The organism is Herbidospora yilanensis (assembly GCF_001570565.1).
GTDB lineage: Bacteria > Actinomycetota > Actinomycetes > Streptosporangiales > Streptosporangiaceae > Herbidospora > Herbidospora yilanensis.
The window spans coordinates 40,006-154,030 of the sequence record NZ_BBXE01000027.1; the positions used below are offsets into that span (position 1 = coordinate 40,006).

The following is a 114,025-nucleotide window of genomic DNA, read 5'->3' on the forward strand; positions in this document are numbered from 1 at the left end:
CGTCTTGTGCGGTGACCGACCTCACCGCACCTGTCATCAGACGCTAGAGCGCGCGCAGTCCGTTGATGACCTCGCGGAGAATGTTCTCCGCGGGGGGCTTCGCCGTGTTCGCGGGGCGGACCAGGATCAGGCCGTGGTCGAGCAGGTCGCCCAGCAGGATCCTGACCACGCCGAGAGGCAGGTCGGCGTCGGAGGCGACGTCGGCCACCTGGCGCGAGCGCGGGATGAGCGCCAGCAGCCGCCGGTGCTCCCGGCCGAGGTCGGCCCCCGCCTGGATCCTGGCGCCGGTGGCGGCGACCACCGACATGAGGTCGAGGGGCGCGTCTGTCGTGGCCCGGCCCCTGGTGAGCGCGTAGGACCGGACGACCGGTCCGTCGTCGACCCACTCCTCCGACGACGCGATCATGCGCGGACCCCTTCCAGCACCGGCTCCGGCGCGAACGCCGAGGACGGGATGAGCACAATGGCGGTGGTTCCGCCGAACGGCGACTGCCGCAGTTCCACACGTACTCCCAGTCGGGTGGCCAGCCGTCCGACGACGACCAGGCCGAGCCGGTCGGTGTCGGCCAGATCGAACTCCGGCGGGCTGGCCAGTCGTGAATTGATCTTTTCGAGCTCGGCCGGGCCGAGGCCCAGGCCCCGGTCCTCGATCTCGACCGCGAACCCCTTGGCGACCGTCTCGCCCCGGACCGAGACCTCGGCCTGCGGCGGCGAATAGGTCGTGGCGTTCTCGATGAGCTCGGCGAACAGGTGGATGTAGTCGGCGACGGAGGAGCCTTGGACGGCCACCTCCGGCATCGGGTAGATCCGTACCCTCGGGTAGTCCTCCACCTCGGCCACGGCGCCCTGGAGCATCTCCGCGACGGCCACCGCCTGCCGGTAGGTCCGGCCGGGGGTGCCGCCCGACAGGACGATCAGGCCTTCGGCGTGCCGCCGCATGCGGGTGGTCAGGTGGTCGAGCCGGAAGAGTTCTTCCAGAGTGCCCGGGTCCTCGGTACGGCGCTGCATACCGTCGAGCAGTTTGAGCTGCCGCTGGAGCAGCCCCTGGCTCCGCCGGGCGAGGTTGCGCAGCGCGAGGCCCACGCTCTCGCGCAGCCGGGCCTGGTCGACGGCCGCGTCTATGGCGGTGTGCTGCACGGCGCTGAAGGCGTGCGCGACGTCGGCGACCTCGCCCGTGGTCCCCGGCGGTTCCAGCGGGGGCGCCTCGGCGGCCACGTCGACCTTGTCGCCGCGCCGCAGGCGCTCCACCACCCGGGGCAGCCGGACCTCGGCCAGTTGCCGTGCCGCGTTGCGCAGCGCGGCGAGTTCCCGGGTCAGGGCGCGCCCGAGGCGTACCGACACGACGAGGGTCAGCACGACGGCGACCAGCCCGAGCAGCCCGGCGACGCCGGCGCGAACGAACGTGCTCACCGCCACCGGTTCGGCCCGCACCGACAACCGCTGCTCGCTCGACAGGAGGGCGTCGCGGAAGGCCTTCTCGGTGGCGTCGACGGCCCGGCGCCACGCCGTGTGGCTGACCGGCGCGGCGCTCACGAGCCGCGTCTCCAGCCGGATGTACGACCGGTAGGCGTCGGAGACCAGCATGTCCTCGAACGGCTTGCGCAGTTCGGGGTCGAGCTCCTTCATGCCCTGGAGGAACAGGAAGTCGCGGGTGCCGGAGTAGCGGATGAAGGCCCGGCTCTCCTCGACGCTGAACGGCCGGTCGTTGATGAGCACGCCGGCGCCCAGGGCGCTCTCGCGGGCCAGGAAGTCCTTGGCGAACGACAACAGGCCCAGGCTGCGCGACTGCTGGTAGAGCGGCACGTCGTTGTTGAGCTTGATGGTGTGGTCGAGCGCCTGCATCGCGGTCGGCAGCAGGCCGAACCGCTCGCCGAGGGCGGTCAGCCCGACCGCCTTGGTGTCGATGTCGTTGCGCAGGTCGTCGAGTTCGTCGACGGCCGCCATGACGTCGCTGAAGCGCCCGGCCGTGGCCGGGGTGAGCGCGTCCTGCACGTCGGGGGTGGCCGCCAGGCGGCGCAGGTTCTTGCGGGCCTGGTCGGTGACCAGGCGCTGTTCCACCAGGGAGTCGAAGGCGTCACGGGTGCCGGTGGCGGCGTACTCGGCCGACAGCAGGTGCTCCCGCTGGAGGGCGAGCACGAGGGTGTCGCCGGGGCGGCCGAGGCCCTCGTAGAGGCGTTCCACCTTGAGCAGGTCGAGCGATTCTCCGGTCGTGATGACCGCCGCGAAACCCCAGAGGCCCACCAGGGAGACCAGTGGAATGATCAACAGCGTGGAAATCTTGAACCGGATGGATCTGCTCGAAGCCATGGCACCTCATCGGCCGTACGTAGCCGATGAGGTTAGCAGTTTGCCCCGGTTTGATTCATTCGTGGATCACGATTGTCTGATCACGCGGCGTGAGCGTGCGGGCTCACGGCCTCGGACGTGGCGTTTTGGGTCGGCTCGGCAACGGGCTGACGGACGACTCCCGGAACTGTAGTGATCACGGTCATGAGCCCGACTCGCAGAAGCTGCCAGGCGATCGAGGCCACCAGCATGAACTCGACGACCAGCAGACCACGCTCGGCCGCGCCGATCAGCATGCCCCGGCCGGGCAGCGCCGCGTAGGTGACGGCGGCCAGGCCGAGACCCGCCAGCAGGGTCAGCCATTCGAGCGTGCGGGCCACCGGCCGCCACTCGTCGTGGTCGCCGAACCGGCCGGCGAGTTGCGCGGTCGCGACGGGCAGCGCCAGGAACGCGACCGCCACGAGGTAGTCCTGCGCGCGTGCCCACGGGATCACGGCGACGCCGAGCAGGGTGAGGGACCAGAGGAGGATCAACCGCTCGGGCCAGCCGTCGATCGGCGCCGCGGCGGCCTTCAGCCCGGCGAGCAGGGCCAGGGAGGCCAGGCCCAGCATCGCGAGGGCGAACTCGGTCAGCACGCCGCGCTCCTGGGCGGCGTACTCGCTGATCGACAGCGCGACCGGGTCGAGGTGGGGGGAGGGATCAAGCTGACCGGCCACGACGGCGGCCATCGCGAGCACCAGACCGGAGATCGCGATCACGGGAGAGAGCCTCTTGACCATACTTCGAGAGTGCCTCTTCGGCCGCCGGATATGCATCCGGTTAAGACCCCATTCGCCCCTGATGCATTCCCCCTAGGGGAGCTCAGGGTCGCCCCAGGGCCGGGGGTGGGCCCAGGCCCACCCCCGGCGGGGTCACGCCGCGGCTTCTCTGTACCGGTCGCGCAGGCCCGGAATGGGGTCGCCCTCGAAGACGGTGACCTCACCGGAGGCCCACTCCGGCGGCTCCTCGCCACCGGCGAGCAACCAGGCGGCCTGGCGGGCGGCGCCGTCGGCGACGTACTCCCCGGGCGGGGGCACGTGCACCGGCACGCCGAACACGCTCGGCGCAATGGTGCGCACGGCCTCCGAGCGCGCGCCGCCCCCGATCAGCAGCACCCGGTTGGGCGCCAGGCCGAGGGCGTCGAGCGCGTCCGCGAGACCGCAGAGCATGCCCTCGACGGCCGCGCGGGCGAAGTGCCCCGGCGTCGCGTTGGCCAGCCGCAGCCCGTGGAAGGAGCCGGTCGCGTCGGGCCGGTTCGGGGTGCGCTCGCCCTCCAGGTACGGCACCAGCGTCAGCCCTCCGGCCCCGGGAGGCGCCCCCAGGGCCAGATCGCTGAGCTCGGCCGGACCGACGCCCAGAACCCTGCCGACCGCGTCGAGCGTGCGGGCGGCGTTCATGGTGGCGACGAGCGGCAGGAACCGGCCGGTGGCGTCGGCGAAACCGGCGACGCCTCCGGAGGAGTCCGCCGACGCGTGCTCGGCGACGGCGAAGGCCGTGCCGGACGTGCCGATGGAGACGATCACGTCGCCGGGGTGGGCGCCGACGCCGAGGGCGGCGGCCATGTTGTCACCGGTGCCGGGCGCGAGCCGGGCCTGGTTGTACGTCCCGGCCTGCTCCTTCGGCCCGAGGACCGTGGCGACCTGCGGAACGTGGCCGATGGCCAGCTTCAGCAGGTCGAGCCGGTAGGCCCCGGTGGCCGGGGACCAGTAGCCGGTCCCCGACGCCTCCCCGCGGTCGGTGGTGACGGTCGCGGGGGTGCCGCCGAGCTTCCAGGTCAGCCAGTCGTGCGGGAGGCAGACCGACGCGGTGCGCGCGGCGTTCTCCGGCTCGTGCTGGGCCAGCCAGCGCAGCTTGGTGACGGTGAACGACGCGACGGGCACGCTGCCCACCGCTTCCGCCCACTTCTCCGGGCCGCCCAGCTCCGCGATCAGGTCGCGGGCCGCCTGGGCCGACCGGGTGTCGTTCCACAGCAGCGCCGGACGGACCACCTCGCCGTTCTCGTCGAGGCAGACCATGCCGTGCTGCTGGCCGCCCACCGAGACCGCCGCGACGTCGTCGAGGCCGCCCGCCTGGGCGATGGCCTCCTGCAACGCCGTCCACCAGTGGCTCGGGTGGACCTCGGTGCCGTCGGGGTGCTTGGCCCGGCCTTCGCGGACCAGCGCGCCGGTCTCGGCGTCGCGCACCACGACCTTGCAACTCTGGGTCGACGAGTCGACCCCCGCGACGAGTGTCATTACCGCACGCCGAGCAGGTGCTCGAGGGCGAGCTGCGACAGGCGGGTGAAGTGGAAGCCCTGGGCCGCCACGCCGTCGAGGTCGAACTCGTCGTTCAGCAGGTCCTGGAGGGTCTCGCCCTCGCCGAGGGTGCGGGCGCCCAGCTCGTCGACCTTGCTGGCGGCCAGCGCCTCCTGGACCTCCGGGTCGGCCCGGTAGGCCTTGGCCTTCTCCTTGAGGATCAGGTAGGTGCGCATGTTCGCCGCGACCGAGTCCCAGGCGTCCTGCTTGTCGTCGGTCCGGACCGGCTTGTAGTCGAAGTGGCGGGGGCCCTCGTAGCCGCCGTGCTCCAGCAGGTCGACCAGGAAGAACGCGTTCTGCACGTCGCCGTGACCGAAGATGAGGTCCTGGTCGTACTTGATGCCGCGCTGCCCGTTGAGGTCGAGGTGGAACAGCTTGCCGTGCCACAGCGCCTGCGAGATGGCGTGGAAGTAGTTCAGGCCGGCCATCTGCTCGTGACCGGTCTCGGGGTTGAGGCCGACCATCTCGGGGTGCTCAAGCTCGTTGATGAACGCCAGCGCGTGGCCCACGGTCGGGAGCAGGATGTCGCCGCGGGGCTCGTTCGGCTTGGGCTCGATCGCGAAGCGGATGTCGTAGCCCTTGTCGATGACGTACTGGCTCAGGATGTCCATGGCCTCCTTGTAACGGGAGAGCGCGGCGCGGATGTCCTTGGCGGCGTCGGACTCGGAGCCCTCGCGGCCACCCCAGCAGACGTAGGTCTTGGCGCCCAGCTCGGCCGCGAGGTCGAGGTTGCGGATCACCTTGCGGATGGCGTAACGGCGGATCTCGCGGTTGTTGCTGGTGAAGCCGCCGTCCTTGAACACCGGGTGGGTGAACAGGTTGGTGGTCGCCATGGGCACCTTGAGACCGGTGTCGGCCAGGGCCTTCTTGAAGTTCTCGATCGCCCTGTCACGGTCGGGCTCCACGGCGAGCAGGTCGTCGTCGTGGAAGGTCACGCCATAGGCCCCGAGCTCGGCCAGTTTGTGCACGGTCTCGACCGGGTCGAGCGGGGCACGGGTCGCGTCACCGAACTGGTCGCGCGCCTGCCAGCCGACGGTCCACAGGCCGAATGTGAATTTGTCCTCGGGTGAGGGGGTGTACACGGGGCGCCTCCGAATTAGTCTATGTTGTGGACTAAATATGGAACGGGGACTCGTGCCGGTCAAGTAGGCGTGTCTAGGATTTCGTCCAGATTTCTGGACCGGCAGTCAGGAAGGTGCGAATGGCCCAGGCCGTACGGCACGACGCGATGCGGGCGCGCAACCTCTCCCTCGTCCTGCGGGAGGTCCGGACGCATGGCTCGCTCACGCGCGCGTCCCTGGCCGAGGTCACCGGACTGACCAAGACGACCGTGTCGAAGCTGGTGGGAGACCTGCTCGACGCCGGGCTCGTGGTGGAGGCCGGCGCCGTCAGGGCCGGCGAGCGCGGTCGTCCCGGGGTCGAGGTGCGGGTCAGCGGAGACCGCGTCGCGGCCCTCGGCCTGGAGCTCAACGTCGACTATCTGGCGGTCAGGGTCGTCGATCTCGCCCGCCGGGTCAGGCTCCGGCTTACCCAGACGGTCGACAACCGCCTGTCAGAACCGCTCGACGTCATCGGCGACCTCCGGCGCCTGGCGCTGTCGGCGCTCGCCCAGGCCGAGGGCACCGGGCTGCGGGTCGTCGGCGCCGGTCTCGCCGTGCCCGGCCCGGTCGACGTCGAGTCGGGCGAGATCCACAACGCCCCCAACCTCGGCTGGCGGAACGTGCCCGTCGGGGCCGCCCTCGACCTCGGGGTGCCGATCAGGGTGGAGAACGAGGCCAACCTGGCCGCCCTCGGCGAGCTCTGGTTCGGCGTCGGCCGGGCCGACTTCCTCTACGTCTCGGGCGAGATCGGCATCGGCGCCGGCCTGGTCGTCAACGGCGCCCTGTTCCGGGGCGCGCGCGGCTTCGCCGGCGAGCTCGGCCACGTGGTCGTGACCCCGGAGGGCCCGCAGTGCCGCTGCGGCGCCAGAGGTTGCCTGGAGCAGTATGCCGGCCAGGACGCCTTCTTCGACGCGCTCGGCGACCGCGGCCCCTATGCCCACGGCATCGACGCCATCGTCGCCCGGCTCGAACACGGCGACCCCGCCACCCTGGCGGCCTGCGACAAGGCGGGCTGGGCGCTCGGGGTGGCGCTGTCGTCGGCGATCAACCTGGTCGACCCGCACACGATCGTCTTGGGCGGCATCTACGCCCCCCTGTTCCCGTGGATCGGCGGGGTGGTCGCCGAGACGATGGGCGGACGCCTCGCCCAACTGCGCGCCCAGGCCCCGCCGGTCGAGGTCTCCCGGCTCGGTTCGGAGGCGGCGGCGCTCGGCGCGGCCGGTCAGGTGCTGGAGACCGTCGTCGCCGACCCGGCCGCGCTCTCGGAGCGCCTCACAGACCGGAGGGATCCCGCCCCACGCTGATCTGCTCGGCGATCCTGCGCACCTCGTCGCCCGACAACCTGGGCGCCGGAGGGAGGTTGCGCAGCAGCGCCGCCACCACGTCGTCGACCGCGGCTCCGGCATGGTCGCGCGCGACCTCGTGGACCGCCTGGAACAACATCTGGTTCTCCGCGCGCTCCCGCGCCACGCGGTCGACGATCATCGTTCACGTCCCCCTTAGAAATGGCCGCCGACCACCCTAGGACCTCGGACCGACAGTTTCCCGGGAACAAGCTGAGATCCCCGGTTGCTGCTGGAGGCATGCCGGTTCAGCGACTCAACCACGCCGTGTTGTACGTCCGCGACGTCGCACGCAGCGTCGACTTCTACGAGAAGGCCCTCGGGTTCCGAGTGGTCATGGGCTTCCCCGGAGCCGCGTTCCTGCAGGCGGAAGGGTCGTCCAACGACCACGACCTCGGCCTGTTCGAGGTGGGCGCCGACGCGGGCCCCACCACCGCCGGGCGCGGCGCGGTCGGGCTCTACCACCTGGCGTGGGAGGTCGACACGCTGGCCGAGCTCGAACGCATTCAGGTGCGCCTGCTCGAACTCGGCGCGCTCGTCGGCGCCTCCGACCACTCGACCACCAAGGCCCTCTACGCCAAGGACCCCGACGGGCTGGAGTTCGAGGTGTCGTGGCTGGTCCCGGCCGACCTGATCACCGAGGCGATCGCGGGCGGGAAGGCGTCGGTCCGGCCGCTCGACCTGGCGAAGGAGATCGAGCGCTTCGGCGCGACGACACCGGGCGGCATCGGGGTGTCACGCTAGCCTCGCGCGCTGGGCCTGGGTGAGCCGGATCGCCCCGGCCGCGACGTTCTCCTCCAGGTGCGCGATCTTCGACGTGCCGGGGATCGGGAGGATGACCGGCGAGCGGGCCAGCAACCAGGCGAGACCGAGCTGCGCCGGGGTCGCGCCGAACTCGGCCGCGAGCCCGCCGACCGCGGGAAGCACCGGCCGCCACGGCAGGAAGGCGATGCCGGCCGCCTCGCAGGCGTCCAGAACGGCCTCGTGCTCGCGGTCGAGCAGGTTGTAGCGGTTCTGCACGCTCGCCACCTCGGCGATCCCGCGCGCCTCGGCGAGTTGCTCGACGGTGACCTCGGAGAGCCCGATGTGGCCGATCTTGCCCTGTTCCTTCAGATCGGCGAGCGTGCCGACCTGGTCGGCGAGCGGCACCTCCGGGTCGACCCGGTGAAGCTGGAGCAGGTCCAGCCGTTCCATGCGCAACCGCTTGAGCGCGGCCTCGACCTGGGCGCGCAGCACCTCCGGGCGGCCGTCCAGCCGGCCCGGCCGCGCGACGCCCACCTTGGTGGTCACCAGCAGTTCTTTCCTGTACGGCCACAACGTGCGGGCCAGCAACTCCTCGTTGGCGCCCCAGCCGTAGAGGTACGCGGTGTCGATGAGCGTGACGCCGAGGTCGACCGCGCGCCTGACCACGTCGCCGTCGTCCGGCGAGAGGTGCATCGCGCCGAAGCCGAGGCGGCGCACCCTGAGCTCGCCGCCGATCAGGAACTCGTCGTCCAGGCCGCGCCAGAACGAGGTCTCGCCCGTCCGGACGAACCCGGCCCGCCGCAGCACCCGGCGTGAGCCCCGGTTCTCCACGTCGGCGACGGCTCTCAGGCTGCGCAGGCCGTAGCCCTTGGCACGGTCGCAGAGCTCCCGGAGCGCGGCGGTGGCCACGCCTTTCCCGGTCGCCTTCTCGGCCAGGCGGAAGCCCACCTCGGCGGTGCCGTTCTCCAGGTCGTACAGGTTGAAGCGGCCGAGGATCTCGCCGTCGTCGGCGACCAGGACGTGGAAGCGCAACCGGCCCTGCGCCTGCTCGTCGAGCACGGCCTGGTGGTGGCCGGGGAACGTGGTGAAGTAGTCGTCGCCGCGGTCTTCGACGGTGCGGGCGAAGAAGGCGCGGTTGTCGGTCTCGAAGGTCAGGAGCCGATCGGCGTGGTCGGGGCGCAGCGGTTGGAGTTCCGGCATGCCTACGAGTCAAGCAGGTCCAGCATGTAGGTGATCTGCGCCGACCGGGCGACGTCGATCCGCTCGGCCAGGTCGAGCGCTTCCGGGTTGGCGCCGCTGCCCTTCTCGTACCGGGCGAACTGGATCGCGTCGTCCTGGTGGGCGATGAGGGCGTTCAGCAGTTCGCGGGAGAAGTCGGCGTCGGCGGTCTTCCGCAGGCGGGCCAGGTCCTTCTTCGCGTCGATCGCGGTGCCGCCGTGGGCGTGGTGGGCCTCCTGGTCCATGGTCAGCGGCTGTTCCCACTGGAGGAGCCAGGTGGTCATCGTGCTCGTCTCGGTCTCCTGGGTCGCCCGCATCGCCGCGGCGAGCTGCTCGACCTTCTGGGGCAGCTCACGGCTCTCGGCCAGCTTCGCCAGCTCGTGGCCCTGCTTGTTGTGCGCGACCATCATCTGCAGGAACATGACGTCGGCCGCGTTGACCGGTGTTTCCTCCGGTACGCCGGGCGGGGCGCAGGCCGTACAGGCAAAGAAGAGAACGATGAGCAGCCGGCGCATGCCCGCCTCCTTCGACGGCGGGCCGCGCCCGTCGGACGCGGCCCGCGTTCACTCACGGGGTCAGACGCGCAGCCAAAGAGCGGGCACGTTCGGGGGCTCCCAGCCGACGAGCGAGGTGTGCGGCTGGCGGCACTCGTAGGTCAGACCGCCGTAGGTCACCCGGTTGCCGGTCTGGTAGGCCACACCCGGCGCCCAGGTGCCGCCCGGGTTCTGGGTCGGGGTGACGGTCGGGGTGGGGGTGGGCGTCCGCGTCGGGGTGACGGTCGGCGTGGGCGTCGGGGTGGGGTTGCCGCCGCCGAAGACCACGTCGGAGCAGGTGTAGAACGCCTCGTTGGAGCCGACCACACGCTGCCAGATGGAGTAGAGGATGTGGCGGCCGGTCCGCTGCGGGATGTTGATGGTCCAGTTGGTGAACGTGGTCGGGTTGAAGTTGTTGAACGTCTGGATGTGCACCAGGTCCGACCACTTCAACGGCATCGACGGGTTCCAGCCCTCGCGGGTGATGTAGAACTCGAAGTTGCTGTTCGAGTGCGGCGCGGTGGCGTGGTAGGTGATGGTGCGCGGCCCCGCCGAGAACGGCGTGGCCGGCCAGTCGGTGCGCTGGAGGTCCAGGCCCCGGTACTTGTCACGGCCCGCGCTGCACAACTTCCCGTCGGGGATGAGCTGGCGGTGTCGTCCACCCGCTTCGAGCAGGCTGACCTCGTTCCAGTCGTAGAAGGCCTGGGTGCCGCCCGCCGCGACGGCCGCGGCGCAGGCGGCCGAGTCGGGCGACTCGGGGCCCTCGTTCTTGCACTGGTAGACCCGGCTCGGGGGGTTCGACATGGTGCCGTGGGCGCTGGCCGGCGCGGACGGCAGGACTACGAGCAGCGAGCCGGCCATCAGACCGGCGGCGGCTGCTGCCACCTTGTTACGTAACACCTGGCTCTCCTCCGTGGAGCTCCGTGGAGCGGATACGCGAACTCCGGCCACCTCAGGAGGAGAGCCGGAGCCCATGGCGGAAGGATCAGCGGGGGAACGCGGGGTGACGGCCGCGAACTTGAGCTTTCTATAAAGAAACCTTCCTAAGAGAAGGATCACCCAGACTTCCTGACTCCGCAAGTCATCTGAGGACATCGTCTAGAAGTCGAAGTTCTCCAGGTGGATCTGCCGCTTCGGCACACCCGCCCGCCGCAATGCGTGCAACGCCTTCCGCGTCATCCCGCGCGGCCCGCACACGAACACGTCGTGGTCCGCCAGATCGGGGATCGCGCGTGACAACGAACGGCCCGTCAGCGGGACCGTCAGGTCCTCGTTCACCGTGTAGTGCACCCGCGCTCCCCGTGCCGCCGCGATGGCGTCGAGTTCCCCCCGCAGCACCAGGTCCTCGACCGTGCGGGCCAGGTAGAGCAGCGTCACCTGGCCGGGCATCGACTCGAACAGCGCCCGCAGCGGGCTGATGCCCACGCCGCCCGCGATCAGCAGGATCCGGCTGGAGCGGCTCCGGGCGGCGGTCAGCGCGCCGTAGGGGCCCTCGGCCCAGACGCGGGTGCCGGGGGTCAGGGAGAACAGGGCCCGGCTGTGGGCGCCGGCCGCTTTCACGGTGATGCGCAGGTGCCGGCCGCTGGGCACCGCCGACAACGAATAGGGGTTGGCCGCCCACCACATGCCCTCGGTCAGGAAGCGCCAGCGGAAGAACTGGCCGGGCTCGGCGCCCAACCGGGCCAGGTCGTCGCCCGCGATGTAGACCGAGACCACGTCGTCCGACTCGCGGCGGAGGCCGGCCACCCTCAGGCGGTGCCGCCGGGATCGCATCACCGGGACGGCGAAGCGGTGCCACAGGAGGAGCGCGGCCACGCCCAGGTAGAGGCCCCGCCACGCCCACGCGCCGACGCCTCCGAAGGACGGCCCGGTGAGCTGGTGGGCGAAGCCCAGATAGATGGCCAGGTAGGTGAGGAAGTGGGCGTGGTGCCAGGCCTCGTATGACATCCGCGACCGGATCGCGCGGGCCGAGATCAGGCCCACGGCCAGCAGCAGCGCCAGGGAGACGGTCGCTTCGAGGATCCCGGGGCCGTACAGGACGAGACCGAACGTGCCCTCCCACACGCCCGACCCGACCGCGCGGGCGGCCATGGCGAAGACCATGTGCGCGACCGACAACGCCAGGGTGCCGCGGCCGCCCAGGGCGTGCCAGCGGGAGAGGCGGTCGGAGCCGATCGTCCGGTCGAGGTAGGGGATGCGGGCCATGAGGGCCACCAGGATCGCCGCGCCGTAGCCGGCCAGGAGGCCGGTCAGGCGGCCGAGCCAGGCCAGGCCGTCGGCGGTGGAGGCCACGTCCGGCAGGTCGGCCCAGCAGCCGGCGGTGGCCACCGCGGCGCCGGTCCAGAGCAGGCCCGCCACGAAGCCGCCCGGACGACGCCGGAGAGCGGGCTTCCGCGGGGCGGCGTCGGGCGGGCTGCCGGGTGTGCGTGAGCGGCGGCCGCCGGCACGGGCCCGGCCGGAGGGGCGACGGCCGGTGGCCGGGCCTTCGTCGTCGAGGAGCGACACCCAGCGGGCTTCCGACGGGGGGCGGAGCAGGGACTCCCAGTGGGTCGTCATCTCAGGTCGGCCAGCGTCGCTTCGCGGGCGGCCGAGAGGGTCTTGGCGTACTGCTTCGTCGCCTCGTTCGCGCCGGATGTCTGTTCGCCTTTCGCGACCAGCAGGGACTGGGTCAGGAAGTCCTTCAGGTGTTTCCGGAACAGCTTGTCGAACGGCTCCGCGTTGAGACGTTGCGCTATCAACAGGTCGCTCTTCGTCACCATACCGGGCATGTCATGACCCTCGTGGACGTTTGTCGGCGGAAGCCCCGCTTCACGCAACAACCCACGTAGCCCCGCAAGTTGCTGCTGCTGTTGGGCCGCGACCTGGGACGCCAGCGCCAGCACCGACGGGTTCGCCGTGCGTTCAGGCGCCAGGTCCGTCAGTGCCAGCACCGACTCGGTCATGGGGATCTCAAGCTGGATCCAGGCCACGTCCGTCGGGTTGAACGCGGCCGAGGGCTTCGCCACCACAGAGGGCCGCGCCGCCGCCGCGGGACCAGGAACCTGCGGGGCGGCGCAGCCCGACACCAGGAGGGCCGCGAGCGCGACCGCCCAGGGTGCGCCGGTTGTCAGTCGCACTTCACGTACCTCCCAGGTCTCTCCTGTTACCGGAGACCCGCAGGTCACGGCAGAACAACAAAAATCCCCCGAAAAGGTCAGTAGATTTTCGTAACCCCGGCCCCGCCACGGGGTCTCCGAAGCACGGCCCTCAGAAGGGGATGCAGCATGCCAGCGAGGAGCGGACCCGACACGGCGATGGTCGCGGCGGCACGCGACGGGGATCAGGCTGCCCTCGACCGCCTGGTCGCCGACTCGTTGCCGCTGGTCTACAACATCGTCGGCCGGGCGCTGAACGGGCACAACGACACCGACGACGTCGTCCAGGAGACCCTGATCCGGATGGTCCGCGGGCTGCCGGGGCTGCGCGACCTCGACGCCTACCGGTCATGGCTGGTGGCCATCGCGGTGCGGCAGGTACGCGACCACGAAGCCGAGAAGCGCACCGCCCAGCACCGCCGGACCGATCTCGACACGGCGACCGAGGTGGCCGACCCCGCGTCCGACTTCGCCGGGCTGACCATCCTCCAACTCGGGCTGACCGACCAGCGGCGCGAGGTCGCCGAGGCGACCCGCTGGCTCGACCCCGACGACCGGGCGCTGTTGTCGTTGTGGTGGCTGGAGGAGACCGGGGAGCTCGGGCGGGCCGACCTGGCGTCGTCGCTCGGGTTGTCGGCCAAGCACGCGGCCGTGCGGGTGCAGCGCATGAAGGAGCAGATCCAGATCGCGCAGTCGGTCGTGCGCTGCCTGAACGCGCAGGCCCAGTGCCCCGAACTGCGGGGCATGTTCCTGGGCTGGGACGGGGTGCCCTCGCCCTTGTGGCGCAAACGGTTCGCCCGGCACATCCGGGGGTGTACGTTCTGCGGCCGCCGCACCCAGGGCATGGTCCCCCTGGAGCGGCTGCTGCTCGGGCTGCCCCTGGTGGCGGTGCCGGCCGGGTTCATGCTGACCAAGCTCGTGCCGGTCACGGTCAAGGCGACGGCCGTGGCGGCCAAGAACGTCTGGATCCCCCTCACGGCCGCGGGCGCGGCGGCGGTGACGGCCGGGGTGTTCGTCCTGCAACCCTGGACGAGCGCCGCGCCGCCGAAACCCATCGCCGTTCCACCACCCATGGTGGTCACCGAGAGCGCGTCGCCGGCGAAGACGCCCGCCCGCGAGACGAGCCCGAGCCCGTCGCCGAAACCGTCGAAGAAGCCCTCGCCCAAACCGTCGAAGAGCCCCGAGCCGCCCGCCGCCCCCGCCGTGAAGAAGGGCGTCGGGGTGTGGCCGATGAACGGGGTCAGCAACTCCCTGGCCAAGTCGGGGGCACGCTGGTACTACACCTGGGCGACCCACCAGAACGGCGTGCGGACCCCGCGGAACGTGGAGTTCGTCCCGATGATCTGGGGCGCCGACAGCGTCACGCCGCAGGCGCTGGCGGAGGCCAGGAAGGCGGGGCCGTACCTGCTGAGCTTCAACGAGCCCGACCTGGCCCAGCAGTCGAACATGACCGTCGAACGCGCGCTGGAGTTGTGGCCGCGACTGGAGAAGGCCGGGAAGATCCTCGGCTCCCCCGGCGTGGCCTTCGGCGGCGACACCCCCGGCGGCTGGCTCGACCGCTTCATGAAGGGCGCCAAGGAGAGGGGCTACCGCGTCGACTTCGTCACCCTGCACTGGTACGGCGGCGACTTCCGCGCCGCCGCCGCGACGCAGCAGCTCAAGAGCTATCTCCAGAACGTCTGGCAGCGCTACGGGAAGCCGATCTGGCTGACCGAGTACGCCCTGATCGACTTCTCCGACGGCGCCCGCTACGCCTCGGACGCCGAACAGGCCGCCTTCCTCGCCGCCTCGTCGAAGATGCTCGCGTCACTGCCCTATGTGCAGCGGTACGCGTGGTTCGGCCTCCCCGCCAAGGAGGCCGAACCCAACAGCGGTCTGTTCACCGAGGACGGCGTCGCGACCCGGGCCGGCAAGGCGTTCCAGCAGGCCCGCTAGCGCACGAAGCCGTTCACGATCAGCGGCAGCGACGCGTCGAGGCCGGCCACGTTGAGCGCGTTCGGGTCGTCGTGGTCGACGATCGAGTAGCCGGCCGCCGTCATGGCGGCCACGACCACCCGGGCGTCGCGGTTGACCGTCTTGCGATAGCGCGCCAGCGCGTCGGCCGGCGCGCCCCGGCCCGCCCACGTCTCGTTGTCGGTGAAGACGACGACGCCGTCCACGTTCATGCGCTCGCCGAGCAGGTGCTTGAACGGCAGCGACAGGTCGGTGCCGCCGCCCGACGCCCGCCACTTGGCGATGTCGCGGAGGTTGGTCCGCGCGGTCACCTTCGAGGCGTGCACCTTCGTGTCGACCTCGATGGCGTGCACGTTGCCCTTCTCGATGCGCGCCAGCATGACCGCCATGGCCGAGCCGACCTCGTAGGGCGTGCCGACGGGCGAGCCGCCGACCACACACTGCGCGTACGTCATCGAGCCCGACGAGTCGACCGCGAGCAGCAACCTCTTGCCGGTGGGCTCGACGAAGCCGAACGACTTCTCGTACGCCTCCTCCAGCGCGTCGAGGATCGCCGGGACCGGCGTCCACGTCGCGCCATTGCGGCCCTGGCCCGAGGCGTAGACGCGCATCGCCAGCCACACGTCCAGCGGGTGGATGCGCGCCTTTCGGAGCTGGTGGAAGGCGGTGAGCCGGGCGACCGCGCGCCGGGTGGCGTCGCCAAGCGGCACGAGCGTGCCGACGCGGGTCATCCGGGCGAGGTTGCGCAGCAGCGCGGTCAGGCCGATGGTGTCGACGAGGTGGTCCCAGACCTTCGGCTCGGTCAGCATCGCGTCGGGCAGGAACTCCCACGGCACGTCGAGCCGGGTCGCCTCCTCGACCGTGGTGACGGCCTTGGCGGTGAGGAACCGGTCGACCGAGGGCAGCGCCGCGCGGGCCGCGTCGTCGTCCACGTTGCCGGCGATCCAGCCGAACAGCACCTTGCGCTGGTCGGTGTCGCCCGCCGGGTGGGCCATCCGCAACACGTCGCGCAGCGCGAACGACTCACCCGACGGGGTCCTGCGCTGACCGGCCTTGCAGACCTTGAACGCCACGTCGTCGGCCTCGCCCTGCAGGAACCAGGAGCCGAGTGCCGACCGCAACGAGCGGCCCATCACGGGGGCGGTGCCCCGCGAGGTCCGCTTGCCGCCGAGGTTCTTGTAGTAGCCGAAGAAGGTCGCGAGGTGGTCGGTGGTGCGGGCGACCTTGGGCAGCGCCGACTTGGCGGCCCGGCGGGTCGCCTCGTCACCGCGCGCGTACGCCGCCGCGAGGGCGAACAGGGCGGGCCGGTTCTTGGGGGCGCGGGGCGGCCGGGCGGTGGAGATCTCGGTGAGCATCTCGACCACGCGCGGGCCGTCGGTGTGCAGCGCCTTGTAGAGGACGCCGACGTTGATCTCGGTCAGCTTGCCGCCGTCGACGTAGTAGGTGCCGCCGGTCGTGCCGAGAATCAGGAAGTCCTCGACCCGCTGCCACAGGTCCTTCTCGTACACGACGCCGCCGGCGGCGTCGCGCACCTTCTTCGCGCCGATCTCGGAGACGTCGGCGAGGGGGTCACGAATGTCGTTCACGACGATTCCTCCGTAATGAAAAGGGGACGGATATGGGTGCGCCGACCGATGTCGCGGTGCTCTGCCATTTGAGCTAGAGCTCGATTTCTCGAACCCGCGGGATTCGAACCCGCAACCGCCGCGTTAGAGGTAACCGACCGACTTCGACCCGTCCCGCGCCGGCCCGGGAATGGCGCGGATATGGCATGTCAACCGGTATAAGCGCTCTGGCCGCTGAGCTACCGGGGCAGGTGGCTCCCCGGGCGGGATTCGAACCCGCGACCTCTCGATCCGAAGTCGATAACCGATTGTCTTCGACCCGCGCCATTCGCGAACCGACGTTAAAGACGGTACAGATCGGCGTTCAATTAGCCCACCCGTTTTCTGCGCCCTGCCGGGCGTGCGGTAGGGTGATGGCGTTTCGTAGTCAGCTCTCGGATGAGGAGGTGAGACCCATTCCCGCCCAGTTCCGCCCAGGAAGGCAGGTCTCGTGTCCCTCTCATCAGTCGTCTCCGAACTGCGCACCGCCGGCTGCGTCTTCGCCGAAGACGAAGCGCGGCTGATCCTCTCCACCGCCGACTCCCCCGAAGAACTGCGCCGCATGATCGGCCAGCGGGTGGCGGGTCTCCCTCTCGAACAGGTGCTGGGCTGGGCCCGGTTTCGCGACCTGCGCGTCCTCGTCGATCCCGGGGTGTTCGTGCCCCGGCGGCGGACCGAGTTCCTGGCCGGTGAGGCCATCGCGCGGTCCCGGCCGGGATCGGTCGTGGTCGACCTCTGCTGCGGCACCGGGGCCGTGGGGGCCGCCGTCGCCGCCGAGGTGCCCGGCGTGGTCCTGCACGTCTCCGACATCGACCCGGCGGCCGTCGCGTGCGCCCGGCGGAACGTGCCGCGGGCGCTGGCCCATCAGGGCGACCTCTACCAGGCGCTGCCGCTCCTCCTCCGGGGGCGCATCGACGTGCTGGTGGCGAACGCGCCCTACGTGCCGACCGAAGAGGTCGACTTCCTGCCGTCCGAAGCGCGGCTGCACGAACCCCTGGTGGCCCTCGACGGGGGTGAAGACGGACTGGAGCTGATCAGGCGGGTGTTCCGGCTGGCGCCCGAGTGGCTGGCGCCGGGGGGATCCGTGCTCGTCGAGACCTCGGAGGAACAGGCGGCCGGGGCCTGCGCGGCGGCGCTGAAGGCCGGGCTGGAGCCCTTCATCACCTCTTCCGAGGAGCTTGACGCGACTGTCATCGTCGGGCAAATGCCGATTCGATAACAGGTGTTTCCGGCTGTCCCCAACAACGTCAGATTGTCTGCATGAACGACACCGCCCCGCCGCTCCGCGAGCGCGACCGCTCCTCTGTGATCATGGCCTTGGTGCTCGCGACCCTCATCCTGGTCGGCGGGTGCGGTGTGCTGATCAGCTCCGTCGACGGCTACTACAACAGCCGCGCCGGAGCCCGCGAACTGCTGGTCAGGAAGGGTGGGACGTTGCCCGACGTGACCGGCATGAAGTGGGCGGAGGCCGTCGAGCGGCTCCAGGAATCGGGTTACTGGCTGCTCGACCGGACCCAAGTGACGATCTCGGACGAGTCCCGGTTCGTCACCGGGCAGGATCCGGCGGCGGGGACCCAGGTGCCCTTCTCGTCCCGGATCACCCTGCGCACCGACAACTAACCGAGCACCGCTTGGCCGGCTCTGACCAACTGCCAGGCCTGCGGCGTCCTCTCCGTCTCGCGCGGCTCCCACCTTCCCTGGGCGACCGGCGCGAACCCCGCCTCGGCGAGCAGACCCGCGATCACCGCCGGATCGAGGCGGCGGAAGTCGATGTCCCGGAGGCGCAGGATCTCGTCACCGACCTGGAAGGCGACCAGGAGCAGCCCGCCTGGTGCCAGCACCCGCCGGAACTCGGCGAGGACGCCGGGCAGGAACGCGGCCGGGATGTGGATGATCGAATACCAGGCGACCAGGCCGCTCAGCGACGCGTCGGGGACGTCGAGCGAGCGCATGTCGCCTTCGGTGAACACGATGTCGGGAAATGTCGCCCGAGCGTGGGCGAGCATTCCGGGCGACAGGTCGACGCCCGAGATGTCCAGGCCCTGCCGGTGCAGCCAGGAGGTGACGCGACCCGGCCCGCAGCCGACCTCCAGGACCTTGCCGGGTGGGACGAGGTCGGTGAACAGTCGCAGCACCGACTGGTCGAAGGGGTTGGTCTTCAGGTCGTCCATGAAGAGGTCGACGTATTCGGCGACGAGGGCGTCGTATCCGGCGCGGGTCTCGGTGAGGAAGTCGGGCACACCGGCACCCTAAGGGCGGACCGGCCCGGCCGGTCCGCCCCCGGGGTCAGTCGAAGACCGGCAGTTCGACCGTCTTGCGCCATTCGCGCTGGCGGTGGGTCACGTAGCTTCCCGGCGCGAGCCCGGTCGCCCCGTGTTCGGGGTGCATCAGATAGACGGGAGCGGTGGCGGCGAACGACCGACCGTCGGGGCCGTCGGTCCAGCGGCAGGTGCCGGGGTCGGCCACCAGCACGTGCGGGTGCACCCCGTCGAGCAGGACGAGTCCCTCCGGCGGCACCGGACGCCAGTCGGAGGCCCCCAGCAGAACGGCCGGGATGACCAGGAGGTCTCCCTGAGCCTGGAGCCCGTCGAGGACCGGGATGGTCAGGCGCCGGTCGAGATGGTCGTCGAACGTGTGTCCGGTACGCGCGGACAGGGTGGCGAGTGTGATCATCATGTCCTCCTCACGAGCTGCTTGTAGAGCGGGGCGGTGATTCCGTAGGTCCAGGCGGCCGCCTCGACGGGGTCGGCGACGTCTTCGGGGACGATCAGCCCGTAGCGGCGGCGGGTGCCGTCGCGTTCGACGGTCCCGTTGACGACGATCAGGACGGTGTGCTCCATGGCGTCGTACAGGCGAAGTTCGGCGTCGTTCCCCGGGTCGGGGGCGGTGGCGATGAGGCGCGCGGCGGACTGGTCGACCCATTCCGGCCAGCCCATCCGCTGGATCGCGGCGAGGCGGACCTCGGGGTCGGGTTCGTTCCTGATCCGGTCGGCCGTCGGCTCCTCGATGACCCAGCGCGGCACACGCAGGCCGCGCCAGGCGTAGGCGGGCCGGCCGTCGCGGTAGACGACCGCCGGTCCGTCGTCTCGGTGCACGACCACCTCGCCGTCCTGGGGACCCGGTTGGGTGTGGACGACCGCCGGGCGGTCCACCACCACGCACACCTGCCGGTAGGGCACCCACCAGCCGCCCGCGCGGGCGGCCCGATCCCACAGGTCGATGCCGTCGACGCCGGGCGCCCAGGGCAGGGAGTCGTAGTAGGCCAGCCACGACACGTCGTGGACGTCCGGCCAGTCGCGGTCGTGGTCGTACACGACCAGCCTGAAGGGGAGGCCGCTGCGGTCCAGCGGTCTGGCCACCTGGCGGCGAACCTGTTCCCTCCGGTGCCGCGTCACCAGGATGGCGGCGTCGAGGTCCCGGATCAGCTGCCCCCGTCGCAGACGGAACAGGTCGGTCAGCGGTTCACCGTGGACATGCGGGAGGTCGGCCGGGGACGGGACCCAGTGAAACCTGGGCGGGGGAAGCCCGTTCAGCCGGTAGAGGCCCGTGATGGCGGCTTCGGCTTCGGGGCGGTCGGCGGGCTCGGTCGACAGCGCGACCCGGAGCCAGTCTTCGCGGATGGAGGCGGCGTCTCGCCGCGTCGTGACACTCACCTGATGGAGGTGGTGTCGTCCTTTCCAACGATCATGTTTTCGATCATAACCTGATCGAATGCGCTCGAACTTAACGATTTACCTCATCCTCGGGCTCGTCGTCGTCGCCGGGGTCATCTCGTTCGGCACGCTGACGTCGCAGACGATGACGTCGTTCGGGGTCGGCTCGGGTGTGGTGACCTCGATGAGCGCCCTCATCTCCTCCCTCGCCGCCGGCATCTCGGCCGTCGCGGCCTGGCGGACCAGCCTCCGGCCACCCGCCGAGGACGACGAGGCCGTCGTGCGGCTGCTCGACATCGCCGAACGGGCCGACGGCGAGATCAGGAAGCTGGCGCTCGCCGAGCTGAACCGGGCGATCCCGCCGCTGCTCCGCAAGCGCCTGGCCGGACGCGACCGGACTCCCGCCATGGCCATGCTCGACGGGCTGCTCACACGAGAGGACGTACCGCGCCTGCGGCTGTTCCTGGCGGTCTACGGGATCTCCTGAGGAACCGTAGCGAATCGAGCAGAGGCGTGGCGGCGACGGACCGACCTCACGCCGACGGGCGCGCGGGCACCCGGCGGGCCTCCACGGCGCCCGCGCGCCCTCACCAGGAAGGCGTCCTCGATGGCGCGGCCGGGCGACATGAACGTTTCCGGGCGATTGACGGCCCCGTAGCACATATGTAACATTCGACCAGCACTACGCAAGAATCTTGCAATTTGTCGTCTATTTCTTATCTGATTCTCGCAACTCTTCAGGGAATGCACTGCGTCCGTGCTCCCGCCCCCATCCGTGTCTCCACCTGTCGACCCTGACGAGAGAAGAACGCGAATGAGAAAGCTGCACGGACCCTTGAGGCTGGTGGCGACCGTCGTCGCCGCCGGCCTTGTCGCGTCTGGGCTCCTCGCCCCGCCCGCGTCCGCCGCCGGCGGACCCAACCTGTCGTTGGGCAAGGCCACCGCGGTCTCCAGCTCCACCGCAGGCCAGCCCGCCTCCGCCCTCAACGACGGCAACCAGTCGACCTACTGGGAGAGCGTCAACAACAACTTCCCGCAGTGGGCGCGCATCGACCTCGGCAGTGCCACCGCCGTGGACCAGATCGTGCTCAAGGTGCCCGGCGACTCCGCCTGGCAGACCCGCACCCAGACGCTGACCGTCCAGGGCGGTTCTGACGGCAACACCTTCTCCACCGTCGTGGCCTCGGCGAACTACACGTTCAACCCGGCCACGGGGAACTCCGTCACGATCAACTTCGGCTCGGCCACGCACCGCTACTGGCGGGTCAACGTCACCGCCAACACCGGCTGGCCCGCCGCCCAGATCTCGGAGTTCGAGATCTACGCCACCGACGGTGGCGGCAGCACCGGTGGGAATCTTGCCTCCGGCCGTACGATGAGCAGCAGCTCCGTGTCGCAGAATTACGTTCCTGCCAACGCGAACGACAACAACCAGGCCACCTACTGGGAGAGCAACAACAACGTCTTCCCCGAGTGGCTCCAGGTCGACCTGGGCGCGTCCACCTCGGTCAACCGGGTGGTGCTGAAGCTCCCCGCCTCCGGCTGGGCGACGCGGACACAGACGCTCGCCGTCCAGGGGAGCACGAACGGGACGTCGTTCTCCGACATCGTCGGATCGACGGGCTACGTCTTCAACCCGGCCACCGGGAACACGGTGACGATCAACTTCACCGCGACCTCGACCCGGTACGTGCGCCTGAACATCACCGGCAACACCGGCTGGGCCGCCGGGCAGATCTCCGAGTTCGAGGTCTACGGCCCCACGACCCCCGGTGACACCCAGGCGCCCTCCACTCCGGGCACCCTGAGTTTCACCGAGCCGGCCACCAACCAGATCAGGCTCGCCTGGGGCGCCTCGACCGACAACATCGCGGTGACCGGTTACGAGGTCTTCCGCAACGGGACCTCCATCACCACCGTCGCGGGCAACGTGCTGACGTACACGGACACCCAGCCCTCGACCGCCACGGTGACCTACACCGTGCGCGCCCGCGACGCCGCCGGGAACACCTCGGGCAACAGCAACCCGGTGACCCGCCAGGGGCAGTCGGGCGGCGACACCCAGGCGCCCTCCGCGCCGGGCACGCTGAGCTACACCGAGCCCGCCTCCGGCGAGATCCGCCTGGCGTGGGGCGCCGCCACCGACAACGTCGGCGTGGTCGGATACGAGATCTTCCGGGGCGGCAACTCCATCGCGCAGGTGGGCACGGGTTCGCTCACCTACACCGACAACCAGCCCGCCACGGCCACCGTCACCTACCAGGTGCGGGCCAAGGACGCGGCCGGCAACAACGGCCCGTTCGGCAACTCGGTGACCCGGACCGGCACCAACCCGCCCGCGGGCAGCAACCTGGCCCAGGGCAAGGAGATCACCGAGTCGGGCCACGTCCACACGTTCGTCGCGGCCAACGCCAACGACAACAACCTGGACACCTACTGGGAGGGCGCGTCGGGCGTCTGGCCGAGCGTGCTGACCGTGAAGCTCGGCTCGAACGCGAACATCACCTCGGTGGTGCTGAAGCTCAACCCGTCGTCGGCGTGGGGTTCGCGCACGCAGAACATCCAGGTCCTCGGCCGTGACCAGGCCGCCACCACCTACACCAGCCTGGTCGGCGCGACCGGCTACACCTTCAACCCGGCCTCGCAGAACACGGTCACGATCCCGGTCACCGCCACCACGGCCGACGTGCAGCTCCGGATCACGAGCAACACCGGCGCTCCGGCGGGCCAGATCGCCGAGTTCCAGGTGTTCGGCACCCCGGCGCCCAACCCCGACCTGCAGGTCACCGCGCTGAGCTGGTCGCCCACCTCGCCCAACGAGACGCAGGCGATCACCGTCACCGGCACGGTCCGCAACAACGGCACCTCGGCCTCCCCGGCCGACAGCGTGAACGTCACCGTCGGGGGCAGCCTCGTCGGCACGGTCAGCATCCCGGCCCTCGCGGCCGGCGCCCAGGCCACGTTCACCCAGAACGTCGGCGCCCGGCCGATGGGCACCTACACGGTCGCCGCCACGGTCGACGCCGACGGCACCGTGTTCGAGCAGAACGAGTCGAACAACACCTTCACCGCGCCGACCCAGCTCACGGTCGCCCAGGCTCCGGGCCCCGACCTGCAGGTCACCGGCGTGACCTCCAACCCGGCGAACCCGGCCGTCGGCCAGGCAGTCAGCTTCACCGTCTCGGTCAACAACCGCGGCATCGACCCGGCGGGCGCGAGCACCACCCGCGTCACGGTCGGCTCTACCACCCTGAACGGCTCCACCGGCACGATCGCGGCGGGGGCCACGGCCACCGTGTCGATCAGCGGGACCTGGACGGCCACCAGCGGCGGCGCGACCATCACCGCCACGGCCGACGCCACCGGCACGGTCGCCGAGACCAACGAGTCGAACAACACGTTCACGCAGGCCATCGTGGTCGGGCGCGGCGCCGCGGTGCCGTACACCGAGTACGAGGCCGAGGCCGCTCAGCACAACGGGACGGTCCTGACCGCCGACGCGCTGCGCACCTTCGGGCACACGAACTTCGCCTCGGAGTCGAGCGGCCGCAGCTCGGTCCGCCTGAACAACACCGGCCAGTACGTCGAGTTCACCTCGACGGTGCCGTCGAACTCGATCGTCATCCGCAACTCGATCCCCGACGCGGCCGGCGGCGGCGGCCAGGACAAGACGATCAGCCTCTACATCAACGGCACGTTCAACCGGAAGATCACCCTGTCGTCGAAGCACTCGTGGTTGTACGGCTCCACCGACGACCCCGAGGGCCTCGTGCAGACCCCCGGCGGCGACGCGCGGCGCCTGTTCGACGAGTCGAACGCCCTGCTCAGCCAGACCTACCCGGTCGGCACCAAGTTCCGCCTCCAGCGGGACGCCGGTGACGACGCCGCGTTCTACATCATCGACCTGATCGACCTGGAGCAGGTCGCTCCCCCGCTGAGCCAGCCCGCTGGCTGCACCAGCATCACCCAGTACGGCGCGATCCCGAACGACGGCCAGGACGACACCCAGGCCATCCAGCGCGCGGTCACCGACGACCAGAACGGCGTCATCGGCTGCGTGTGGATCCCGGCGGGCCAGTGGCGGCAGGAGCAGAAGATCCTGACCGACGACCCGCTGAACCGCGGCAACCACAACCAGGTCGGCATCAGCAACGTGACGATCCGCGGCGCCGGCATGTGGCACTCGCAGCTCTACACGCTCACCGAGCCGCACCTGGTCCAGGGCGGCATCAACCACCCGCACGAGGGCAACTTCGGCTTCGACATCGACAACAACACCCAGATCTCGGACATCGCGATCTTCGGCTCGGGCCGCATCCGCGGCGGACCCGGCGGCGCCGAGGGCGGTGTGGGCCTGAACGGCCGCTTCGGCCAGAACACCAAGATCACGAACGTGTGGATCGAGCACGCGAACGTGGGCGTCTGGGCCGGCCGCGACTACACGAACATCCCCGAGCTCTGGGGTCCCGGCATCGGGGTGGAGTTCAGCGGCATGCGCATCCGCAACACCTACGCCGACGGCATCAACTTCGCCAACGGCACGCGCAACTCCAAGGTGTTCAACAGCTCGTTCCGCACCACCGGCGACGACGCGCTGGCCGTCTGGGCGTCCAAGTACGTCAAGGACCAGTCGGTCGACATCGGCTCCAACAACCAGTTCATCAACAACACGATCCAGTTGCCCTGGCGTGCCAACGGCATCGCGGTCTACGGCGGCTTCGGCAACAAGATCGAGAACAACCTGATCTACGACACCGCGAACTACCCCGGCATCATGCTGGCGACCGACCACGACCCGATCCCCTTCACCGGGACGACGCTGATCGCCAACAACGGTCTCTACCGGACCGGCGGGGCGTTCTGGAACGAAGACCAGGAGTTCGGCGCGATCACCCTGTTCGCGCAGGGCGCCGGCATCCCGGGCGTGACCATCCGGGACACCGACATCGTCGACTCGACCTACGACGGCATCCAGTTCAAGACGGGCGGCGGCGAGGTCACCGCCCAGATCACCAACGTGAAGATCGACAAGTCCAACAACGGCGCGGGCATCCTGGCGATGTCCGGAGCCCGGGGCTCGGCGACCCTCACGAACGTGACCATCACCAACTCGGCCGACGGAGACGTCGTCCGCGAGCCGGGCACCCAGTTCGTCATCAACCAGTGACGCGCTGACCATCCGACAGAACCAGCCGTGGGCCCGGGGGGCGCACGGCTGGTTCCGTTATGTACGTTGATGCGATGGACCTGCGCTGCTCCTCGTGTGACGTGGCCGCCGACCCCCTGTCCTGGGCCTGCCCCTCCTGCGGGGGCGTGCTCGACGTGCCCCCGATTCCCCTCGGAGGGTCGCCCTCCGGTGAGGGCGTGTGGCGTTATCGCGACTGGCTGCCGGTCGACGACGGGATCTCGCTCGGCGAACCGGTCACCCCGCTGGTCCCGATGCCGTGGGACGGGCTCGACCTGACCCTCAAGCTGGAGGGGGCGTTGCCGACGGGCTCCTTCAAGGACCGGGGCACCGCCGTGCTGGTGTCGTGGCTGAAGGCCCACGGGGCGTCGTCGGTCGTGATCGACTCCTCGGGGAACGCCGGGGCCTCGCTGGCGGCGTACAGCGCGCGGGCCGGGTTGAAGTGCCACGTCTTCGCGCCCGCGTCGGCGTCGCCGGGGAAGCTGCGGCAGATCGCGGCCTACGGCGCCGAACTGCACGCCGTTCCCGGCACCCGCCAGGCGGTGGCCGACGCGGCCGTCGAACACGCCCGCGCCACCGGAGACGTGTACGCCTCCCACGCCTGGCACCCGATGTTCATCGCGGGGACCAGGACGTTCGCGTTCGAGGCGTGGGAGCAGATGGGGGTGCCCGACGCGGTCGTGCTGCCGGTCGGGGCCGGGACGTTGATGCTCGGCATCGCCCACGGGTTCGCCGACCTGCGGGCCGCCGGGCTGACCGACCGGGTGCCGGAGATCTACGCGATCCAGTCGACGGCCTGCGCCCCGCTGGTGACCGACGGGGACGAGCCGGTCGAGGTGGCCGTGGGGGACACGGCGGCGGAGGGCGTCAAGATCGCCCGCCCGCCCCGGGGGCGGGCCGTCATCGCGCACGCGACCGGCGTCCTCGCCCTCGACGACACCGCCCTGTGGACGGCGCACGCACGCTTCCGCCTCGCGGGCGTCTACACCGAACCGACGTCGGCGATCGCCCTGGCGGGGTTGACCGAACTCGCCGATCGGCTGGCCGGGAAGAAGGTGCTGGTCCCCATCACGGCCACCGGCCTCAAGTCACCGGTCTGAGAATCACGCGGCGGCGGAGTCGCCCGTCTCCAGGTGCAGGCCGAGCTGGGAGTACAGCTCCAACTGGTCGAAGTACTCCCGGTGCGTGACGATCTTTCCGTCTTCGACGAAAGAGGCGCAGGTGCCGCGCAGCGTGATGCGGCGACCTGTCGGTTCCAGGTCGCGTCCGTCGGGCAACAGGAACGGCCCGGTGTGCGTGCCGATCGCCGTCCACTCGACCACCAGGGGATTGTCGGTCTCGGTCCCCTCGTACCAGACCGCAAGGTGAAAGTCCGGAAACCCCCTGAAGAACTGCTCGAAGAGCCACACGATCTGCTCGGATCCCTCCGCCACTCCTGCGGGCGAGACATAGGTGGCGTCCTTGGCGAAAAGATCGAGCATCCGGGGCACGTCGTGGTCGTTGATCGCGTCGGCCAGGTCGCGCTTGACTTGCCACTTGTCGACCATGGATGTTCCCTTTCCTGGTCACGGCATCAACCCATGGATCACGTTACCTATGGGCAGGCAGACCACGTCCCACGAGTCCGTCGCGGGCAGACCAGGGAATGCCCGCGAAGGCAAACTCAGCCCTTTCCGGTCGGCAGCGGCCAGCGGAACCGGCCAGGAACGTGGGCCGGATCCGCCACCTGTCGAACGCCAGGGCCCCGCCCGGCCGAGGACGTCATCGTGGACGCGGGCCGCAGCCTCATCGAAGGCGGCTACGTGTGACCCGGCCTCCGGTCAGGGGCTCGGCGAAGAGACCGTCGGTGAAAGGCACGCCGGTCACCTCGGCGGCCAGCACGAGGGCCGCCGCGTCCGGGTCGGGGTGGTCGTCGGGATAGATCAGGTCGCCGAGCGCGTCCGGTGCCACGCCCCAGCGGGTGCCCGGTTCTCTGACCAGGAAATGGGTCTGCGACCTGCCGGCGACACTGTGGGCGAAGTGTCCGTGGGAACGGTCGTGCCGCATCACCGAGACGGCCTCGCCGCCATCCCGGGTCACCTCGTTCAGGTCGCCGTCGAAGGCGAACCACCAGCCGCCCGCTTGAAGGGCCAGCGCCCAGTCACCCGCCGCCGCGACCACGACGAGGTCGCTGTGCCCGTTCGTCTCGGAATCGCGCCGGTACAGGTCGTCCCAGGTAAAGGTGGCCACGTCGGCCACACCGAGGCGTTTCAGGGTCTCGTGTACGTCCCATCCGCGCACCCAGGTGATCGTGTAGATCGGGGTGATCATGGCGCGCAGTCTGGCAGTCACGTCCGACAAATCCTCCTATGGACGTATCCACGATCAACGTCAGATAATTCGACTGCTGTTGCTCGCGAGCCCCAGTCACCGTGGCCCGCACCCCACCCCCGGTGATCTGCGCTGCCCGGGCGACAGAAGGGTTTCCTCGTGAAACGTGCTGTGTTCCTGGCGCTGGCCCTGGTGGCCGCGCTGTTCATCCCCTCGCAGGCCAACGCTGCCAACCTGCTCGCCAACCCCGGGCTCGAATCGGGATCGCTCTCACCCTGGACGTGCACGGGAGGCCTCGGCTCGGTGGTGACCTCCCCTGTGCGTACCGGAACGAGAGCGCTTGCCGGTGCGGCCGGCGCCTCCGACAACGCCCGATGCAGCCAGAACGTGTCGGTGCGCCCGAACACGGCCTACGTGCTGACGGCGTGGGTCCGGGGGAATTACGTCTACCTGGGCGTGCAGGACGGCGGCTCGGTCTGGACGTCGTCGGCCGACTGGCGGCTGCTGACCCTGAACTTCACCACCGCCGCCGGGCAGACCACGGCACAGGTCTACCTCCACGGCTGGTACGGCCAGGGCACCTACCACGCCGACGACATCAGCTTCGACGGCCCCGGCGGCACCGGCCCAAGCCCCTCACCGTCTCCTTCGCCTTCCCCCTCTCCGACCCCGACGGTCACACCCACAGGGGGGCCGACCTGCGCGGTCAAGGGCAAGCCCGCCGGGAAGGTGCTCCAGGGTTACTGGGAGAACTGGGACGGCGCGGTCAACGGCGTGCACCCGCCGCTCGGCTGGATCCCCATCACCGACACGCGTATCAAGCAGCACGGCTACAACGTCATCAACGCCGCCTTCCCGGTGATCCGGTCCGACGGGACGGTCCTGTGGGAGGACGGCATGGACGCGACCGTGAAGGTCGCCACCCCGGCCGAGATGTGCGCCGCCAAGGCGGCGGGCGCGACGATCCTGATGTCGATCGGCGGAGCCACGGCGGGCATCGACCTGTCGTCGGCCACGGTGGCCGACCGGTTCGTCGCCACGATCGTGCCGATCCTCAAGCGCTACAACTTCGACGGCATCGACATCGACATCGAGACCGGCCTCACCGGCAGCGGCAACATCAACCAGTTGTCGACGTCGCAGGCCAACCTGATCCGGATCATCGACGGCGTGCTCGCGCAGATGCCGTCGAACTTCGGCCTCACCATGGCCCCCGAGACCGCCTACGTCACCGGCGGCAGCGTCACCTACGGCTCCATCTGGGGCTCCTACCTGCCGATCATCAAGAAGTACGCCGACAACGGGCGGCTGTGGTGGCTCAACCAGCAGTACTACAACGGCTCCATGTACGGCTGCTCCGGTGACTCCTACTCGGCCGGGACGGTCCAGGGCTTCGTCGCCCAGACGACCTGCCTCAACAACGGCCTGGTCATCCAGGGCGTGACGATCCGGGTGCCGTACGACAAGCAGGTCCCCGGCCTGCCCGCCCAGATCGGCGCGGGCGGCGGCCACATGTCGCCGGCGCTGGTGTCGCAGGCGTGGAACAGCTTCAACGGCCAGTTGAAGGGCCTCATGACCTGGTCGATCAACTGGGACGGCGCCCGCAGCTGGACCTTCGGCGACAACGTGAAGGCGCTGCAGGGCCGTTAGGGGGTACGTCCCCTGACATGCGGATCATGTGGGGTACGACCGCGCTGGCCTGCTGCGCCGGCGCGGTCGACCTCTTCACCTTCCTCGAACTCGGCGGCGCCTTCGCCGGCATCATCACGGGCAACGTGGTGACGGCCGCCTCGGGCAAGTGGATCGCCGCCCTGACGGCGGTGGCCGCTTTCGGCGCCGGAGCCTACGCGTGGGCGGTGACCTTCCGCGACCGGCGAACCCTCGGCCTGATCGCCGAACTGGTGCTGCTCGTCGTCGTGGCGATCGGCTGGATCGGCACCGGCACCCGCCCCGACCTGTCCGGGCGACTGGTCCTGCTGGCCCTGGCCGCGATCGCGATGGGCGGCCAGAGCGTGATGATGCTGAGCCTCCACCCGAACACGACGTACATGACCGGAGTGCTGACCACCTCCCTCAACGACCTGGCGACCGGCCGGAGGGACACCTTCGTGACGGCCCTCCGGCAGATCGGCGCCCTGGCGGTCGGCGCGGCCTCGACCGCCATGCTGCTGACGACCGCCCGCCCGTTCGCCCCGGTCCTGGCGGTCCTCCTCCTGATCACCGCGATCTTCCTGCTACCGCGTATCCCGCCGGTCTCGTCGTGAAGGCGCCGCGGCCCTGGGTGCGGCTGCGCAGGCGCGTGGCGTAGCCGAAGACCTCGGCCAGGGGCACCGTCGCCGTGATGACGACCGTGCCCGGCCTGGCCTCGGTCCCGGAGACCTGGCCCTTGCGTGCGGCCAGGTCGCCGAGGACGCCGCCCGCCAGGTCGTCGGGCACCGTCACCGTCACCTCGGTCACGGGTTCGAGGACCGCCATCCGGCACGAACGCAGCGCCTCGCGCAGGGCGAGGCGGCCGGCCGTGCGGAACGCCAGTTCCGAGGAGTCCTTCACGTGGGTGGCGCCGTCCGTGAGGATCACCCGCAGGCCCATGACGGGGTGGCCGCCGAGTGGTCCTTCGGTCAGGGCGTCGCGGCAGCCCTGTTCGACCGCCTTCACGTACTCCTTCGGCACGCGGCCGCCGACGACCGTGCTCGCGAAGGCGAACGGCTCGTCGCACGGTTCGACGTCGATGCGGACGTGGGCGTACTGGCCCGCGCCGCCGTCCTGTTTGACGTGGCGGTAGAGCACGCCGGTCACGCCCGCCACGACGGTCTCCCGCAGGGCGACCTGCGGTGCGCCGACGCGGATGGTGAGGCCGCGGTCGCGGCGGATCTTCTCCACGGCCACCTCCAGGTGGAGTTCTCCCAGGCCGGACAGGATGGTCTGGCCGGTCTCCGGGTCGGTTCGTACCCGAATGGAAGGATCTTCGTCGGCCAGGCGGGCCAGCGCGACGGCGAGCCGCTGGTGCTCGGCCCCGGTCGCCGCCTCGACCGCGACCGAGACGACCGGTTCGGTCGTCGACGGCGGCTCCAGCACGAGCGGCGCGGCCGGGTCGGCCAGCGTCGTACCCGTCCGCACGGATCTGGGTCCGGTGACGGCCACGATGTCGCCCGCCTCGGCGCGGTCGATGTCGGTGTGCCGGTCGGCCTGGATCCGCAGGATCCGCGAGACGCGCTCGGTCTTCCCGGTCGTGGTGTCGAGGACGGTGTCGCCCTTGCGCAACGTGCCCGAGTAGACCCGCAGGAACGCGGCGCGCTCGGCCACCTTGAACACCAGCCCCGAGAACGGCCGGGCTTCGGCACGCGGCTCGGGCAGGTAGGCCACCACGGCGTCGAGCAGCGCCTCGATGCCCTGGTCGCGGTAGGCCGACCCGCTCAGCACGACGACCGCCTCGCCCGAGAGGGTCAGCTCGCGCAGCGCCCTCTGAAGGGTCGCCGGAGAGACGTCGGGGTATTCGTCCAGGACGTCCGGATGTCGCTCCGCGACCTGTTCGACCAGGCCGGGACGCCCGAGCACCAGCGGCACCGGATGCAGCCGCCGCCGGATCGCCTCGACGGTCGCGTCGAGGTCGGCCCCGGGCCGGTCCATCTTGTTGACGAACACGATCCGCGGCACGCCGTACCGGTCGGCCCGCCGCCAGACCGCCTCGCTCTGCGGCTCCACCCCCGCCACCGCGTCGAACACCGCGACCGCGCCGTCGAGCACCCGCAGCGACCGCTCGACCTCGTCGGAGAAGTCGACGTGCCCGGGGGTGTCGATCAGGTTGATCTGCGTGCCCTGCCAGTGGCAGGTCACCGCCGCCGCGAAGATCGTGATCCCGCGGTCGCGCTCCTGCGGGTCGAAATCCGTGACGGTGGTGCCGTGGTGCACTTCACCCTGCTTGTACGTCGCCCCGGTGGCGAACAGGATGCGCTCGGTGACAGTGGTCTTGCCGGCGTCGACATGGGCGAGGATGCCGATGTTACGAAGAGTCATGGCCGTTTCTCTTTCGAGAGGTGAATCCGGAAAGGACGGCGCGATTGAGCCCGACCGAAGAGGTCAGGCCAGCCGGAATCGGGCGCGCAGCCGAAGCCGGGCACCGGAAGACACGCGGATCACCTGGAAGGTACGGAGGGGCACGGCGGCGTACCGCATGACGTCCCCTCCTGTTGATCGGCCTCGCTGGCAGAGCGACGGTAGCAAAGGGGGCCTACTGCGATAAACCGATTTATTACCGAGGGAAGATGCAGCGAACGCTACAGCTTAATGTAGCATTCGCTGCATGAGGCGTCATCCGGCGCTCAAGGCCGTGAGCGCGATCGCGACCGACCAGTGGGGCCTGGTGACCACGGCACAGGCCAAACTGGCCGGGCTCAGCTCCGTCGACCTCGCGCGGCTCCACGAGGCCGGTCTCATCGAGAGCGCTGGGCGAGGGGTCTATCTAGTGGGGGGCGCGCCGACGCCCGACCATCTGGAGATCAAGCTGGCCTGGCTCCGGCTTGATCCAGCCCGGCCCGCCTGGCAGCGACACCATCCCGGCACCTACGGGGGCGTCGCCTCCCACACCTCCGCATGCGAACTGCGCGAACTCGGCGACATCCCGGCATCGAGCGTGGAGATCACGGTTCCCGCCCGGCGGACCACCCGCGAGCCGGGAGTCAAACTCCACCAAGCCGCCGTCGATCCTTCGGACGTGACCATCGTCGACGGGCTTCCGGTGACGACGGCCGAGCGAACGGTGGCCGACCTGCTGGCCGCGCGCGCCGATGGTGGGCATGTCGGCAAGGTGGTCGCGGACGCGCTACGGCTGGGTCAGGCCGACCGGACACGTCTGGCCACCCGGATCGCCCCTTTCACCAAAGCCTATGGACTGCCCCGTTCAGCGTCAGGCCCGGATTTTCTGACATACCTTCTCGAATCAGCGGAAACAACGCTTCCAGCCATTGATCGGGAAGCCACCAGACGCGCCCTCGACATCGTCGCGAAGGTCTTCGAAGAACACGGCGAGTCGGGCGGACTCACTGCGATAAAAAGGCTGCTGGACGAACGCTCCCTGGAGGACGGAAGTTGAGCCGGCCCTATGCCAGTCCGCGGGACTTCGAAAAGGCGATGAAGAGCAGAGTCACCGCACACGCCAACGAGCACGGGTTGAACCCCACAATGGTGTTCCGCGCTTTCTACTTCAGCCGCCTGGCCGCCCGCGTCTTCCATCATGATCCACAGGGCTGGCTGCTCAAAGGAGGTCAGGCGCTGCTGCTGAGATACCCGGCCGCCGCCCGGCTGAGCCGGGACATCGATCTTCAGCGTCCGTCCGCCGAAGACACGGGAGAAGCTCGCGACGCACTTCTCACGGCCGCCCGGATGGATCTCGGCGACTTCTTCCGCTTCGTGCCGACCGGGTATGTCGAACACGCCGATGAAATAGGCGGCGCGAAACAGTCATTCGAGGTGACGCTGGGAACTCGCAGACTCGATTCGGTGGCCGTCGATTTCGTCACCGGCCGTCACCCGACGAGTGTTCCCGAGATCGTTCCGCTCTCCGCCGGAATCGTGTTGCCCTGGCCGGTCGATTGGCCGGAAGCGCGGCTCTACCCGCTGGCCGACCATGTCGCGGACAAGATCTGCGCCATGTACGAACTCCACAGGGGGATAGCGTCGAGCCGATGGCGTGACCTCGCGGACCTGTTGCTGATCAGCCAACGCGAACGGCTGAACGGCAGGGCGGTTCGGATCGCGCTCGACAGCGAGATCCGGCGACGGACCGGACTGGGCGTCGACTTACGGATACCGGAGCAGTTCCGTGTCCCTGGGCCGTCCTGGGAACGCGGCTACGCGTCCGTGGCCGGAGACGTCTCCGGTCTGCGCGGATGCCGGTCGTTGTCCGAGGCCGCGGCAGCCGCCGACGCCTTCGTCACGCCCTTGCTCAGCGGGCCCGATCCCGGTGACTGGGATCCCGTCGCGTCGAGGTGGTCGGCTCAGGTCCTCCAGCGGTAGCGGTGTTCCGGGCGGCCCGCCGTCCCGTATCTCGGTCTCAGTTCCGCCTGTCCCGTCGCGCACAGATACTCCAGGTATCGCCGCGCGCTCACCCGTGACAAGCCCGTCGCCGCCGCCGTCTCCGCCGCCGACAGGTCTCCGCCGTTGGTGCGCAGCGCGTCGGCCACCAGCGCGCACGTCGCCGTCGACAGTCCCTTGGGCAGCACCGCCGCGCGGTTCGTCCCGCCGAAGAGGCGGTCGATGTCTTCCTGGACGGCCGGCCCGGCCATGGCGAGTCGCCGTCGGGACTGGGCGTACTGGTCGAGGCGTTCGGTCAGTTCGGCCGCCGTGAAGGGCTTGACCAGGTAGTTCACCACGCCTGCCCGCAGGGCGGCCCGGACCGTGTCCATGTCGTTGGCCGCGGTGATCATCAGGATGTCGACGGGGTGGGCGAGGCCCCGCAGGTGGTGGAGCACGTCCAGGCCGGACATGTCGGCCATGTACACGTCGAGCAGCACGAGGTCGGGCCGTAGTTCCTCGACCGACGTCATGGCCTGACGTCCGCCGTGGGCCGTACCGACGACGGAGAAGCCGGGGACGCGGCCGACGTACCCGACGTGGATCCGGGCCACCATGAAGTCGTCGTCGACGACGAGAACCTTGATCATCCTGACCGCCTCGGCAGCAGCGCGGTGAAGACGGCGCCGCGCTCATTGTGCACCTTTACCCAGCCGCCGCGTCGTAGGCATGCCTGCCTGGTCAGCGCCAGGCCGAGGCCGCGGGGGCCCGACTGGGCGGCCTTGGTGGTGAAGCCCTCACGGAACACCTCTTCGGCCAGGTCGGCCGCTATGCCGGGGCCGTCGTCGCTGACCCTCACGTGCAGGCCCTCGTCCGAGGTCCGGACGCAGACCTCCACCGTCCCGCCCCGGCCGTCGAGGGCGTCGAGGGCGTTGGCGACCAGGTTGCCGACGACGAGCACGGCGTCGTGGGGGTCGCCCAGGGTGCCCTCTTCGACGCAGGCGTCGTCGGCCAGGCGCAGCGCGGCGCCGCGTTCGGCCGCCTGGGCCGACTTGGCCAGCAGCAGGGCCGCCAGGGTCGGGTCCTTCACCTGTTCGCGGAGGTCGGTCGCGTACTGGCCGCCGGCCGATTCGGTGATGTAGCGGACGGCCATCTCCTGTTCGCCCAGTTCCAGCAGGCCGACCACGGTGTGCATGCGGTTGGCGAACTCGTGGGCCTGGGCGCGCAGCATGTCGGTGGTGTTGGTGGCCTCGTCCAACTGGTGGGAGAGGCGGATCAGCTCGGTGCGGTCGCGCAGCGTCACCACCCAGCCTCGGTGCTGGCCGCGCACCTCGACCGGGGTGCGGTTCAGCACGAGCGTGCGGCCGTGGCGCAGCACGATCCGGTCGTCGCCGACGTCGTCGCCGGCCATGACGTCGCGGAGGCGGTCGTTCGAGGGGAGGTCGTCGAGGGAGCCGCCCACGTCGCCGAGGAGGTCGTGCGCGGCGTCGTTGATCAGGGTCATCCGGCCGTCGAGGTCGAGGGCGACCACGCCCTCCTTCACACCGTGCAACACGCCCTCGCGCTGTTCGAGCAGGCCGGCGATCTCCTTGGGTTCCAGGCCGAAGGTCTGGCGGCGGACCCGGCGGGTGATGAACCCCGCCGCCGCCGAACCCAGGACGAGCACGCCGAAGACCGTCCAGATGAGCGGCGGGAGGGCGTCGCCCAGTTCGGCGGCGACCGTCTGTTCCAGTATTCCGACGCTGGCCAGGCCGATGACCTCGCCGTTCAGGCCGAAGATGGGGGCCTTGCCGCGGACGGAGGTGCCGAGTGTGCCGGTCTGGACGCCGGTCCACTCCTGGCCCGTGGTCATCACCTCGGTGCCGTCGGTCGACAACTTCTGGCCGATCAGGGCGGCGTTCGGGTGGGCGTAGCGGATCTCGTCACGGTTGGCGATGACGACGTAGTCGGCGCCGGTGGCCTTCTGGACGCTCAACGCGATCGGCTGGAGCGTCCGCTCCGGATGGGGGTCGTCGAACGCCTCCCTGACCCCGGGCAGGCCGGCGACCGACTCGGCGATGGCGAGGGCCCGCTGCTCGTGCTGCTCGTTGAGCTGGCGGCGGGTGTGGCCGACCCAGACGGTCGCGGTTCCGACGACCGTGAGGAGCACGATCACCATTTGGAGGACGAAGAGCTGGGTGCCCAATGAGGCGTTGAGCAGCCGTTTCACGCGTTCACTATAGGAGTCCGCCGGAAAACCGGGTCATGACCAATACGACCTATATGACGTCAATCACATAAAGGATCGACGGATCGTGCGGGTTCGCTCAGCATCCTCACCACGTTCAGGTAACCAGTGTGGGAGTCGGCGATGCGACGAACTCTGATATTGGCGGCGGCGCTGCTGGCCGCCGTCGCGGCATGTGGGGCCCCGTCGTCCGGCGGCGGGACCTCGGCCATCAAGATCATGGCTCCGGCCGCGCCCGGCGGCGGGTGGGACACCACGTCCAGGACCGCCGAGCAGGCCTTCAAGGCGGCCGACCCGAACCTCAAGGTCGAGGTCTACAACGTGCCGGGCGCCGGTGGCACGATCGGCCTCACCCAGCTCGTCGGGGAGAAGGGCAACGGCAACCTCCTCATGACGATGGGCCTGGTCATGGTGGGCGCCATCGAGCAGAACAAGTCCCAGGTCACGCTGGCCGAGACGACGCCGATCGCCAAGCTGACCGAGGAGTACGAGATCGTCGTCGTGCCCGCCGACTCGCCCCTCCAGAACCTCCAGGACCTCGCGACCGCCTGGAAGACCGACCCCGCCAAGGTCGCCGTCGCGGGCGGTTCGGCCGGCGGCACCGACCACATCCTGGCCGGGCTGATGGCCAAGGCGGCCGGGGTCGACCCGAAGCGGGTCAACTACATCGCCCACTCGGGCGGCGGTGAGGCGCTGAACTCGCTGCTCGGCGGCAAGGTCGCGATCGGCATCTCCGGCATCGGCGAGTTCGCCGAGCACGTGAAGTCGGGCAAGCTGCGCGCCCTGGGCGTCTCGTCGCCGGATCGTCTGGACACCATCGACGCGCCGACGCTGAAGGAGGGCGGGCTCGACGTCGAACTCGCCAACTGGCGCGGGTTCGTGGCCCCGGGCGGCCTCGACGACGCCGCCAGGCAGTCACTCACCGACCTGGTGACCAAGATGCACGACTCGGCGGCGTGGAAGGACGCGGTGGCCAAGAACGGCTGGATCGACGTCTTCCAGACCGGGCAGCCGTTCGCCGACTACCTGAAGTCGGAGGAGACCCGGGTCAAGGGCATCGTCGCCGAGATGGGGCTCGTGTCCTGATGAAGTGGAAGAACCCGGAGCTGCTGCTCGCGGGGGCCGTGCTGGCCCTCGGCGTGTTCGTCATCGTCGGCACCGCCGACGTGACGGCGGCGGCCTCGACGCTCGGGCTGGGACCGCGGTTCTTCCCGGTCATCGTCGGCTCCGCCATGATCGCGACCGGCGTGTTCTATGTGGCCGACGTGCTGCGCGGCGGTCAGGGCGACCCCGAGGAGAGCGAGGACGTCGACCCGTCGGCGACCTCCGACAAGAGGTCGGTCGCACTGATCAGCGTGATCTTCCTGGCGTTCGCCGTGTCGGTCGACCTGCTGGGCTGGATCATCGCCGGCGCGCTGCTGTTCTTCGGGGTGTCGTGGGTGCTCGGGGCCGAGAACCGGCTCCGGGCCGGGGCGCTGGCGATCGTGCTGGCCGTGGCGTCCTACCTGGCCTTCGTGAAGGGTCTCGGCGTCACGCTGCCCGGCGGGCCGCTGGAGGGGCTGATCTGAGATGGACTCGCTTCAGCTCCTCCTCGACGGCTTCGCCACGGCGTTCACGCCGGTCAATCTCCTGTACGCCCTCATCGGCGTCACCCTCGGCACCCTCGTGGGCGTCCTGCCCGGCATCGGCCCCGCGATGACCGTGGCGCTGCTCCTGCCGATCACCTTCAACGTGCCGCCGGCCAGCGCGTTCATCATGTTCGCCGGGATCTACTACGGCGGCATGTACGGCGGCTCGACCACGTCGATCCTGCTGAACACGCCGGGCGAGAGCTCGTCCATGATCACGGCGCTGGAGGGCAACAAGATGGCCCGCCGGGGCCGCGCCGCCCAGGCGCTGGCCACGGCGGCGATCGGTTCCTTCATCGCCGGTACGATCGCCACCGGCCTCCTGGTCGTGGCGGCCCCTCTCGTGGTCGAGTTCGCGATCTCCTTCGGCCCGGAGGACTACTTCGCGCTGGCGATCCTGGCCTTCACGGCCGTGTCGTCGGTGTTGTCGCGGTCGGTCGTCCGGGGCCTGGCGTCGCTGGGGATCGGCCTGGTCATCGGCCTGATCGGCATCGACCAGCAGACCGGCCAGGCCCGCCTGACCCTGGGCATCCCGCAACTGCTCGACGGCGTCGACGTCGTCGTGGTCGCCGTGGGCCTGTTCGCGCTGGGCGAGGTCCTGTACGTCGCCTCCCGGCTCCGCCACGGCCACCCCGAGGTGATCCCGGTGGGCCGCGCGTTCATGGGCCGCTCCGACTGGGCGCGCTCGTGGAAGCCGTGGTTGCGGGGCACCGCGCTGGGCTTCCCCTTCGGCGCGCTGCCCGGCGGCGGGGCCGAGATCCCGACGTTCCTGTCGTACTCGGTCGAGAAGCGCCTGGCCAAGGGGCGTGAGTTCGGCGAGGGCGCGATCGAGGGCGTGGCCGGGCCGGAGGCGGCCAACAACGCCTCCGCCGCCGGAACCCTGGTGCCGTTGCTGACCCTGGGCCTGCCGACGTCGGCCACCGCCGCGATCCTGCTGGCCGCGTTCCAGCAGTACGGCCTCCAGCCCGGCCCCCAGCTCTTCGACCACAACCCCGCCCTGGTCTGGGGCATGATCGCGTCCCTCTTCGTGGGGAACGCCATGCTGCTCGTCCTGAACCTGCCGCTGGCCCCCGTGTGGGCCAGGGTGCTGCACATCCCCCGGCCCTACCTGTACGCGGGCATCCTGCTGTTCGCGGCCCTGGGCGTGTACGCCCTCAACGCCTCGTGGGTGGACCTGGTGGTGCTCTACCTCCTGGGCCTGATCGGCTTCGCGATGCGCCGGTTCGGCCTGCCGCTCGCCCCGGCGGTGATCGGCCTGATCCTCGGGCCGATGGCCGAGATCCAGCTCAGACGCGCCCTGGCGATCGGCGCGGGCGACGCGACGGTCCTGGTGACCAGCCCGATCGCGGCGATCCTGCTGACCCTGTCGGCGCTGATCCTGGCGGCGCCGCTGGTGCGCCGGATCCTGTCCCGGCGCAGGCAGGAGGCGCTGCGGACCTGATTTCCACAGGCTGTGGATAACAATCGCGTCCACAAGATGCGACCGGCCGACGGGAAACTGTCAGCCGGTCGGGAGAACCTGGTCCCGCCCCCGGGTGGGTGGGCCACCGATCTCCGGGCGTCCGCTGCGTTCGGTCACGCCAGTGGGCGCACCGGATGTGATGCGACGGCGTGGCAGGCGCCGAAACCCTCGGCCCTGGCCACGATGCGGCCGTTCGTGACCCGGACGGCCGTCTCCGTCGTACTCACGCCCTCGGGCCCGTAGACCACCCGCAACGGCGGCGCGGCCTTGAGGGGCTCCAGGCAGTTCAGGGTGTCGCCGATGACGAGTTCGGCCAGCAGCGCCAGTTCCTCGCCGGCCGCCACGATCATCGTCACGTCGTCCGACGTGGCCCTCAGCGCCTCTTCGACGGCCGGCGCGCGATGGGGCGCGAGGGTGACCACGACGCCGTCGGGCAGGTCGCCGGCCGGTTCGTCGACCACGTCGACCTTCGCCGCGAAGGCCAGGTGGGGCGGCGGCCAGGAGTCGTCGAGGTCGAGGGCGGCGAGGTGTTCGCAGGCCCGGACCACGTCGAAGAGGTCGGCGAAGCCGCTGAACTGGCCGGCGCCGTGGAGGATCGTGAGGGCCTGCTCTGCGACGCGGACCTGCCGGCCCGCGCCGGGGTCGAGGCGTTCGAGGGTCAGGCCGAGCAGGATCGCGCTCAGCTTCACGAGCTGGGCGAACGGCTTGCGGGTCGCCTCGTCGGCCATGACCTCGGGCAGCAGGTCGCGGCCCAGCCAGGGCTCGGAGCTGATCGGCACCCCGGCCAGCCAGGCGCGGGCGAACTCGTGGAGGGCCTCGGCCCGGGTGGTCGCGGGCACGGCGGTCACGGCGGGCCGCCCGGCGGCCAGCACCGCGAAGTAGAGTGCCCGTTTGCCGGGGAAGTTGGAGTAGACCGCGCCCCGGGTGAGCTCGGCCCGCTCGGCGATGTTGTCGATCTTCGTGTCGCGGAAGCCGTACAGGAGGAATTCGGCGCGCGCGGCGGCGAGCACCTTCTCGCGGGTGAGCCGCTGGTGCTCCACACGGGACAACCGAGCCATTTCGCCTCCGCCTTGCCGGACCGACACCGTCCAGGATAGCGTCGCCATCCAGATGTTCTCATCATTTGAGTGTCAAAAGCATCTGGAGTGCTGATGTACGAGATCGACCTCGCCGCCACCATGGGCGACCCGTTCGGCGTCTACGGCCAGGCCAGGGAGGCGGGCCCGCTCGCCGTCCTCCGGATGCCCGGCGCCCCGGAATGGATGGTGGTCACCCGCTACGACGACATCCGGGCGGCGCTGGCCGATCCGCGACTGGAGATCCGGCCGGAGAGCTTCATGCGTCCCGACGTGCCCGACGACTGTCTTCCGTACATGCGGACCATGAGCGAGATGAATGGGGCCGAGCACGCCCGCCTGCGCAAGGCCGTCGCCCCGGCCTTCACCCCGCGCCGGGCCGAGGCGTTCCGCGCCCGGATCACCGAGATCGTCGGCCGCCTGCTCGGCCCGCTCGACGGCGAGACCGACCTCATCCCCGCCGTCACCCGCCCGCTGCCCATGGACGTCATCTGCGCCCTGGTCGGCGTCCCCGAGGAAGACCGCGAGCAGTGGCGCGCCTACGGCCGGGTCGTCGACACGCCCGGCGGACCCGGCTTCGCGGCGGCGATCCCGGACATCATGGCCGGCGCGAAGGCGGCGGTGGCCCGGCGGCGCGCCGAGCCGGGCGACGACCTGCTGTCCGACCTGGCGGACTCGGAACTGACCGACCGGGAACTCGTGACCCTGGTCTGGCATCTGGTCCTCGCCGGTCAGACCCCCACGAACCTCATCGCCAACGCCGTGCTGGCACTGCTCGCCCACCCGGGGCAACTGGCCGTGCTCCGCGAGCGCCCCGCCCTGATGCCCAGGGCGGTCGAGGAACTGACGCGGTTCTGCGGCCCGACGATGTTGTCGATCCCCCGGTACGCCCGCGAGCCCATGGACGTGTGCGGGGCCGAGATCGCCGCCGGCACCCCGGTGACCTGCGCGCTCGTGGGCGGCAACCGCGACCCCCGGGTGTTCGACGACCCCGAGGAACTCGACGTCACCCGGGAACGCGCCCCCCACCTGGGCTTCGCGCACGGCCCGCACTTCTGCGTCGGCGCCTCGATCGCCCGGGTGACGACCCAGGTCGCGCTGACCGAACTGCTCAAGCGCGACCTGGAACTCACCGCCGACCCGGCGACGCTGCGCACCCCCGACCCGGGCACCTACCGCCTGACCTCACTGCCGGTCCGGCTCTAACGCCTGCGTTTCCCGCCGATGACGATGATCTTCTGCCTGCCGTTGCCGAAGATGGAGGCGACCGAGGCGTTGACGCTGTTGGACGAGCCGTTCACGTTGGCGAAGTTGCCGTTGTTCACGCCGTTCTTGAGATTGCGGTAATTGCCGCTGCTGTAACTGTTGCCGACGTTGGAGACGGCGCCGAGGTCTTTCGTGACGTTGGTGATGCCGGCCGACGCGACCGGCCCCGGGCCGCCGCTCATCAGGGCCGGGACGATGACCAGCGTTGCGATGATCATCATTTGACCAGTCCCTCGACCTTCGTCTTCTGCCGCCCGTTGGCGAGGTTCGCGCTGTTGGTGGAGTTGTTGCTGCTGTTCGACCCGTTGGCGTTGGAGAAGTTCCCGCTGTTCACCGGGTTCCCCTTGTTGTTGTAGTTCCCGCTGTCGACCGAGTTCCCGCTGGCGATGGGCCCGTTGACGCAGAGCGTCGGCGAATTGTCGACCGGTGAGTTGTAGTTGATCAGCCGGTTGCCGCAGACGAGGCTCGGCACCAGCCCGACCACCGTGCCGAGGTCGGCCCCGACGAGCCCCCCGAGCAGCGACCCCTCAGGGTCGGCATGGGCCGCGGGAGCGCTCAACGCCACCCCTCCGGCGGCCACGAGGGCCACGAGAGCCCGAAGCAAGAACCTCATGGACCGGCACCATAGCGACCTCACGATCACTCAGGGTGACGGGATGCGAGGATCATGTACATGTCCACCGCCGATCTTTACGACGAGCATGGCCTTCCACGGTCTGATCACGACGCTCCGCTGCCACGAGGACAACATGCTGCTCAAGTCGACCCTGCGGAACCCGGCGACGGCCAAAGCGACGACGACGGCATTCTCGTCACCACCACAGGAAGATGACCGACATGACCACTGACCGTGAACGCGCCGACCTCCTCGAATCCCTCGCCGCGCAACGCCGCCTCCTCCGCCGCGCCGTCGACGGCCTGACCGACGACCAGGCCCGCCTCCGCCCGACGGCGAGCGACCTGTGCCTCGGCGGCATCGTCAAACACCTCGCCCTGATGGAGGCGGCCTGGGCCCGCTTCGCGTCGGGCGGCGCCGAAGCGATGCAAGCCGTCCAGGTCGACTGGGCGAGCCAGTTCCGCATGGAGGAGGACGAGAACCTCGACGACCTCCTGGCCATCTGGGAGGGCACCGCCACCGCGACCGACGACCTTGTCCGCACCCTCGACCTCGACCAGGTCCACGAGTTGCCCCGCGCACCGTGGTTCCCCCCGGGCGCGACCCGCTCGGCCCGACGCGCCTTCACCCACCTGATCGCCGAGATCGCCCAGCACGCGGGCCACGCCGACATCATCCGCGAGACCATCGACGGCCAGAAGACGATGGGCTGACCCGGCGAGCCTCCGGCTCTCGCCGGGCGGCGCGGCAGAGCATTGACGACCATGACATGGACACAGGCCGAGCTCACCGCCATCGGAGAGGCCGAGGAGCTTGAGATCTCGCCCCAGCGGGCCGACGGCGGCTACGTCAAGCCCGTCACCGTCTGGGTCGTCCGGCACGGCGACGACCTCTACGTCCGCTCCTACAAAGGCGTGGACGGCCGGTGGTTCCGCGCCGCGCGCCAGCGGGGCGAGGGGCACGTCACCGCCGGTGGTGTCAGCAAGGACGTCGGTTTCGTGCGGGAGGACGACTCGACGGTCAACGACGGGATCGATCTGGCGTACCGGACGAAGTATCGCGGCCAGGACGCCGCCTACGTCGACCCGATGGTCGCCGCCCCGGCGAAGGAGACGACCATCCGGCTCGTGCCCCGTCAGGCGGCCACGCGGTAGAAGCCGGGCAGGCGGTCTCTGCTCACGTCGATCGGGTCGACCCTGATCATCGTTCCGGTGCGCAGGGCGTTGATGACCTTGCCGTCGCCGATGAAGACGGCCACGTGGCGGGTGTCCGAGGGGCCGCGGCCGTAGAAGACGAGGTCTCCCGGGCGGCCCGTCGCCGACCTGGTCAGCTTCCTGAGCTGGCCGTTGGTGTTCTCGCCGCCGAGGACGTCGCGGCCGAAGGCCAGGTGGTAGACCCAGCGGGCGAAGCCCGAGCAGTCGACGCCGAAGGTGACGTCGGCCCGGCACGGCAGCGGGCCGGTGTACCAGTTGCAGGTGCCGAACGACGGGCCGGGAGCCGAGCCGTGGCCGCCGCCCCACGCGTAGGGGACGAAGCCGCCGGGCCAGCCCGGCACGGCCTGGCCGTCCTTGATCGCGGTGGCGATCTTCACGATCTCCGAGCCGGGGGTGGGCTCGGGCGGGACGCAGTCGGCGGCCGTCGTGACGGCGTTGCCCATGAAGCCGTCGGCGCCGAAGGTGAAGACCGCGCCGTCGCCCGCCGCGAGGGTGTAGCCGTCGGCGGTGGCCGCCGCGACGCCGATGATGGGCTTGGCCAGCCGCAGCGCGGCCGCGGAGCCGTGGAACGCGGCTCCGGCCAGGGTGAACACCGCGCCGTCCGCGCCCGCGAGGACCAGCCCGGCGCCCGCCGAGGTGGCGGAGACGATGGGCGCCTTCAGATTCGAGGGCTTCTTCGGCACGGCCGCCGCGTCCCCGTATCCCCAGACCGAGCCGTCGGCGGCGACGAGCCAGTAGCCCTTCCCCGACGCCGTGGCCACGATGTCGACGACCGCGTGTTCGCGGGCCGTGACGGTGCCGTCGGGGGCGACCACGGTGCCGTCGGCGGTGGTCAGCCACAGGCCGGTCTCGGTGCGGGTCGACCCGACGACCGGCGAGGTCAGCGCGGGTGTGGCGGTACGGGCGACCTTCGCGTCGCCGTACGCCCAGACGGTGCCGTCGGCGGCGGCGAGCCAGTAGCCCTCCCCTGACGCGGTCGCCTCGATGGTGACCGCGGGCCGGCCGGGGGAGCCGAAGAGTTTCGCGGTGCCGTAGGCGTGCACGCGGCCGTCGCGGCCGGCCAGCCAGTAGCCGCCGTCGAGGGACGTGACGCCGGCGATCTCGCCTGGCGGGCACTCGTCGGGCGGGGCGGCGGCGTGGGCCGGGACCCCGACGAGCGTGGCGAGCAGCAGGACACAGGCGAGCACGATCCTTCGCATGAAGCGGAGCATGCCGGGCCATCACCGGCCTTAAGGGTCAACTGATGACGATTGGTATGACAGGGAACCGGGCGGACACGTCACGACGTCTGACCCGGAGCGCATAGGGCATGCCCGTCGGCTCGGCCCGGCAATCAGCGGAGGCGGCCACCGCGGCTGGTCGTCCATGGGGCTCAAGGCATAGGTTTCGGTTGAATCTTCAAGTCACAAAGGAAGCCCCATGAACATAGCCCTGTGGGTCGTCACGGCCCTCCTCACTCTCGCCTTCCTCGGCGCGGGCGCGATGAAGATCGGCCGGCCCAAGGAGGAACTGGCCAAGTCGGGCCTCCCGTGGACCGAGGACTTCTCGGCCGGGCAGGTCAAGGCGATCGGCGTGGTCGAGGGGCTGGGGGCGCTCGGGCTGGTGTTGCCGGGGGTGACCGGGATCGCGCCGGTCCTCGTCCCGATCGCGGCGACCGGGCTGGCCGTCGCCATGGCGGGCGCGGTGCTCGTCCATGTGCGCCGTAAGGAGTTGCCGGCCGCCGCTCCGGCGGCCGTGTTGCTGGTGCTGGCGGCGTTCGTCGCCTGGGGCCGCTTCGGCCCCTACCCGCTCTGAGTCTCCCCCAGGCTGGGGACGGCCTCGCGGGACGCCCTGGGTCGAGGCCGCCCGCCGTCGAGGACGATGATCGACGACGCGGCCACCGCGATGACCGCCGCCAGCACGTCGGTGGGGTAGTGCACCCCGAGATAGACGCGGGCCAGCATCTGCCCCACCACGAGCACCACTCCGACCGCGATGACCCAGCGCCGCCCGACCAGCACCCAGGCGGCGACGGCGACGGCGGCCGTGAGGCAGACGTGTCCCGACGGGAAACTCGTGTCGCCCAGGTCGCCGAGCATCGAGAAGGCGGCCGGCGGCCGGGGCCGGTAGAACACGACCTTGAGCAGCGCCCCGAGTCCCCACCCGGCCAGCACCACCAGCAGCGCCCGCACCGCCAGGGGCGTCCGCACGACCAGCGTGTACACCGCCATGACCAGGGAGATGACGACCCCCGCCTCGGTGCCGAACCCGAGGTTCAGGAACAGGGCGACCCCGGTGAGGAACGGGTTCCGCACGTCCTGTACGACCTGGGCCGCCGCCCAGTCGGCCGCGGTCCAGCCGGGGGTCTCCGCGACGAACCCGAGCACCGTCACGAGCACCAGCAGCGGCAGCCCGGCGACAATCCTGATCACCGTACAACGCTATGGAGCACCTGGTCAGCGGCCGATGAGGGTTTGGTTAACCCTCCGTTCACTTTCCAGGGAGCTGGGACGATACCGACATGACGCCCGAAGGGACCCCGCTCCGGCAGCGTGCCCTCGCCGCGATCCTCGGGGTGACCGCCCTGGCGATCGTGTTGTTCGCGGTGCCGCTGGCGGTGCTGACGAACGACCGCTACCACGACCGGACCGCCTCCGAACTGGCCCGCAGCGCCGCCCGCCACGCCACCGCCCTGCGCGACGACCCCACGGTGCTGCCCAGGGAGGACGACGAGGACATCGTCATCGGCATCTACTCCCACGAGGGCAGGCTCACCCGGGGCGCGGGCCCGGCGACCTCTCCCCTCGCCGAGCGCACCGTCCGCGACGGCCTACCCCACCAGGGCGAGGAGGGCGCCGACTACGTCGCGGCGGCCCCGATCCCGTCCGGGACCGGCGTGGTCCGGGTGTCCACCCCCTCGGAGGAGGTCACCGAGGAGGTGTACGAGGCCTGGCAGCTCATCGCGATCCTCGCGCTGGCCGCGCTGGGCGTCGGGGCGGCCGTGGCCATCTACCTGTCGCGGCGGCTGGCGATCCCCCTCGAACGGCTCACCGGCGCCGCGCAGGCCCTGGGCGACGGCGACTTCACCGTACGGGCCCCCAAATCGGGTGTCCTGGAGGTCGACCAGGCGGGCGACGCCCTCGCGGCCACGGCCGGGCGGCTCGGCGAGGTGCTGGCCCGGGAGCGGGCGTTCAGCGGTGAGGTGTCCCACCAGCTCCGGACAGGCGTGACCGGCCTGATGCTGGGCCTGGAGTCGGCCCTCGACCGGCCCTCGCGCGAGAAGGTGGCCAGCGCCATGGCGCGGGCCGAACGGCTGCAGACCATCATCGAAGACCTGGTCACGCTCTCCCGCGACACCGGTCACGCCCCGCTCGACCTGCCGGTCCTGATCGCGGAGATCCGCGCCGACTGGGAGGAGGTGACGATCCGCGTCGACGACGACCTCCCGGAGGTGACGGCCTCGACGGCGGCGGTCCGCCAGATCCTCCTCGTCCTCCTCGACAACGCCCGCCGGCACGGCGCGGGCGAGATCACCCTGACGGTGACCGACGTCGGCGCGGGCATCGCCGTGAACGTGTCGGACGAGGGCGACGGCGTGCCCGAGGGCCGCGACATCTTCGGCCGCATCCCCCGCGACGGCCACGGCATCGGCCTGGGCCTGGCCCGTTCACTCGCCGAGGCGGAGGGGGGCAGGCTGATCCTCAGGCGCGAACGTCCGCCGACCTTCAGCCTCCTGCTGCCGAGCCGCTGACCGGTCAGGCCTCCATCCGGTAGCCGCGCCCCCGGACGGTCGTGATCCGGGGGGCCCTCCCGCCGGGCTCCTCCAGCTTCCGCCGCAACGCGAACACGTGGACGTCGAGGGTCTTGGTCGAGCCGAACCAGTTCTCGTCCCAGACGCGGTCCATCAGCTCCTCGCGCGTCACGACCTCGCCCGGCTGCCCGGCCAGCACCGCGAGCAGGTCGAACTCCTTGGGCCGCAGCGACAGTTCGACCCCGTCGAGGTAGGCCCGCCGGGCCGCGACGTCGAGCCGCAACCCGCCGACCGACAACGCCCGCCCCGGCGACACCACGGCCTGCCGCCGCAGGTGGGCCCGCAGGCGGGCCATCAGCTCCGCCAGCCGGAACGGCTTGGTCAGGTAGTCGTCGGCCCCGGCGTCGAGGGCCACCACCACGTCGAGCTCCTCGGTCCGGGCGGTCAGCACCACGATCACCGCCTCGGGCGCGGCCAGCCGCAACTTCCGGCAGACCAGCACGCCGTCGACGTCGGGCAGCCCGAGGTCGAGCAGCACCAGATCGGGCGCGCCGTCGTGGGCGAGCTCGATGGCCGACCGCCCGGTGACGGCCAGCACGGGGACGTACCCGTTGACGCCCAGGGCCTCGACCAGTTCCGCCCCGATCACCGGGTCGTCCTCGACGACGAGGACCTTCGCAGCAACCACCCGTTCATCCTGCCGGATCACGCTCGTGACCCCTACCTGAGAGTGACGCGGACGAGCCGCCCGGCTTCCTACCGTTGGAGCCATGAGGTTCGGACCGCTTCTCCGGGCACTGGTCGTCGTGGCCGCCGTGCTCCTGGCCATGACGGGCGACGACCGGTTCGCCCAGATCGTGGCCGTCGCGCACGCCGCGATGCTGGTCGCCGCCCTGTGGTGGCCGGTGCCGGCGTGGGCCGCGTCGAGCGTGCTGCTCGTCTGGGTGCAGCTCACCCATCCGCCCGGCGCCACCGACGTGATGTACGGCTGGCTCGTGCAGGCCGGCATCGTCCTCCTGCTGGCCCTCCGGCTCGACCTCAGGAAGACGGCCTTGTTCACCGCGGCCGGCGTGTTGCCGGTGGTGTTCGGCGGCCCGGTCGCCGTGGCCGCCGTCGCGGGGGCCGGGGCGGCCGGGTGGCTGGTCCGCAGCCGCCGTGACGCGCAGGCCGCGCTCGCCGAGGAGCGGGAGCGGCGGGCCCTCCTCGAAGAGCGGGCCCGGATCGCCCGGGAGCTCCACGACGTGGTCGCCCACCACATGTCGGTGATCTCGATCCAGGCCGACGCGGGGCCCTACCGGGTCGCCGACCCGCCGCCGGAGCTGGCCGAGGCGTTCGCCACGATCCGCTCGACCGCGCTGGAAGGGCTCGGCGAGTTGCGCCGCCTGCTCGGGGTGCTGCGGGCCGAACCCGGCGGCAGCCCGCAGCCGTCGCTGGCCGACCTCGACCGGCTGGCCTCCGGCGCCACCCTGGAGACCACCGGTGACCTGGGGAACCTCTCCCCCGGGGTGGGGCTGAACGCCTACCGGATCGTGCAGGAGGCGCTGACCAACACGATGCGGCACGCGCCCGGCGCGGCCGTCACGGTGCGGGTCGTCCGCGACGACCGGGAGCTCCGGATCGGCGTCACGAACACCCGCCCGCCGGCCGCGCCCAAGGCGTCGCCCGGGGCCGGGCACGGCATCCTGGGCATGCGGGAACGCGCGGCCATGCTGGGCGGCACCCTCGTCACCGGACCCACCGCCGACGGCGGCTACTCCGTCAGCGCCGTGTTGCCCCTCACGGAGACACCATGACCATCCGCGTGCTCATCGCCGACGACCAGGCCATGGTCAGGGAGAGTTTCTCCGTCCTGCTGGGCGTCCAGCCCGGGATCGAGGTCGTCGGCACGGCCGTCGACGGCGCCGACGCCGTGGCCAGGGCCGCCGAGCTGACGCCCGACGTGATCGTCATGGACGTCCGCATGCCCGGGATGAACGGCATCGAGGCCACCCGGGAGATCACCCGCACCCTCCCGGCCCGCGTGCTCATCCTCACCACGTTCGACCTGGACGAATACGTCTACGAGGCGCTCCGCGCCGGAGCGAGCGGCTTCCTGCTGAAGGACGCCTCCGGGAGTCGGCTGGCCGAGGCGATCAGGGTCGTGGCGGCCGGTGACGCGCTGCTCGCGCCGGGCGTGACCCGCCGCCTGATCACCCAGTTCGCCCGCCAGGGCGGCGTGCCGGTGCCGGAGGTCACCGAACGGATCGCCGGGCTGACCGAACGGGAGACCGAGGTGCTCGTGCTGGTCGCCCAGGGCCGGTCGAACAGCGAGATCGCCGCCGCCATCCACGTGGCCGAACAGACCGTGAAGTCCCACGTCGGCCGCATCCTGTCCAAGCTCCACCTGCGCGACCGCACCCAGGCGGCCGTCTTCGCCTATGAGACCGGCCTGGTCACCCCCGGCCGGATGACCTTCTAAGGAAGCCCCTCATGACAAGAGTTCTCTTCGGCATGCTCAAAATCCTCATCGCCCTCGTGGCCTCGCTGCTCGCCTTCGTGGCCGGGTCGCTCGTCCTCGGCGGCTACGTCCCCGCGATCCCCAAGGCCGGCCTCATCGGCCCGGTCCTGACCGGCCAGTATCCGCTGCACGTCGCCCTGATCGGGCTGGCCGGCCTGCTGCTCGGGCTGCTGGCGCTGCGGCTGGGCCTGCGGCGGTGGGGCCGCGTGCTGACCGTGGTCACCTCGGTCTCGACCGCCGGGGCGGTGATCGTGGCGGGCCTCCAGGCCAAGGCGGCCTACGAGGCCGGGACCGACGTGCAGTGGGCGGAGATGTTCACCCAGATCGCCTACCCCGGCGTGAAGCCCGATGTCACCGAGACGTTCGCCGGAGACCTCCAGGCCGACGTCTACCTGCCGCGCGGCGCCTCGGCCAGGACGCCCGCCATCGTGCTGGCCCACGCGGGCGGCTTCCACACCTTCGACCGCGGCGACCTGCGCGGCACCGGCCGCTGGCTGGCCGACCACGGCGTGGCCGCCATCGCCGTCGACTACCGCCTGTCGGCTCCGGGCGCGCCCACCTGGGGCGAGGCCCCGCAGGACTTCGTCTGCGCCCTCGCCTGGACCCGCGCCAACGCGGCCCGCTTCAACCTCGACGTCGACCGGTTGTCGATGGGCGGCATGTCGGCCGGCGGCGGCCTGGCGCTGAACGCCGCCTACCGGCTGCGGGCCGGGGAGATCACGTCGAGCTGCGGCGACGTGCCGCCGCCCCCGGCGAGCGTCGTGGGGTTCTACCCGGTCACCGACGTCTCGGAGATGTGGACCCGGAACATCGACGGCAGCCGGAACGCGGCGGTCCTCTACACCGGCGGCAGCCCGGCGGAGTTCCCCGGCCGCTACCGCGAGGTCTCCCCGAAGACGTTCGTCCGGCCGGGCCTCATGCCGACCCTGCTGGTCGTCGGAGACCGCGACCGCAGCGCCCGCCCTCAGGACGTGACCGCCTTCGCCCGGCTGCTGGAGGACAACGGTGTCCCGGTGACCACGGAGATCCTCCCGTTCGCCGAGCACGCGCCCGACGACGCCTACGGCAGCCTCCCCGCCCAGCACAGCCGTCAGCTCCTCCTGGACTTCCTTTCGTAGCCTTATTGATTTGGTTACCATACAAACAAAGACGTCGGGCCCCGCCGCACTCTCCCCGGCGGGGCCCCGCCCGTCACTCGTCCGGCAGCAGATACCGCCACGACAGGACGAACACGCCCGACTTCGTCTCGAAGATCGGCAGACCGGCGTCCGGGACCGGCGGCGCGGCCTTGACCAGGGCCGGGACCTCGGCGCCCGTCAGGTCCTTCTGCCACACGGGGTCGATCTGGCCCGACGGCTCGGGCACGCCCGCCGGCCACGGCGTGCGCTTGCCCTCGGCGGTCGGCACCGACTCGGCGACGACGCGGACCCGGTCGGAGGTGTAGGCCTCCTTCTTCTCGGCCGCCTTGGCCGCCAGGCCGTCGAGCAACTTCTTGGCCTCGACGAGCTCCTTGGGGTAGAAGTCGGCGACCTGGTCGAGCGCCTCGGCGCGGACCTCGATCAGCTTGCCGTCGTCACCGGCCACGGCCAGCACGGTCGCCGGGATGTCGGTCACCATCGGCGCGCCCGGCTTCGGCGTGGCGGTGGGCGGCTGACCGGTCAGGTACTTCCGCAACGCGTCGACGGTCTGGGTGACCTCGGCCGCGGGGATGGTCATCCGGTACGCCGCGTCGGCGATCACCAGGCCGTCGCCGTAGACGACGACCCGAGGGGCACGCAGCACGTTCATGCCGGCCGTGACGAACCCGCCTTCGGCCCGCAGAACCGCGACCGGCGTGGCCGGGGCGCTCTGCTCCGGCTCGGCCGCCGTCGCCGTGGGTTCGCCGCCGCCACAGGCCGTGACCAGCGACAACAGGGCCACCAGCAGGGTGGTTCTCAGTCTCATGCCCCAGAGACGTAAGGCCGGTCACGGCGGTTCAGGCGCGAGTCGCATGTCACAGGATCGGGTCTGATCACGTATGGAGCCGCGACAACCGCACGGTCACCACGAGCCCGCCGCCCTCCCGGGGCCGGGCGTCGACCGTGCCGCCGTGGGCGGTGGCGATGGCCCGCACGATCGACAGGCCGAGTCCCGTGCCGCGCCCCGACCGGCGGCGGAACGGCTGGAAGAGCGTCTCGACCTCGTACGCCGGCACGACCGGCCCGGTGTTCTCGACGGTCAGCACGACCTCGGTCCCGTCGGCACGTGTGGTCAGCCAGGCCCGCCCGCCGGGCGTGTTGTGCCGGACGGCGTTCTCGAAGAGGTTCTGGACCAGCCGTTCGACCAGCACCGGATCGCCCTCGGTCATCGCCTCGGCCACGTCGTGGCCGACGGTCACCTCGCGGTCCAGGGCCTCGGCCGCCCCCAGGTCCACGACGTGTTCGACCACGTCGGCCAGGTCGAACGCGGTCGTGTCGGTGACCGCCTGCTCTCCCTGCGCGAGCGCGAGCAGCCCGTCGATGAGCCGTTCGTGGCGTTCGTTGACCAGCAGCAGCGACTCCCCCAGCCGCACCACCTCGTCACCGGCCCCGGCGCGGCCCACGGCCACGTCGACGAGGGTCCGGTTGACCGTGAGCGGGGTGCGGAGTTCGTGGGAGGCGTTGGCGATGAAGCGGCGCTGGCCGTCCTGGGCGCGGGCCAGCCGCCCGAGCATCCCGTCGAAGATGTCGGCGAGTTGCCGGATCTCGTCGTCGGGGCCGTCGTAGCCGATGCGTTCGGTCAGGTCGTGGCCGAGCGCGACCCGCCGGGCCGCGACGGTCACCTGGCGGGCCGGGCGCAGCGCCCACCCGGCCGCCCACCAGCCGGCCGCCGCCGCGATCAGGGTCGCGGCGAGCACGGCCAGGCCGCCCAAGTCGCGGACCCGGTCCTGGGTCTGCTCCAGGTAGGTGCGCTTGACGGCCAGCTCGTAGAGCCCCGACAACGACGGGTTGCCGCCGTCGGAGGAGAAGACCAGCGTCGTCATCTCCTGCGGCAGCGGGCCCATCGTGCTCCGGACGACGAGGAACACGCAGCCCAGCAGCGCCGCGCCGATGACCAGCATCGACGCGCCGAACAGCAGCGCCGTCCGGGCCCTGATGCTCAGGGCAGGCGATAACCGACGCCGGGCACGGTCTCGATCACCGCCGGTTCGCCCAGCTTGCGGCGGAGCTTCATCATCGTGGTCCGCACCGTGTTGGTGAACGGGTCGGTCTGTTCGTCCCACACCTTCTCCAGGAGTTCCTCGGCCGACACCACGCCGCCCCGCGCCCGCAGCAGCACGGCCAGCACGCCGTACTCCTTGCGCGCCAGCGGCACGTACCGCCCGGCCCGGAACACCTGCCGGTGGGCCGAGTCGAGGCTCAGGTCGCCGCGCCGCAGCACCGGCGGGTCGGCCGGGCCCGACCGGCGGCCGAGCGCCCGGACCCGGGCCACCAGTTCGGCGAACACGAAGGGTTTCGGCAGGTAGTCGTCGGCGCCCAGGGCGAGCCCGGCGATCCGGTCGTGGACGCCGCCGAGCGCGGTCAGCATCAGCACCCGCACACTCCCGGCGACCGCGCGGCAGATCTCGTCGCCGTGCACGCCGGGCAGGTCGCGGTCGAGCACCAGCACGTCGTAGTCGCCGGCGGTGAGCAGGGTCAGCGCGGCGGCCCCGGTGTAGGCGACGTCGACCGTCATCGTCTCGGCCCTCAATCCGGCCACGACGGCGTCGGCGATCATTCGTTCGTCTTCGGCGACCAGAACCCGCATCCGGCCCAGGATGTCAGAGGGCGAATAACGCGGGCATAACCGATTCTGTTTATGCCGCCCAGATGAGAATGCTGGTGGACTGCGCGGCGATGTCATTCGCCTCGCCACTGTTCCTGTGGTTCTTCATGCCGGCCACCCTCGTGGCCTATTGGCTGCTGCCCCGGTTCCGGAACGGGATCGTCGCGGTGGCCAGCCTGGTTTTCTACGCGTGGGGCGCGGGGGCGTACACGCCGCTGCTGTTATCGGCCATCGTGGTGAACTACGCCGCGGGCCGGGTGCTCGACCGGATCGAACGCCGCCGCACGGCGGTACTCGTCGCGGCCGTCGGATGGAATCTGGCGATTCTGGCGATTTGGAAGTACGCCGGATTCGCCACCGAGCAACTCCGCGCCCTCGGGATGGACGGTGTGCCGCTGGTCGAACTGGCGTTGCCGATCGGCATCTCGTTCTTCACCTTCCACCACATCTCCTATGTCGTGGACGTTTACCGGCGCAGCACGCCGGCGCAGACCAGCGTGGTCGGCTTCGTGACGTACATCGCGATGTTCCCGCAGCTCGTGGCCGGTCCGATCGTCAGATATCACGAGATCTCCGAGCAGTTGGCGAAGCCCGTCCAGGGCGGGCTCGCGGCCGGGTTCCCCCGGTTCGCGCTGGGGCTGGCGAAGAAGGTCGTCATCGCCGACTCGCTCGCGCCGATCGCCGACGCCGCGTTCGCGCCCGGCGCGGAGATGTCCACCGCGACGGCCTGGGCGGGCGCGCTGGCGTACACGCTGCAGATCTATTTCGATTTCTCCGGTTACTCGGACATGGCGATCGGCCTGGGGCTGATGATCGGATTCCGGCTTCCGGAGAACTTCGACCGGCCCTATTCGGCCCATTCGATAACCGATTTCTGGCGGCGCTGGCACATGTCGCTGTCGCGGTGGTTCCGTGACTACGTCTACATTCCGCTCGGCGGCAACCGGCACGGCCGGTGGAAGACCCATCGGAATCTGCTCACCGTTTTCGTGTTGTGCGGCCTGTGGCACGGCGCCGGCTGGACCTTCCTCGTGTGGGGCGTCTATCACGGCGTTCTCCTGGTCGCCGAACGGGTGCTGCGCTTCCGGCCCGGACGACTGGTCACACTCCTGCTGGTCGTCTTCGGCTGGGTGGTGTTCCGCGCCGAGAACATGGGCGCCGCCTGGCGCATGCTCGGCGCGATGGTGACGTGGCGGCCCGGCCCGCTCGACGAGTTCGTCGCGCACGCCGCCAACCCGCAACGTCTGGCCGTCTTCGTGCTCGCGCTGGTCGTCGTGGTCCTGCCCGGCCGCCCGCTCGGCCCGCTGGTCGCGACCGGCCCGCGCCCGCTCCGCGCGGCGGTGACCTGGGTGGCGGCCCCCTACGCCGCGCTGCTCGTCGCCGCCGGCACGTTCAGCCCGTTCCTCTACTACCAGTTCTGAGGTGTACGCCCATGCGGACCCGTCTGGCCGCACTGCTCTTCTTCTTCGCCCCGGCCCTCGCCTTCGCGGCCGGGGAACGCGCCGTGGAGATGGAGAACAGGCCGCTGCCGCCGGTGCCCGCGCTCGACGGCGACTGGACCGCGTGGGCCACCGCCCACCTGCCGTTACGCGACGAGGCCGTGCGCGCGAACGTCTTCCTGACCGAGTCGTTGTTCGGCCACGCCCCGGCCTACGGCTTCGGCTATCCGAAGGTCATCGAAGGCGAGGACGGCTGGCTCTACTTCGGCGACGACGTGACCGAGGCCTGCCGGCCGAAACGCCCGATCGCCGACACGATCGAGGCGCTGCGCCGCCTGGGCGAACGCGTCGAGGCGGCCGGGAAACGCTTCGTCCTCACCGTCGCCCCCGACAAGACGACGGTCTCCCCCCAGTGGCTCCCGTCGCGTTTCCCCGGCCGGGACTGCCTGCGGAAACGCAAGGAGGAGTTCTGGGCCGCACTCCGGCAGGCCGGTCTCCCCTGGTACGTCGACCTGCGCGCCCCCTTGGAGGAGCTCCAGCGCACCACCGGGCAACCCGCCTACTGGCGTACCGACAGCCACTGGACCGACCGCGCCGCCGCCACCTACGCCGCCGAGTTGGCCCGCGTCCTCGACCCGGCCCTCGCGGCCGGCACCCGCCTGGAGTTCACCGGCCGCCAGGAGCGCCACGGCGACCTGGGCCTGCTGCTCGGATCTCCTCGGGAGGAGACGATCGACCGCCACCGGCTCGACCGCGCCGGCGCGGCGCTCTACGAGCCGAAGACCGTGCTGATCGGCGACTCGTTCACCCGCAACTCGATGCCGTGGTTGCGCCCCTACTTCGCGAACCTGACCTACCAGCGCAACGACGGCCCGGTGACGTGGGACGACGCCGAGACGGTGATCGTGGAGATCGTCGAACGCCACCTGGTCGGCGGCAGCTCGCCCATGCTCGGCCCGAGCTGAAATTTTCACCCCCGCTCCCAGGTCAGCGCGGTGTTCCGGGGACCCGTCGTGTACACCTCCACCACCCCCGGCCAACCATGTGAGCGCTCCCGACAGCCCATGGAGGCTCGACGATGAAGAAATTACGGCTCGCGGTGGCCGCGCTGCTCGCGACCCTCGGGGTGGCCGTCATCCCGCCCCCGGCCCAGGCGGCGGTCGCCTGCTCGGTGACGTACACCAAGACCTGGGACAGCGGCGGCGGCTTCGGCGCCAACCTCACCATCAGCAACGTGGGCGACCCGATCGGCCCGTGGACCCTGCGCTTCACCTGGCCCGGCGCCCAGCAGGTGGGCCAGGGCTGGAACGGGACCTGGACCCAGTCGGGCCAGAACGTGACCGTGACGGCGCCGTCCTACGCGCAGTCGCTCGGGTCGGGCGCGAGCGTGACGGTCGGTTTCAACGGGACGTACAGCGGGACCAACACCGCGCCGAGTTCGTACACCCTGAACGGGGTGACCTGCGGCGGCGGCCCGTCGCCGTCGCCTTCGCCGTCACCCTCGCCGTCGCCTTCGCCTTCGCCTTCGCCGAGCAACGCGCTGGCTGTGGTCACGGCCATGCAGCCCGGCTGGAACCTGGGCAACTCGTTCGACGCGACCGGCCAGGGCGAGACCTCCTGGGGCAACCCGACGGTGACCCCGCAACTGCTGGACAACATCCGCGCCCAGGGCTTCAACAGCATCCGCATCCCGGTCACCTGGGGCCAGTACCTCGGCGGAGCGCCCAACTACACGATCAGCTCCGCCCATCTGAACCGGGTGAAGGAGGTCGTCGACTGGGCCCTCGCCGACGGCTTCTACGTCATGATCAACGTTCACCACGACTCGTGGCAGTGGATCAACACCATGCCGACGGACCGCACGAACGTCCTGGCCAAGTACAACGCCGTCTGGACCCAGATCGCCGCGGCCTTCCGCGACCACTCGCCCAAGCTGCTCTTCGAGAGCGTCAACGAGCCCCAGTTCACCGGCAGCTCCGGCGACGCCCAGAACGCCACCCTGCTGAACGAGCTCAACACCTCGTTCCGCACCATCGTCCGGAACTCCGGCGGCGGCAACACGAACCGCCTGCTGGTGCTGCCGACCCTGCACACCTCCGCCGACCAGGCCAGGATCGACGAGCTGAACAGCACGTTCCTCGCCCTGGGCGACCCCAACCTGATCGCCACCGTGCACTTCTACGGCTACTGGCCCTTCAGCGTGAACGTCGCGGGCGGCACCCGCTTCGACACGACGGTCCAGCAGGACCTGACCGGCGTGCTCGACCGGGCCTACAACGGCTTCGTCAGCCGGGGCATCCCCGTGATCATCGGTGAGTACGGCCTGCTCGGCTTCGACCGCCACACCGGCACCATCCAGCAGGGCGAGAAACTCAAGTTCTTCGAATATCTGGGCTACCACGCCCGCCAGCGCGGCATCACGACCATGTTGTGGGACAACGGCCAGCACTTCGGCCGCACCTCGTTCCAGTGGTCCGACCCCGAACTCGCCGCCCAGATCAAGTCGAGCTGGACGACCCGCTCGGGCACCGCCTCCTCCGACCAGGTCTACGTCCCCCGGACCGGCACGATCACCTCGAAGTCGCTGACCCTGAACCTCAACGGCACGACCTTCCAGGGCATCAACGGCCTGACCCAGGGCTCCGACTACACGGTCTCCGGCTCCACCCTCACCCTGACCGCCTCGGCCCTGACCCGCCTGGTCGGCTCCCGCGCCTACGGCGTGAACAGCAGCGTGACGGCGCGCTTCTCCACGGGCGTCCCGTGGCGGATCAGCGTCATCACCTACGACACCCCGCAGGTGGCCGGGGCCACGGGCACGACGAGCGCCTTCACCATCCCGGCGAGCTTCCGGGGCGACCAGCTCGCGACCATGGAGGCGAAGTACGCCGACGGCACCTTCGCCGGTCCGCACAACTGGACCTCGTTCAAGGAGTTCGACGTCGCCTTCGCGCCCGACTACACGGCGAACACGATCACCCTGACCCCGGCCTTCTTCGCCGAGGTCGCCGACGCCCGGAAGGTGACGCTGACCCTGCACTTCTGGAGCGGCGCCCAGGTCACCTACTACGTCACCAAGTCGGGCACGACGGTAACCGGCACGACGAGCTGATCCACGCCGGGATGGGCCGTCGTGGCGGCCCATCCCGGCCCGGTCAGACGACGCGCTTCTCCCCCGCCGTCACCTTCACGTCGAGGCGGTTGCCCGGGGGAGGGAAGAAGCAGAGGAAGTGGTCGGTCAGGGCGCACGGCGGCAGATGCGCCTTGTTGAAGTCGGCCTCCAGCGTCCCGTCCGGGCCCGGTGCGGGCAGCGGCAGGGTCCGGAAGCGGAAGGTCTCCTCGCCGTTCGTCAGGTCGCCGAACTGGGCCGACAGGCCGCCGGGGGTCTCGGTGACCGCGAGGGTCCGGCTGCCGCCCGGCAGGTCGACGACGACCTCGCCGACCAGGAGCAGGTCGCGGTCGCGGCCGTCGGCGGTGGGCACGGTCTCGGGGCGCGTCTCCCCGTAGGGGCGGAAGACGGCCGGGCGGATCCACGCCGGGTCGTGGGCGAACGACTCGATGCCGGTGAAGGCGCGCAACGTCTCGGCGTCGGGGTCCCAGGTGCGGATCGCGGGCAGGCCGTCGCGGATGACGAGCTGGATCCTGACGCGGCCGTGGAACAGGGCCGGCACGTCAGGGGTGATGACGACCGAACCGGCCACGGGTTCGCCGTCGATGGTGAGGCCGTCGTCGAGGCCGGCCTTCAGCTCGACGCCGCCGCCGGTCGGGCTCCACACGCCCGGCACGCCCGGGACGACGGTGTCGCCGTCGATCCAGGTCGTGCCGGTCAGGGTGAGCAGGTCTCGCACCTCGTCCTCGCGGGTGGTCATGAGAGCTCCTTCCAGGCCTGGCCGAGCAGCTCGGCCGAGCGGACACGGTCGGCGTGGTCGTGGGTGATGGTGGTGACGAGCAGTTCGTCGGCGCCCGTGACGTCACGGAGGACACGCAGGCGCTCGGCGACGTGGGCGGGCGTGCCCACGAACTGGGTGTCGAGTCGGTCGGCGATCAGTTCGCGGTCTTCGGGCGACCACTCGTGCGCGAGCGCCTCCTCGGGGGTGGGGAACGGGATCGCTCCGTCCCCGGTGCGGATGCTGCGCACCCACAGGCCGTAGGGTGCGGCGATCCGCTTCGCCTCGGCTTCGGTCTCGGCCACGACGACGTCGGCCGAGACCATCACATGGGGCTTGGGGTGCAGCTCCGAGGGCTTGAACGCGTCGCGGTAGGCCTCCACGGCCTCCAGCACCGCCGAAGGGCTGACGTGGTAGTTGGCCGCGAACGGCAGGCCGCGTTCGGCGGCGACCTGGGCGCTCTGGCCGCCGCTGCTGCCGAGGATCCACAACTCCAGTTCGGCGCCCTCACCCGGGTTGACGTGGGCTTCGACGCCCTCGGCCGACCGGTAGGTGCCGGCGATGAAGGCCCTGATGTCGTCGACCTGCTCGGCGAAGTCGGGGGACTCGGCGCCGGGCTGCTGGAGGAGCTGCGCCCACAGGGTGAAGATCGACTTGTTGGCGATCGAGGCGAACGAGAACGGCTTGGGGATCAGCAGGCCGTCGACCACCCGCGCCTCCTGCGGCGGTGGCGGGGGCGCGTCGGCGGCGGCGCGGAACTCCTTGGCCCGCTGGCCCGACCGGCCGAGGCCCAGGTCGATGCGGCCCGGGTGGAGCGCGTCGAGGGTGCCGAACTGCTCGACGACGCCCAGCGCGGTCTGGTGGCCGAGCTGCACCGCGCCCGAGCCCACGCGGATGGTGCTGGTCGCGGCGGCGACCGCGCCGATCAGCACCGCGGGGGCCGAACTCGCCACGCCGGGGGTGAAGTGGTGCTCGGCCAGCCAGTAGCGGTGGTAACCGGCCGCCTCGGCCTTGCGCGCGAGGTCGAGGGTGTTGGCGAGGGCCTGCCGGGCGTCGCCGCCGGAGACGATCGGGGCCAGGTCGAGGATGGACAGCCGGGTCATGCGAGCCCTCCCAGGGGTCTGCTGGGGATTTCGGCGCGGAGCACGGGTGCGATCTCCGCCTGGAACAGTTCGAGTGAGGCCCGGTGCCGCGCGTCGGGGAGCCCTTCGGCCTCGGCCGAGATGTGCATCACCTCGTGGCCGAGCAGGTCGTGGTAGCGGTGGACCTTGTCGATGATCTGCTGGGGGCTGCCGACCAGGATCGAGCTGCGCTCGATGGCGTCCTCCAGGTTGTGGAAGACCGGGTCGAGGCCGCGCGAGGCGAAGAACTTCAGCCGCGCGTCGAAGATCGGCCGGTACGCCTCGATCGCGTCCTGCGACTTCGGGGCGCTGTGGTAGCCGGCCGTCCCCGCTCCGACGACCACGTCCTTCGGGTCGTGGCCGTGGTGCTCCCAGCGTTCCCGGTAGTAGGCGACGAGTTCGGCGTACGGCTCGACCGGGTTGGAGACGTTCGCGGAGAACAGCGGGTCGCCGTAGAAGGCGGCCAGGTCGACCGACTCGCGGCTGGTGGCGCTGCCGTGCCACACCCTGATCGGCCGCTGGAACGGGCGGGGCAGCACCTCGGCGTCGTCGAGCGAGGGGCGGAACCGGCCCTCCCAGGTCACCCGGTCCTCCCGCCAGAGGCGGCGGAACAGTTCGTAGCCCTCCCGGTTGCGGTCCCACTGGTCGGCCTCGGTGACGTGGAACAACTCGGCCTGCGCGGTGCCGTTGCCCTTGCCGATGATCAGCTCAAGGCGGCCGCCCGACAGGTGGTCGAGGGTCGAGTAGTCCTCGAAGGCCCGGACGGGATCGAGCAGCGCGAGCGTGGTGACGGCGGTGAAGAGCCGGATCGTGGACGTCTTCGCGGCGATGTGACTGAGCACCACGGTCGGCGACGACGACAGGAACGGGCGCTCGTGGCGTTCCCCGAACGCGAAGCCGTCGAAGCCCAGTTCCTCGGCCACGACCGCGCTCTCGACGATCTCGCGGAAACGCCGGTTGACCGACTTGGCGGGGTCGTTGTGGAAGCCCAGCGTGAGCGCGAGGAACTTCACGACACCCTCGCATACCGGCTGGCCGGGCGGCCGAGCCCGAGCCGTCCACGCAGATCGGGGGTCTCGTACGCGGTCCGGAACGCCCCCCGCGCCTGGAGCTCGGGCACCAGGCCGCGGGTGATGGCGGTCAGGTCGTGCGGCAGGACCCCCGGGCGGAGCCGGTACCCCTCGAAACCCCAGTCGAGCAGCAGGTCGGCGAGTTGGGCCGGGGTGCCCTCGAAGACGTGGGCGTCCGACTCCAGCGGGGCGCCGTCGAGCTCGTCGAGGCGGGCCTTGTGGTCGCCGAGGAAGACGACCAGGTCGGCGAAGACCTTCAGACCGGGGTTGAGCTCGCGCACCTCCTCGACGATCCGCCGCGCGTCGTCGCGGTCGGTGGGGGTCACGTAGAGGACGTCGGCGTTCTCGGCGGCGAACTCGTACGGCCGGGTGGAATGGCCCAGCGCGGTGATGAGCGGCTGGCCCTGCGGCGGGCGCGGGGTGATCGACGGGCCCTTGACCGAGAAGAACTCGCCCTGGAAGTCGATGTAGTGCAGCCGGTCGCGGTCGATGAACCGGCCGGTCGTGGCGTCGCGGATCTCGGCGTCGTCCTCCCAGCTGTCCCAGAGGCGGCGCACCACCTCGACGGCGTCGGACGCCTCCCGGAAGAGCGCGTCGACGAACTCACTGTTGCCGGGGTCGAACGGCGGGAACTCACGCCGGCCGAAGTGCGCCGCCTCGTCCGGACGCCCCGACACCCGCGGACGCCAGCCCGCGCGGCCCTTGCTGGCGTAGTCGAGTGAGGCGATGCCGATCGCCACGTGGAACGGCTCGGTGTGGGTCACGCTGGTCGTCGGGATGAGGCCGATCTTCGAGGTCAGCGGGGCGACCGCGGCGGCCAGCAGCACGGCGTCGAGCCGGCCGCGCACCTGGTCGAGGCGGTCGTCGGGGGCGTCGTACCGGGACGACTGGAGGCTGAGGGAGTCTTCGAAGGTGACCCAGTCGAGCAGGCCGCGTTCGGCCTCGATGACCAGGTCGGCCCAGTAGCCGGCGGTGAACAGCCGGTCGGGCTCGGCCCCTTCGGCCCGCCAGGCGGCCGGGTGCCAGCCGGCGCCGTCGAGGGCGACCGCGAGATGCAGGCTCATGAGAGCTCCTTCAGTCCGAGGTGGTGGCGCAGGGTCGGGCCGGTGTAGTCGGCCCGGAAGACGCCCTTCTCCTGGAGCAGCGGCACGACCTTGTCCACGAGGTCGTCGAGGCCACCCGGGGTGAGGTGCGGCACGAAGATGAAGCCGTCGGCGGCGTCGGTCTGCACGAAGTGGTCGATCTCCTCCGCGACCGAGAGTGCGGTGCCGACGAAGGTCTGCGGGGCGGCGGTCTCGATGACGAGCTCGCGGATCGAGAGGTTCTTCTCCTCCGCCAGCGCCCGCCACTTGGCCGCCGTCTCGGCGCGGTCGCGGCGGAACTGGGCCCGGCCCTTCGAGACGTCGGTCGACAGGTCGGGCTCGACGTCGGGGAGGGGGCCGTCGGGGTCGTACTCCGACAGGTCGCGGCCCCAGATCGCCTCCAGGAACAGGATCGCGGTCTGCGGGCCGACCTGGGCGCGGCGGATCTCGGCCGCGCGCTCCTCGGCCTCCTCCTGGGTGTCGCCCAGCACGTAGGTGACGGCCGGGAGGATCTTCAGGTCGTCGGCGGTGCGGCCGTACTTGGCGAGGCGGCTCTTGACGTCGCGGTAGAACGTGCGGCCCTCCTCCAGCTTGCTGTGCCGGCTGAAGATGACGTCGGAGGAGGAGGCGGCGAACTCGCGGCCCTCCTCCGAGTCGCCGGCCTGGATGATCACCGGGTTGCCCTGCGGCGGCCGGGGCACGTCGAACCGGCCCCGGATGTCGAAGTGTTGCCCGGTGTGCTCGAAGAAGCCGATGCCGCCGGGCCGGACGAACCGCCCGTCGGCCCGGGGCAGCGCGTCGGAGGCCCAGGAGTCCCACAGTTCGCGGGCCGTCTGGAGGAACTCCTTCGCGCGGGTGTAGCGGTCGGCCTCGGCCAGGTAGCCGCCGCGCCGGAAGTTCTCGCCGGTGAAGGCGTCCCAGCTCGTGACGACGTTCCAGGCGGCCCGGCCGCCCGAGAGGTGGTCGAGGGTGGCCAGCCTCCGGGCCACCTCGTAGGGCTCGTTGAAGGTGGAGTTGACGGTCGCCGCGAGTCCCAGGTGCGTGGTCACGGCCGACAGTGCCGACAACACGGTCAGCGACTCGGGCCGCCCGACGACGTCGAGGTCGTGGATGCGGCCCTTCATCTCGCGCAGCCGCAGTCCCTCGGCGAGGAAGAAGAAGTCGAACTTGCCGCGTTCGGCGGTCTGCGCGAGGTGCTTGAAGGAGTCGAAGTCGATCTGGCTACCCGACCTGGGGTCGGACCAGACGGTGGTGTTGTTGACGCCCGGGAAGTGCGCGGCGAGATGGATCTGCTTGGTCATGGTGCCCTCCTGGCACGGCTGCGAGCAGTTCTTGGGTGTACGGGTCGGCCGGCGCCGTGAAGATCTGGTGCGCGTCGCCCGACTCGACGGCCCGGCCGTCCTTCAGCACGAGCACGTGGTCGCTGACGTGGCGCACCACCCCCAGGTGGTGCGAGATGAACAGATAGGCCACCCCGAGTTCGGCCTGTAGCCCGGTGAGCAGGTCGAGCACCTGCGCCTGGATCGACACGTCGAGCGCCGACACCGGCTCGTCGCAGACGATCACGCGGGGACGCGGGGCCAGCGCGCGGGCGATGGCCACCCGCTGCCGCTGCCCGCCGGACAACTTCAACGGCCGCCGGTCGAGCACGCTCTCGTCGAGCCCCACCTGTTCCAGCAGCTCGACCGCCCTCTTCGCGCGCAAGCTCCCGGGTTCCCCGCCGACTTCGAGCGCCTCGTCGAGGATGCGGCGTACCGAGAACCGGGGATCGAAGGAACTCAGCGGGTCCTGATAGATGACCTGGATGTGGCGGCGCAGCTCGCGCTGCCGCGCGCGGGTCAGGCCCGCCCACGGCTGACCGTCGATCTCGACCGACCCCTGGTCGGGCGTGAGCAGGCCGAGCACCAACCGGGCCGTGGTGGTCTTGCCCGACCCCGACTCCCCGACGACGCCGAGCGTCTGCCCGGCCCGCAGCTCGAAGGAGACCCCGTCGACCGCGGTCCGGCCCTTGAACGTCTTGACCAGGCCCTCGGCCCTGATCACCACGTCACCGGCGACGGTGTTCCGCGAGCCCGGCCCCGGGATGGCGTCGAGCAGGCTTTTCGTGTACGGGTGTCCGGGCGCCCCCAGCACCTGCGCGGCCGTACCGTCCTCCACGACGACGCCGTCCTTCATGACCAGGATCCGGTCGGCCAGCTCGGCCACCACCGCGAGGTCGTGGCTGATCAGCAGCAGCGCCTGACCGGCCCGTTTGCGTTCGGCCAGCAGCCGCAGGATCTGCGCCTGCACGGTGACGTCGAGCGCGGTGGTCGGCTCGTCGGCGATGAGCAGCCGGGGCCCGCAGGCGATGGCCGAGGCGATCAGGGCCCGCTGCCGCAGGCCGCCGGAGAGCTCGTGCGGATACTGCTTCGCCCGCACCTCCGGCTCGGGCACGCCGACCTCGGTCAGCAGGTCGATCACCCTGCGGGGGATCTCGTGCCGGGGGGCCGCGCGGTGCAGCTTCAGCGTCTCGGCGATCTCCTTGCCCACCGGGCGGAGCGAGTCGAGCGAGACCAGCGCGTCCTGGAGGACGTAGCCGATCTTCCGCCCCCGGATCGACCGCCACTGCCGTTCGCCGAAGCCGGACGCGTCCACTCCTTCGATCGCCAGCCGCCCGGCGGTGACGGTCGCCTCCGCGCCGGTCAGCCCGAGGAGGGTGCGCGCGGTGACGCTCTTGCCCGACCCCGACTCGCCCACGACCGCCACGCACTCACCCGGGTGGACGGCGAGCGAGACGCCGCGCACGGCGTGCACGCCCGGGAAGCTCACGTGCAGGTCGGTCACCTCGACCACGGGTGTGCTCACGCGATCCTCCGCTGCAGCCGGCGTCCGACGACGGTGATGGACAGGACGGTCAGCGTGATCGCGACCCCCGGGAACACCGCGATCCACCAGGCGACCGAGAAGTAGTCGCGCCCGGCCGAGAGCATCGCCCCCCATTCGGGCGCCGGCGGTTGCGGCCCGAGCCCGAGGTAGCTGAGCGAGGCGGCGGCCACCAGGGCGGTGCCGACCTCGATGGTGGCCAGCACCACCAGCGGCTCGAACGCGTTGGGCAACACGTGCCGGGTGACGATCCGGCCCTTGCCGAGCCCCAGCGAGACGGCCGCCTCGACGAACCCGGCAGTGCGGATGACCATGGTCTGGGCGCGCACCAGCCGGGCGTAGCCGGGCGCGGTGTAGAGGGCGATCGCGAAGATCACGTTGACCGTGCCGGGCCCGGTGACCGTGATGACCAGCAGCGCCAGCAGCAGCGTCGGCAACGACAACACGATCTCGACCAGGCGCATCACGATCTCGTCGCCCACCCGCCCGCCGAGCGCGGCCAGCAGTCCGAGGGCGGTGCCGACGACCACCGCGAGGGCGGTCGCGCCGAGACCGGCCAGCAGGGAGGGCGCGGCGCCGTACACGATGCGGGTGAAGACGTCGCGGCCGTTGGCGTCGGTGCCGAGCAGGTGGTCGGCGCTCGGCCCCTGGAGGGCGGCGAGCGCGTCGGCGGCGTCGGGGGTGCTGCCGGTGAGCAGGCCGGGCGCGAGCGCGGCCAGCGTGACCAGGGCCAGGAAGGCCACCGCGAAGATCCTCACGTGGCACCCCGCAACCGGGGGTCGATGAGGAGGTAGAGCACGTCGACGACGATGTTGACGACGACGTACAACACCGCGGTGAGCAGCACCACGCCCATCACGACCGGCAGGTCCTTGCCGCCGACGGCGGTCAGGGTGAGCTGGCCGATGCCCTGGCGGGAGAAGATCTGCTCCACCGCGACCATCGCGCCGACCGTCAGGCCGACCAGCCAGCCGATCAGCGTCACGGTCGGCACGAGCACGTGCCGCAGCGCGTGCCGGAGCCGGACCCCCAGGTCGGACATGCCGCGGGTGCGGGCGGTCAGCACGAAGGGCTGCTCCAGGGTGAGTTCCAGGCCCTCGCGCATCATCTGGGTGAGCATGGTGGTGATCGGCAGCGCGACCGCGATGACGGGCAGCACCAGCGCGGCGAAGCCGTCGGCGCCGACCGCGGGGAACCAGCCGAGCTGGAAGGAGAAGATCGTCAGCAGCAGGATCGCGGTCCAGAACGTCGGGATCGACACCCCGATCAGCTCCAGGTTCGACGACAACCCCCGGATCCACGGTTTGCGCCGCGCGGTCAGGATCGCCAGCGTCGTCGACACCACGACGGCGACCAGCAGCGAGGCCCCCGCGAGCTGCAGCGACGGCCCGAGCTGCGCCCCGATCGCCGAGGCGACCTGTTCGTGGAGCTGGTACGACCGCCCGAGGTCGCCCCGCAGCACCCGCCCCAGGTAGGTGGCGTACTGCACGAACAGCGGCTCGTCGAGCCCGTAGTCGGCGATGATCCGGGCCCGCACGTCGGGGGTGACGGTGCTGCTGCCGATCAGCACGTCGACCACGTTGCCGGGCGTCAGGTGGAGGGCGGCGAAGGAGACCGTCACCGCCCCCCAGAGCACCAGCACCGAGGTGCCGAGCCGGGTCAGGATGCGGCGGATCATGCCTTCGACACCCAGGCGTCGTAGAAGACCGGGAAGGCCTGCGGCTCGAAGGTGATGTCCTGGACGTTCTTCGACGCGCCCAGCAGGTAGTTGAAGACGTAGACCGGGATGATCGAGGCCGCGGCGTTGGCCTTCTGCTGGACCTTGGCGTAGAGCGCGGCCCGCTCGGCCAGGTCGGTGGTGCGCAGCGCGTCGGTCAGCCAGCCGTCGACCTCGGGGTCGTTCCAGCGGGCCAGGTTCTGGCCGAAGAAGTCGGGGCGGGGGATGTTGGAGATGGCGAACAGGTTGCGCAGCGCGTCACCGTCGGCCCGCTGCCAGCTGAAGTCGATGAGGTCGTAGTCGCCGGCCAGCGCCTTCGGGGTGAAGTCGGCAGGCGTGACGTCGACGAACTGGACGTCGAAGCCGGCCTTCTTGGCCTCCGCCTGCACCTGTTCGGCCAGCGTGCCGCGCTGCTCCCGGGCCAGCGCCTTGAGGAAGGGCCACTTGACCGTCAGCCGCTGGCCCTCCTTGGTGCGGTAGCCCTCGGCGTCCCTGGCCGACCAGCCGGCCTCGTCGAGCAGCCGGGCGGCCCCTTCGGGGTCGTACCTCCACTGCGTCTCGGTGGCCTTGTCGTATCCGGCCGTCGCCGGGGAGATCGCACTGAAGGCCGGGTCGAAGGTGCCGAAGTAGAGCTTCTCGACGACGGTGGCGAAGTCGATCCCGTCGCGGAACGCCTGCCGGACCTTCTGGTCGGCGAAGACCCCCTTCTCGTTGTTCGGGTAGTAGTTGTAGTTCCCGCCCGGGGCCTGCTTGCGGATGATGGTCAGCTTGGGGTTGGCCTCGACCTGCTCGACGTTGACCGGCGGCACACTGGCGATGGCGTCGATCTGCCCGCTGGTCAACGCGCCGAGCCTGACGGCGTCCTCGACGATGACCTTGAACTCCAGGCGTTCGAGGTGGGCCGGGCCGGTGTGCCCGGCGATCGGCGGCGCCCAGTCGTAGTCGGGGTTGCGGTGGTAGGTGATGCCCTGGTGCGGCGTGAACGCGTCGATGACGAACGGCCCCGTCCCGACGACCTTCTTGGCCAGCGCCTCAGGCCCGAGCGCGAGCTGCTTGGGCGACTGGATGCCGAAGTAGGCGGTGGCCAGGGCCGCCAGGAAGGGCGAGTAGGCCTCCTTGAAGGTGACTTCGACGGTCTGCGGGTCGACGACGGTGCTCTTCTCGTACGGCCCGAACGCCGCCGCCGCGAGTTGTGACTTGGTCGCCGGATCGACGATGTGGTCGAGGTTGGTCTTCACGGCGGCGGCGTCGAAGGGCGTGCCGTCGCTGAACGTGACTCCGGTGCGGAGCTTGAAGGTGTAGGTGCGCCCGTCGTCGGAGATCTCCCACGAGCTGGCCAGCCACGGGTGGATGTCGCCCTTGTCGTCGAGGGCGACCAGCGAGTCGAGGACGGGCCGGGTGAAGAGGCCGGTCACGTCCTGCGGGCTGGCGTGGGGGTCGAGGTTGAGCGGCTCGGTGTTGACGCCGAAGACGAGCGAGCCGCCCTTGGCGGGGTTTCCCTGGGGGACGCTGGTCTCACCGCAAGCGGCGAGCAGCGGAAGTAGCAGTAATGCGGCAAGGGGGGCGCGGAACCGGCGCACGGAGATCACCTCTCAGTTTTCCTACTTTTAATGTAGGAAATAGGGGAATCTCCGTCAAGCGGGTATGTCTAGTGCCACCCTCCGTCCACCCGCAACGTCGCGCCGGTGACGTAGCCGGAGCGCGGACTGGCCAGGAAGGTCACCATGTCGGCGTACTCCTCCGGCAGCCCGATCCGCCCGAGGTCGACCATCGTGGTGAGCCGCCGACCGGCGGTCTCCGCCATGTCCTCCCAGGTCTCGCCCCAGCCCGACTGCCGCCCGAGCTCCGTCAGCCGGACCTTCGCCTTCGGCGTGAGGATGCCGCCGGCGGCCACCGCGTTCGAGGTGACCCCCGAGTCCTTCAGCTCGCGGGAGAGCGAGGCGGCGAGGTTGTTGCGGGCGGCGTTGGTCGCGGCGTAGTGGGGCTGGGTGTCCATCGGATAGTCGGACAGGGCGCTGCTGATCTGGATGACCCGCCCCCACCCCCGCTCCCTCATGCCCGGGACGAACCTCTTGATCATCCGTACGGACGCGACGACGTTGACGTTGTAGATGTCGTTCCAGTCGTCGGCCGACAGGCTGTCCCAGGTCAGCGAGGGGTCGAAGACGCCCAGGTTGTTGACGAGGATGTCGACCTCCTTGGCCGCCTCCGCCACGGCGTCGGCCCCCTCGTCGGTGGCGAGGTCGCCGATCGCGACGGTCCCGCCGATCTCCTTCGCGACGGCGTCGGCCCTCGCCTGATCTCTTCCGTGGACGACCACCGTGACCCCCTCGGCGGCGAGGGTCCGGGCGATCTCCTCGCCGAGGCCGCCGGTCGATCCGGTCACCAGGGCGCGCTTGCCCGTGAGCCGCAGGTCCATGAGTTGGTTCCCTTCAAAGTGGACTGTGCAGTCCAAAATGCCACCACAAAAATGGACTGTCAAGTTCACTTTTTGCTAGAGTACCCAGGTGAGAGCACTGACTCCGAAGGGCGCCGCCACCCGGCAGCGGATCGTCGAAGGCGCCGCCAAACTCATCCGCGACCACGGCCCCGCCAACGTGGGCCTCGACGACATCCGCGCCGCGACCGCCACGAGCAAGAGCCAGCTCTTCCACTACTTTCCCGACGGCAAAGCCGACATGCTGCTCGCCGTGGCCGCCCACGAGGCCGAACTCGTCCTCGAAGAACAGCAGCCCTACCTGAGCGACCTGACCTCGTGGGCACAGTGGGAGGCCTGGCGCGACCGCGTGATCGCCCGCTACGCCGCCCAGCGCCGCCGCTGCCCGCTGTCGGCGCTGACGGCCCAGCTGGGCCTGGCCGATCCGGCCGTCGAAAAGATCATCACGGGCATGTACACCCGCTGGCAGCGCTACGTGGCCGACGGCGTGCGGGCGGTCCGCCCAGACGCCGACGCCGAACGCGTGGCCACCCAGCTCATCGGCGCGATCGCGGGCGGGGCCACGATGCTGGTCGCCACCGACGACATCCGCTACCTGGAAATCGGCCTGACGGAGGCGATCGAGAACCTGCGCCGAGGGGCACCCGGCCCCTGATCGGCCGCGACCGCCGACCAGAGACCGGATGATCATCTCAGGTGATCAGGGGTTGTCGTAGCCGATCCAGTTGATCTGCCAGCCATAGCGCTGGGCCGTGGCCGGAGTCAGCGCGGAGCCGTCGCGCCACTGCACGTAGACGCGGAAGCCGGTGGCGGTGGGTGAGTAGATCGCGCTCGGGCCGACCAGTGACCACTGGTTGCCGCCCGGCCCGGTGATGGAGGTGACATAGGTCGGGGCGCCGGTGAAACGGCCCGAGGTGGTGTCGACGTCGATGTAGATGCCGTTCGGCCCGTAGGCCTGCCAGCCCTGCCCGGAGACGGTGTTTCCTGCTGCGATGCGTGCGGTCGGCATTGAGGGGGGTCCTTTCGCCACGAGGCAATGTCACTCTCAGTATTCATTGATTACGCAGAGTTGCCACTTACTTTCTTGACAGAAAGTGATTCGTCGGAGACTTTGTGTACGAACTGAGGACCGCCAGTTCGCCACGAAGGGATTTCACCTTTGCGACGCATCGTCCCTGCGGTCGTGCTCACCCTCATTCCGCTGACCGCGGTCCTGTCACCCCGGGCGGCCACCGCCGCGCCCGCTGATCCGCAGGTCGTCTTCAGCGAGGAGTTCGAGAACGGCATGGGCACGGCGCCCGTCATGGTCACCGACTACACCGGGCCCGCGCCCCACGCCATGACCTACGCCGCCGACCCCGCCTGGCTGACCTCGTGCAACGGCCTCATCGCCAGCCGTCTCAACCCCGCCGTCGCGCCACCGCTCGCGCAGCAGTGCGGCGGCTGGTGGCCGGTCGTCCGGGATCTGGCCGGCGCGCTCGGCCAGTGGGCGGGCGGCGACCCGGCCACGAACCACGCCGTCACGGCCTTCACGCACACGCCTCCCGGCGCCGGCAAGGTGCAGCTGGAGACGGAACACCCGGTGTCCATCGGGAGCGGCAACCGGTTCGTCACGTTCTCGGTCGACGCGGCGGCGGTCAACTGCAACGTGGACCATCCGCTGATCGCGTTCTACCTGCTCGACGGGAACACCGCGATCCCGACGTTCAGCCAGCCCATCGACACCTGCGCCAACCCCGGGGCGGTGATCGGCGGCATCTCGGTCGGCACCTACACGAGTAACGCGCCCGTCCTGTTCTCCGGCTCGCAGCTCGGCGTCCGCCTGGTCAACACCCAGGGCGGCACCAACGGCAACGACGGGGCGATCGACAACGTGCGGGTGCTCGACGTGACCCCGGCGCTCGGCGTCTCCTACTCGCCGGGCAGCCCCGCGATCGGGCAGACCGCCACGCTCAAGCTGACCGTGACCAACACCTCGGAGCTGCGGGAGAAGAACGGCTGGTCGTTCAAGGTCGCGCTGCCCGACGGGCTGACCCCGGCGGGGGCGGCCACGAGCGACTGCGCCCAGCCGTCGGTGTCGGTCGCGAACGGGGTCGTCTCCGCCGGCGGCGGCATCGGCGACGGCGTGACGAGCTGCACCATCACCGTTCCGGTGAAGGCCGGGGTCATCGGCGAATACTCGACCTGCCCGGCCGACGTCTCCGACCGGGTCGGCATGAACAACGCGACCACGTGCGCGTCGGTGAGGTTCGTCGCGCCGGAGCACAAGTTCGACGCGCACGCCCACGCCGCCAAGGTCACCGCGCCGCTGATCGGCGGCCCCGCGCTGGTGCCGTCCGACGTCTCGTGCACGGCCACGCCCGGCTCCGACCACGACTCGCTGCTGACCGCGGTCCTGCCGGCGGTCGCCTCGCTCGGGGTGCTCACCACGGAGGCCTCCGGCACGGTGGGGCCCGACGGGTTGCGTACCGCCAGGGCGAAGGCCACCACCGCGAAGCTGAACCTGCTCAACGGCCTGATCACGGCTGAAGAGATCAGCGCCCAGGCGACGGCGAGCGCCACCGAGAGCGGGACGGTCACCACCTCGGGGACGACCACCTTCACCGCGCTCAAGGTCAACGGTTCGGCCATCACCAACCCGCCGCTGAACCACATGATCACCATCCCGCTGGTGGCGAAGATCGTGCTCAACGAACGGGTGCCCTACGGGAACGGCACCGGCATCAAGGTCAACGCCGTCCACGTCACCACGATCGCCGGGGTGGACGTCGTCATCAGCCACGCCCGCGCCTCGCTGACCCTGCCCGGCCAGTCCTGCCCGTCGGCCTAGTTCACAACAGGCGGAAAGCCCAGGCGCCGATCACCTGGGCTTTCCGTCGGTCGGCGGGTCAGCCTGCCTGGCAGGACACCGTCGGCCACGTGTTGTTGCCGTTGTGCATGATCGTCACGCCCCAGTTGTTGCCGCTGCCGTTGGGCCGCGCCGTCAGGGTCTGGGCGTTCGGGTAGGACGCGGAGATGTTCCACGTCGAGCTGATCTTCGCGGGTGACGGCACGTTCATCGTCACCGTCCAGTTGCTCGAACCGCTGACCGAGACGTTCAGGTTGTAGCGGTCACTCCACGACTGGCCCGCCGACAACGACGCCGTGCAGCCGCCGCCTCCGCCACCGTTGGTGGGGGTCGGGGTGGGCTGCGGGTTGGTGCCGCCGCCGCCGATCGTGATGTTGGAGCTGCCGCTGCTCTGGTAGCCCTCGGTCGCCATGATCATGTAGTCGTGGTTGCCGAGCTGCATGCCGGCCCGCGACCACGCGTCGAAGTGGTTGCCGGCGGTGATGGTGCCCCCGGTCTTCTTCTGCTGGCGCACGCTCCAGAACTGCTTGAACGTCCGGGTGCCCTCGATCGAGGGCGCGTTGGTGCGGGTCGTCTCGTAGATGTCGTAGGTGCCGCCGTCGCTGGTCACCGTGCCCTTGAAGGAGCCGGTCGGGCGGTAGGTGCCCCAGTTGTCGACGATGTAGTACTCGATCAGCGGGTTACGGGTCCACCCGTAGAGGGTCAGGTATGCGTTTCCCGACGGGTTGAAGCTGCCCGAGTACGAAACCGTCCTGCGGCCACCGGTCTGCCAGCCCTTGCCGGCCACGAAGTTGCCGGTGTTGCGCCACGAGGTGCTGTAGTTGCCGCCGGAGCCGAGTTCCATCGAGACCGTGCCCTGGGCGTCAGTCCAGAAGGAGTACCAGTAGCCGTTGTTGTTACCGGTCTGGTTGGTGGTCACGGCCGCCTGGGCGATGCCCGGCAACATCGTGATCATGGCGATCACCGTGGCCCAGACGCCTGCGGCCGCTAAGCCTTTTTTCATGGAAGTGCTTCCTCCCTGCCTTGGGGGCTCGGAACGACCGACGGGAGCGGATCGGTATCCCCGAAAGTGTCGGCGCGGACCTCCGGGCTGTCAACAACTTTCAGAAACATCGCCGAAACCTGAACCCGCAGCTCAGCAGCGAATTCGCAGGTCAGCGCATATCAACAAAACAGGCGTGCCTGATGTAACCAGATGAATGGCACGATTCCACCGAGCCGGACGGGAGAAACTTTCGGCTTCAAGACGAAAGCCCGCTCCCCGGACGACGAGGGAGCGGGCTTCGCGGCACGTCAGCGCTTGTGCTTCAGCGCCCAGTCAAGGGCGTAGTCGGCGACGGCCTCCCAGCCGGGGGCGCCGCAGGTCCAGTGATCGCGGCCCTCGAACTCGTGGTAGTCCGTCAGGGCCGGCGAGTTCTTGTAGTGCTTGGCGTTGGACCTGTTCACCGACGGCGGCATGATGTGGTCCTTCTCGCCGGCGATGAACAGCAGGGGCGCACGGTCGGCGTTGTAGTCGACCCACGTGTCCTGGTGGCCGGGCTTGAAGTTGGCGAACAGGCCGTACTCCCAGACCCAGTAGCCGGGGGCGGCGATCGCGTACCGCTCCCAGACGGCGCGCGAGTCCTCCTCCGACAGGGTGTTGGTGAAGGCGTAGTGCCACTCCTCCGGCGTGAAGCCGACGGCGCGGTGCCGGTTGGCGGGGTTCTTCAACGCCGGGAACAACGACCTGGCCTGCGAGATCGGGTTGACCCGCACACCCTCGGTCGGGGCCGAGTCGATCACGACCCCGGCCGCGCCGAGCCCCTTGGCCAGCAGCAACTGGGTGAGCGTGCCGCCGAAGGAGTGGCCCATGATGATCGGCGGCTCGGGCTCGGCCTGGATCACCGAGGCCAGGTGGGCGATCGTGTCGTCGACGGTCAGGCCGGCGATGACGTCGGGATTCTCCCGCAGCGCCTCGACCTCGATCTCGAAGCCGGGGTAGGCGGGGGTGAGCACCTTCACACCCTTGGACTCCAGGTGAGGGACCCACTGCTCCCAGCTCCGCGGGGTGACCCACAGGCCGTGGACGAGTACGACGGTCGTCATGAGATGAACTCCAGGATGTCGGCGTGGAGGCGGTCGCGGTCGGTGTCGGGCAGGGCGTGGCCGCTGCCCTCGTACACCTTGAGAAGGGCGCCGTCGATCAGGGCGGCCGAGCGCTTGCCGCCCACCTCGAACGGCACGATCTGGTCGTCGTCCCCGTGGATGACCAGCGTAGGGACGTCGATCTTGGCCAGGTCGGGGCGGAAGTCGGTCGCCGAGAACGCGGCGATGCACTCGTAGGCCGCCCGGTGCCCGCAGGCCATGCTCTGCAACCAGAAGGCGTCGCGGAAGCCCTGCGCCACGTCGCCCTTGCGGTTGTGGCCGAAGAACGGCCCGTCGGCCAGGTCGCGGTAGAGCTGCGAACGGTTCGCCAGCTCACCGGCCCGGATCCCGTCGAAGACCTCGATCGGCAGTCCCTCGGGGTTGTCGTCGGTCCTGAGCATGAGCGGCGGCACCGCGCCGACGAGCACGACGCGGGAGACGCGCGCGGTGCCGTGCCGGCCGATGTAGTGGACGATCTCGCCGCCGCCGGTCGAGTGGCCGACGAGGGTGAGGTCGCGCAGGTCGAGGTTCTCGATCAGGCAGGCCAGGTCGTCGGCGTAGGTGTCCATCTCGTTGCCGTGCCAGGTCTGCGACGAACGGCCGTGGCCGCGCCGGTCGTGCGCGACGGCGCGGTGGCCGTTGTTGGCCATGAAGAGGGCCGCGGCCTCCCAGGCGTCGGCGTTCAGCGGCCAGCCGTGGCTGAACAGAACCGGGGATCCCTCCGTCCCCCAGCCCTGGTAGAAGATGCGCGCACCGTCGTCGGCGGTGACAAAGGGCACTTCGGCCTCCTTCGCTCGAATAGCGTCGATCGAGCGTTTCGCGGAGGCGCGGGACTACGTACCACGCGATTCTCGTAGTCTGTCGGCCAGTTGCCGGCGCGAGGAGATGCCGAGTTTCTGGAACACCTTCCTGAGGTGGTAGTCGACGGTGTTGACGCTGATGAAGAGGTTGGCGGCGATCTCGGCGTTGGTCCTGCCCAGCGCCGCCTGCCGGGCGATGGTGTGCTCCTGCGGGGTGAGGTCGGGGATCCCCGACCCGGTGGGCTCCACCGCTTTCAGCCCGGCCGCTTCGAGCTCCGATCGGGTTCTCGGTACGAAAATGTGCGCGCCCGCCTGCTCGAAGAGCATGGCCGCCCGCTGGAGCTGTTCGCCCGCCTCACGACGGCGGCGGATCCGGCGCAGCCACTCGCCGTAGAGCAGATGAGCCCTGGCCAGGTCGATCTCCGCGCCGGTCGTGCCGAGCAGGTCGACCGCCGTCACGTAGTGCTCTTCCGGGTCGTCGCTGAGGAGCGCCTTCGACCGGTGGACCAGGCCCGCGCACCACGCCGAGCCGTTCACCGTGGCCATCTCGGCCAGCCGGTCGGCGATCGGCCGGGCCTCGACGGTCCGGCCGCTGCGCACGGCCGCCTCGACGAAGTCGGGATACTGCAACGGCGTGACGTGCAGGAACGGATCGTTGATCAGCGGCTTGAGCCGTTCGTGGGCGTCTCGATAGGCGCCTTCGGCGATGTCGCGCACCCCGACGGCCGCGACGGCGGCGGCCCCGACCCCGCCGTAGCCGACCGCGTTGGCCCCTTCGCCGATGGCGAGCACGACGTGGCGGGGCGCGCCGGTCCAGGCCATCAGCGCGGCGTTGATGACGTTCTCGCTGTCGTAGCCCATGGCGTGCCGGACCTCGCGGACCTGCGCCATCAGCTCCTCCGCCATGCGGACCGTGCCGAAGGTCAGCTCGGCGAGGGAGTGGACCCATAGCAGCGAGTCGAGGGCCTGGAGCGCGCCCGCCTCCCTGGCCGCAGTCGCGGCCCGGGTGAGCCCGCCCCGGCCGCCGGCGTCGTCGAACAGGAAGACGCTCAGCGCGGCGATCGCCGAGTGCATCAGCATGACTTCGTGGTCGGGCAGCGCGAGCAGCGCGTCCAGGGAGGCGCGGGCGCGCGGCACCGCCTCGGCGTAGGGCAGCAGGACGAGCGCGCCCAGCCCGGTGAGGATCTCGGTGAAGGAGCCGCCCTCGACCACGCCTTCGGTGATCCGCTCCCCCAGTTCCCGCTTGGTGATCCCGACGAACAGCCGGTCGACGGTGGCGGCGACCTCGTAGGCCTTCAGCAGGGCGCGCTGCTCGCGTTCGAGGTCCCGGCCCCGGAAGGCGTCGGCCGCCTTGACCAGCTCGGCCACCGCCGAGGGCAGCACCCGCGCGTCGCCCGTGAAGAGCCCGAGCGCACACCGCACCACGATCATCCGGCCGTGGCCCACCGGGTCGGCGGTCGCGTTGTCGATGCGGGCCAGTTGCTCCTGGGCGACCTGCACCGCCCCCACCCCGAGGGCGGCCTCGGCGGCCCCGACCAGGCGGGAGTTCTTCACCGGGCCTGTCGGGGTGAGTTCGGCGGCGCGGGTGAGGATGCTGGCCCGCGAGGCCAGGCCACCGCGCCGGGCGGCCAGGTCGGCGGTGTGCTCCAGCCGGTCGGCGACCTCGGCGTCGGTGCCGAAGGTGGCCTTGGCGGCGTGCCAGGCTTCGAGCTCGACCATCCCGAGGTCGGCCGCCGCCTTCGCGAGAGCCCGGTGGGCGCGCCTGCGGTCGGTGCCCGCGGAGGAGTTGTAAACGGCCGAGCGGACCAGCGGATGGCGGAACCTGATGGCGCCGTGGAGCTCCACCAGCCCGAGGGCCTCGGCCCGGTCGACGACGTCCTCGCCCAGGTCGAGCTGGCGGGCGGCGGCGGTGATCAGTTCAACGTCGTCGGTGGTGTCGGCGGCGGCCAGCAGGACCCAGAGGCGTACCTGCGGGTCGGTCCGGCCGATCCGGCGGGCGTAGTGGGCCTCCAGGCGGCGGCCGACCGGGATCGGGTCGCCGCCGAAGCCGAGCCCGGCCAGGTCGCGCTGGGAGAAGTCCTCGGCGAGGTCGATCAGCGCGAGCGGGTTGCCGCCGGTCGCGCGGGCGATGGCGGCGGCCGAGGCGGGGTCGATCGGGGTTGCGAGCGAGCGCGTCAGCAGTGCGGTCGCCGACTCCTGGCTCAGGCCTTCGAGCAGCAGTTCCGGCACCCCGGCCAGCCGGGAGGCGATGTCCTGCTCGTCGCGGGCGGCGAACAGCAGCGCGACCGGCTCGACCGCGATCCGCCGCGCCACGAACGCCATGACGTCGAGGCTCTCCTGGTCGAGCAGGTGGGCGTCGTCGACCGCGCACACGACCGCCCGTTCGGCGGCGGCCGCCGCGAACAGCCCGAGCACGCCGAGACCGACCAGGAACCGGTCGGGCGGCGGCCCCTCGGCCAACCCGGAGGCGACCATGATGGCCCCGCGCTGCCGTTCGGGCAGCGCGGCGAAGTGGCCGCCGAACGGGATGGTCAGCCGCTGGATCGCCGCGAACGGCAGCGTCATCTCCGACTCGAACCCGTCGAGCCGGACCGTCGTCAGCCCGGCCGCGCCGGTGGTCGACGCTTCCAGCAGCGCCGTCTTCCCGATCCCCGGTTCGCCGGTGACCAGGAGCGATCCGCCATGACCGTTGCGCGCGTTGCCGAGCAGCAGATCGAGCCGCCGCCGCTCGTCATCCCGACCAAGGAGCCCAAGCACGGGCCAATCACACCAGAACCACCCACGGAACACCACGGAGAACACGTGGTCCGGCGACGGCGGGCCCGATCGCACGATGTGCGGGTTCGCCCCCACCACGTAGGAGACACCTCATGTCCCGCTTGATCCGGGTGCTGGCCGCCGCCTTCCTGCTGGCCGGCCTGACCTTCGCCACCCCCGCCCAGGCCGGCCGAACCCCCCGCCCCCAAGCCCACGATCGTGCTCGTGCACGGCGCCTTCGCCGACTCCAGCGGCTGGAACGAGGTCGCCGGTCAGCTGATCCGCAAGGGCTACGACGTCATCGCCTTCTCCAACCCGCTGCGCGGCCCGGCCTCCGACAGCGCGTACCTCCGCGAGTTCCTGACCACCGTCGAGGGCCCGATCGTCCTCGTCGGCCACTCGTACGGCGGCGCCGTCATCACCGGAGCCGCCACCGGAAACACCAAGGTCAAGTCCCTCGTGTACGTGGCCGCCTACGCCCTCGAAGAGGGTGAGAGCGTCGCCGCCGCCAACACCCTCGGCGGCGGCCACACCGAGGTGGTCGACCACCTGAAGACCACGCCGTTCCCCGGCGCCTCGGGCGGCGACGCGGACGCCTACATCGACCCGGCCCACTTCCACCGCCTGTTCGCCCAGGACCTCCCCCGCAGGACGACCGCCGTGATGGCCGCGACCCAGCGTCCCGGCGCGCTGGCCGCCCTGGTGACGCCGTCGGGCCCGGCCGCCTGGAAGACCATCCCGAGCTACTTCCTGGTGGCCAGGCAGGACGGCATCATCCCGCCGCAGGCCGAGCGGGCCATGGCCAAGCGCGCCAAGGCCGTGACGATCGAGATCAACAGCTCTCACGTGGCGATGATGAGCCACCCCGACACGGTGACGTCCCTGATCCTCAAGGCCGCCCGCTAAGGACTCGTGCCCTCCGGCGTGAACGCCGGAGGGCACGGTCATGTTCAGTTGGTCTGGCTGGGCATCGAGGTGCCCTCGTCGTGTCCGATGACGACGCCCGAGTTCCAGGCCAGTTCGCCCCTGGGCGCGGGCGGCGTTGACGGGGGCGGCGTCTGGGTCGGAACCGGGTACATCCGGAAAATCTTGACCTCGCTGAGCCGGCAGCGCGGCGGGTCGGGCGGAAGACCTGTCCGGGGGCGAAGGTGCCGAGGTCCTTCACCCAGTTTCCGTACTGGTCGTAGAGTTTGGCCTCCAGCATGCGCGGACCCATGTTGATCACCACGACCTGCTTGACCAACGGATAGTTCGCGAGCCTCGCCACCTGTGCCGTGGCACGTACGCCTGGCTGACCGTGGTCGTGGTGGCGCTGCCGCTCGCGTGGGCCCGGACGAAGGGCGGGGTCCTGGTGCCGATCCTGGTCCACTGCACCATGAACGCGCTCACCTTCGCCGTCCTCGTCATGGGAGGGCTCCAGCGATGACCCTCCCATGCGGCCGGCGCTTGAGCTCCGTCTAGTTCAGCAGACGGCGCATGGCCAGCACGGTTCCGTCGTCGTGTACGGAGATCGGCCCCTTCCAGCCCGAGGGTTGTTTGTCGTCGCACCACCGTCCCCGCTGCGCGTAGACCCTCCTGCGGTACTCCTCGACCCTTCCCTCGGACAGGAGGTCGAACAGGCTCTCCACGACGCCGGAGAACGCCTCCACTCGCTTGTTGTTCAACCGGAAGACGTGGTCGGTGCCCACGAATCTGATGCCGAAGAACGTGTAGGTCGCATCCCGGACACTCCCCGTCGCCGCGTGGGCGAACGGGACCCGGTAGTGCCCGCTCCCCTGACGCTTGGTCAGGTACTGGACGGTGGCGCCGCCGTCACCGGCGAAGGCGGTCACTCCGGCCGCGGCGGTTCGGGCCAGCACGTGCTGGAACCAGCCGAAGCGCTCCGGATTGACGTGAAAACCGGGCTCGTCGTCAGGCGAACCTTCGATTCCCGGCAGATATCCCTTGTCCAGAAGCGGCACGTCCAGACGAGAACGCTCGGAGGAGAGCAGCCAACCCCCCTCTCCCCGCGATTCGAGGGCATGGACCGTGAGCGGGCCTTCGGGGGACAGTTCGGTGCTGAAGAGCAGGGCCGGCGTCTCGCCCAGCTCTCCGATGACGACGGCCTCGGCGTGGGCGGAGCAGGAGGCGAGCTGGTTGTGGGAGGTGATCGGACGGCGATCGTGGTTTCCCTTGGCGGCGATCGGGATGACCAGCGACGGCTCACCCGGCTTCCAGATCTCGGCGAAGAAGTCGGGCTGGTAATTGTATTTGTACGATCTGTTCGCCCACCCCGCCTTGAGGACGACGTCAGCGCTGACGATGGAGACGAAATGGTCCGGATGACGCTGCCGAAGAATATGACGGGTCAGCAGACGGGCGAATCCGTGACCGAGTTCCTGCGACTGAATCCGCTTGTACTGCTGCGCGACGTTGCTCTTTCCCTCTCCGGAGAGTTCCATGAAGAACCCGGACTCGGAGTCCAACGCCTGGCTGTATTTGAGACTGCCCCAGTGTTCCGCCAGACCGCGACTCGCTCCCTGTCGCGACAGGCTGAGCGCGTGTGCTAGTTCGTGCAGGACATGCCATGGGGGCAGGTGGAGCGATTGCGCCTTACTGGAACGCGGTAATTCCGTGAGGTCGGTCTTGCGGCGGAGCCGGTCGTCCCTCTGCTTTCGTTTCGCGTCGTCCTTCGCCGCCGCCTTTCTCACCTTCCCCACGAGTTCCGAACTCGTCCGGACCGCGATGTCCGATGCCTCGGCCAGATCCCGTAGCACCTGATCCGTCGGTTTCAATCGCCCCTCCCATATTTGATGATGACACGCCGAATGAGCGTGTCATCGGCCGGGAAAGGAGTCCGCTATCCGGGACAGAACATGTGCGTGCCCCTCATTCCCCGCCGGGGACGCGGAGGGCGGCGGCTGAGGTCGTTCCGCTGGTTTCCCTTCATCGGGATGAGGGGTGTCGTTCAAGATCGGTCATTACGGTGGTCGGCTGGCAATCTGCGACACAACGAAAGGTGAGCCGATGCTCCGTCCCGCTCTCGCCGGTCTGGCCCTGGCCGCCGCGACGCTCGTCATTCCCGGTACGGCCACGGCAAAGCCCGCCCCCGCCCCGGTCGTCATCAAGGACGTCACCATCCCCCCGGTCCCGCTCAAGGAGCTCCAGTCGTCGATCCGGGACGACCGCGGCGTGCAGCTCGGCGGCATCGGCAGCGGGCTCTTCCCGGCCGGCCGCCAGGGTGAGTTCTGGGTCGTCACCGACCGCGGCCCGAACGGGCAGCCGACCGTGAACGGCGAGAAGCGGCGTACCTTCCCGATCCCCGAGTTCGCCCCGGCGATCGCCAAGGTGTCGACGCAGTTCGGCGTCGAGATCAAGAAGTGGATCCCGATCACGGGGCGGTCGGGCAAACTCGTCACGGGCCTGTCGAACCAGCAGGGGCACGACGAGATCCCGTACACCTGGGACGGGCTCACCCAGCTGGCCTTCAACCCGAGCGGGGTCGACACCGAGGACATCGTGGTCGACCGGCACGGTGACTTCTGGCTGGTGGACGAGTACTCCCCCTCGCTGATCCACGTGTCGTCGAACGGCCGGGTCATCGCCCGGTACGTGCCCAAGGGGCTGAACCTCCAGGGCGCCGATTACCCGGTCAAGGAACGTGCTGCCCGGCATCCTGTCGACCCGGCCGCAGAACCGCGGGTTCGAAGGGCTGACCATCAACGGCAACACCCTCTACCTGGCCGTCCAGAGCCCGCTGCAGAACCCGACGAAGGCCGTCGGCGACAAATCGCGGGTCGCGCGCATCCTCACGTTCGACATCCGGCGCGAGCGGGTCACCGGCGAGTACGCCTACCAGTTCGAGGACATCACCACCTTCGACCCGTCGTACAACGGCGACCAGAGCCAGATGAAGATCTCCGGCCTGGCCCACATCGCCGGCGACCGCATCCTCGTCGACGAGCGGACCGACAAGGTCGCGCACATCTACGAGATCGACCTGGCCAAGGCGAAGAACCTCCTCGGCGGCAGGTACGACCAGCTCTCGACGACCCCGTCGCTGGAGGCGCTGACCGACCTGACCCAGGTCCGGCCCACGCCGAAGAAGCTGATCGCCGACCTGTCGAAGGTCGCGCCGACGCTGCCGGGCAAGGTCGAGGGCCTGGCGATCCTCGACCCGCGCACGATCGTCGTCATCAACGACAACGACTTCGGCCTGGGCGAGTTCGGCGCCGACGGCCGCCTGATCGACTCGGGTGTGAAGACCCGCATCGTCACGATCAAGCTGCCGAAGCCGCTGCGCTGGTAACAAGGTCGACTCGTTCCACGATCACCTCTGGGCTCCCCGGAAACCCGCGTGTTACAAATCACGTGAGTCATCCGGGGAGTGGCATCTCCGGGCCAACTGCATATCGGTGGCAGCGTGATCGGCGCGCGCGCTTTGCCTGACGTCTCCCTTTGTCAGGAAAGGTCCCTTCATGCGTTTTGGAAGGCTGGCCAGGGTCATCCTGTTAGCCGCCGCGCTTGTGCTGCCCCTCATGCCCGTGATGGCCTCGCCGGCCGCCGCGGCCCAGGTCGCGGCCGATCCCGAGTTCAAGGTCCTCGTCTTCTCCAAGACGACCGGTTTCCGGCACGACTCGATCCCCGACGGCATCGCCGCGATCCAGAAGCTCGGCACGGAGAACAACTTCGCCGTCGACGCCACCGAGAACAGCGCGGCCTTCACCGACGCCAACCTGGCGCAGTACGCGGCGGTCGTCTTCCTGTCGACCACCGGCGACCCGCTGGGCAACGCCTCCGAGCGGGACGCCCTGGAGAAGTACATCCAGGGCGGCGGCGGTTTCGCGGGCGTCCACTCGGCCTCCGACACCCACTACAACTGGGAGTGGTACGGCAAGCTGGTCGGCGGCTACTTCAAGTCCCACCCGGCCACGCAGCAGGCCACCCTCCGGACCGAGGACCCGGCCCACCCGTCGACGGCCCACCTGCCGAAGACCTGGACCCGGGTCGACGAGTGGTACGACTACCAGACCAACCCGCGCAGCACGGTGCACGTGCTGCAGTCGCTCGACGAGAAGTCCTACACCGGCGGCACGATGGGGATCGACCACCCGATCTCCTGGTGCCAGGACTACGACGGCGGGCGCTCCTGGTACACCGGCCTGGGCCACACCAAGGAGAGCTTCACCGAGGCCAACTTCACCAAGATGCTGCTCGGCGGCATCCGCACGGCGGCGGGCGTCGAGAAGGCCGACTGCGCGGCCTCACAGAGCGCGAGCTTCGAGAAGGTCACCCTCGACGACAACACCGCGAACCCGATGATGCTGGACGTCGCCAAGGACGGCCGCGTCTTCTACATCGACCGCCTCGGTGACTTCCGGATCATCAAGCCCAGCGGCGCCACCGTCACGGCCGCCCGGTTCAACGTCTACACCGCCAACGAGGCCGGCCTCATGGGCCTGGTGCTGGACACGAACTTCGACACCAACGGCTGGGTGTACGTCTACTACTCCCCCGCCGGGGTCAACGTCGACCGCCTGAGCCGTTTCACGGTCACCGGCGACACCCTCGACCTGTCGAGCGAGGTGCAGGTCCTCAACATCCCGGTCCAGCGCGCCGAGTGCTGCCACCACGGCGGCGGCCTGGCGATCGACCACAAGACCGGCGACCTCTGGCTGACCACGGGCGACAACACCAACCCGTTCGCCTCCGACGGCTACACGCCGATCGACGAGCAGGCCGGCCGCGCCGCCTGGGACGCCCAGCGCACCTCGGGCAACACCAACGACCTGAGCGGCAAGGTCCTGCGGATCCGCCCGCAGGCCGACGGCACGTACACGATCCCCCCGGGCAACCTCTTCCCGCCCGGCACCGCGCAGACCCGTCCCGAGATCTACGCGATGGGCTTCCGCAACCCGTTCCGCGTGGGCCTGGACGCCAAGACCGGCCTGCTCATGGTGGCCGACTACGGCCCCGACGCGGGCGCCGCCAACCCGAACCGCGGTCCGCAGGGCACCGTGGAGTGGAACCTGGTCAGCAAGCCGGGCAACTACGGCTGGCCGTACTGCGTGGGCAACAACACGCCGTACATCGACTACAACTTCCAGACCCGGGTGTCGGGCCAGGCGTTCAACTGCGCCAACCCGGTCAACAACTCGCCGAACAACACGGGCCTGACCAACCTCCCGCCCGCGATCCCGGCGAACATCCACTACGTCAGCCAGACCAACCCGAACAGCTTCCCCGAGCTGAACGGCGGCGCCCCCATGGCCGGCCCGGTCTACCGCTTCGACCCGGCGATCGAGTCGGACCGCAAGTGGCCGGCCTACTGGGACGGCAAGGCGATCATGGGCGAGTGGAACACGAACAAGATGTTCTCGTTCCTGCTCGACGAGGCCGGCACCAGCCAGGTCAAGATCAACCAGATTCTCGGCGCGATGGCGTTCAAGCGGCCGATGGACATCAAGTTCGGCCCCGACGGCGCGCTCTACCTGATCGAGTGGGGCTCGGGCTTCGGCGGCGACAACGCCGACTCGGGCATCTACCGCATCGACTACGTGAAGGGCACCCGCCCGCCGATCGCCCGGATCTCGGCCGACAAGACCGACGGCCCGGCGCCGCTGACCGTGCAGTTCTCCAGCCAGGGCTCCAGCGACCCCGAGGGCAAGCCGCTCACGTACGCCTGGGACTTCGACGGGAACGGCTCGACCGACTCGACCGCGCAGCACCCGAGCCACACCTACACCCAGGCCGGCCAGTACAGCGCCGTGCTCACGGTGACCAACCCCGACGGCCTGACCGGCACCGCCAACCTGCCGATCAACGCCGGCAACACCCGCCCGACCGTCACCCTCGACCTGCCCCCGAACGGCGGCTTCTTCGAGTTCGGCGACCAGGTGAACTACAAGATCACCGTCACCGACCCCGAAGACGGCACGATCGACTGCGACGACGTCAAGATCCAGGCCTACCTGGGTCACGACAGCCACGGTCACCCGCTCGACCAGCACGAGGGTTGCGCGGGCACCATCCAGACCCTGACCGACAGCGGTCACGGGATCGACGACAACCTCTTCTACATCCTTGAGGCGACCTACGCCGACAAGGGCGGCCAGGGTGGTTCGCAGTCGCTGACCGGCCGGGCCGAGGTCATCCTCCAGCCCAAGCGCAAGCAGGCCGAGCACTTCTCCGGCACCGGCCGCGTCGCCGACGGCGTCGGCACCGACCCGGCGGGCGTGCAGATCGAGGCCACCGGCGACTCCCAGGGCGGCAACCAGAACATCGGGTTCACCCAGGACGGCGACTGGTTCTCCTTCACCCCGATCAACCTGGGCGGCATCTCCCAGATCCGGTTCCGCACGGCCTCGGCCGGCGTGGGCGGCACCGTGCTCGTGAAGACCGGCGACCCGGACAACGGCCCGGTGGTCGGCCAGATCGACATCACCCCGACGGGGGCGTGGCAGACGTACAAGGACGTCACGCTGACCCTGGCCAGTGCTCCGGCGACGACCGGGCCGCTGTTCTTCGTGCTGCGCAAGCCGGCTAGCGCGGCGGCGGGTGACTCGCTGCTCAACTTCAACTGGATCGACTTCATCGGCAAGGGCGTCACCGAGAACCAGCGCCCGGCCGTGACGGTCGCCGCCACCCCGCTTTCCGGCACCGCGCCGCTGAAGGTCGACTTCACCGCCACGGCGACCGACCCCGACGGGGACACGCCGCTGACGTACAAGTGGAACTTCGGCGTGAACGGCTCGCCGCAGCCGACCACCGCGACCGCGAGCCACACGTACACCGCGCCCGGCAGCTACACCGCCTCGGTGACCGTGACCGACGCCCGGGGCGCGGCCACCACCGCGTCGGTGGCCGTGCGGGTGGACGCCGTCACCAGCACGTGCTTCTCGGGTCGTTCCGACGACTTCCTGGGCACGTCGCTCGACCGCGACCGCTGGTCGGTCATCCGCGAGGACCAGAACCTCCGGGTCCAGGACGGCAAGGTCATCCTGCCGACCTCGCTGACCGACATCTACGGCACCAACAACACGGGCACCCCGAACATCGTGCTCCAGCCCGCGCCGCAGGGCGCGTGGACGGCCACCGCGAAGCTCACGATGGACGCCCGCAACCAGTACCAGCAGGCGGGTCTGCTCATCTACGGCGACGACGACAACTACGCCAAGATGGTGCTCCAGGCACGCGGCACCAACGACCACGCCAACCGCGTGTTCCAGTTCATCCGCGAGGAGAACGGCGTGCCCAACGAGGTCGCCGCCAGCAACTCGCCCACCCTCGGCGACGCCTACTCCGACACCGTCTACGTGCGGTTCGTCAGCGACGGCGCCAACATCACCGCGCACTACTCGCAGGACGGCGCGACGTTCACCGCGATGACGCAGACCAAGGCGCTGGCCGGGATCACCAACCCGCGCATCGGCCTGGTCTCGCTGGCCGGTTCGGGCACCCGCCCGATCGTCGACGCCGCCTTCGACTGGTTCCACATCACCCCCGACGACAGGGCCGTCAAGCCGGGCCCGAACGACGAGTTCGACGGCACCGCGCTCGACGCCTGCCGCTGGAACGCGGTGGTCCGTCCGGACGCGGCGACCCACCGCGTGACCGGCGGCAACCTGGAGATCGACACCGCGCAGGGTGACATCTACGGCACGGCCAACACCGCGCCGAAGAACTTCATCCTCCAGACCGCGCCCTCGGGCGACTGGACCCTGGAGACCAAACTCGACGGCTCGGCGTTCAACGAGCAGTACCACCAGGGTGGTCTGATCGTGTACGTCGACGACGACAACTACGTGAAGTTCGACTTCCTCACCGACAACACGGCCGGCTCGGCGGTCACCCGCCGCATCGAGCTGCGCAGCGAGGTCGGCGGTTCGGTGCAGAACCCGCAGCCCGGGGCGAACAACCTCACCCAGGGCGTCTGGTACCTGCGCCTGCAGAAGACCGGCACCACCTTCCGCGGTTCCTACTCGGCGGACGGCGCCACCTGGACGGACATCGCCGAGGCCGTGACCAACACGGCGGTCGGCGCGGGCCGGATCGGCCTGTTCGCCCTGGGCGCCAACCAGACGGCGGCGAAGCCGGCCAAGTTCGACTACTTCAAGGTGACCCAGCCGAGCAGCGACACCACCGCCCCGGCCACGACCGCGACGCCGAACCCGGCGCTCCCGGCCAGTGGCTGGTTCACCAGCCTGGTCCAGGTGGCGCTGGCCGCGACCGACTCCGGATCGGGCGTGGAGAAGACCGAGTTCCAGCTCGACGGCGGAGCGTGGACGACGTACGTCGAACCGGTCGTGGTGACCGGCGACGGCCCGCACACGCTGAACTACCGGTCGGTCGACAAGGCCGGCAACGTCGAGACGGCCAAGTCGCTGGCCCTGAAGGTCGACGCGACCACCCCCCTGACCACGGCGGACTTCCTGCCGGGCAACCAGGTGGCGCTGGCCGCGACCGACGCCACCTCGGGCGTGGAGAAGATCGAGTACAGCCTCGACGGCGGCGACTGGACCACCTACACCGCCGCGGTCGCCGTGACCGGTGTGGGCGACCACCAGCTCCGCTACCGGGCGATCGACAAGGCCGGCAACGTCGAGGAGACCAAGGCCGCGACGATCACGATCGAGGACACCGAGCCGACGATCGTCATCACCGGGATCGAGGGCGGCGGCACCTACGGTGACGGCGGCGACGTGACGATCGCCTGGGAGGTGGCGGGTGCCGGCGTCAAGACGGTGACCGGCACGCTCGACGGCCGGCCGTACGTCTCGGGCTCGATCCAGCCGCTCCACAAGCTCGCCCTCGGCGAGCACATCCTCCTGGTGACCGTCACGACCGAGGCCGGCGGGACGTACACCAAGGAGATCAGGTTCACGACCACGACCTCGACCGACGACATCTCGCTCCTGATCGGGCGGTTCCAGGCAGCCGGGCAGCTCTCGGCGACCGGGGCCGCCAAGCTCCAGGACGACATCGCGAAGGTCATGGTGTCGGAGGAGAAGGGCCGCGACCGCGACAAGCCGAAGATCATCAAGAAGCTTGAGCGGTTCGTCGAGGCGGTGCACGATCCCAAGATCGTGAACGACGCCGAGGCGAAGGCGACCTTCCTCAGGGACGCCGAGGCGCTGATCGAGTACTACAGCTAGTTGGAGAAAGCCGGGGCGCCTTTTCGAGGCGCCCCGGTTTTTTCATGCCGAATAGACGTGGTCGCTGATGAGCCGGGCCGCGCCCACCACACCCGCGACGTCCTCCAGCTCCGACAACACGATCGGCAGGTTGCCGGTCGCCAGCGGCAGCGACCGCCGGTAGACGACGCTGCGGATCTCGGCCAGCAGGATGTGCCCCAGGCGGGCCACCCCGCCCGCGATGATCACCAGGCCGGGGTTGAAGAAGCTGACGAGACCGGCGAGCACCTGGCCGACCCGGCGTCCGCCGTCCCTTATGAGCTGGATGGCCACCGGATCGCCCTGGGCGGCGGCGATGGCGACGTCTTCGGCGGTCACCGATCCCGTGGCGGCCAGCCGGGCGGCCAGGTGGGGAGAGGCCCCGCTGCGCGCGGCCGACTCGGCCTGGGCGGCCAGCGCGGAGCCGCCGAAGTAGGCCTCCAGGCAGCCGATGTTGCCGCACGGGCAGACCGGCCCGTCTTCGTCGACCATCATGTGGCCGATGTCTCCTGCGCTGCCGGACACCCCCCGGTAGATCCGGCCGTCGACGACGATGCCGCAGCCGACCCCGGTGCCGATCTTCACCAGCAGGAAGTCGTCGACCTGGCGGGCGACCCCGGCGTGCAGCTCGCCCAGCGCCATCAGGTTCACGTCGTTGTCGAGCATCGCGGGGCAGCCGAGCTCCTGGCTGACGGTCTCGCGCAGCGGGTAGCGGTTCCAGCCGGGCATGATCGGCGGCACCACCGGCACCCCCTCGGCGAAGCTCACCGGCCCCGGCACGCCGATGCCGGCCCCGTTGAGCTGCGTGTAGAGCCCCTGCTCCCGGAGTTTGCCGACGAGGTCGGACACCCGGTCGAGCACCGGGGCCGGCCCGTTCCTTATGTCGATCGGCTCGCTGACGTGGCCGAGCACGTTGAGCTCGCCGTCGGTGACGGCCACGTCGACCGAGGTGGCGCCGATGTCGATGGCCGCGAAGCGGGTGGTGGCCGACAGCCGGACCAGCCCCGACCGCCGGCCGCCCCGCGACTCGGCGAAGCCGTCGGGTTCGGCCAGGTCGAGCTCGATCAGGCGGTCGAGCTCGGCGTTGAGCTTGGACCGTGACATCCCGTCGGAGGTGAGGTCGTTGAGCTGAGCTCGCGACCTGGGCCCGTCGCGGAGGAGGCGCAGCAGCGCGGCCTGGTGCGGGTTCTCCGGGCGGTTGGTCTTCACGGTGAAAAACTACCTCACAAGCTACTTTCGTCCGAAAAAACAAAAGATTAGTTGGATCGTACGTAACTTCTAGACCATATGCCGGAAACAACTTACGCTTCGATCGAGTCAAGTCCGCCTTAAGGATGTCGATGAAACACCGCCGCAGGTGGCTGATCGCCACCGCATCACTGCTCGTCCTGTCGGGCGTCACCGCCGTCCCCGCACAGGCCCACACCATCAACGCGACCGACTTCCAGCAGGTCACCCTCGCCAAGGGTGAGCCCGAGATGGGCGAGCCCATGTCGCTCGCCGTGTTACCCGACCGCTCGGTCCTGCACACGGCTCGCAACGGCACCCTGCGGCGGACCGACGCCGCGGGCAACACGTCCGTCATCGGCACGCTGCCGGTCTACACCCACGACGAAGAAGGCCTGCAGGGTGTCGCCGTCGACCCCGGCTTCGCCACCAACCGGCACGTCTACCTCTACTACGCGCCCCCGCTGAGCACCCCCTCGGGCGACGCCCCCGCCACCGGAACCGCCGCCACCTGGACGACGTGGACCGGTGTGAACCGCCTGTCCCGGTTCACGCTCAACGCGGACTTCACCCTCAACATGGGCAGCCAGGTCAACGTCCTGGACGTGCCCGCCAACCGCGGCATATGCTGCCACGTCGGCGGCGACATGGACTTCGACGCGGCCGGCAACCTCTACCTGTCGACCGGCGACGACACCAACCCGTTCGAGTCGGCCGGCTACTCGCCGATCGACGAGCGGACCGAGCGCAACCCCGCCTACGACGCCCAGCGCAGCGCCGGCAACACCAACGACCTGCGCGGCAAGATCCTGCGCATCAAGGTGAACGCCGACGGCACCTACTCGATCCCGTCGGGCAACCTGTTCGCCCCCGGCACCGCGGGCACCCGTCCCGAGATCTACGCGATGGGCTTCCGCAACCCGTTCCGGATCAGCGTCGACAAGGCCACGGGCATCGTCTACGTCGGCGACTACGGCCCCGACGCGGGTGCCACCAGCTCGACCAGGGGCCCTTCGGGCCAGGTCGAGTTCAACCGCGTCACGAGCCCCGGCAACTACGGCTGGCCCTACTGCACCGGCACGAACACCACGAGCGAGACGTACAACGAGTGGAACTTCGCCACCAACGCGACCGGCGCGAAGTTCAACTGCGCGGGGCAGCCGACCAACAACTCCTTCCGCAACACCGGCCTCCAGACGCTGCCGCAACCGCGACCGGCCTGGATCCGCTACGGCGGTGACGCGGGCACGCCCGCCGCGTTCGGCGGGGGCAGCGAGTCGCCCATGGGCGGCCCGGTCTACCGCTACAACGCCTCCAACACCTCGGCGACGAAGTTCCCGCAGTCGTTCGACGGCCAGTTCTTCGCCACCGAGTTCGGCCGGGGCTGGGTCAAGCCCATCCACGTGAACACCGACGGCTCCCCGGGCACCATCGACACCTTCCCGTGGAACGGCAAGCAGGTCATGGACTCGGCGTTCGGCCCCGACGGCGCCTACTACGTGCTCGACTACGGCACCGGCTACTTCAACGGCGACGCCAACAGCGCCCTCTACCGCTACGACTACGTCGGCGGCGGCAACCGCGCCCCGAACGCCGTGGCGGCCGCCAACCGCACCTCGGGCGCGGCCCCGCTGGCCGTGACGTTCTCCTCGGCGGGCTCCAGCGACCCCGAGGGCGGCGCGCTGACCTACTCATGGGCGTTCGGCGACGGCACCACGTCGACGGCGGCCAACCCGACCAAGACCTACAGCACCAACGGCACCTACACGGCCACGCTGACCGTCCGCGACCCGCAGGGCGCGACCGGCACCGCGAGCGTCGTGATCAGCGTCGGCAACACCGCCCCGACCGTGACGATCAACCTGCCCGCCTCGGGGCAGCTCGCCTCCTTCGGCGACAGCGTGCCGTGGAGCGTCACCGTCACCGACCCCGAGGACGGCACGGTCGCCTGCTCGCGGGTCACCATGACCTACCTGCTCGGCCACGACCAGCACGCCCACCAGATCACCGCGCAGAACGGCTGCTCGGGCACGATCACCATCCCGGTCGACGGCGAGCACGACGACGCGGCCAACATCTTCCCGATCTTCGACGCGTCCTACACCGACAACGGCGGCCTGACCACGCACAGCCAGCACCTGCTCCAGCCGCGCAAGCGCCAGGGCGAGCACTACAAGACGTCGTCGGGCGTCGCGCCGATGACGAAGACCACCGCCGAGGGCGGCCGCACGGTCGGCGACATCCACAACGGCGACTGGATCCAGTTCGACCCGTACAAGCTCGACAACGTCACGTCGTTCACCGCCCGGGTCTCCTCGGCCGGGATCGGCGGCACCCTCCAGTTCCGCACCGGCTCGGCGACCGGCCCGATCATCGGGCAGGCGGCCGTCGCGCCGACCGGCGGCTGGGAGACGTTCGTCAACGTCACCGGCACGATCTCAGGCGCGCCGTCGACCGCGACCTCGCTCTACGTGACCTTCGCCGGCACGGGCACCGGAGCCCTCTTCGACCTCGACAGCTTCACCTTCGCGACCGGCACCCCGCCGGCCGGCAACGGCCGGGTCACCGGTCTCGGCGGCAAGTGCCTCGACGTCAGGGGCGGCGCGACGGCCGACGGCACCCAGGTCCAGATCTACACGTGCAACAACTCGGCGGCGCAGACGTGGACCCGTACCGGACAGACCTTCCGGGCCCTCGGCAAGTGCCTCGACGTCTCGGGCGCCAGCACCGCCAACGGCGCCAAGATCCAGATCTACACGTGCAACGGCACCAACGCCCAGAACTGGACCGTCGGGAGCGACGGCACGATCCGCAACGTCGGATCGGCCAAGTGCCTCGACGTGACGGGTAGCAGCACCGCCGACAGCACCGTCGTGTCCCAGCAGACCTGCACCGCGGCCGCCAACCAGAAGTGGACGGTTTCCTGATGCGGAAATTACTGACGGCAGCCGGGGCCATCGCCCTGGCCGCCACCACCCTGACGGCGTCCCCGGCCCAGGCCGCCGACGCGCCCTATGACGTGCTCGTCTTCTCCAAGACGGCCGGCTTCCGGCACGACTCGATCGCGGTCGGCACCCAGGCCATCCGCGACCTGGGCGCGGCCAACAGCTTCACGGTGACCGCCACCGAGGACGCCGCCGCCTTCACGACGGCCAACCTCGCCCAGTACGAGACGGTCGTCTTCCTCAACACGACCGGCGACGTGCTGAACGCCACCCAGCAGACGGCGTTCGAGAGCTACATCCGCGGCGGCGGCGGTTACGTCGGCGTGCACGCGGCGGCCGACACCGAATACGCCTGGCCCTTCTACAACACGCTCGCCGGCGCCTACTTCGCCAGCCACCCGGCGATCCAGCAGGTGACCTCGCGGACCGAGAACCGGGCCCACCCGGCCACCGCCCACCTGCCCTCGGCGTGGACCCGAACCGACGAGCTGTACAACTACCAGACCAACCCGCGCTCGACCGCCCGGGTCCTGGCGACGCTCGACGAGTCGACCTACTCGGGCGGCTCGATGGGCGCCGACCACCCGATCACGTGGTGCAAGGGCATCGACAACGGCCGCTCGTTCTACACGGGCTTCGGCCACACCCAGTCGACCTACGCCGAGGCGGGCTTCCGCAACCAGCTCCTCGGCGGCATCCGGTACGCCGCCAAGCGCGCCGACGCCGACTGCCGTCCCGAGACGGGCTACACGACCCTCTACAACGGCTCGACCACGGGCTGGTCGCAGTCGGGACCGGGCAGCTTCTCCAACTCCGACGCGACCCTGTCGTCCGTCGGCGGGATGGGCCTGTTCTGGTACAACGCCAAGCAGTACACCGACTACTCGCTCAAGGCCGACTGGCGGCTGACCGGCGACAGCAACTCGGGCATCTTCATCGGCTTCCCGAACCCCGGCGGCGACCCCAACATCGCCGTCAACCAGGGGTACGAGATCCAGATCGACGCCACCGACACGGCCGACCGCACGACCGGCTCCGTCTACGGCTTCAAGTCGGCCGACATCGCCGCCCGCGACGCCAACCTGAACCCGCCGGGCGAGTGGAACACCTACGAGCTGCTGGTCGAGGGCCAGCGTGTCCGGGTCTACCTGAACGGCGCGCTGATCAACGACTTCACCAACACCAACGCCGCCCGCAACCTCGACGGCTACATCGGCCTCCAGAACCACGGCTCCGGCGACCAGGCGTCGTTCCGCAACGTCCGGATCAAGGAGCTGGGCGGCGCGCCGGTCTGCGACGTGCGCGTCCAGGCCGAGTCGTTCACCTCGGTGAACGGCGCCCAGGCCTTCACCAAGGCCGGCGCCAACAACGGCCAGACCCTCGGCTACATCGAGCCGGGCGACTGGGCCGGCTACAACAACATCACCGTCGGCGGCGCGACCGCGATCCGGGCCCGCGTCGTCTCCGGCGGCCCCGGCGGCCAGATCCAGGTCCGCACCGGCTCCCAGACGGGCCCGATCCTGGGCACCCTGACGGTCCCGAACACCGGAAGCTGGGACACCTACGCCGACGTGCTCGCGCCGCTGAGCGGCGTCCCGTCGGGCAGCGCGAACATCTTCCTGACCTTCACCGGCACCGGCACCGGCCTGTTCGACGTCGACGACTTCACCTTCCTCAGGCCCTGTACGCCGACCGCCACCAACCTCGCCCTGAACAAGCCCGCCACGGCGTCCAGCGTGGAGACGGCCCAATACCCGGCCTCGGCCGCGGTCGACGCCTCGGCCACGACCAGGTGGGCCAGCGCCTTCTCCGACCCGCAGTGGATCCAGGTCGACCTGGGCCAGACGTACACGATCAACCGGGTCCGCCTGCTGTGGGAGGCGGCCTACGGGTCGGCGTACCAGATCCAGACCTCCACGAACGGATCGACCTGGACCACGGCCAGATCGGTGACCGGCGGAAACGGCGGCGAGGACGACAACACGGGCCTGAACCACCAGGCCAGGTATGTACGGATCTACGGCACGACCCGAGGCACGGCCTGGGGCTACTCGCTCTTCCAGTTCGAGGTCTACGGCAGCTAACGGAGATCGACGAAGGGGGTGCCGGGGCGACCGGCACTCCCTTTTCCGTGCGACCAACTCACCACGATCACAGCGACCAATTCACCACGTCCGCTGACGGCGCAGTTCGCTGGCGTGCGATTGAGGGACGTCATATGCTTTCTGATGCAGACTTCCTGCACCAGGACGCAGATGACACTCGTCTCTTAGGTGGCTCAGATGCTGGTCCGATTCCGGTTGGCCAACCATCGGTCGATCCGTGACGACCACGAACTGTCGCTGATCGCGACCGAGTTCGATGAGGGCACGGCCCGCGCGACCGGCCTCAAGCACCGGGGGCACCATGTCTCGGCGCAACCCGTGCTGGGAATCTTCGGAGCCAACGCGTCGGGAAAATCCAACCTGCTCGGTGGGCTCTGGCTGATGCGTGACGCGGTGCGGAACTCTTTCGCAGACTGGGCCAAGGCGCCAGGTGTGGTGCCACGGGAGCCCTTCAAACTCGATTCCGAGTCTCGCGGACAGACGAGCCTTTTCGAGGTCGACCTCACGCTCGGTCGCGATCCCGTCCGCTACACCTACGGCTTCGAGTTGTCGGACGAGCGGGTGGAGGCGGAGTGGCTGCACGCATATCCGCATGGCCGCCGGAACGTCTGGTTCGATCGGGAGGCGGGTCGTCCCGAGTCGGAAGGCGGCGAGTTCGTCTTCCGCGGTGAGGGATTCAAAGGTGAACGGGAAGCTCTCGCAAAGCTGACCCGGCCGAACGCTCTTTTCCTGTCCGTCGGCGCGACCCTCAACGATCCGCAACTGGTGGCGATCCACCGGTGGTTCCTCAACGACCTCGCGCTCGTCACAGCGGGCGGGAAAGCCCGTAACCGCATGTCGCGGACCCAGCGTCTGCTGACGCACCCGGACGACGCCGACTTCTACCGAGAGCGCGTCGGGGAGTTGCTGCAAGCGGCCGATCTGGGCATCACCCGTCTCGACATCGATCCCGAGACGAGTGAGCTCAGACTGTGGCACCGCACCTCCGATGATGGAGAAATGCCACTCGACTTCCTCCAGGAAGAGTCGCTTGGCACGCACGCGTGGTTCTCTTTTCTCGGGCCCATGCTCACCGCACTGAAGCAGGGCTCGATTCTGCTGGTGGACGAGCTCGATTCGAGCCTGCACCCGGCGCTTGCGGCCGAGGTGCTACGCGTTTTCCAGGACCCGGCCGCCAATCCGAACGGCGCCCAACTGATCTTCACCACTCACGACGCGACCCTCCTGGGCAGTGAAGTCCTCGATCGTCCGATCGGCCGCGACCAGGTATGGATCACCACGAAAAGGCGCTCGGGCGAGACCGAGCTCTATCCACTCACAGCGGCCAAGCCTCGCAAGGAGGAGAACCTCGAACGCGGATATCTCCGCGGCCGTTACGGCGGCGTGCCGAGAATGACCGCAGGGGAGATCGTCCGCGAACTCTCGCGACATGAGAAGAAGGCCCGAGCGTGAGCGGGGGACGCAGAAAGCGGCGTGGAAGTCTGGACGACGAACGCCCGCTGACACCGAGATCGATTCCCCGCTCTCGCGAAGTGACGATTCTGTACGTGGCCTGTGAAGGAGAATCAACCGAACCGGATTATCTGCAATACCTCAACGAGCAGTTCGGTGACGGCGACGGTCACGACCGGCAGCCTTTCCGGATCCAGCCGGTCTACCGCCGGAACGGGCTCACGCCCGGCGAAGTCGTCGCGGCGGCGTGCGATGCGGCCGGGGAGGACGAGGCATGGGCGCTCTTCGACCGCGACCAGTGGGGCGACATCCCACAGGCGATCAAGGCTGCGGCCGCGTCCAGAATCGAGATCGTGTTCTCGCATCCGTCATTCGATCTGTGGCTGCTGCTGCACTTTCAGGCGTTCGGAGGGGCACAGAGCGGTAGCAGCAAGCTCGTGGTCGAAAAGTTGCGGCAGGCCAAAGGGGCGGAAGCCTTCAAAGACTTCGACAAGAAAGGCGACAAAAGCATTAGGGCGGCTCGACGAAACGCGCTGAGAAATCGGGAGGACAAGGCGGCGGAGCACGCTCGCACGCTCGTCTCGTCCTGCTCTCACGGGCTCTGCAAGCCTCGTCAGGCGAAGGTCGATCCCGTCGAGGGCGACGATCCCGTGACTCCGCAGCAGTGGGCGTCCCGCTCCGGTCACGCGCCGGACTGCCCGATTCTCCAGCGAGACCCGTCCACCGATGTGTGGCGGTTGCTGGCCCGGCTGCGCATAGTGAAGGCACGCCCACTCGCCCGTGGCGATCATCCCGGTTAGGTAGCCCCAGGTCAGTGGGTATCTGAAAGAAAGTTCGCGGCGTTTGTCACAACTTCTCCCCCTGCCTTGTCCTAGCTGACGATCGGGCGCCGTGAGGGCCCGACGTCCAAGACAACGAGGGGTATGTCCATGAAGATCGTCGTCATCGGGGGCACCGGGCTGATCGGGTCCAGGCTGATCGAGAAGCTGGCGGAGCACGGTCACCAGGGGGTCGCCGCCGCGCCCAGCACGGGGGTGAACACCCTCACCGGTGAGGGGCTGGCCGAGGTGATGAAGGGCGCCGACGCCGTGGTCGACGTGTCGAACTCCCCCTCCTGGGAGCGGGATGACGTGTGGAACTTCTTCACCACGTCCACCTCGAACCTGCTGGACGCCGAGAAGGCCGCCGGGGTCGGGCACCACGTCGCCCTGTCGATCGTCGGGAGCGAGCGGCTGCCCGACAACGACTACTTCCGGGCCAAGATCGCCCAGGAGAAGCTGATCGAGGGGTCGGGGGTGCCCTACTCGCTCGTCCACGCCACGCAGTTCTTCGAGTTCGTCAAGGGCATCGCCGACGAGGCGACCCGTGACGACGGGGTGCACGTCGCGCCGGTCCGGTTCCAGCCCATCGCGGCGGCCGAGGTGTCGCAGAACGTCGGCAAGGTGGCCGTCGGCGCGCCGCTGAACGGGCGGCTGGAGATCGCCGGGCCCGAGCAGTACCAGATGGACGAGTTCATCGGTGAGGCGCTCAAGGCCCTCGGCGACTCGCGCACGGTCGTGACCGACGTCCACGCCCGCTACTTCGGCAGTGAGCTGGAGCAGCGTTCGCTCGTGCCCGGCGACGGCGCCACCCTCGGCCAGATCGGCTATTTCGACTGGCTCAAGGACAACCAGGGGAAGTGATCACATGTCCGAAGCATGGAAGACCGCGCTGACGGTGCTCCAGGAGGTCGAACCCCCCTTCGTTCCGGAGGGGGCGCACGCGTCGACCATCGTCATCGAGTATCCGCCCGGCGACCCCGGCACCCCGCCGCACCGCCACTCGGGGCCGGCCTTCGGCTACGTCCTTGAAGGGGAGATGCGGTTCGAGCTGCAGGGGCAGCCCATCAGGATCGTCAAGGCCGGGGAGGTCTTCTGGGAGCCGGGTGGCGACGTCATCCACTTCCAGGACGGCAACGCCCGCGACGACGTGCGGCTGAAGTTCACCGTCACGATGTTCTGCGCTCCGGGCACGCCGATGCTCACCTTCGTCGAACAGGACGAACTCGACCGCCTGGGATGGTCGCGATGAACGAGGAATTCCTGGAGGCCGAACTGGCCATGGCCGAGAACAGCCACCCGGAGGAGCTCGCCGAGGAGCCGATCACCGAGTGGTTGTACGACCCGATCGACGCCGAACGCGAGGAGATCGCCCTCCGTGGGCTCATCGGCGCCGTGGAGGTGCTCGAAGAGGACGTCATCTGGAAGAACCCGTGAAAACCGCCGTCGACGCCGTCACCCATGTTGCGATGAAGTGACCTTCATGGATTCGCTGGAGAACGCCGCCTCGGTCTTCACCGAGCTTCGGCCGCGCCTGTTCGGCATCGCCTACCGCATGCTGGGCAGCGCGGCCGAGGCCGAGGACGTCGTCCAGGACGTCTGGCTGCGCTGGCAGGGCGCCGACCGGTCGGCCGTGCAGAGCCCGTCGGCGTTCCTGGCGACGATCGCCACCCGGTTGTCCATCAACGTGGCGCGGTCGGCGCGGGCGCGGCGGGAGTCGTACATCGGGCCGTGGTTGCCCGAGCCGATCGACACCAGCGCCGACCCCACCTTGGGGGCCGAGCGCGGAGAGGCGCTAGAGTTCGCCTTTCTGCTGCTGCTCGAACGGCTCTCGCCGACCGAGCGGGCGGCCTATGTGCTGCGGGAGGCGTTCGTCTACCCGTACGAGCAGATCGCGGAGATCATCCAGGTCTCGGCGGCCAACGCGCGCCAGCTCGTGAGCCGGGCCCGCAAACACCTGGCCGCCGGGCGGCACGAGCCCATCGACAGGACCGAGCACCGCCGCCTGCTGGAGACCTTCCTGGACGCCGCCCAGTCGGGTGACGTCGTGGCCCTGGAGCACCTGTTCGCCGAGGACGTCGTGAGTGTGACCGACGGCAACGGCGTCAGGGGCGCGGCCCGCCTGGTGATGCACGGCATCCCCCGCGTGACCAAGTTCGTCGCCTCCTTCGCCCCCCGCTTCTGGCCCGGCGCGACGGTGACCTTCGTCGAGGTGAACGGCGGCCCGGCGGTGTTCGTCCCGGCCCGGGAGAAGACCGGCGGGGCCCTGCTCGTCCTGGACGCCTCCCGCGACGGCATCCACCAGTTGTTGTGGATCATGAACCCCGACAAACTCGCCGGCTACGCGACATGAGCGATTCCCTGGCGGAGATGCTCGACGAGCGCCGCCATTTGATCGACATCGCGACCTGGTTGTTCGGCTCGGAGACGGCCGCCGACCAGATCGTCCAGGAGACCTACCGCCGCTGGTACGCCCTCACCGAAGCCGAACGCGCCGCGATCGCCCAGCCACGGGCGTGGCTGACCCGCGTGGCCGGCGGCATCTGCCTGGAGCTCCTGGCCGCGGGGACCCCGCACCCGCCGCCCGTGCCGCGGACCACGCCCCGGCCCCGGCCCGGCCTCGTGCCGCCGGCCCGCCACGATGAGGTCGTCCACCGCTTCGCCGCCGCCTGCTCCACCGGCGACGCGCCCGCGCTGCGGGCGGTGTTGTCCCCGGACGTCCTGGTCGTCAGCGACGGCGGCGGCAAGGTCCGCGCCCCGCTGCGGCCCACCCACGGCGCCGAGGCCGTGGCCCGGTTCCTGTCCCGGCTGCTGTCCGGGATCGAGGCCGCCGTGGAACCGGTGAACGGGCGGACCGGCCTGGTGCTCCGCCAGAACGGGCGCGCGGTCGCGGTGGTGAGCGTCAGCGTGGCCGCGACCGAGGTGACGGCGGTGTGGATCGTGCTCAACCCCGACAAACTGAAGGGCTGGCACCGGCCATGACTCTGTACGTCACCAGCGTCACGGTGACCGGCGGGAGTTCGGCCCACGGACGGGCGACCGGCCGGGCGGTCTCGGCCGACGGCGCGCTCGACCTGGAGCTGCGGCTGCCCCGGGAGCTGGGCGGCGACTCGGGCGGGCCCAACCCCGAACAACTCTTCGCGGCGGCCTACGCGGCCTGTTTCCAGGCGGCGCTGAGCCTGGCGGCCCGGCGGCACCATCTCGACCCGTCGTCGATCAGCGTGGCGGCGACGGTGGCCTTCGGCCGCGACCCCGCCGACGACGGCTACCAGGTGGGCGTGGACCTGGTCGTCACCTGGCCGGACGCCGACCCCGACGTGGCGGCCCGGCTCGTGGCGCGGGCGGAGACGCTCTGCCCGTACACGAAGATGAGCCCGGCGACGATCAGCCTCGCGGTCGATGGGCCCGTTTGACGGCCTCCGCCGGGTCGGCCAGCAACCCCGCGAAGCCCAGTTCCGCCCCGCCCACCAGCGTCGTGTCGTCGCCGAGGGCGGCGATGCGCAACTCCACCCGCTCCCGCGACACCGGCAGGACGTTGGCCTCGATGCGGGTGCGGACCTGCTCGGCCGAGCCCCGGTAGACGTCGCGCAACATGCCGCCGAAGACGATCACGCCCGGGTTGAACAGGTTGATCAGGTTGGCCACCCCGACCCCCAGCCAGTCGCCGACCCGGTTGAGCGCCTCCCGGGCGGTCTGGTCGCCGCGTTCCGCCGCGTGGACGACCGAGGCGACGGCGTCGCGACCGACGCTGCCGTGGGGCCAGCCGGCCAGGTCGAGCAGGGCGCTCTCGCCGACCTCCGCCTCCAGGCAGCCCCGCGAGCCGCACAGGCACGGCCGCCCGTCGAAGGGGTTGACGACCATGTGCCCGGCCTCGGCGGCGTAGCCGTCGTTGCCGCCCAGCCGTTTGCCGTCGACGATCACCCCGCCGCCCACGCCGACGTCGCCGTGCAGGTAGATGAGGTCGCGGAAGCCGATCCCGGCGCCGCGCTGGTTCTCGGCGACCGCGCCCAGGTGCGCCTCGTTGCCCACCCTGACGGGCAGGTCCACCGGGAGCCGTCGTTCCAGCTCGGGCCCGAAGGCCTGGTCGACCCAGCCCGTCTTGGGTCCGTACCGGACCGTGCCGTCGTGCGGCCGGATCATGCCGCAGAACGAGGCGCCGACCCCCACGCAGACGGCGCCGTCGGGCACGTCGCGCAGGAGCTGGCGGCCGAACTCGGCCAGCGTGCCGACGACGTCGTCGAGGTCGGGGAACCGCCGCTGCCGCACCGCCGCCCGCCGGTCGAGGATGACGCCCCCGAGCCCGACCCGCGCCGCCACCAGCCAGTCGACCGCCACGTCGAAGGCGAGCACGAACACCTTCTCGCTCTCCGGGCTGACCACCAGCGACGGCCGCCCCGCCTTCTGTACGTCGTCGGGGAGCTCCTCCCTGACCAGGCCCAAGGCGGCGAGTTCGGCGGTCAGCGCCATGATCGTGCTGCGGTTCAGCCCGAACTCCTCCGTCAGCGCGGCCCGCGACGTCGGCCCGTTGAGATGGATGTGCCGCAGCAGCGCCCCCAGGTTCTTCATGACCTGAGTTCAGCAGATGACGTAGTCATCCCGCGACGAGTCATAGGAGCACGAGTAGACCAGTTTGCCGGATGCGTTGTGCAGGTAGCCGGTGTCGGACGTCTGGTTCCAGATGTAGGTGAAGGTCCCCTGCCCGCCGCGCTGCCAGTAGCGGGTCGTGGCGGTGTCCTTGCCCTTGCCGGTCCGCAGCGTGACCGTCTTGCCGGGCCTGAGGGTGAAAGCGGCGAACGTGTAGACGTGGTCGGCGCGCCTGCTCTCGTCGCGGACCGTCCAGCCCTTCAGGCTGACCGCCTTCTTGGAGAAGTTCCTGAGCTGGATCCACTCGCCGTTCACGCTGCTGTTCGCGCCGTTGTCCGGCGAGCCGGGCGAGTCATAAAAAATCTTCGTAATCTGTACGGCCGGAGCCTTCGCCTGAGCGGGCTGGGACAAGACTGCGACGCCTAACAGCGCGACCGCGAGCACACGCGTCATGGAACGCTCCAAGAGACGGGGGAACTTGCCGGGTTTCGAATGATATGGAGAAGTGGCCCCCGCGCCTAGAGTGACACCATGAAGATCGCGACGAACGACCCCGTCACCCGGGAAGAACTGCTCGACTTCCTGCGCCCCCGCCACCACGCGATCGTCATCACGGCCCGGCGCGACGGCCGGCCCCAGGCCTCCCCGGTCTCCTGCGGCGTCGACACCGAGGGCCGGATCGTGATCTCGACCTACCCCGAACGCGCCAAGACCGCCAACGCCCGCCGCAACGAGCAGGTCAGCGTGGTCGTCCTGTCGGACGACTGGAACGGCCCGTGGGTCCAGGTCGACGGCGACGCGGAGGTCCTCGACCTCCCGGAGGCCCTCGAACCCCTCGTGGAGTACTTCCGCTGCATCTCCGGCGAACACCCCGACTGGGACGAATATCGCGAAGCGATGATCCGCCAGGGCAAGTCCCTGCTCCGCATCACCCCGACCCGCTGGGGGCCGGTCGCGACGGGCGGCTTCCCGGCCCGGTTGGCCTGACCTCGATCTCCCGGTCAGGCCAAGGGCCGCCGTCGGGTCAGTGGTGCACGGGCGCCGGGCCGTCGCCGTGGTTGGCGGCTCGGGCCGGGAGGACGATCGCGGTGATGATCACCGCGATCGAGATCGCCGCGCTGATGATGAACGACAGGCGCATGCCTCCCAGAAGGGCGGCGTCGCCCGTGGCGCCGGCGGCGTGGAGGCTCTCGGCGCGGGCGCTCATGACCGTGATCACGAGGGCGGTGCCGATGGCCGCGGCCACCTGCTGCAACGTGCTCAGGATCGAGCTCGCGTGGCTGTAGAGCGACGACGGGACGGCGCCCAGACCCAGGGTGAAGACGGGCGTGAAGGTGCCGGCCAGGCCGATCATCAGCAGGGCGTGGAGGCCGAGGATCTGCCAGTAGGGCATCGTCATGGTGATCTGGGTGAAGCCTGCCAGCGACAGGGCGATCGCGACCGCTCCCGGGATCACGAGCACCCGGCCGCCGAAGCGGTCGAAGAGGCGGCCGACGGTCGGGCCGAGCAGGCCCATCGCGAGGCCGCCGGGCATCACCAGGAGGCCGGTCTGCAGGGTGGTGAGGCCGCGGATGTCCTGCAGGTAGAGCGGGAGCAGCACCATCGAGCCCAGCATCGCCATGAAGGCGACCGCCAAGAGGATCAGCGAGATCGTGTAGGTGCGGTGGGTCAGCGTGCGCAGGTCGAGCAGCGGGCCGCCGCGCTTCTGCAGCCGTAGCTGGCGGAACACGAACACGGCGATCAGCACGATGCCGCCGCCCACCATCGAGCCCGCGACCGTGGCGTCGCCGCCCTCGAAGCGGCTGAGCCCGTAGACCAGGCCGCCGAACCCGGCGGCGGCGGTCACCACGCTGAACCAGTCGATCGTGCCGACCTTGGTCTCGCCGACGTTCTTGAGCTGCCGCAGGCCGAAATAGGTGATCAGAGCGGCGATCGGGAACACCACGGCGAACAGCAGCCGCCACGGGCCGAACTGGAGGATCACGCCGGAGACCGTCGGGCCCATGGCGGGGGCGACCGAGATGGCCAGCGAGACGTTGCCCATCACCCGGCCCCGCTCGGATTCGGGCACGACCTGCATCAGCGTCGTCATCAGCAGCGGCATCATGACCGCCGTGCCGGACGCCTGGACGATCCGCCCGGCGAGCAGCACCTCGAAGATCGGGGCCACCGCGGCGAGGGCCGTACCGAACAGGAAGAGTCCCATCGCGGTCGTGTAGGCCGTGCGGGTGGTCACCCGCTGCAGGAACCAGCCGGTGATCGGGATGACGGCCGCCATGGTCAGCATGAAGGCCGTCGACAACCACTGGGCGGTCTGCGCGGTGATCTGGAGAGCCTTCATCAACTCCGGAATGGCGTTGATCATGATGGTCTCGTTGAGGATGACCACGAACGTGGCCAGCACCAGCAGCCTGATCACGGGCGGGGTTCGACGTGGGGGTTCGGTCGCGGCTTGGGCGGGTGAGTCGAGCTGGTCTAGCTGTGGGCTGGACACGGTACCTCAATCAGGGGAATGGAAACTGAGTTGCGGCCATGACCAGGATGGCCCGCACCACCGACAAAACTCGGCTCGCCCACTCAGAATTCCGGAAGCCGCCTCCGGATGTCACCTGATTTTCATCGTGCTCCCGTGAGCCGCCGTCACGTCGCGGCAGGTGGGGCCACTCTCCCGCAGAGTGATTGTGACTCGCGACACGTTTTCACGCGTCGCGGCGGCGGTAGGCCAGCGCGGCCACGACGAGGAGGACCGGCGTCGACACGACGAGGGTGACCATGTCGTCCGGCAGGTATTCGTGCACGAACGGGACCGCGACGAACAGGCAGCCCAGGAGCACGGCGACGCCCGCCAAGGTGTGCCGGAGCAGCACCCCCACGGCCGCGCTGACCAGCGTCAGCAGGGTCAGGTACGCGGTCACCTCCGCCACCTGCCACAGGCCGACCGGCGTGCCGAGCACGGCCGTCGTGATCAGCGGGCCCGACAGGGCCACGGCCAGGGCGGCCGGGAGCGTCACCACCGCCAGCGCGGTGTGCTTGGCCGCGAGCTGGCGCACCCGGCGCGGCATCACGGTCAGGGTGGTCCTGATCTGGCCGCCGGTGTATTCGGAGCAGGTCGCCAGCACGCCCAGGACGATGAACCCGGCCCGCGAGTAGGCCACCGGCGCGTCGCCGGCCGCGATCACGAAGGTCAGCAGCACGTTCGCCGCCAGGGTCGAGGCGAGAGTGAGCCACGTCGCGGGGAGCGAGACCAGCTTCGACAGTTCCGCCCTGATCATGCGTCCCTCCGGGTGAACACGGCACTGGCGAGGGCCAGCAGCCCGGCCACCCAGGCCGACATGACCAGCAGGCCGAGCAGCGGGCTGATCATGACGCGGTCGTCGGCTATCTCGCCGACGAACATCCGCATCCCGGCCATGTCCGGGAAGTAGTAGGCCAGCGGGGTGACCTTGGTGAGCAGGAAGGTCACGCTCACCACCGAGGTGTTGACCAGCAGCACCGTCAGCGGGACGATCCCGTGCCGGAGCAGCACCGTGATCGCGAACGCCAAGAGGGCCGTGTACGTCCAGTAGCAGACCACCCCGGCGAGCCGTCCGGCGTCCAGGGCAGTGGCCTGTTCGGCGAGCCTGACGTGCACGACCCCCATCGTGGCCGCCGTGGCGGCGAACGCCAGCGGCACGGCGACGAGCACGACCGCCGCGGCCTTGGCCGCCAGGAAGCGCACCCGCGACGGCACCGCGGTGAGGCTGGTGGTGAGTTGCCGCCCGCCGCCCGAGTCGGCCCCTTCGGTGAGGTATTCGCTGCTGACGGCCACGACCCCGAGCACGATCACGCCCATCACGCCGAACGCCAGCTCCTGGTAGCCCCGGTCGGGGCCGGGGACGCCGCTGTTGAGCATCGCGATCCCGCTCGGCACGACCACCGCCAGCACCCCGGCCAGCCACACCGACGGCAACGTGCCCAGCTTGGCCAGTTCCGCCCTGACGGCCCTCATCGCCCGCTCCCCGAGGTGAGCGCGAAGAACGCGTCCTCCAGGTTCCGGTGTGCCCCGGTGACCTCGGCGAGGGTGCCCGTGGCGACGATCCGCCCGCGGTCGATGACCACGACGTCGTCGACGGTCTCGGCGAGCTCCCCCATGAGGTGGCTCGACAGCAGGACGGTCCGCCCCGACCGGGCGCGTTCGCGGAGGAAGGTCCGGACGAACCGGATGCCCTCCGGGTCGAGCCCGTTGAGCGGCTCGTCGAGGATCAGCACGGACGGGTCGCCGAGCAGCGCCGTCGCGAGGGCGAGCCGCCGTCCCATGCCCAATGAGTAGCCGCCCACCCGCTTGGCCGCCGCGTCGGTCAGCCCGACGAGCGCCAGCACCTCGTCGACCCGCGCGGGCGGCAGCCCGGCCGACCGGGCCACCCACCGCAGGTGCGCGCGGCCGGTGCGGGAGCGGTGCGCCCCCGAGCCGTCGAGCACCGCCCCGGCCGTCCGGACGGGGTCGGCCAGGGCCGGGAACGGCACCCCGTCGACCAGCGCGGTCCCGGCGTCGGCCCGGTCGAGTCCGAGCAGGATGCGCAACGTGGAGCTCTTGCCGGCGCCGTTGGGCCCGAGGAAGCCGGTCACCCGGCCCGGCCGGGCCTCGAAGCCGATCCCGGCCAGGATCTCCTTGCCGCCCCGCCGCTTGACGAGGCCGTCGATGGTAATCACGCCGACCAGTGAAGCGAGGGGCCGGGAGAACCACATCGGACCGGGGTCCGGACCCGTATCTCCGCCCCTGGTCCGATGCGTCGCACTCGGCGGAGTTCCTACACTTCGGACGTGGTGGCGATTCCGAAACGCGAGCGTCGGGTCTGGCCCCCGGTGGTCGCGACCTACGTCCTGCTCCTGCTCGTCCTGCTGTCGGCCGGCGGTGAGGGCGCGGGGGTGGTCGTCGTGCCCGCGATCATCGCGGCGCTGGCGCTGGCCACCACGGTCTGGGCGCTGATCCGCGGACGCCGCCAGCGCGCCGCCTACGAGGCCCAGCTCACCGCGTGGGCGGGCGAGCGGGCGGCCCAGGCCGAGCGGCTGCGCATCGCCCGCGACCTGCACGACATCGTCTCCCACGGCCTCGGCCTGATCACCGTCAGGGCGACCGCGGCCCGCTATCCCGGCGTGCGGGACGATCCGGGCACCGCCCTGGAGGACATCGAGCGTATCGGCCGCGAGACCACCACGGAGTTGCGCCGCATGCTCGGGGTGCTGCGCGACACGGGCGCGGTGGCGCCGCTGCGGCCGGCCGACAAGCTGAGCGATCTGCCCGACATCGTCGCCGAGGCGGGGCGGGCGGGCCTGCGGGTCACCCTCGACCTCGACGACCTCGGCGAGGTCAGCCCGGGAGCGCAACTGGCGGTCTGCGCGGTCGTCCGCGAGGCGCTCAACAACACCGCCCGCCATGCCGGTCCGACCGGCGTGGCGGTCCGGGTCCGCCGCGACGGCGGCTGGATCGTCACCACCGTCCACGACGAGGGTCCGGTCGACGGCTGGGTCGTCCATCCCGGCGCCGGTCGCGGACTCGAAGGCCTCAGGGAACGGGTGACCGTCCTCGACGCCGGGCCCGTCGACAACGGCTTCCGGGTCAGCGCCCGCGTCTCCGGGGCGTCATGACGATCCGCGTGGTCATCGCCGACGACCAGCCGCTGCTGCGCCACAGCCTGGCCGCCGTGATCGACGCCCAGGCCGACATGGCCATGGCCGGCGAGGCGGGCACGGGTGACGAGGCCGTCGCCGTCTGCGCCGAGACCCGCCCCGACGTCGTGCTCATGGACATCCGGATGCCCGGCATGGACGGCATCGAGGCCACCCGCCGCATCCTGGCGGCCGGCGCCGAGGCCAGGATCATCGTCCTGACGATGTTCGAGCTCGACGAGTACGTCAGGGCCGCGCTGCTGGCGGGGGCGAGCGGCTTCCTGCTCAAGGACGCCCATCCCGACCGCCTGCTCGACGCCGTCCGGCGGGTCCACCAGGGAGAGTCGCTGCTGGCCCCGAGCGTGCTGGAGCGCCTGATCGAGTCGTACGTCAGCCGTCCCGCCCCCGCGAAGTCGGTGAGGAGCCTGACCGAGCGGGAGACCGAGGTGCTCACCCTGGTCGGCCACGGCCTGTCGAACGACGAGATCGCCGCCCGCCTCAGCATCTCGATCAAGACGGTCAAGACCCACATCGGCAATCTGCTGAGCAAACTGCACGCCCGCGACCGGGCGCATCTCGTCATCGCCGCCTATGAGAGCGATCTTGTGGGTTAGCCGTCAAGAATTCCGGCGCCCGCATATGGAAGCCATCAAGATCTACGAAACCGCCCCAAAGTGCCGTTTTCCTGGACGTCGTACCGCCCGGAAAACGGAACTGAGGAGCAGTGAACAGAGATGGGTGACCTCATCTTCGTCGCCCTGACGATCGCGATCTTCGTGGTCTTCGGGTTCGTGGTGAAGGCGGTGGAGCGCCTGTGAGCGCGATCAACGCCGCCGGCCTCGTCGTGGCCATCGGCCTGGTGATCTTCATGGTCGCCGCCCTGCTGTTCCCGGAGCGGTTCTGACATGGGCTGGCTCTTCGTCCTGTCGCTGATCGTCGCCCTGGCGCTGGTCTACAAGGTGTTCGGCGACCACATGCACCGCGTCTACACCGGCACGAAGCACAACGCCGTCGAGCGGGTCGTCTACCGCCTGCTCGGCGTGCGCCCCGACACCGAGCAGCGCTGGGCCGCCTACGCCCGGAGCCTGCTGGCCTTCTCGATCGTCTCGATCCTCTTCGTGTACGCCCTCCAGCGTGTCCAGGACCGACTCTGGTTGTCGCTGGGCTTCGCCCCGGTGCCCGACCACATCGCGTGGAACACCGCGATCAGCTTCGTGACCAACACGAACTGGCAGGCCTACTCGGGCGAGAGCACGATGGGCCACCTGACCCAGATGGCCGCCCTCGCCGTGCAGAACTTCGTGTCGGCGGCGGTCGGCATGGCGGTGGCCATCGCGCTGGTGCGCGGGTTCGCCCGGCGCGACAGCGACACGATCGGCAACTTCTGGGTCGACCTGGTGCGCGGCACGCTGCGCGTCCTGCTGCCGATCGCCTTCGTGGGCGCGCTCGTGCTGGTGGCGGGCGGGGTCGTGCAGAACTTCGCCGGGCCTTACGAGATCACCACGCTCACGGGCAACGTGCAGAACATGACCGGCGGGCCGGTGGCCAGCCAGGAGGTCATCAAGGAGCTGGGCACCAACGGGGGAGGTTTCTACAACACGAACTCCGCGCACCCGTACGAGAACCCCACCGCCTGGACCAACTGGTTCGAGATCTTCCTGATCCTGCTGATCCCGGTCTCGCTGACCCGGACCTTCGGCCGGATGGTCGGCGGGCTCCGCCAGGGGTACGCGATCCTCGCCGTGATGGGCGTGATCGCCCTCGCGAGCATCGTGCTCACCAACGTCTTCGAGCTGGCCGGGAACGCGACCGTGCCGCAGGCGGTCGGCGCGGCGATGGAGGGAAAGGACGTCAGGTTCGGGGTCGCCAACTCGGCCACGTTCGCGGCGGCGACCACGCTGACCTCGACCGGCGCGGTCAACTCCTTCCACGACTCCTACACGCCGTTCGGCGGCATGATGACGATGTTCAACATGATGCTGGGCGAGGTCGCGCCCGGCGGCGTCGGCGCGGGCCTCTACGGCATGCTGATCCTGGCCGTCATCACCGTGTTCGTGGCGGGCCTCATGGTCGGCCGGACCCCCGAATACCTGGGCAAGAAGATCGGCGCCCGCGAGATCAAGCTCGCGTCCCTCTACTTCCTGGTCACGCCGGTGCTCGTCCTGGTCGGCACGGCCGTGGCCATGGGCAACGAGGCGGGCCTGGCCGCGATGCTCAACTCGGGCCCCCACGGCTTCTCCGAGATCCTCTACGCCTTCACCAGCGCCTCCAACAACAACGGCTCGGCGTTCGGCGGCGTCACGGTGAACACGCCCTGGTATGACGTGGCGCTCGGCATGTGCATGGTCCTGGGCCGGTTCCTGCCGATCATCTTCGTGCTCGCCCTGGCCGGTTCGCTGGCGAGGCAGACGCCGGTGCCGGAGTCGGCCGGCACGCTGCCCACGCACCGGCCGCAGTTCGTCGGCCTGGTCGTCGGGGTGACGATCGTCCTCGTCGCCCTGACCTTCCTCCCCGCCCTCGCGCTGGGCCCCATCGCAGAAGGACAACTCTGATGGCCGCTCCGATGATCCGATCGTTGCCCGACGCGTTCAGGAAGCTCAACCCGGTCACGCTCTGGCGCAACCCGGTCATGCTGATCGTCGAGGCCGGCGCGGCGTTCACCACCGTCCTGGCCGTGCTGGAGCCCGACTTCTTCGCGTGGGCGATCGTGGTCTGGTTGTGGCTGACCGTGATCTTCGCCAACCTGGCCGAGGCGGTCGCCGAGGGCCGGGGCAAGGCCCAGGCCGCGACCCTGCGCGCGACCAGGCGCGACACGACGGCCGTGCTCACCAGCGGCCAGACCGTCTCGGCGACCGAGCTCAGGCAGGGCGACGAGGTCGTGGTCGTGGCCGGGGAGATCATCCCGGGCGACGGCGACGTCGTCGAGGGCATCGCCAGCGTGGACGAGTCGGCCATCACCGGCGAGTCGGCCCCGGTCATCCGCGAGTCCGGTGGTGATCGGAGCGCCGTCACCGGAGGCACGAAGGTGCTCTCCGACCGGATCGTCGTGCGCATCACCCAGAAGCCCGGCGAGAGCTTCATCGACCGCATGATCGCCCTGGTCGAGGGCGCCGACCGGCAAAAGACCCCCAACGAGATCGCCCTCAACATCCTGCTGGCCGCGCTCACGATCATCTTCCTGATCGCGACCGTCACCATGCAGCCGATGGCGATCTGGGCAAAGAGCCAGAACCCCGGCATCCCCGACAGCCTGGCCCTGACCGGCGACGGCGTCAGCGGCATCGTGCTGGTCTCGCTGCTGGTCTGCCTCATCCCCACGACGATCGGCGCGCTGCTGTCGGCCATCGGCATCGCCGGCATGGACCGGTTGGTGCAACGGAACGTCCTGGCGATGTCGGGCCGCGCGGTCGAGGCGGCCGGCGACGTGTCGACGCTGCTGCTCGACAAGACCGGCACCATCACCTTGGGCAACCGGCAGGCCGCCGAGTTCCTCCCCGTCTCCGGGGTCGGCGAGCGGGAGCTGGCCGAGGCGGCCCAGCTCTCGTCGCTGGCCGACGAGACCCCAGAGGGCCGCTCGATCGTGGTCTTCGCCAAGGAGCGCTACGGCCTGCGCGAGCGCGACGTGCAGGACGCCGAATGGGTGCCGTTCACCGCGCAGACCCGCATGTCCGGCGTGAACGTCGGCGGGCACGAGGTCCGCAAGGGCGCGGCGACCGCCGTCATGAAATGGGTCCGCGACCACGGCGGCCACCCGACCGAGCAGGTCGGGGCCATCGTGGACGCCATCTCGGGCAGCGGCGGCACCCCGCTGGTGGTGGCTCAGAAGGATCAGGTCCTCGGCGTCGTCCACCTGAAGGACACCGTCAAGCCCGGCATGCGGGAGCGCTTCGACGAGATGCGCCGCATGGGCATCAGGACCGTCATGATCACCGGCGACAACCCCCTCACGGCCAAGGCCATCGCCGACGAGGCGGGCGTGGACGACTTCCTCGCCGAGGCCACCCCCGAGGACAAGCTCGCCCTGATCAAGCGCGAGCAGGAGGGGGGTCGCCTGGTCGCCATGACCGGCGACGGCACCAACGACGCCCCCGCGCTCGCGCAGTCGGACGTCGGCGTCGCCATGAACACCGGCACCAGCGCCGCCAAAGAGGCCGGGAACATGGTCGACCTCGACTCCGACCCGACCAAGCTCATCGAGATCGTGGAGATCGGCAAGCAGCTCCTCATCACCCGGGGCGCGCTCACGACCTTCTCCATCGCCAACGACATCGCCAAGTACTTCGCCATCATCCCGGCGATGTTCGCGGCGGTGTATCCGGGCCTCGACACGCTGAACGTCATGCGCCTGGACTCGCCCCAGTCGGCGATCCTGTCGGCGGTCGTCTTCAACGCGCTCGTCATCGTCGCGCTGATCCCGCTGGCGCTGCGCGGCGTGCAGTACCGCCCGTCGAGCGCCTCGAAGCTGCTCAGCCGCAACCTGCTCGTCTACGGCCTGGGCGGCATCGTGGCCCCCTTCGTCGGCATCAAACTGATCGACCTTCTGATCGCGGGGATCGTGTGATGAATCGTCTCCCAAGTTGGATCAGGCAGCACCTGGCGGCCCTCCGGGCCGTGGCCGTGCTGACGGTGATCCTCGGCGTGGCCTACCCCCTGGCGACCACGGGCGTGGCCCAGGCCCTGTTCAACGGCAAGGCCAATGGCGATCCGGCCCTGATCGGCCAGAGCTTCACCGACGCCGAGGGCAACCCCGTGGCGAAGTACTTCCAGTCCCGCCCGTCGGCGGGCGGCTACGACATGCTCACGACCGCGGCCGGCAACCTCGGCCCCGAGGACGTCGTCGACACCCTGGCCGTTCCGGGCACGGTGGACGACGAGGGCAACCCCGACGAAGGCCGCCAGTCGCTGCTCACCCAGGTGTGCGCGAGGTCGGCGGCGGTCGGGCGGCTCGAAGGCGTCAGCGGCGCCCGCCCCTACTGCACCCCCGATGGGGTCGGCGCGGTCCTGAAGGTCTTCCCGGCCATCGGCACGCCGACCCGCGCGGTCAGCGTGAACCAGGCCTGCCCCGTGCAGCCGTTCATCGCCACCTATCAGGGTGTGAAGGTCGAATGCGGGAAGCCCGGCGAGGACTACGCGGCCGGGCGCACCGTCCCGATCAGGGGCGACGCCCAGGCGGTCGTGCCCGCCGACGCGGTCACCGCCAGCGGTTCCGCGCTCGACCCGCACATCTCCGTCGCCTACGCCGAGCTCCAGGCCCCCCGCGTGGCCAGGGAGCGAGGGCTGCCCGTCGAGCGGGTGACCACGCTGATCAGGCGGTACACCACCGGCCGCCCGCTCGGCTTCATGGGCGAACCCGGGGTCAACGTGCTGGAGCTCAACCGGGCGCTCGACAAGGGGTGACGACGTGCCACGCGGCCGGCTGAGGGTCTACCTGGGCGCGGCGCCCGGGGTCGGCAAGACCTTCGCGATGCTGGGCGAGGGCCGCCGGGCGAAGGAGCGCGGCCGGGACGTGGTCGTGGGCATCGTCGAGACCCACGGCCGCGTCCAGACCGCCGCGCAGCTCGCCGACCTGGAGGTGGTCCCGCGCAGGTTCATGGAGTACCGGGGCGGCACCTTCACCGAGCTCGACGTCGACGCCGTCATCGCACGCGCGCCGAAGGCGGTGCTGATCGACGAGCTGGCCCACACGAACGTGCCGGGCTCCCGCAACGCCAAACGCTGGCAGGACGTCGAGGAGATCCTGGCCGCTGGCATCCATGTGGTCACCACGGTCAACGTGCAGCACCTGGAGTCGCTGAACGACGTCGTCCACGAGATCACCGGCGTGCCCCAACTGGAGACCGTGCCCGACGAGATGGTCCGGCAGGCCGACCAGATCGAGCTGGTCGACATGTCGCCCGACGCGCTGCGGCGGCGGATGGCCCACGGCAACGTCTACGCGCCGGAGAAGGTCGACGCGGCGCTGTCGAACTACTTCCGCGTCGGCAACCTGACGGCGCTGCGGGAACTGGCCCTGTTGTGGGTGGCCGGGAAGGTCGACGAGCAGCTCGACCGCTACCGCGAGGAACACGGCATCCGGGGGAAGTGGGAGGCCCGGGAGCGGGTGGTGGTGGCCCTGACGGGCGGCCCCGAGGGCGACACGCTGATCAGGCGGGCGGCCCGGATCGCCGACCGCAACAAGGGCGCCGACCTGCTGGCCCTGCACGTCATCAGCGCCGACGGCCTGACCGGCGGCGACCCGGCCAGCCTGGCCCGGCAGCGGATCCTGACGGAGTCGCTGGGCGGGACCTACCACCAGGTCGTCGGCGACGACGTCCCCACGGCGCTGCTCGACTTCGCGAGCGGGGTGAACGCGACCCAGCTCGTTCTGGGGGCGTCGAGGCGCGGCAGGTTCGCCCAGATCCTCTCCCGGGGCGTGGGGGTCGAGACGACGGCGCGGTCGGGCCCGATCGACGTCCACATGATCACCCACGCCGAGGCGAGGCAGGGCCGCGCGCGCCGCCAGCGCTCCCGGGCCGCCCTGACCAGACGGCGGCGTGTCACCGGCTGGATCCTGGCGCTGGCCGGCATGCCCGCCCTGGCGGGCATGCTGCTGCCGTTCCGCGACGAGTTGTCGCTGCCGAGCGAGATCCTCTTCTTCCTGATGCTGACGGTGGGCGTGGCCCTGGCGGGCGGCACCTGGCCCGCCATCACCGCCGCCGTCGGCGGCTCCCTGCTGCTGAACTACTTCTTCACCCCGCCCCTGTACGAGTTCACGATCAACGACCCGGAGAACCTGTTCGCCCTGGTCGTCTTCGTGCTCGTGGCCGCGGCCGTGGCGGCGATAGTGGATCTGGCCGCCCGGCGGACCCGGCAGGCGGCCCAGGCGAGCGCGAACGCCGAGATCCTGTCGGCCCTGGCGGGGCACGTGCTGCGCGGCGAGTCGGCGCTGCCGTCCCTGCTGGCCCGGCTGCGCGAGACCTACGGGCTGACGTCGGTGACGCTGCTGGAACGGGCGGCCGAGCCGAAGGCGTGGCACATCGTCGCGACCACGGGCGGCCCGCCGTGCGTGAAACCGTCGAGCGGCGACACCGACGTGATCATCGACGACGACCTGGTGCTCGCCGCGCGGGGAGCGCCGCTCGACGCGTCCGACCGGCGTGTCCTGGAGGCGTTCGCGGCCGAGATCGCGGTCGCGCTGCGCCAGCAGCGCCTGGCCGAGGCCGCCGAGAAGGCCAAGCCGCTGGCGGCGGCCGACAAGATGCGCACCGCCCTGCTGGCGGCGGTCAGCCACGACCTGCGCACCCCTCTGGCGTCGGCCAAGGCGGCGGTCGAGTCGCTGCGCAGCCGGGAGATCGTCTGGTCTCCCGATGACCGCGCCGAACTGCTGGCCACCGCCGACGAGTCGCTGGTGAAGCTCGACCGCCTGGTGGCCAACCTGCTCGACATGAGCCGCCTCCAGGCCGGGGTGCTGGGCGTGACCCTCGAACCGCTGGCCCTCTACGAGATCGTGCCCCGCGCGATCGACGACCTCGGCGCCCGCATCGAGACGGCCGTCCCCTACGACCTGCCGGAGGTCGTCGCCGACGCCGCCCTGCTGGAGAGGGTGCTGGTCAACGTGATGGGCAACGCCATGCGCTACAGCCCGGCCGTGCTGGTGACGGCCGGTTCCGTCGGCGACCAGGTCGAGATCCGGGTGATCGACCGGGGGCCCGGCATCCCGCCCGACGCGCACGAACGCGTCTTCCAGCCGTTCCAGCGTCTGGGCGACCGCGACAACCACACGGGGGTGGGCCTCGGTCTGGCGCTGTCGCGCGGGCTGACCGAGGCGATGGGCGGGACGCTCACCCCGGAGGAGACCCCGGGCGGCGGCCTCACCATGGTCCTCCGCCTGCCGGCGGCCCGGTGAACGGTTTCCAGCCCACGGCGGGCTACCTCGGCCCGCCGCCGAGCCGCCACTTCTGAACGAGCTCGCGGACCGCCGGGGCGACCTCCCCGGCGAACAGCTCGGTCTTGGCCAGGTCGTCGGACATCAGCAGGAAGCCGCTGACCCCGTAGTCGGCGGTCAGCCCG

At 70.2% G+C, this 114,025-nt stretch carries 103 protein-coding genes and 2 pseudogenes (1 of these 105 cut by a window edge); 50 read left to right on the forward strand and 55 right to left on the reverse strand.

Annotated features, from left to right (window positions below; all coding sequences use genetic code 11):
* Positions 1-43: 43 nt before the first annotated feature.
* From AW273_RS21460 to xylA, 5 genes are all read right to left on the reverse strand, one after another.
* Positions 44-406, reverse strand: a complete 363-nt coding sequence (locus AW273_RS21460; protein WP_062350724.1) for a DUF742 domain-containing protein — start codon at positions 404-406, stop codon at positions 44-46.
* On the reverse strand, positions 403-2,265 hold the full coding sequence (locus AW273_RS21465) for a sensor histidine kinase (RefSeq protein ID WP_198168279.1): 1,863 nt from the start codon (positions 2,263-2,265) through the stop codon (positions 403-405). Before AW273_RS21465 ends, AW273_RS21460 begins: the two co-directional genes overlap by 4 nt.
* Before the next feature lie 122 nt (positions 2,266-2,387).
* Entirely contained in the window at positions 2,388-3,065 is a 678-nt protein-coding gene (locus tag AW273_RS21470; RefSeq protein ID WP_062350730.1) for a DUF998 domain-containing protein, read from the reverse strand.
* A 132-nt stretch (positions 3,066-3,197) separates the two neighbouring features.
* A complete protein-coding gene (gene xylB, locus AW273_RS21475) occupies positions 3,198-4,559 on the reverse strand; it encodes a xylulokinase (RefSeq protein ID WP_062350732.1) in 1,362 nt (453 codons plus the stop codon).
* The gene (gene xylA / locus AW273_RS21480; RefSeq protein WP_030456334.1) at positions 4,559-5,701 is read right to left on the reverse strand and encodes a xylose isomerase; all 1,143 of its coding nucleotides are present in this window, start codon (positions 5,699-5,701) and stop codon (positions 4,559-4,561) included. The genes xylB and xylA overlap by 1 nt, the downstream gene beginning before the upstream one ends.
* Before the next feature lie 119 nt (positions 5,702-5,820).
* Here xylA and AW273_RS21485 point away from each other — a divergent pair, with 119 nt between their 5' ends.
* Positions 5,821-7,023, forward strand: a complete 1,203-nt coding sequence (locus AW273_RS21485) for an ROK family transcriptional regulator (protein WP_062350736.1) — start codon at positions 5,821-5,823, stop codon at positions 7,021-7,023.
* Here AW273_RS21485 and AW273_RS21490 read toward each other — a convergent pair.
* Positions 6,992-7,204 (reverse strand): hypothetical protein, encoded by a 213-nt coding sequence (locus tag AW273_RS21490; RefSeq protein WP_030456336.1) that lies wholly within the window; start codon positions 7,202-7,204, stop codon positions 6,992-6,994. The two genes, AW273_RS21485 and AW273_RS21490, sit on opposite strands and share 32 nt — an antisense overlap.
* 98 nt (positions 7,205-7,302) lie before the next feature.
* Here AW273_RS21490 and AW273_RS21495 point away from each other — a divergent pair, with 98 nt between their 5' ends.
* Entirely contained in the window at positions 7,303-7,806 is a 504-nt protein-coding gene (locus AW273_RS21495) for a VOC family protein (protein ID WP_062350738.1), read from the forward strand.
* Here the strand turns inward: AW273_RS21495 and AW273_RS38005 are convergent.
* The 6 genes and pseudogenes from AW273_RS38005 to AW273_RS21520 form a co-directional block, all read right to left on the reverse strand.
* Positions 7,798-8,559 (reverse strand): aldo/keto reductase, encoded by a 762-nt coding sequence (locus AW273_RS38005; RefSeq protein WP_062351061.1) that lies wholly within the window; start codon positions 8,557-8,559, stop codon positions 7,798-7,800. The two genes, AW273_RS21495 and AW273_RS38005, sit on opposite strands and share 9 nt — an antisense overlap.
* A gap of 42 nt (positions 8,560-8,601) precedes the next feature.
* A pseudogene (locus tag AW273_RS38010) lies at positions 8,602-9,006 on the reverse strand (GNAT family N-acetyltransferase); the annotation flags it as partial.
* A gap of 2 nt (positions 9,007-9,008) precedes the next feature.
* Positions 9,009-9,539, reverse strand: a complete 531-nt coding sequence (locus AW273_RS21505) for a DUF305 domain-containing protein (protein WP_083949931.1) — start codon at positions 9,537-9,539, stop codon at positions 9,009-9,011.
* Between the two features lie 60 nt (positions 9,540-9,599).
* The gene (locus tag AW273_RS21510; RefSeq protein ID WP_062350743.1) at positions 9,600-10,457 is read right to left on the reverse strand and encodes a lytic polysaccharide monooxygenase; all 858 of its coding nucleotides are present in this window, start codon (positions 10,455-10,457) and stop codon (positions 9,600-9,602) included.
* A gap of 198 nt (positions 10,458-10,655) precedes the next feature.
* Positions 10,656-12,113 carry a ferredoxin reductase family protein gene (locus AW273_RS21515; RefSeq protein WP_083949933.1) on the reverse strand — a complete coding sequence of 486 codons (1,458 nt, stop codon included), beginning with the start codon at positions 12,111-12,113 and terminating at the stop codon, positions 10,656-10,658.
* The gene (locus AW273_RS21520) at positions 12,110-12,673 is read right to left on the reverse strand and encodes a DUF305 domain-containing protein (protein ID WP_062350746.1); all 564 of its coding nucleotides are present in this window, start codon (positions 12,671-12,673) and stop codon (positions 12,110-12,112) included. The genes AW273_RS21515 and AW273_RS21520 overlap by 4 nt, the downstream gene beginning before the upstream one ends.
* Positions 12,674-12,820: 147 nt before the next feature.
* Between AW273_RS21520 and AW273_RS21525 the strand changes: the two genes are divergently transcribed.
* Entirely contained in the window at positions 12,821-14,626 is a 1,806-nt protein-coding gene (locus AW273_RS21525; RefSeq protein WP_062350749.1) for a sigma-70 family RNA polymerase sigma factor, read from the forward strand.
* Here AW273_RS21525 and AW273_RS21530 read toward each other — a convergent pair.
* Positions 14,623-16,230: a TROVE domain-containing protein gene (locus tag AW273_RS21530; protein ID WP_062350752.1), complete on the reverse strand. Its 1,608-nt coding sequence runs from the start codon at positions 16,228-16,230 to the stop codon at positions 14,623-14,625. The genes AW273_RS21525 and AW273_RS21530 overlap by 4 nt on opposite strands.
* A gap of 469 nt (positions 16,231-16,699) precedes the next feature.
* Between AW273_RS21530 and AW273_RS21535 the strand changes: the two genes are divergently transcribed.
* Together AW273_RS21535 and AW273_RS21540 are read left to right on the forward strand one after the other, a co-directional pair.
* Positions 16,700-17,467: a putative protein N(5)-glutamine methyltransferase gene (locus AW273_RS21535; protein WP_062350755.1), complete on the forward strand. Its 768-nt coding sequence runs from the start codon at positions 16,700-16,702 to the stop codon at positions 17,465-17,467.
* Between the two features lie 41 nt (positions 17,468-17,508).
* Positions 17,509-17,868 carry a PASTA domain-containing protein gene (locus AW273_RS21540; protein WP_062350758.1) on the forward strand — a complete coding sequence of 120 codons (360 nt, stop codon included), beginning with the start codon at positions 17,509-17,511 and terminating at the stop codon, positions 17,866-17,868.
* Here AW273_RS21540 and AW273_RS21545 read toward each other — a convergent pair.
* The 3 genes from AW273_RS21545 to AW273_RS21555 are packed head-to-tail and all read right to left on the reverse strand — an operon-like array spanning position 17,865 to position 19,901.
* Positions 17,865-18,488 (reverse strand): class I SAM-dependent methyltransferase, encoded by a 624-nt coding sequence (locus tag AW273_RS21545; protein WP_062350761.1) that lies wholly within the window; start codon positions 18,486-18,488, stop codon positions 17,865-17,867. The two genes, AW273_RS21540 and AW273_RS21545, sit on opposite strands and share 4 nt — an antisense overlap.
* Positions 18,489-18,534: 46 nt before the next feature.
* Positions 18,535-18,924 (reverse strand): DUF8820 family protein, encoded by a 390-nt coding sequence (locus AW273_RS21550; protein ID WP_062350764.1) that lies wholly within the window; start codon positions 18,922-18,924, stop codon positions 18,535-18,537.
* A complete protein-coding gene (locus AW273_RS21555) occupies positions 18,921-19,901 on the reverse strand; it encodes a DUF6745 domain-containing protein (RefSeq protein ID WP_062350767.1) in 981 nt (326 codons plus the stop codon). The genes AW273_RS21550 and AW273_RS21555 overlap by 4 nt, the downstream gene beginning before the upstream one ends.
* A gap of 58 nt (positions 19,902-19,959) precedes the next feature.
* Here AW273_RS21555 and AW273_RS21560 point away from each other — a divergent pair, with 58 nt between their 5' ends.
* The 3 genes from AW273_RS21560 to AW273_RS21570 all read left to right on the forward strand — a co-directional run bounded on the left by AW273_RS21560 (position 19,960) and on the right by AW273_RS21570 (position 26,186).
* On the forward strand, positions 19,960-20,388 hold the full coding sequence (locus AW273_RS21560; RefSeq protein ID WP_062350769.1) for a hypothetical protein: 429 nt from the start codon (positions 19,960-19,962) through the stop codon (positions 20,386-20,388).
* Positions 20,389-20,715: 327 nt separating this feature from the next.
* Positions 20,716-25,068, forward strand: coding sequence for a discoidin domain-containing protein (locus tag AW273_RS21565; protein ID WP_062350772.1), 4,353 nt, complete (start codon positions 20,716-20,718; stop codon positions 25,066-25,068).
* Positions 25,069-25,127: 59 nt separating this feature from the next.
* Positions 25,128-26,186, forward strand: a complete 1,059-nt coding sequence (locus AW273_RS21570) for a threonine synthase (RefSeq protein ID WP_083949934.1) — start codon at positions 25,128-25,130, stop codon at positions 26,184-26,186.
* Positions 26,187-26,189: 3 nt separating this feature from the next.
* Here the strand turns inward: AW273_RS21570 and AW273_RS21575 are convergent, their stop codons facing one another.
* A complete protein-coding gene (locus AW273_RS21575; protein ID WP_062350781.1) occupies positions 26,190-26,633 on the reverse strand; it encodes an ester cyclase in 444 nt (147 codons plus the stop codon).
* 238 nt (positions 26,634-26,871) lie between these two features.
* Positions 26,872-27,417, reverse strand: coding sequence for a DUF6461 domain-containing protein (locus AW273_RS21580; RefSeq protein ID WP_157556013.1), 546 nt, complete (start codon positions 27,415-27,417; stop codon positions 26,872-26,874).
* 138 nt (positions 27,418-27,555) lie between these two features.
* On the opposite strand from AW273_RS21580, the gene AW273_RS21585 reads away from it, so the two are divergent.
* Positions 27,556-29,046 (forward strand): glycosyl hydrolase family 18 protein, encoded by a 1,491-nt coding sequence (locus tag AW273_RS21585; protein WP_232327532.1) that lies wholly within the window; start codon positions 27,556-27,558, stop codon positions 29,044-29,046.
* A gap of 26 nt (positions 29,047-29,072) precedes the next feature.
* Positions 29,073-29,660, forward strand: a complete 588-nt coding sequence (locus AW273_RS21590) for a YoaK family protein (RefSeq protein ID WP_232327533.1) — start codon at positions 29,073-29,075, stop codon at positions 29,658-29,660.
* Here the strand turns inward: AW273_RS21590 and AW273_RS21595 are convergent.
* A complete protein-coding gene (locus AW273_RS21595) occupies positions 29,614-31,410 on the reverse strand; it encodes an elongation factor G (RefSeq protein WP_062350794.1) in 1,797 nt (598 codons plus the stop codon). The genes AW273_RS21590 and AW273_RS21595 overlap by 47 nt on opposite strands.
* 286 nt (positions 31,411-31,696) lie before the next feature.
* Here AW273_RS21595 and AW273_RS21600 point away from each other — a divergent pair, with 286 nt between their 5' ends.
* Together AW273_RS21600 and AW273_RS21605 are read left to right on the forward strand one after the other, a co-directional pair.
* Positions 31,697-32,485: a type IV toxin-antitoxin system AbiEi family antitoxin domain-containing protein gene (locus AW273_RS21600; RefSeq protein ID WP_083949935.1), complete on the forward strand. Its 789-nt coding sequence runs from the start codon at positions 31,697-31,699 to the stop codon at positions 32,483-32,485.
* Positions 32,482-33,408 carry a nucleotidyl transferase AbiEii/AbiGii toxin family protein gene (locus AW273_RS21605; RefSeq protein WP_198168280.1) on the forward strand — a complete coding sequence of 309 codons (927 nt, stop codon included), beginning with the start codon at positions 32,482-32,484 and terminating at the stop codon, positions 33,406-33,408. Before AW273_RS21600 ends, AW273_RS21605 begins: the two co-directional genes overlap by 4 nt.
* Here the strand turns inward: AW273_RS21605 and AW273_RS21610 are convergent.
* Both AW273_RS21610 and AW273_RS21615 read right to left on the reverse strand, forming a co-directional pair.
* Positions 33,390-34,055, reverse strand: a complete 666-nt coding sequence (locus AW273_RS21610; protein ID WP_062350800.1) for a response regulator — start codon at positions 34,053-34,055, stop codon at positions 33,390-33,392. The two genes, AW273_RS21605 and AW273_RS21610, sit on opposite strands and share 19 nt — an antisense overlap.
* The gene (locus AW273_RS21615) at positions 34,052-35,614 is read right to left on the reverse strand and encodes an ATP-binding protein (protein ID WP_063910059.1); all 1,563 of its coding nucleotides are present in this window, start codon (positions 35,612-35,614) and stop codon (positions 34,052-34,054) included. The genes AW273_RS21610 and AW273_RS21615 overlap by 4 nt, the downstream gene beginning before the upstream one ends.
* 141 nt (positions 35,615-35,755) lie before the next feature.
* On the opposite strand from AW273_RS21615, the gene AW273_RS21620 reads away from it, so the two are divergent.
* From AW273_RS21620 to AW273_RS21630, 3 genes are read left to right on the forward strand one after another with little or no spacing between them, the layout of a single operon-like run.
* Positions 35,756-36,718: a Bug family tripartite tricarboxylate transporter substrate binding protein gene (locus tag AW273_RS21620; protein ID WP_062351067.1), complete on the forward strand. Its 963-nt coding sequence runs from the start codon at positions 35,756-35,758 to the stop codon at positions 36,716-36,718.
* Positions 36,718-37,200 carry a tripartite tricarboxylate transporter TctB family protein gene (locus tag AW273_RS21625; protein WP_062350803.1) on the forward strand — a complete coding sequence of 161 codons (483 nt, stop codon included), beginning with the start codon at positions 36,718-36,720 and terminating at the stop codon, positions 37,198-37,200. The genes AW273_RS21620 and AW273_RS21625 overlap by 1 nt, the downstream gene beginning before the upstream one ends.
* A 1-nt stretch (position 37,201) precedes the next feature.
* Complete coding sequence (locus tag AW273_RS21630; protein WP_062350806.1) at positions 37,202-38,701, forward strand: tripartite tricarboxylate transporter permease; 1,500 nt, start codon at positions 37,202-37,204, stop codon at positions 38,699-38,701.
* 134 nt (positions 38,702-38,835) lie between these two features.
* Here AW273_RS21630 and AW273_RS21635 read toward each other — a convergent pair whose 3' ends face one another.
* Positions 38,836-39,780 carry a TetR/AcrR family transcriptional regulator gene (locus AW273_RS21635; protein ID WP_062350808.1) on the reverse strand — a complete coding sequence of 315 codons (945 nt, stop codon included), beginning with the start codon at positions 39,778-39,780 and terminating at the stop codon, positions 38,836-38,838.
* A 93-nt stretch (positions 39,781-39,873) separates the two neighbouring features.
* On the opposite strand from AW273_RS21635, the gene AW273_RS21640 reads away from it, so the two are divergent.
* Entirely contained in the window at positions 39,874-41,004 is a 1,131-nt protein-coding gene (locus AW273_RS21640; protein WP_062350811.1) for a cytochrome P450, read from the forward strand.
* Here AW273_RS21640 and AW273_RS21645 read toward each other — a convergent pair.
* Both AW273_RS21645 and AW273_RS21650 read right to left on the reverse strand, forming a co-directional pair.
* On the reverse strand, positions 41,001-41,285 hold the full coding sequence (locus AW273_RS21645; RefSeq protein ID WP_062350814.1) for a hypothetical protein: 285 nt from the start codon (positions 41,283-41,285) through the stop codon (positions 41,001-41,003). The two genes, AW273_RS21640 and AW273_RS21645, sit on opposite strands and share 4 nt — an antisense overlap.
* Positions 41,282-41,677 carry a hypothetical protein gene (locus AW273_RS21650; RefSeq protein WP_062350817.1) on the reverse strand — a complete coding sequence of 132 codons (396 nt, stop codon included), beginning with the start codon at positions 41,675-41,677 and terminating at the stop codon, positions 41,282-41,284. Before AW273_RS21650 ends, AW273_RS21645 begins: the two co-directional genes overlap by 4 nt.
* A gap of 224 nt (positions 41,678-41,901) precedes the next feature.
* Between AW273_RS21650 and AW273_RS21655 the strand changes: the two genes are divergently transcribed.
* On the forward strand, positions 41,902-42,393 hold the full coding sequence (locus AW273_RS21655) for a DinB family protein (protein WP_232327534.1): 492 nt from the start codon (positions 41,902-41,904) through the stop codon (positions 42,391-42,393).
* Between the two features lie 51 nt (positions 42,394-42,444).
* A complete protein-coding gene (locus tag AW273_RS21660; protein WP_062350824.1) occupies positions 42,445-42,834 on the forward strand; it encodes a DUF2255 family protein in 390 nt (129 codons plus the stop codon).
* Here the strand turns inward: AW273_RS21660 and AW273_RS38715 are convergent.
* Positions 42,816-44,093 (reverse strand): C40 family peptidase, encoded by a 1,278-nt coding sequence (locus AW273_RS38715; protein ID WP_232327535.1) that lies wholly within the window; start codon positions 44,091-44,093, stop codon positions 42,816-42,818. The two genes, AW273_RS21660 and AW273_RS38715, sit on opposite strands and share 19 nt — an antisense overlap.
* Before the next feature lie 220 nt (positions 44,094-44,313).
* Here AW273_RS38715 and AW273_RS21670 point away from each other — a divergent pair, with 220 nt between their 5' ends.
* The gene (locus tag AW273_RS21670; RefSeq protein WP_062350830.1) at positions 44,314-44,688 is read left to right on the forward strand and encodes a DoxX family protein; all 375 of its coding nucleotides are present in this window, start codon (positions 44,314-44,316) and stop codon (positions 44,686-44,688) included.
* Here the strand turns inward: AW273_RS21670 and AW273_RS21675 are convergent.
* Entirely contained in the window at positions 44,676-45,305 is a 630-nt protein-coding gene (locus AW273_RS21675) for a phosphatase PAP2 family protein (RefSeq protein WP_062350833.1), read from the reverse strand. The genes AW273_RS21670 and AW273_RS21675 overlap by 13 nt on opposite strands.
* 89 nt (positions 45,306-45,394) lie before the next feature.
* Here AW273_RS21675 and AW273_RS21680 point away from each other — a divergent pair, with 89 nt between their 5' ends.
* Positions 45,395-46,624, forward strand: coding sequence for a sensor histidine kinase (locus tag AW273_RS21680; RefSeq protein ID WP_062350836.1), 1,230 nt, complete (start codon positions 45,395-45,397; stop codon positions 46,622-46,624).
* 4 nt (positions 46,625-46,628) lie between these two features.
* Here the strand turns inward: AW273_RS21680 and AW273_RS21685 are convergent, their stop codons facing one another.
* Positions 46,629-47,312: a response regulator transcription factor gene (locus tag AW273_RS21685; RefSeq protein WP_062350839.1), complete on the reverse strand. Its 684-nt coding sequence runs from the start codon at positions 47,310-47,312 to the stop codon at positions 46,629-46,631.
* Between the two features lie 82 nt (positions 47,313-47,394).
* Here AW273_RS21685 and AW273_RS21690 point away from each other — a divergent pair, with 82 nt between their 5' ends.
* From AW273_RS21690 to AW273_RS21700, 3 genes are read left to right on the forward strand one after another with little or no spacing between them, the layout of a single operon-like run.
* Positions 47,395-48,417, forward strand: coding sequence for a sensor histidine kinase (locus AW273_RS21690; protein ID WP_062350843.1), 1,023 nt, complete (start codon positions 47,395-47,397; stop codon positions 48,415-48,417).
* Positions 48,414-49,082, forward strand: a complete 669-nt coding sequence (locus AW273_RS21695) for a response regulator (protein WP_062350846.1) — start codon at positions 48,414-48,416, stop codon at positions 49,080-49,082. The genes AW273_RS21690 and AW273_RS21695 overlap by 4 nt, the downstream gene beginning before the upstream one ends.
* Before the next feature lie 11 nt (positions 49,083-49,093).
* Positions 49,094-50,239, forward strand: coding sequence for an alpha/beta hydrolase (locus AW273_RS21700; protein WP_083949937.1), 1,146 nt, complete (start codon positions 49,094-49,096; stop codon positions 50,237-50,239).
* 73 nt (positions 50,240-50,312) lie between these two features.
* Here AW273_RS21700 and AW273_RS21705 read toward each other — a convergent pair whose 3' ends face one another.
* The 3 genes from AW273_RS21705 to AW273_RS21715 all read right to left on the reverse strand — a co-directional run bounded on the left by AW273_RS21705 (position 50,313) and on the right by AW273_RS21715 (position 52,886).
* Complete coding sequence (locus AW273_RS21705; RefSeq protein ID WP_062350852.1) at positions 50,313-51,065, reverse strand: hypothetical protein; 753 nt, start codon at positions 51,063-51,065, stop codon at positions 50,313-50,315.
* A 67-nt stretch (positions 51,066-51,132) separates the two neighbouring features.
* Positions 51,133-52,200 (reverse strand): sensor histidine kinase, encoded by a 1,068-nt coding sequence (locus AW273_RS21710; RefSeq protein WP_062350855.1) that lies wholly within the window; start codon positions 52,198-52,200, stop codon positions 51,133-51,135.
* Positions 52,201-52,238: 38 nt separating this feature from the next.
* Entirely contained in the window at positions 52,239-52,886 is a 648-nt protein-coding gene (locus AW273_RS21715; protein ID WP_062350859.1) for a response regulator transcription factor, read from the reverse strand.
* A 62-nt stretch (positions 52,887-52,948) separates the two neighbouring features.
* Between AW273_RS21715 and AW273_RS21720 the strand changes: the two genes are divergently transcribed.
* The 3 genes from AW273_RS21720 (at position 52,949) to AW273_RS21730 (ending at position 57,455) form a co-directional block, all read left to right on the forward strand.
* Positions 52,949-54,325 carry an MBOAT family O-acyltransferase gene (locus AW273_RS21720; protein WP_232327536.1) on the forward strand — a complete coding sequence of 459 codons (1,377 nt, stop codon included), beginning with the start codon at positions 52,949-52,951 and terminating at the stop codon, positions 54,323-54,325.
* An 11-nt stretch (positions 54,326-54,336) separates the two neighbouring features.
* Positions 54,337-55,308 carry an alginate O-acetyltransferase AlgX-related protein gene (locus AW273_RS21725; protein WP_062350862.1) on the forward strand — a complete coding sequence of 324 codons (972 nt, stop codon included), beginning with the start codon at positions 54,337-54,339 and terminating at the stop codon, positions 55,306-55,308.
* A 113-nt stretch (positions 55,309-55,421) separates the two neighbouring features.
* Positions 55,422-57,455, forward strand: a complete 2,034-nt coding sequence (locus AW273_RS21730) for a cellulase family glycosylhydrolase (RefSeq protein WP_062350865.1) — start codon at positions 55,422-55,424, stop codon at positions 57,453-57,455.
* 43 nt (positions 57,456-57,498) lie between these two features.
* Here the strand turns inward: AW273_RS21730 and AW273_RS21735 are convergent, their stop codons facing one another.
* The 10 genes from AW273_RS21735 to AW273_RS21780 form a co-directional block, all read right to left on the reverse strand.
* Positions 57,499-58,212, reverse strand: coding sequence for a DUF1684 domain-containing protein (locus AW273_RS21735; protein ID WP_062350867.1), 714 nt, complete (start codon positions 58,210-58,212; stop codon positions 57,499-57,501).
* The gene (locus AW273_RS21740) at positions 58,209-59,333 is read right to left on the reverse strand and encodes an LLM class flavin-dependent oxidoreductase (RefSeq protein WP_062350870.1); all 1,125 of its coding nucleotides are present in this window, start codon (positions 59,331-59,333) and stop codon (positions 58,209-58,211) included. Before AW273_RS21740 ends, AW273_RS21735 begins: the two co-directional genes overlap by 4 nt.
* Positions 59,330-60,364: an LLM class flavin-dependent oxidoreductase gene (locus AW273_RS21745; protein WP_062350873.1), complete on the reverse strand. Its 1,035-nt coding sequence runs from the start codon at positions 60,362-60,364 to the stop codon at positions 59,330-59,332. The genes AW273_RS21740 and AW273_RS21745 overlap by 4 nt, the downstream gene beginning before the upstream one ends.
* A complete protein-coding gene (locus AW273_RS21750; RefSeq protein WP_062350876.1) occupies positions 60,361-61,485 on the reverse strand; it encodes an LLM class flavin-dependent oxidoreductase in 1,125 nt (374 codons plus the stop codon). The genes AW273_RS21745 and AW273_RS21750 overlap by 4 nt, the downstream gene beginning before the upstream one ends.
* Positions 61,482-62,804 (reverse strand): NtaA/DmoA family FMN-dependent monooxygenase, encoded by a 1,323-nt coding sequence (locus AW273_RS21755; RefSeq protein ID WP_062350880.1) that lies wholly within the window; start codon positions 62,802-62,804, stop codon positions 61,482-61,484. Before AW273_RS21755 ends, AW273_RS21750 begins: the two co-directional genes overlap by 4 nt.
* Positions 62,725-64,347, reverse strand: a complete 1,623-nt coding sequence (locus AW273_RS21760; RefSeq protein ID WP_062350883.1) for a dipeptide ABC transporter ATP-binding protein — start codon at positions 64,345-64,347, stop codon at positions 62,725-62,727. The genes AW273_RS21755 and AW273_RS21760 overlap by 80 nt, the downstream gene beginning before the upstream one ends.
* Positions 64,344-65,123, reverse strand: coding sequence for an ABC transporter permease (locus AW273_RS38720; protein ID WP_062350886.1), 780 nt, complete (start codon positions 65,121-65,123; stop codon positions 64,344-64,346). Before AW273_RS38720 ends, AW273_RS21760 begins: the two co-directional genes overlap by 4 nt.
* A complete protein-coding gene (locus AW273_RS21770; protein ID WP_062350889.1) occupies positions 65,120-66,043 on the reverse strand; it encodes an ABC transporter permease in 924 nt (307 codons plus the stop codon). The genes AW273_RS38720 and AW273_RS21770 overlap by 4 nt, the downstream gene beginning before the upstream one ends.
* A complete protein-coding gene (locus tag AW273_RS21775) occupies positions 66,040-67,662 on the reverse strand; it encodes an ABC transporter substrate-binding protein (protein ID WP_062351073.1) in 1,623 nt (540 codons plus the stop codon). Before AW273_RS21775 ends, AW273_RS21770 begins: the two co-directional genes overlap by 4 nt.
* A gap of 68 nt (positions 67,663-67,730) precedes the next feature.
* A complete protein-coding gene (locus AW273_RS21780; RefSeq protein ID WP_062350892.1) occupies positions 67,731-68,501 on the reverse strand; it encodes an SDR family NAD(P)-dependent oxidoreductase in 771 nt (256 codons plus the stop codon).
* A gap of 88 nt (positions 68,502-68,589) precedes the next feature.
* Between AW273_RS21780 and AW273_RS21785 the strand changes: the two genes are divergently transcribed.
* Positions 68,590-69,174 carry a TetR/AcrR family transcriptional regulator gene (locus AW273_RS21785; RefSeq protein WP_062350895.1) on the forward strand — a complete coding sequence of 195 codons (585 nt, stop codon included), beginning with the start codon at positions 68,590-68,592 and terminating at the stop codon, positions 69,172-69,174.
* Positions 69,175-69,219: 45 nt separating this feature from the next.
* On the opposite strand, the gene AW273_RS21790 is transcribed toward AW273_RS21785, so the two are convergent.
* Complete coding sequence (locus tag AW273_RS21790; protein WP_062350898.1) at positions 69,220-69,528, reverse strand: hypothetical protein; 309 nt, start codon at positions 69,526-69,528, stop codon at positions 69,220-69,222.
* 150 nt (positions 69,529-69,678) lie between these two features.
* Here AW273_RS21790 and AW273_RS21795 point away from each other — a divergent pair, with 150 nt between their 5' ends.
* Entirely contained in the window at positions 69,679-71,349 is a 1,671-nt protein-coding gene (locus AW273_RS21795) for a choice-of-anchor P family protein (protein ID WP_157556017.1), read from the forward strand.
* Between the two features lie 58 nt (positions 71,350-71,407).
* Here the strand turns inward: AW273_RS21795 and xynA are convergent, their stop codons facing one another.
* The 4 genes from xynA to AW273_RS39150 all read right to left on the reverse strand — a co-directional run bounded on the left by xynA (position 71,408) and on the right by AW273_RS39150 (position 77,048).
* Complete coding sequence (gene xynA / locus AW273_RS21800; RefSeq protein WP_062350904.1) at positions 71,408-72,370, reverse strand: endo-1,4-beta-xylanase XynA; 963 nt, start codon at positions 72,368-72,370, stop codon at positions 71,408-71,410.
* A 290-nt stretch (positions 72,371-72,660) separates the two neighbouring features.
* Positions 72,661-73,452, reverse strand: a complete 792-nt coding sequence (locus tag AW273_RS21805; protein ID WP_062350907.1) for an alpha/beta hydrolase — start codon at positions 73,450-73,452, stop codon at positions 72,661-72,663.
* Positions 73,449-74,270: an alpha/beta fold hydrolase gene (locus AW273_RS21810; protein WP_062350910.1), complete on the reverse strand. Its 822-nt coding sequence runs from the start codon at positions 74,268-74,270 to the stop codon at positions 73,449-73,451. Before AW273_RS21810 ends, AW273_RS21805 begins: the two co-directional genes overlap by 4 nt.
* 54 nt (positions 74,271-74,324) lie before the next feature.
* Positions 74,325-77,048 carry a helix-turn-helix transcriptional regulator gene (locus tag AW273_RS39150; RefSeq protein WP_062351076.1) on the reverse strand — a complete coding sequence of 908 codons (2,724 nt, stop codon included), beginning with the start codon at positions 77,046-77,048 and terminating at the stop codon, positions 74,325-74,327.
* Between the two features lie 219 nt (positions 77,049-77,267).
* On the opposite strand from AW273_RS39150, the gene AW273_RS21820 reads away from it, so the two are divergent.
* On the forward strand, positions 77,268-77,954 hold the full coding sequence (locus AW273_RS21820) for an alpha/beta fold hydrolase (protein WP_369409101.1): 687 nt from the start codon (positions 77,268-77,270) through the stop codon (positions 77,952-77,954).
* A gap of 44 nt (positions 77,955-77,998) precedes the next feature.
* On the opposite strand, the gene AW273_RS39155 is transcribed toward AW273_RS21820, so the two are convergent.
* Complete coding sequence (locus AW273_RS39155; protein ID WP_269750257.1) at positions 77,999-78,127, reverse strand: hypothetical protein; 129 nt, start codon at positions 78,125-78,127, stop codon at positions 77,999-78,001.
* Between the two features lie 378 nt (positions 78,128-78,505).
* Complete coding sequence (locus AW273_RS21825) at positions 78,506-79,822, reverse strand: hypothetical protein (RefSeq protein WP_062350912.1); 1,317 nt, start codon at positions 79,820-79,822, stop codon at positions 78,506-78,508.
* A gap of 232 nt (positions 79,823-80,054) precedes the next feature.
* Between AW273_RS21825 and AW273_RS39370 the strand changes: the two are divergent.
* From AW273_RS39370 to AW273_RS35820, 3 genes and pseudogenes are all read left to right on the forward strand, one after another.
* Positions 80,055-80,603, forward strand: a pseudogene (locus AW273_RS39370) (esterase-like activity of phytase family protein); the annotation flags it as partial.
* 85 nt (positions 80,604-80,688) lie between these two features.
* Entirely contained in the window at positions 80,689-81,336 is a 648-nt protein-coding gene (locus tag AW273_RS39165) for an esterase-like activity of phytase family protein (protein WP_269750259.1), read from the forward strand.
* Positions 81,337-81,505: 169 nt separating this feature from the next.
* The gene (locus AW273_RS35820) at positions 81,506-87,181 is read left to right on the forward strand and encodes a ThuA domain-containing protein (RefSeq protein ID WP_083949939.1); all 5,676 of its coding nucleotides are present in this window, start codon (positions 81,506-81,508) and stop codon (positions 87,179-87,181) included.
* A gap of 42 nt (positions 87,182-87,223) precedes the next feature.
* Here the strand turns inward: AW273_RS35820 and AW273_RS21840 are convergent, their stop codons facing one another.
* Positions 87,224-88,408: an ROK family transcriptional regulator gene (locus AW273_RS21840; RefSeq protein ID WP_062350914.1), complete on the reverse strand. Its 1,185-nt coding sequence runs from the start codon at positions 88,406-88,408 to the stop codon at positions 87,224-87,226.
* 131 nt (positions 88,409-88,539) lie between these two features.
* Between AW273_RS21840 and AW273_RS21845 the strand changes: the two genes are divergently transcribed.
* The 10 genes from AW273_RS21845 (at position 88,540) to AW273_RS21890 (ending at position 99,159) form a co-directional block, all read left to right on the forward strand.
* Positions 88,540-91,353 carry a PQQ-dependent sugar dehydrogenase gene (locus AW273_RS21845; RefSeq protein WP_198168282.1) on the forward strand — a complete coding sequence of 938 codons (2,814 nt, stop codon included), beginning with the start codon at positions 88,540-88,542 and terminating at the stop codon, positions 91,351-91,353.
* Positions 91,353-93,455, forward strand: a complete 2,103-nt coding sequence (locus tag AW273_RS21850; RefSeq protein WP_198168283.1) for a ThuA domain-containing protein — start codon at positions 91,353-91,355, stop codon at positions 93,453-93,455. The genes AW273_RS21845 and AW273_RS21850 overlap by 1 nt, the downstream gene beginning before the upstream one ends.
* Positions 93,456-93,653: 198 nt before the next feature.
* Positions 93,654-94,928 carry an AAA family ATPase gene (locus AW273_RS21855; RefSeq protein ID WP_062350918.1) on the forward strand — a complete coding sequence of 425 codons (1,275 nt, stop codon included), beginning with the start codon at positions 93,654-93,656 and terminating at the stop codon, positions 94,926-94,928.
* An 80-nt stretch (positions 94,929-95,008) separates the two neighbouring features.
* Positions 95,009-95,728, forward strand: a complete 720-nt coding sequence (locus AW273_RS21860) for an RloB family protein (protein ID WP_062350921.1) — start codon at positions 95,009-95,011, stop codon at positions 95,726-95,728.
* A 129-nt stretch (positions 95,729-95,857) separates the two neighbouring features.
* A complete protein-coding gene (locus AW273_RS21865) occupies positions 95,858-96,610 on the forward strand; it encodes an SDR family oxidoreductase (protein WP_062351079.1) in 753 nt (250 codons plus the stop codon).
* Between the two features lie 4 nt (positions 96,611-96,614).
* Positions 96,615-96,998 (forward strand): cupin domain-containing protein, encoded by a 384-nt coding sequence (locus AW273_RS21870; protein WP_062350924.1) that lies wholly within the window; start codon positions 96,615-96,617, stop codon positions 96,996-96,998.
* Complete coding sequence (locus AW273_RS21875) at positions 96,995-97,183, forward strand: hypothetical protein (protein WP_157556019.1); 189 nt, start codon at positions 96,995-96,997, stop codon at positions 97,181-97,183. The genes AW273_RS21870 and AW273_RS21875 overlap by 4 nt, the downstream gene beginning before the upstream one ends.
* 46 nt (positions 97,184-97,229) lie before the next feature.
* The gene (locus AW273_RS21880; protein WP_062350930.1) at positions 97,230-98,099 is read left to right on the forward strand and encodes an RNA polymerase sigma-70 factor; all 870 of its coding nucleotides are present in this window, start codon (positions 97,230-97,232) and stop codon (positions 98,097-98,099) included.
* Positions 98,096-98,728, forward strand: coding sequence for a sigma factor (locus tag AW273_RS36470; protein ID WP_083949941.1), 633 nt, complete (start codon positions 98,096-98,098; stop codon positions 98,726-98,728). The genes AW273_RS21880 and AW273_RS36470 overlap by 4 nt, the downstream gene beginning before the upstream one ends.
* Positions 98,725-99,159 carry an Ohr family peroxiredoxin gene (locus AW273_RS21890; RefSeq protein WP_083949942.1) on the forward strand — a complete coding sequence of 145 codons (435 nt, stop codon included), beginning with the start codon at positions 98,725-98,727 and terminating at the stop codon, positions 99,157-99,159. Before AW273_RS36470 ends, AW273_RS21890 begins: the two co-directional genes overlap by 4 nt.
* Here the strand turns inward: AW273_RS21890 and AW273_RS21895 are convergent.
* Complete coding sequence (locus tag AW273_RS21895; RefSeq protein WP_062350936.1) at positions 99,131-100,312, reverse strand: ROK family protein; 1,182 nt, start codon at positions 100,310-100,312, stop codon at positions 99,131-99,133. The genes AW273_RS21890 and AW273_RS21895 overlap by 29 nt on opposite strands.
* Positions 100,313-100,321: 9 nt before the next feature.
* The gene (locus tag AW273_RS21900; protein WP_062350939.1) at positions 100,322-100,783 is read right to left on the reverse strand and encodes a lamin tail domain-containing protein; all 462 of its coding nucleotides are present in this window, start codon (positions 100,781-100,783) and stop codon (positions 100,322-100,324) included.
* Between the two features lie 78 nt (positions 100,784-100,861).
* On the opposite strand from AW273_RS21900, the gene AW273_RS21905 reads away from it, so the two are divergent.
* Complete coding sequence (locus AW273_RS21905; RefSeq protein WP_062350942.1) at positions 100,862-101,317, forward strand: PPOX class F420-dependent oxidoreductase; 456 nt, start codon at positions 100,862-100,864, stop codon at positions 101,315-101,317.
* A 37-nt stretch (positions 101,318-101,354) separates the two neighbouring features.
* Here the strand turns inward: AW273_RS21905 and AW273_RS21910 are convergent, their stop codons facing one another.
* From AW273_RS21910 to AW273_RS21925, 4 genes are all read right to left on the reverse strand, one after another.
* Positions 101,355-102,749, reverse strand: a complete 1,395-nt coding sequence (locus tag AW273_RS21910; protein ID WP_062350945.1) for an MDR family MFS transporter — start codon at positions 102,747-102,749, stop codon at positions 101,355-101,357.
* 280 nt (positions 102,750-103,029) lie between these two features.
* Positions 103,030-103,602: an ABC transporter permease gene (locus AW273_RS21915; protein ID WP_062350948.1), complete on the reverse strand. Its 573-nt coding sequence runs from the start codon at positions 103,600-103,602 to the stop codon at positions 103,030-103,032.
* Positions 103,599-104,318 (reverse strand): ABC transporter permease, encoded by a 720-nt coding sequence (locus tag AW273_RS21920; RefSeq protein ID WP_062350951.1) that lies wholly within the window; start codon positions 104,316-104,318, stop codon positions 103,599-103,601. Before AW273_RS21920 ends, AW273_RS21915 begins: the two co-directional genes overlap by 4 nt.
* Positions 104,315-105,019 carry an ABC transporter ATP-binding protein gene (locus tag AW273_RS21925; protein WP_062351084.1) on the reverse strand — a complete coding sequence of 235 codons (705 nt, stop codon included), beginning with the start codon at positions 105,017-105,019 and terminating at the stop codon, positions 104,315-104,317. Before AW273_RS21925 ends, AW273_RS21920 begins: the two co-directional genes overlap by 4 nt.
* A 111-nt stretch (positions 105,020-105,130) precedes the next feature.
* Here AW273_RS21925 and AW273_RS21930 point away from each other — a divergent pair, with 111 nt between their 5' ends.
* The 7 genes from AW273_RS21930 to AW273_RS21960 all read left to right on the forward strand — a co-directional run bounded on the left by AW273_RS21930 (position 105,131) and on the right by AW273_RS21960 (position 113,861).
* The gene (locus AW273_RS21930) at positions 105,131-105,955 is read left to right on the forward strand and encodes a sensor histidine kinase (RefSeq protein WP_198168284.1); all 825 of its coding nucleotides are present in this window, start codon (positions 105,131-105,133) and stop codon (positions 105,953-105,955) included.
* Positions 105,952-106,590: a response regulator gene (locus tag AW273_RS21935; RefSeq protein WP_062350955.1), complete on the forward strand. Its 639-nt coding sequence runs from the start codon at positions 105,952-105,954 to the stop codon at positions 106,588-106,590. The genes AW273_RS21930 and AW273_RS21935 overlap by 4 nt, the downstream gene beginning before the upstream one ends.
* Positions 106,591-106,790: 200 nt before the next feature.
* A complete protein-coding gene (gene kdpF / locus AW273_RS21940) occupies positions 106,791-106,880 on the forward strand; it encodes a K(+)-transporting ATPase subunit F (protein ID WP_034385538.1) in 90 nt (29 codons plus the stop codon).
* Between the two features lies 1 nt (position 106,881).
* Positions 106,882-108,528: a potassium-transporting ATPase subunit KdpA gene (gene kdpA / locus AW273_RS21945; protein WP_062350957.1), complete on the forward strand. Its 1,647-nt coding sequence runs from the start codon at positions 106,882-106,884 to the stop codon at positions 108,526-108,528.
* Positions 108,528-110,537 carry a potassium-transporting ATPase subunit KdpB gene (gene kdpB / locus AW273_RS21950; RefSeq protein WP_062350960.1) on the forward strand — a complete coding sequence of 670 codons (2,010 nt, stop codon included), beginning with the start codon at positions 108,528-108,530 and terminating at the stop codon, positions 110,535-110,537. The genes kdpA and kdpB overlap by 1 nt, the downstream gene beginning before the upstream one ends.
* Positions 110,537-111,373, forward strand: a complete 837-nt coding sequence (locus AW273_RS21955) for a potassium-transporting ATPase subunit C (protein WP_062350963.1) — start codon at positions 110,537-110,539, stop codon at positions 111,371-111,373. The genes kdpB and AW273_RS21955 overlap by 1 nt, the downstream gene beginning before the upstream one ends.
* Positions 111,374-111,377: 4 nt before the next feature.
* Entirely contained in the window at positions 111,378-113,861 is a 2,484-nt protein-coding gene (locus AW273_RS21960; protein WP_062350966.1) for a DUF4118 domain-containing protein, read from the forward strand.
* 22 nt (positions 113,862-113,883) lie between these two features.
* Here the strand turns inward: AW273_RS21960 and AW273_RS21965 are convergent, their stop codons facing one another.
* Positions 113,884-114,025: the end of an LLM class flavin-dependent oxidoreductase gene (locus tag AW273_RS21965; RefSeq protein ID WP_062350969.1), read on the reverse strand. 770 nt of this gene lie beyond the right edge of the window; 142 of the gene's 912 nt are visible here — the last part of the coding sequence; its start codon lies off the right edge, out of view; it ends in the stop codon at positions 113,884-113,886.

What these genes read in the sequence shown, in the direction of transcription:
- AW273_RS21460 (WP_062350724.1), bottom strand. Translation starts at nt 406, where the DNA reads ATGATCGCGTCGTCGGAGGAGTGGGTCGACGACGGACCGGTCGTCCGG.
- AW273_RS21470 (WP_062350730.1), bottom strand. Translation starts at nt 3,065, where the DNA reads ATGGTCAAGAGGCTCTCTCCCGTGATCGCGATCTCCGGTCTGGTGCTC.
- xylB (WP_062350732.1), bottom strand. Translation starts at nt 4,559, where the DNA reads ATGACACTCGTCGCGGGGGTCGACTCGTCGACCCAGAGTTGCAAGGTC.
- AW273_RS21485 (WP_062350736.1), top strand. Translation starts at nt 5,821, where the DNA reads ATGGCCCAGGCCGTACGGCACGACGCGATGCGGGCGCGCAACCTCTCC.
- AW273_RS21490 (WP_030456336.1), bottom strand. Translation starts at nt 7,204, where the DNA reads ATGATCGTCGACCGCGTGGCGCGGGAGCGCGCGGAGAACCAGATGTTG.
- AW273_RS21495 (WP_062350738.1), top strand. Translation starts at nt 7,303, where the DNA reads ATGCCGGTTCAGCGACTCAACCACGCCGTGTTGTACGTCCGCGACGTC.
- AW273_RS21505 (WP_083949931.1), bottom strand. Translation starts at nt 9,539, where the DNA reads ATGCGCCGGCTGCTCATCGTTCTCTTCTTTGCCTGTACGGCCTGCGCC.
- AW273_RS21515 (WP_083949933.1), bottom strand. Translation starts at nt 12,113, where the DNA reads ATGACGACCCACTGGGAGTCCCTGCTCCGCCCCCCGTCGGAAGCCCGC.
- AW273_RS21525 (WP_062350749.1), top strand. Translation starts at nt 12,821, where the DNA reads ATGCCAGCGAGGAGCGGACCCGACACGGCGATGGTCGCGGCGGCACGC.
- AW273_RS21540 (WP_062350758.1), top strand. Translation starts at nt 17,509, where the DNA reads ATGAACGACACCGCCCCGCCGCTCCGCGAGCGCGACCGCTCCTCTGTG.
- AW273_RS21550 (WP_062350764.1), bottom strand. Translation starts at nt 18,924, where the DNA reads ATGATGATCACACTCGCCACCCTGTCCGCGCGTACCGGACACACGTTC.
- AW273_RS21560 (WP_062350769.1), top strand. Translation starts at nt 19,960, where the DNA reads ATGCGCTCGAACTTAACGATTTACCTCATCCTCGGGCTCGTCGTCGTC.
- AW273_RS21565 (WP_062350772.1), top strand. Translation starts at nt 20,716, where the DNA reads ATGAGAAAGCTGCACGGACCCTTGAGGCTGGTGGCGACCGTCGTCGCC.
- AW273_RS21570 (WP_083949934.1), top strand. Translation starts at nt 25,128, where the DNA reads ATGTACGTTGATGCGATGGACCTGCGCTGCTCCTCGTGTGACGTGGCC.
- AW273_RS21575 (WP_062350781.1), bottom strand. Translation starts at nt 26,633, where the DNA reads ATGGTCGACAAGTGGCAAGTCAAGCGCGACCTGGCCGACGCGATCAAC.
- AW273_RS21590 (WP_232327533.1), top strand. Translation starts at nt 29,073, where the DNA reads ATGTGGGGTACGACCGCGCTGGCCTGCTGCGCCGGCGCGGTCGACCTC.
- AW273_RS21595 (WP_062350794.1), bottom strand. Translation starts at nt 31,410, where the DNA reads ATGACTCTTCGTAACATCGGCATCCTCGCCCATGTCGACGCCGGCAAG.
- AW273_RS21600 (WP_083949935.1), top strand. Translation starts at nt 31,697, where the DNA reads ATGAGGCGTCATCCGGCGCTCAAGGCCGTGAGCGCGATCGCGACCGAC.
- AW273_RS21610 (WP_062350800.1), bottom strand. Translation starts at nt 34,055, where the DNA reads ATGATCAAGGTTCTCGTCGTCGACGACGACTTCATGGTGGCCCGGATC.
- AW273_RS21620 (WP_062351067.1), top strand. Translation starts at nt 35,756, where the DNA reads ATGCGACGAACTCTGATATTGGCGGCGGCGCTGCTGGCCGCCGTCGCG.
- AW273_RS21625 (WP_062350803.1), top strand. Translation starts at nt 36,718, where the DNA reads ATGAAGTGGAAGAACCCGGAGCTGCTGCTCGCGGGGGCCGTGCTGGCC.
- AW273_RS21630 (WP_062350806.1), top strand. Translation starts at nt 37,202, where the DNA reads ATGGACTCGCTTCAGCTCCTCCTCGACGGCTTCGCCACGGCGTTCACG.
- AW273_RS21635 (WP_062350808.1), bottom strand. Translation starts at nt 39,780, where the DNA reads ATGGCTCGGTTGTCCCGTGTGGAGCACCAGCGGCTCACCCGCGAGAAG.
- AW273_RS21640 (WP_062350811.1), top strand. Translation starts at nt 39,874, where the DNA reads ATGTACGAGATCGACCTCGCCGCCACCATGGGCGACCCGTTCGGCGTC.
- AW273_RS21645 (WP_062350814.1), bottom strand. Translation starts at nt 41,285, where the DNA reads ATGATGATCATCGCAACGCTGGTCATCGTCCCGGCCCTGATGAGCGGC.
- AW273_RS21650 (WP_062350817.1), bottom strand. Translation starts at nt 41,677, where the DNA reads ATGAGGTTCTTGCTTCGGGCTCTCGTGGCCCTCGTGGCCGCCGGAGGG.
- AW273_RS21655 (WP_232327534.1), top strand. Translation starts at nt 41,902, where the DNA reads ATGACCACTGACCGTGAACGCGCCGACCTCCTCGAATCCCTCGCCGCG.
- AW273_RS21660 (WP_062350824.1), top strand. Translation starts at nt 42,445, where the DNA reads ATGACATGGACACAGGCCGAGCTCACCGCCATCGGAGAGGCCGAGGAG.
- AW273_RS38715 (WP_232327535.1), bottom strand. Translation starts at nt 44,093, where the DNA reads ATGCGAAGGATCGTGCTCGCCTGTGTCCTGCTGCTCGCCACGCTCGTC.
- AW273_RS21670 (WP_062350830.1), top strand. Translation starts at nt 44,314, where the DNA reads ATGAACATAGCCCTGTGGGTCGTCACGGCCCTCCTCACTCTCGCCTTC.
- AW273_RS21680 (WP_062350836.1), top strand. Translation starts at nt 45,395, where the DNA reads ATGACGCCCGAAGGGACCCCGCTCCGGCAGCGTGCCCTCGCCGCGATC.
- AW273_RS21690 (WP_062350843.1), top strand. Translation starts at nt 47,395, where the DNA reads ATGAGGTTCGGACCGCTTCTCCGGGCACTGGTCGTCGTGGCCGCCGTG.
- AW273_RS21695 (WP_062350846.1), top strand. Translation starts at nt 48,414, where the DNA reads ATGACCATCCGCGTGCTCATCGCCGACGACCAGGCCATGGTCAGGGAG.
- AW273_RS21700 (WP_083949937.1), top strand. Translation starts at nt 49,094, where the DNA reads ATGACAAGAGTTCTCTTCGGCATGCTCAAAATCCTCATCGCCCTCGTG.
- AW273_RS21705 (WP_062350852.1), bottom strand. Translation starts at nt 51,065, where the DNA reads ATGAGACTGAGAACCACCCTGCTGGTGGCCCTGTTGTCGCTGGTCACG.
- AW273_RS21710 (WP_062350855.1), bottom strand. Translation starts at nt 52,200, where the DNA reads ATGCTGGTCATCGGCGCGGCGCTGCTGGGCTGCGTGTTCCTCGTCGTC.
- AW273_RS21715 (WP_062350859.1), bottom strand. Translation starts at nt 52,886, where the DNA reads ATGCGGGTTCTGGTCGCCGAAGACGAACGAATGATCGCCGACGCCGTC.
- AW273_RS21720 (WP_232327536.1), top strand. Translation starts at nt 52,949, where the DNA reads ATGAGAATGCTGGTGGACTGCGCGGCGATGTCATTCGCCTCGCCACTG.
- AW273_RS21725 (WP_062350862.1), top strand. Translation starts at nt 54,337, where the DNA reads ATGCGGACCCGTCTGGCCGCACTGCTCTTCTTCTTCGCCCCGGCCCTC.
- AW273_RS21730 (WP_062350865.1), top strand. Translation starts at nt 55,422, where the DNA reads ATGAAGAAATTACGGCTCGCGGTGGCCGCGCTGCTCGCGACCCTCGGG.
- AW273_RS21735 (WP_062350867.1), bottom strand. Translation starts at nt 58,212, where the DNA reads ATGACCACCCGCGAGGACGAGGTGCGAGACCTGCTCACCCTGACCGGC.
- AW273_RS21740 (WP_062350870.1), bottom strand. Translation starts at nt 59,333, where the DNA reads ATGACCCGGCTGTCCATCCTCGACCTGGCCCCGATCGTCTCCGGCGGC.
- AW273_RS21750 (WP_062350876.1), bottom strand. Translation starts at nt 61,485, where the DNA reads ATGAGCCTGCATCTCGCGGTCGCCCTCGACGGCGCCGGCTGGCACCCG.
- AW273_RS21755 (WP_062350880.1), bottom strand. Translation starts at nt 62,804, where the DNA reads ATGACCAAGCAGATCCATCTCGCCGCGCACTTCCCGGGCGTCAACAAC.
- AW273_RS21770 (WP_062350889.1), bottom strand. Translation starts at nt 66,043, where the DNA reads ATGATCCGCCGCATCCTGACCCGGCTCGGCACCTCGGTGCTGGTGCTC.
- AW273_RS21780 (WP_062350892.1), bottom strand. Translation starts at nt 68,501, where the DNA reads ATGGACCTGCGGCTCACGGGCAAGCGCGCCCTGGTGACCGGATCGACC.
- AW273_RS21790 (WP_062350898.1), bottom strand. Translation starts at nt 69,528, where the DNA reads ATGCCGACCGCACGCATCGCAGCAGGAAACACCGTCTCCGGGCAGGGC.
- xynA (WP_062350904.1), bottom strand. Translation starts at nt 72,370, where the DNA reads ATGAAAAAAGGCTTAGCGGCCGCAGGCGTCTGGGCCACGGTGATCGCC.
- AW273_RS21805 (WP_062350907.1), bottom strand. Translation starts at nt 73,452, where the DNA reads ATGACGACCGTCGTACTCGTCCACGGCCTGTGGGTCACCCCGCGGAGC.
- AW273_RS39155 (WP_269750257.1), bottom strand. Translation starts at nt 78,127, where the DNA reads ATGTACCCGGTTCCGACCCAGACGCCGCCCCCGTCAACGCCGCCCGCG.
- AW273_RS35820 (WP_083949939.1), top strand. Translation starts at nt 81,506, where the DNA reads ATGCGTTTTGGAAGGCTGGCCAGGGTCATCCTGTTAGCCGCCGCGCTT.
- AW273_RS21845 (WP_198168282.1), top strand. Translation starts at nt 88,540, where the DNA reads ATGAAACACCGCCGCAGGTGGCTGATCGCCACCGCATCACTGCTCGTC.
- AW273_RS21850 (WP_198168283.1), top strand. Translation starts at nt 91,353, where the DNA reads ATGCGGAAATTACTGACGGCAGCCGGGGCCATCGCCCTGGCCGCCACC.
- AW273_RS21855 (WP_062350918.1), top strand. Translation starts at nt 93,654, where the DNA reads ATGCTGGTCCGATTCCGGTTGGCCAACCATCGGTCGATCCGTGACGAC.
- AW273_RS21865 (WP_062351079.1), top strand. Translation starts at nt 95,858, where the DNA reads ATGAAGATCGTCGTCATCGGGGGCACCGGGCTGATCGGGTCCAGGCTG.
- AW273_RS21870 (WP_062350924.1), top strand. Translation starts at nt 96,615, where the DNA reads ATGTCCGAAGCATGGAAGACCGCGCTGACGGTGCTCCAGGAGGTCGAA.
- AW273_RS21875 (WP_157556019.1), top strand. Translation starts at nt 96,995, where the DNA reads ATGAACGAGGAATTCCTGGAGGCCGAACTGGCCATGGCCGAGAACAGC.
- AW273_RS21880 (WP_062350930.1), top strand. Translation starts at nt 97,230, where the DNA reads ATGGATTCGCTGGAGAACGCCGCCTCGGTCTTCACCGAGCTTCGGCCG.
- AW273_RS36470 (WP_083949941.1), top strand. Translation starts at nt 98,096, where the DNA reads ATGAGCGATTCCCTGGCGGAGATGCTCGACGAGCGCCGCCATTTGATC.
- AW273_RS21890 (WP_083949942.1), top strand. Translation starts at nt 98,725, where the DNA reads ATGACTCTGTACGTCACCAGCGTCACGGTGACCGGCGGGAGTTCGGCC.
- AW273_RS21895 (WP_062350936.1), bottom strand. Translation starts at nt 100,312, where the DNA reads ATGAAGAACCTGGGGGCGCTGCTGCGGCACATCCATCTCAACGGGCCG.
- AW273_RS21900 (WP_062350939.1), bottom strand. Translation starts at nt 100,783, where the DNA reads ATGACGCGTGTGCTCGCGGTCGCGCTGTTAGGCGTCGCAGTCTTGTCC.
- AW273_RS21905 (WP_062350942.1), top strand. Translation starts at nt 100,862, where the DNA reads ATGAAGATCGCGACGAACGACCCCGTCACCCGGGAAGAACTGCTCGAC.
- AW273_RS21915 (WP_062350948.1), bottom strand. Translation starts at nt 103,602, where the DNA reads ATGATCAGGGCGGAACTGTCGAAGCTGGTCTCGCTCCCCGCGACGTGG.
- AW273_RS21920 (WP_062350951.1), bottom strand. Translation starts at nt 104,318, where the DNA reads ATGAGGGCCGTCAGGGCGGAACTGGCCAAGCTGGGCACGTTGCCGTCG.
- AW273_RS21935 (WP_062350955.1), top strand. Translation starts at nt 105,952, where the DNA reads ATGACGATCCGCGTGGTCATCGCCGACGACCAGCCGCTGCTGCGCCAC.
- kdpA (WP_062350957.1), top strand. Translation starts at nt 106,882, where the DNA reads ATGGGCTGGCTCTTCGTCCTGTCGCTGATCGTCGCCCTGGCGCTGGTC.
- kdpB (WP_062350960.1), top strand. Translation starts at nt 108,528, where the DNA reads ATGGCCGCTCCGATGATCCGATCGTTGCCCGACGCGTTCAGGAAGCTC.
- AW273_RS21955 (WP_062350963.1), top strand. Translation starts at nt 110,537, where the DNA reads ATGAATCGTCTCCCAAGTTGGATCAGGCAGCACCTGGCGGCCCTCCGG.